The 115,343-nt window shown below is 73.5% G+C and carries 86 protein-coding genes and 9 pseudogenes (1 of these 95 cut by a window edge); 44 read left to right on the top strand and 51 right to left on the bottom strand.

Annotated features, from left to right (window positions below; all coding sequences use genetic code 11):
* Positions 1-486: pseudogene (locus tag ACZ60X_RS05790) on the bottom strand (hypothetical protein) (its annotated part extends 159 nt beyond the left edge of the window); the annotation flags it as partial.
* Between the two features lie 461 nt (positions 487-947).
* Between ACZ60X_RS05790 and ACZ60X_RS05785 the strand changes: the two are divergent.
* Positions 948-1,928 (top strand): helix-turn-helix domain-containing protein, encoded by a 981-nt coding sequence (locus tag ACZ60X_RS05785; RefSeq protein ID WP_469593711.1) that lies wholly within the window; start codon positions 948-950, stop codon positions 1,926-1,928.
* A gap of 213 nt (positions 1,929-2,141) precedes the next feature.
* On the opposite strand, the gene ACZ60X_RS05780 is transcribed toward ACZ60X_RS05785, so the two are convergent.
* The 17 genes and pseudogenes from ACZ60X_RS05780 to ACZ60X_RS05700 all read right to left on the bottom strand — a co-directional run bounded on the left by ACZ60X_RS05780 (position 2,142) and on the right by ACZ60X_RS05700 (position 31,819).
* Positions 2,142-3,326 carry a GDSL-type esterase/lipase family protein gene (locus ACZ60X_RS05780; protein WP_469593709.1) on the bottom strand — a complete coding sequence of 395 codons (1,185 nt, stop codon included), beginning with the start codon at positions 3,324-3,326 and terminating at the stop codon, positions 2,142-2,144.
* 269 nt (positions 3,327-3,595) lie between these two features.
* Positions 3,596-4,993, bottom strand: coding sequence for an AlkA N-terminal domain-containing protein (locus ACZ60X_RS05775; protein ID WP_469594390.1), 1,398 nt, complete (start codon positions 4,991-4,993; stop codon positions 3,596-3,598).
* Between the two features lie 94 nt (positions 4,994-5,087).
* The gene (gene rsgA / locus ACZ60X_RS05770; protein ID WP_469593706.1) at positions 5,088-6,197 is read right to left on the bottom strand and encodes a ribosome small subunit-dependent GTPase A; all 1,110 of its coding nucleotides are present in this window, start codon (positions 6,195-6,197) and stop codon (positions 5,088-5,090) included.
* 494 nt (positions 6,198-6,691) lie between these two features.
* Positions 6,692-6,954: pseudogene (locus ACZ60X_RS05765) on the bottom strand (ribosome small subunit-dependent GTPase A); the annotation flags it as partial.
* Between the two features lie 362 nt (positions 6,955-7,316).
* Positions 7,317-9,644, bottom strand: coding sequence for a hypothetical protein (locus ACZ60X_RS05760; RefSeq protein WP_469593704.1), 2,328 nt, complete (start codon positions 9,642-9,644; stop codon positions 7,317-7,319).
* Positions 9,641-11,776 (bottom strand): serine/threonine-protein kinase, encoded by a 2,136-nt coding sequence (locus ACZ60X_RS05755; protein ID WP_469593702.1) that lies wholly within the window; start codon positions 11,774-11,776, stop codon positions 9,641-9,643. Before ACZ60X_RS05755 ends, ACZ60X_RS05760 begins: the two co-directional genes overlap by 4 nt.
* The gene (locus ACZ60X_RS05750; RefSeq protein ID WP_469593700.1) at positions 11,773-14,676 is read right to left on the bottom strand and encodes a hypothetical protein; all 2,904 of its coding nucleotides are present in this window, start codon (positions 14,674-14,676) and stop codon (positions 11,773-11,775) included. Before ACZ60X_RS05750 ends, ACZ60X_RS05755 begins: the two co-directional genes overlap by 4 nt.
* Positions 14,673-18,488: a tubulin-like doman-containing protein gene (locus ACZ60X_RS05745; RefSeq protein WP_469593698.1), complete on the bottom strand. Its 3,816-nt coding sequence runs from the start codon at positions 18,486-18,488 to the stop codon at positions 14,673-14,675. Before ACZ60X_RS05745 ends, ACZ60X_RS05750 begins: the two co-directional genes overlap by 4 nt.
* A gap of 121 nt (positions 18,489-18,609) precedes the next feature.
* Positions 18,610-20,904, bottom strand: a complete 2,295-nt coding sequence (locus ACZ60X_RS05740; protein ID WP_469593696.1) for a VWA domain-containing protein — start codon at positions 20,902-20,904, stop codon at positions 18,610-18,612.
* A gap of 122 nt (positions 20,905-21,026) precedes the next feature.
* Positions 21,027-21,584 (bottom strand): Pycsar system effector family protein, encoded by a 558-nt coding sequence (locus tag ACZ60X_RS05735; protein ID WP_469593694.1) that lies wholly within the window; start codon positions 21,582-21,584, stop codon positions 21,027-21,029.
* The gene (locus ACZ60X_RS05730; protein ID WP_469593692.1) at positions 21,584-23,176 is read right to left on the bottom strand and encodes a hypothetical protein; all 1,593 of its coding nucleotides are present in this window, start codon (positions 23,174-23,176) and stop codon (positions 21,584-21,586) included. The genes ACZ60X_RS05735 and ACZ60X_RS05730 overlap by 1 nt, the downstream gene beginning before the upstream one ends.
* Entirely contained in the window at positions 23,169-25,853 is a 2,685-nt protein-coding gene (locus ACZ60X_RS05725; RefSeq protein WP_469593689.1) for a hypothetical protein, read from the bottom strand. The genes ACZ60X_RS05730 and ACZ60X_RS05725 overlap by 8 nt, the downstream gene beginning before the upstream one ends.
* Positions 25,850-26,686, bottom strand: coding sequence for a nucleotidyl cyclase domain-containing protein (locus ACZ60X_RS05720; protein ID WP_469593687.1), 837 nt, complete (start codon positions 26,684-26,686; stop codon positions 25,850-25,852). Before ACZ60X_RS05720 ends, ACZ60X_RS05725 begins: the two co-directional genes overlap by 4 nt.
* Before the next feature lie 109 nt (positions 26,687-26,795).
* Positions 26,796-27,572, bottom strand: coding sequence for a Crp/Fnr family transcriptional regulator (locus ACZ60X_RS05715; protein WP_469594387.1), 777 nt, complete (start codon positions 27,570-27,572; stop codon positions 26,796-26,798).
* Between the two features lie 417 nt (positions 27,573-27,989).
* The gene (locus ACZ60X_RS05710; RefSeq protein WP_469593685.1) at positions 27,990-29,495 is read right to left on the bottom strand and encodes a cellulose binding domain-containing protein; all 1,506 of its coding nucleotides are present in this window, start codon (positions 29,493-29,495) and stop codon (positions 27,990-27,992) included.
* A gap of 238 nt (positions 29,496-29,733) precedes the next feature.
* On the bottom strand, positions 29,734-31,086 hold the full coding sequence (locus tag ACZ60X_RS05705; RefSeq protein ID WP_469593682.1) for a radical SAM protein: 1,353 nt from the start codon (positions 31,084-31,086) through the stop codon (positions 29,734-29,736).
* A gap of 58 nt (positions 31,087-31,144) precedes the next feature.
* Entirely contained in the window at positions 31,145-31,819 is a 675-nt protein-coding gene (locus ACZ60X_RS05700) for a pyridoxamine 5'-phosphate oxidase family protein (RefSeq protein WP_469593680.1), read from the bottom strand.
* A gap of 158 nt (positions 31,820-31,977) precedes the next feature.
* On the opposite strand from ACZ60X_RS05700, the gene ACZ60X_RS05695 reads away from it, so the two are divergent.
* From ACZ60X_RS05695 to ACZ60X_RS05655, 9 genes are all read left to right on the top strand, one after another.
* Positions 31,978-33,240 (top strand): FAD-binding protein, encoded by a 1,263-nt coding sequence (locus ACZ60X_RS05695; protein ID WP_469593678.1) that lies wholly within the window; start codon positions 31,978-31,980, stop codon positions 33,238-33,240.
* Between the two features lie 202 nt (positions 33,241-33,442).
* Entirely contained in the window at positions 33,443-34,735 is a 1,293-nt protein-coding gene (locus tag ACZ60X_RS05690) for an ROK family transcriptional regulator (RefSeq protein WP_469593676.1), read from the top strand.
* Positions 34,736-34,746: 11 nt separating this feature from the next.
* Positions 34,747-36,591 carry a glycoside hydrolase gene (locus ACZ60X_RS05685; protein ID WP_469593674.1) on the top strand — a complete coding sequence of 615 codons (1,845 nt, stop codon included), beginning with the start codon at positions 34,747-34,749 and terminating at the stop codon, positions 36,589-36,591.
* A gap of 297 nt (positions 36,592-36,888) precedes the next feature.
* A complete protein-coding gene (locus ACZ60X_RS05680) occupies positions 36,889-38,154 on the top strand; it encodes an ABC transporter substrate-binding protein (RefSeq protein ID WP_469593672.1) in 1,266 nt (421 codons plus the stop codon).
* Between the two features lie 20 nt (positions 38,155-38,174).
* Positions 38,175-39,146 carry a carbohydrate ABC transporter permease gene (locus ACZ60X_RS05675; protein WP_469593669.1) on the top strand — a complete coding sequence of 324 codons (972 nt, stop codon included), beginning with the start codon at positions 38,175-38,177 and terminating at the stop codon, positions 39,144-39,146.
* A complete protein-coding gene (locus ACZ60X_RS05670; RefSeq protein ID WP_469593667.1) occupies positions 39,143-40,012 on the top strand; it encodes a carbohydrate ABC transporter permease in 870 nt (289 codons plus the stop codon). The genes ACZ60X_RS05675 and ACZ60X_RS05670 overlap by 4 nt, the downstream gene beginning before the upstream one ends.
* A 12-nt stretch (positions 40,013-40,024) precedes the next feature.
* The gene (locus tag ACZ60X_RS05665; RefSeq protein ID WP_469593665.1) at positions 40,025-42,907 is read left to right on the top strand and encodes a glycoside hydrolase family 2 TIM barrel-domain containing protein; all 2,883 of its coding nucleotides are present in this window, start codon (positions 40,025-40,027) and stop codon (positions 42,905-42,907) included.
* 324 nt (positions 42,908-43,231) lie between these two features.
* Positions 43,232-43,846, top strand: coding sequence for a TetR/AcrR family transcriptional regulator (locus ACZ60X_RS05660; protein ID WP_469593663.1), 615 nt, complete (start codon positions 43,232-43,234; stop codon positions 43,844-43,846).
* On the top strand, positions 43,843-44,568 hold the full coding sequence (locus tag ACZ60X_RS05655) for an alpha/beta fold hydrolase (protein ID WP_469593660.1): 726 nt from the start codon (positions 43,843-43,845) through the stop codon (positions 44,566-44,568). The genes ACZ60X_RS05660 and ACZ60X_RS05655 overlap by 4 nt, the downstream gene beginning before the upstream one ends.
* Here the strand turns inward: ACZ60X_RS05655 and ACZ60X_RS05650 are convergent.
* Together ACZ60X_RS05650 and ACZ60X_RS05645 are read right to left on the bottom strand one after the other, a co-directional pair.
* Complete coding sequence (locus ACZ60X_RS05650) at positions 44,502-45,311, bottom strand: isocitrate lyase/PEP mutase family protein (protein ID WP_469593657.1); 810 nt, start codon at positions 45,309-45,311, stop codon at positions 44,502-44,504. The two genes, ACZ60X_RS05655 and ACZ60X_RS05650, sit on opposite strands and share 67 nt — an antisense overlap.
* 485 nt (positions 45,312-45,796) lie before the next feature.
* Entirely contained in the window at positions 45,797-46,858 is a 1,062-nt protein-coding gene (locus tag ACZ60X_RS05645; RefSeq protein WP_469593655.1) for a rhamnogalacturonan acetylesterase, read from the bottom strand.
* 190 nt (positions 46,859-47,048) lie between these two features.
* Between ACZ60X_RS05645 and ACZ60X_RS05640 the strand changes: the two genes are divergently transcribed.
* Positions 47,049-48,725 carry a rhamnogalacturonan lyase B N-terminal domain-containing protein gene (locus ACZ60X_RS05640; RefSeq protein ID WP_469593652.1) on the top strand — a complete coding sequence of 559 codons (1,677 nt, stop codon included), beginning with the start codon at positions 47,049-47,051 and terminating at the stop codon, positions 48,723-48,725.
* A gap of 16 nt (positions 48,726-48,741) precedes the next feature.
* Here the strand turns inward: ACZ60X_RS05640 and ACZ60X_RS05635 are convergent, their stop codons facing one another.
* From ACZ60X_RS05635 to ACZ60X_RS05620, 4 genes are all read right to left on the bottom strand, one after another.
* The gene (locus tag ACZ60X_RS05635; RefSeq protein WP_469593650.1) at positions 48,742-50,151 is read right to left on the bottom strand and encodes an RICIN domain-containing protein; all 1,410 of its coding nucleotides are present in this window, start codon (positions 50,149-50,151) and stop codon (positions 48,742-48,744) included.
* Position 50,152: 1 nt separating this feature from the next.
* A complete protein-coding gene (locus tag ACZ60X_RS05630; protein WP_469593647.1) occupies positions 50,153-51,235 on the bottom strand; it encodes a glycoside hydrolase family 43 protein in 1,083 nt (360 codons plus the stop codon).
* 274 nt (positions 51,236-51,509) lie between these two features.
* On the bottom strand, positions 51,510-51,683 hold the full coding sequence (locus tag ACZ60X_RS05625) for a hypothetical protein (RefSeq protein ID WP_469593645.1): 174 nt from the start codon (positions 51,681-51,683) through the stop codon (positions 51,510-51,512).
* 16 nt (positions 51,684-51,699) lie between these two features.
* The gene (locus ACZ60X_RS05620; RefSeq protein WP_469593642.1) at positions 51,700-51,876 is read right to left on the bottom strand and encodes a hypothetical protein; all 177 of its coding nucleotides are present in this window, start codon (positions 51,874-51,876) and stop codon (positions 51,700-51,702) included.
* Positions 51,877-51,962: 86 nt separating this feature from the next.
* On the opposite strand from ACZ60X_RS05620, the gene mmuM reads away from it, so the two are divergent.
* Together mmuM and ACZ60X_RS05610 are read left to right on the top strand one after the other, a co-directional pair.
* Complete coding sequence (mmuM, locus tag ACZ60X_RS05615; RefSeq protein ID WP_469593639.1) at positions 51,963-52,892, top strand: homocysteine S-methyltransferase; 930 nt, start codon at positions 51,963-51,965, stop codon at positions 52,890-52,892.
* 319 nt (positions 52,893-53,211) lie between these two features.
* Positions 53,212-54,291, top strand: a pseudogene (locus tag ACZ60X_RS05610) (LacI family DNA-binding transcriptional regulator).
* Between the two features lie 77 nt (positions 54,292-54,368).
* Here ACZ60X_RS05610 and ACZ60X_RS05605 read toward each other — a convergent pair.
* A complete protein-coding gene (locus ACZ60X_RS05605) occupies positions 54,369-55,979 on the bottom strand; it encodes a carboxylesterase/lipase family protein (protein WP_469594384.1) in 1,611 nt (536 codons plus the stop codon).
* A gap of 132 nt (positions 55,980-56,111) precedes the next feature.
* A pseudogene (locus ACZ60X_RS05600) lies at positions 56,112-57,341 on the bottom strand (alginate lyase family protein).
* On the opposite strand from ACZ60X_RS05600, the pseudogene ACZ60X_RS05595 reads away from it, so the two are divergent.
* The 3 genes and pseudogenes from ACZ60X_RS05595 to ACZ60X_RS05585 form a co-directional block, all read left to right on the top strand.
* Positions 57,307-57,717 (top strand): annotated as a pseudogene (locus tag ACZ60X_RS05595) (carbohydrate ABC transporter permease); the annotation flags it as partial. The pseudogenes ACZ60X_RS05600 and ACZ60X_RS05595 overlap by 35 nt on opposite strands.
* Positions 57,717-58,352, top strand: a pseudogene (locus tag ACZ60X_RS05590) (LacI family DNA-binding transcriptional regulator); the annotation flags it as partial. The pseudogenes ACZ60X_RS05595 and ACZ60X_RS05590, both read left to right, overlap by 1 nt.
* 220 nt (positions 58,353-58,572) lie before the next feature.
* Complete coding sequence (locus ACZ60X_RS05585) at positions 58,573-58,974, top strand: VOC family protein (RefSeq protein ID WP_469593636.1); 402 nt, start codon at positions 58,573-58,575, stop codon at positions 58,972-58,974.
* Here ACZ60X_RS05585 and ACZ60X_RS05580 read toward each other — a convergent pair.
* From ACZ60X_RS05580 to ACZ60X_RS05570, 3 genes are all read right to left on the bottom strand, one after another.
* The gene (locus tag ACZ60X_RS05580; protein ID WP_469593634.1) at positions 58,957-59,643 is read right to left on the bottom strand and encodes a helix-turn-helix domain-containing protein; all 687 of its coding nucleotides are present in this window, start codon (positions 59,641-59,643) and stop codon (positions 58,957-58,959) included. The two genes, ACZ60X_RS05585 and ACZ60X_RS05580, sit on opposite strands and share 18 nt — an antisense overlap.
* Before the next feature lie 83 nt (positions 59,644-59,726).
* Positions 59,727-60,647 carry a VC0807 family protein gene (locus ACZ60X_RS05575; protein WP_469593631.1) on the bottom strand — a complete coding sequence of 307 codons (921 nt, stop codon included), beginning with the start codon at positions 60,645-60,647 and terminating at the stop codon, positions 59,727-59,729.
* Between the two features lie 197 nt (positions 60,648-60,844).
* Positions 60,845-62,029: a YihY/virulence factor BrkB family protein gene (locus tag ACZ60X_RS05570; protein ID WP_469593629.1), complete on the bottom strand. Its 1,185-nt coding sequence runs from the start codon at positions 62,027-62,029 to the stop codon at positions 60,845-60,847.
* Between the two features lie 211 nt (positions 62,030-62,240).
* Between ACZ60X_RS05570 and ACZ60X_RS05565 the strand changes: the two genes are divergently transcribed.
* The 16 genes from ACZ60X_RS05565 to ACZ60X_RS05490 all read left to right on the top strand — a co-directional run bounded on the left by ACZ60X_RS05565 (position 62,241) and on the right by ACZ60X_RS05490 (position 78,078).
* On the top strand, positions 62,241-63,887 hold the full coding sequence (locus tag ACZ60X_RS05565) for an acyl-CoA dehydrogenase family protein (RefSeq protein WP_469593626.1): 1,647 nt from the start codon (positions 62,241-62,243) through the stop codon (positions 63,885-63,887).
* A 259-nt stretch (positions 63,888-64,146) separates the two neighbouring features.
* Positions 64,147-65,424: a GAF domain-containing protein gene (locus ACZ60X_RS05560; RefSeq protein ID WP_469594382.1), complete on the top strand. Its 1,278-nt coding sequence runs from the start codon at positions 64,147-64,149 to the stop codon at positions 65,422-65,424.
* 188 nt (positions 65,425-65,612) lie between these two features.
* Positions 65,613-66,947 (top strand): hypothetical protein, encoded by a 1,335-nt coding sequence (locus ACZ60X_RS05555; RefSeq protein WP_469593624.1) that lies wholly within the window; start codon positions 65,613-65,615, stop codon positions 66,945-66,947.
* Positions 66,948-67,648: 701 nt separating this feature from the next.
* The gene (locus ACZ60X_RS05550) at positions 67,649-68,227 is read left to right on the top strand and encodes a GNAT family N-acetyltransferase (RefSeq protein ID WP_469593620.1); all 579 of its coding nucleotides are present in this window, start codon (positions 67,649-67,651) and stop codon (positions 68,225-68,227) included.
* Positions 68,228-68,373: 146 nt separating this feature from the next.
* Positions 68,374-68,457 carry a putative leader peptide gene (locus ACZ60X_RS05545; RefSeq protein WP_310739661.1) on the top strand — a complete coding sequence of 28 codons (84 nt, stop codon included), beginning with the start codon at positions 68,374-68,376 and terminating at the stop codon, positions 68,455-68,457.
* A 125-nt stretch (positions 68,458-68,582) separates the two neighbouring features.
* On the top strand, positions 68,583-70,280 hold the full coding sequence (locus tag ACZ60X_RS05540) for a nitrite/sulfite reductase (RefSeq protein WP_469593618.1): 1,698 nt from the start codon (positions 68,583-68,585) through the stop codon (positions 70,278-70,280).
* Positions 70,277-70,459: a hypothetical protein gene (locus ACZ60X_RS05535; RefSeq protein WP_385840688.1), complete on the top strand. Its 183-nt coding sequence runs from the start codon at positions 70,277-70,279 to the stop codon at positions 70,457-70,459. The genes ACZ60X_RS05540 and ACZ60X_RS05535 overlap by 4 nt, the downstream gene beginning before the upstream one ends.
* Positions 70,456-71,166 (top strand): phosphoadenylyl-sulfate reductase, encoded by a 711-nt coding sequence (locus tag ACZ60X_RS05530; RefSeq protein ID WP_469593615.1) that lies wholly within the window; start codon positions 70,456-70,458, stop codon positions 71,164-71,166. The genes ACZ60X_RS05535 and ACZ60X_RS05530 overlap by 4 nt, the downstream gene beginning before the upstream one ends.
* On the top strand, positions 71,163-71,732 hold the full coding sequence (gene cysC, locus ACZ60X_RS05525; RefSeq protein ID WP_469593613.1) for an adenylyl-sulfate kinase: 570 nt from the start codon (positions 71,163-71,165) through the stop codon (positions 71,730-71,732). The genes ACZ60X_RS05530 and cysC overlap by 4 nt, the downstream gene beginning before the upstream one ends.
* Positions 71,729-72,664 carry a sulfate adenylyltransferase subunit CysD gene (gene cysD / locus ACZ60X_RS05520; protein WP_469593609.1) on the top strand — a complete coding sequence of 312 codons (936 nt, stop codon included), beginning with the start codon at positions 71,729-71,731 and terminating at the stop codon, positions 72,662-72,664. The genes cysC and cysD overlap by 4 nt, the downstream gene beginning before the upstream one ends.
* A 2-nt stretch (positions 72,665-72,666) precedes the next feature.
* Positions 72,667-74,001, top strand: a complete 1,335-nt coding sequence (locus ACZ60X_RS05515; protein ID WP_469593606.1) for a sulfate adenylyltransferase subunit 1 — start codon at positions 72,667-72,669, stop codon at positions 73,999-74,001.
* A gap of 222 nt (positions 74,002-74,223) precedes the next feature.
* Complete coding sequence (locus ACZ60X_RS05510; RefSeq protein ID WP_469593604.1) at positions 74,224-75,336, top strand: aliphatic sulfonate ABC transporter substrate-binding protein; 1,113 nt, start codon at positions 74,224-74,226, stop codon at positions 75,334-75,336.
* A gap of 35 nt (positions 75,337-75,371) precedes the next feature.
* Entirely contained in the window at positions 75,372-76,151 is a 780-nt protein-coding gene (locus ACZ60X_RS05505) for an ABC transporter ATP-binding protein (RefSeq protein WP_469593602.1), read from the top strand.
* Entirely contained in the window at positions 76,138-77,016 is an 879-nt protein-coding gene (locus ACZ60X_RS05500; RefSeq protein ID WP_469593600.1) for an ABC transporter permease, read from the top strand. Before ACZ60X_RS05505 ends, ACZ60X_RS05500 begins: the two co-directional genes overlap by 14 nt.
* Before the next feature lie 2 nt (positions 77,017-77,018).
* Positions 77,019-77,756, top strand: a complete 738-nt coding sequence (locus ACZ60X_RS05495; RefSeq protein WP_469593597.1) for a sirohydrochlorin chelatase — start codon at positions 77,019-77,021, stop codon at positions 77,754-77,756.
* Positions 77,757-77,946: 190 nt separating this feature from the next.
* Positions 77,947-78,078, top strand: coding sequence for a hypothetical protein (locus ACZ60X_RS05490; protein WP_469593594.1), 132 nt, complete (start codon positions 77,947-77,949; stop codon positions 78,076-78,078).
* 183 nt (positions 78,079-78,261) lie between these two features.
* Here ACZ60X_RS05490 and ACZ60X_RS05485 read toward each other — a convergent pair whose 3' ends face one another.
* The 5 genes and pseudogenes from ACZ60X_RS05485 to mgt all read right to left on the bottom strand — a co-directional run bounded on the left by ACZ60X_RS05485 (position 78,262) and on the right by mgt (position 82,922).
* Positions 78,262-78,558 (bottom strand): hypothetical protein, encoded by a 297-nt coding sequence (locus ACZ60X_RS05485; protein ID WP_469593592.1) that lies wholly within the window; start codon positions 78,556-78,558, stop codon positions 78,262-78,264.
* 567 nt (positions 78,559-79,125) lie between these two features.
* The gene (locus ACZ60X_RS05480) at positions 79,126-79,767 is read right to left on the bottom strand and encodes a mycothiol-dependent nitroreductase Rv2466c family protein (RefSeq protein ID WP_469593589.1); all 642 of its coding nucleotides are present in this window, start codon (positions 79,765-79,767) and stop codon (positions 79,126-79,128) included.
* A gap of 91 nt (positions 79,768-79,858) precedes the next feature.
* Positions 79,859-80,893: a ketopantoate reductase family protein gene (locus tag ACZ60X_RS05475; protein WP_469593586.1), complete on the bottom strand. Its 1,035-nt coding sequence runs from the start codon at positions 80,891-80,893 to the stop codon at positions 79,859-79,861.
* 33 nt (positions 80,894-80,926) lie between these two features.
* Complete coding sequence (locus tag ACZ60X_RS05470) at positions 80,927-81,475, bottom strand: DUF1697 domain-containing protein (RefSeq protein WP_469593583.1); 549 nt, start codon at positions 81,473-81,475, stop codon at positions 80,927-80,929.
* Positions 81,476-81,670: 195 nt separating this feature from the next.
* Positions 81,671-82,922 (bottom strand): annotated as a pseudogene (mgt, locus tag ACZ60X_RS05465) (macrolide-inactivating glycosyltransferase).
* A 104-nt stretch (positions 82,923-83,026) separates the two neighbouring features.
* On the opposite strand from mgt, the gene ACZ60X_RS05460 reads away from it, so the two are divergent.
* A complete protein-coding gene (locus ACZ60X_RS05460; RefSeq protein WP_469593580.1) occupies positions 83,027-83,890 on the top strand; it encodes a phosphotransferase enzyme family protein in 864 nt (287 codons plus the stop codon).
* Positions 83,891-83,911: 21 nt separating this feature from the next.
* On the opposite strand, the gene ACZ60X_RS05455 is transcribed toward ACZ60X_RS05460, so the two are convergent.
* Entirely contained in the window at positions 83,912-84,637 is a 726-nt protein-coding gene (locus tag ACZ60X_RS05455; protein WP_469593577.1) for an exonuclease domain-containing protein, read from the bottom strand.
* Positions 84,638-84,739: 102 nt separating this feature from the next.
* Positions 84,740-85,978: an SAV2148 family HEPN domain-containing protein gene (locus ACZ60X_RS05450; protein WP_469593574.1), complete on the bottom strand. Its 1,239-nt coding sequence runs from the start codon at positions 85,976-85,978 to the stop codon at positions 84,740-84,742.
* Between the two features lie 387 nt (positions 85,979-86,365).
* On the opposite strand from ACZ60X_RS05450, the gene glgX reads away from it, so the two are divergent.
* Positions 86,366-88,480: a glycogen debranching protein GlgX gene (gene glgX / locus ACZ60X_RS05445; RefSeq protein WP_469593571.1), complete on the top strand. Its 2,115-nt coding sequence runs from the start codon at positions 86,366-86,368 to the stop codon at positions 88,478-88,480.
* A gap of 27 nt (positions 88,481-88,507) precedes the next feature.
* On the opposite strand, the gene ACZ60X_RS05440 is transcribed toward glgX, so the two are convergent.
* Both ACZ60X_RS05440 and ACZ60X_RS05435 read right to left on the bottom strand, forming a co-directional pair.
* Complete coding sequence (locus ACZ60X_RS05440) at positions 88,508-89,242, bottom strand: MFS transporter (RefSeq protein WP_469593565.1); 735 nt, start codon at positions 89,240-89,242, stop codon at positions 88,508-88,510.
* Between the two features lie 88 nt (positions 89,243-89,330).
* Complete coding sequence (locus ACZ60X_RS05435) at positions 89,331-89,846, bottom strand: hypothetical protein (RefSeq protein ID WP_469593559.1); 516 nt, start codon at positions 89,844-89,846, stop codon at positions 89,331-89,333.
* A gap of 185 nt (positions 89,847-90,031) precedes the next feature.
* On the opposite strand from ACZ60X_RS05435, the gene ACZ60X_RS05430 reads away from it, so the two are divergent.
* The gene (locus tag ACZ60X_RS05430; protein WP_469593556.1) at positions 90,032-90,202 is read left to right on the top strand and encodes a hypothetical protein; all 171 of its coding nucleotides are present in this window, start codon (positions 90,032-90,034) and stop codon (positions 90,200-90,202) included.
* A gap of 125 nt (positions 90,203-90,327) precedes the next feature.
* The gene (treY, locus tag ACZ60X_RS05425; protein ID WP_469593553.1) at positions 90,328-92,688 is read left to right on the top strand and encodes a malto-oligosyltrehalose synthase; all 2,361 of its coding nucleotides are present in this window, start codon (positions 90,328-90,330) and stop codon (positions 92,686-92,688) included.
* Here treY and ACZ60X_RS05420 read toward each other — a convergent pair.
* Positions 92,612-93,312, bottom strand: a pseudogene (locus ACZ60X_RS05420) (LysR family transcriptional regulator substrate-binding protein); the annotation flags it as partial. The gene treY and the pseudogene ACZ60X_RS05420 sit on opposite strands and share 77 nt — an antisense overlap.
* A gap of 275 nt (positions 93,313-93,587) precedes the next feature.
* On the opposite strand from ACZ60X_RS05420, the gene ACZ60X_RS05415 reads away from it, so the two are divergent.
* Complete coding sequence (locus tag ACZ60X_RS05415; protein ID WP_469593550.1) at positions 93,588-94,838, top strand: M14 family zinc carboxypeptidase; 1,251 nt, start codon at positions 93,588-93,590, stop codon at positions 94,836-94,838.
* A gap of 34 nt (positions 94,839-94,872) precedes the next feature.
* Here ACZ60X_RS05415 and ACZ60X_RS05410 read toward each other — a convergent pair whose 3' ends face one another.
* Entirely contained in the window at positions 94,873-95,286 is a 414-nt protein-coding gene (locus ACZ60X_RS05410) for an SSI family serine proteinase inhibitor (RefSeq protein WP_469593548.1), read from the bottom strand.
* A gap of 492 nt (positions 95,287-95,778) precedes the next feature.
* Positions 95,779-96,330, bottom strand: coding sequence for an FHA domain-containing protein (locus tag ACZ60X_RS05405; protein WP_469593545.1), 552 nt, complete (start codon positions 96,328-96,330; stop codon positions 95,779-95,781).
* Between the two features lie 180 nt (positions 96,331-96,510).
* On the opposite strand from ACZ60X_RS05405, the gene treZ reads away from it, so the two are divergent.
* Complete coding sequence (treZ, locus tag ACZ60X_RS05400; protein ID WP_469593543.1) at positions 96,511-98,256, top strand: malto-oligosyltrehalose trehalohydrolase; 1,746 nt, start codon at positions 96,511-96,513, stop codon at positions 98,254-98,256.
* 422 nt (positions 98,257-98,678) lie between these two features.
* On the opposite strand, the gene ACZ60X_RS05395 is transcribed toward treZ, so the two are convergent.
* The 3 genes from ACZ60X_RS05395 to ACZ60X_RS05385 form a co-directional block, all read right to left on the bottom strand.
* Positions 98,679-99,614, bottom strand: a complete 936-nt coding sequence (locus ACZ60X_RS05395; protein ID WP_469593541.1) for an aminoglycoside phosphotransferase family protein — start codon at positions 99,612-99,614, stop codon at positions 98,679-98,681.
* 53 nt (positions 99,615-99,667) lie between these two features.
* Positions 99,668-100,795, bottom strand: a complete 1,128-nt coding sequence (locus ACZ60X_RS05390; RefSeq protein ID WP_469593538.1) for an aminopeptidase P family protein — start codon at positions 100,793-100,795, stop codon at positions 99,668-99,670.
* A gap of 240 nt (positions 100,796-101,035) precedes the next feature.
* Entirely contained in the window at positions 101,036-101,608 is a 573-nt protein-coding gene (locus tag ACZ60X_RS05385) for a PDZ domain-containing protein (RefSeq protein WP_469593535.1), read from the bottom strand.
* A gap of 112 nt (positions 101,609-101,720) precedes the next feature.
* Between ACZ60X_RS05385 and ACZ60X_RS05380 the strand changes: the two genes are divergently transcribed.
* On the top strand, positions 101,721-101,972 hold the full coding sequence (locus ACZ60X_RS05380; protein WP_469593533.1) for a hypothetical protein: 252 nt from the start codon (positions 101,721-101,723) through the stop codon (positions 101,970-101,972).
* A 4-nt stretch (positions 101,973-101,976) separates the two neighbouring features.
* Positions 101,977-102,237 (top strand): annotated as a pseudogene (locus ACZ60X_RS05375) (CTP synthase); the annotation flags it as partial.
* Between the two features lie 60 nt (positions 102,238-102,297).
* Here the strand turns inward: ACZ60X_RS05375 and phsA are convergent.
* Both phsA and cyc2 read right to left on the bottom strand, forming a co-directional pair.
* Positions 102,298-104,181 (bottom strand): O-aminophenol oxidase PhsA, encoded by a 1,884-nt coding sequence (phsA, locus tag ACZ60X_RS05370; RefSeq protein WP_469593530.1) that lies wholly within the window; start codon positions 104,179-104,181, stop codon positions 102,298-102,300.
* Positions 104,182-104,297: 116 nt separating this feature from the next.
* A complete protein-coding gene (gene cyc2, locus ACZ60X_RS05365; protein WP_469593526.1) occupies positions 104,298-106,460 on the bottom strand; it encodes a germacradienol/geosmin synthase Cyc2 in 2,163 nt (720 codons plus the stop codon).
* A gap of 875 nt (positions 106,461-107,335) precedes the next feature.
* Here cyc2 and ACZ60X_RS05360 point away from each other — a divergent pair.
* Positions 107,336-108,136, top strand: coding sequence for an alpha/beta fold hydrolase (locus ACZ60X_RS05360; protein WP_469593522.1), 801 nt, complete (start codon positions 107,336-107,338; stop codon positions 108,134-108,136).
* Positions 108,133-109,395, top strand: a complete 1,263-nt coding sequence (locus ACZ60X_RS05355) for a cytochrome P450 (protein ID WP_469593520.1) — start codon at positions 108,133-108,135, stop codon at positions 109,393-109,395. Before ACZ60X_RS05360 ends, ACZ60X_RS05355 begins: the two co-directional genes overlap by 4 nt.
* Here the strand turns inward: ACZ60X_RS05355 and ACZ60X_RS05350 are convergent.
* From ACZ60X_RS05350 to ACZ60X_RS05340, 3 genes are all read right to left on the bottom strand, one after another.
* Positions 109,372-110,565: a damage-control phosphatase ARMT1 family protein gene (locus tag ACZ60X_RS05350; protein WP_469593518.1), complete on the bottom strand. Its 1,194-nt coding sequence runs from the start codon at positions 110,563-110,565 to the stop codon at positions 109,372-109,374. The genes ACZ60X_RS05355 and ACZ60X_RS05350 overlap by 24 nt on opposite strands.
* Before the next feature lie 22 nt (positions 110,566-110,587).
* Positions 110,588-111,235 carry a ScbR family autoregulator-binding transcription factor gene (locus tag ACZ60X_RS05345; protein WP_469593516.1) on the bottom strand — a complete coding sequence of 216 codons (648 nt, stop codon included), beginning with the start codon at positions 111,233-111,235 and terminating at the stop codon, positions 110,588-110,590.
* 439 nt (positions 111,236-111,674) lie between these two features.
* Positions 111,675-112,325, bottom strand: a complete 651-nt coding sequence (locus tag ACZ60X_RS05340) for a Tat pathway signal sequence domain protein (protein ID WP_469593514.1) — start codon at positions 112,323-112,325, stop codon at positions 111,675-111,677.
* Between the two features lie 747 nt (positions 112,326-113,072).
* Here ACZ60X_RS05340 and ACZ60X_RS05335 point away from each other — a divergent pair.
* Both ACZ60X_RS05335 and ACZ60X_RS05330 read left to right on the top strand, forming a co-directional pair.
* Positions 113,073-113,780, top strand: a complete 708-nt coding sequence (locus ACZ60X_RS05335) for a DUF6230 family protein (protein ID WP_469594379.1) — start codon at positions 113,073-113,075, stop codon at positions 113,778-113,780.
* 5 nt (positions 113,781-113,785) lie between these two features.
* The gene (locus ACZ60X_RS05330) at positions 113,786-114,241 is read left to right on the top strand and encodes a DUF6114 domain-containing protein (protein WP_469593512.1); all 456 of its coding nucleotides are present in this window, start codon (positions 113,786-113,788) and stop codon (positions 114,239-114,241) included.
* A gap of 524 nt (positions 114,242-114,765) precedes the next feature.
* Here ACZ60X_RS05330 and ACZ60X_RS05325 read toward each other — a convergent pair.
* Both ACZ60X_RS05325 and ACZ60X_RS05320 read right to left on the bottom strand, forming a co-directional pair.
* Positions 114,766-114,879: a twin-arginine translocase TatA/TatE family subunit gene (locus tag ACZ60X_RS05325; RefSeq protein ID WP_469593510.1), complete on the bottom strand. Its 114-nt coding sequence runs from the start codon at positions 114,877-114,879 to the stop codon at positions 114,766-114,768.
* Between the two features lie 57 nt (positions 114,880-114,936).
* Positions 114,937-115,305: an ArsR/SmtB family transcription factor gene (locus ACZ60X_RS05320; protein WP_469593508.1), complete on the bottom strand. Its 369-nt coding sequence runs from the start codon at positions 115,303-115,305 to the stop codon at positions 114,937-114,939.
* Positions 115,306-115,343: the final 38 nt, after the last annotated feature.

Raw genomic sequence — 115,343 nt, 5'->3', positions numbered from 1 at the left:
GTCCCTCGGGCCCGCATCCCCGAGGCCAGCATCCCTGGGCCCGGCATCCCTGAGATCGACGTCCAGAAACTCGGCGTCCCTGGGTCCGGCGTCCAGGAACTCGGCGTCCCTGGGCCCGGCGTCCAGTAGTTCGGCGTCCGGGAGGCCGGTGTCCAGAAGCTCGGCATCCGTGAGCCCGGTCTCCAGCGGTCCGGCCTCCAACCGGCCGGTCTCCAGCGGGCCGGTCCCCAGCGGGCCGGTCCCCAGAATGCCGATCTCAAGGGGCCGGGTGTCCGGCGGCTCGGGCGGGCGTGGGGCCGGGAGGGCGGGTTCGCGGGGTGGCGGGGTGACCGGCGACGGCTCCGTCACCGTGCTCTTCGCGGAGGCGAAGCGGTCGTCCAGGGAATCGGGCGCGGCCGTGGGACCCGTGTCCGCGGTGGAGTTGTCGTACAACTGCCCCCACCAGTCGTCCTCATGGCGGGCGGGCCTTCCCCCCTGCTGGCTCATGCCCTTCATTGTCCACCGGCGAGGCCGTGGGAAAACGGGGCATCGGGAAAATACGGCGTCCCCGGCCGCCGCGTCGGGTGAGGGGCTGAACAGCCGTACGAATGGCGGCTGTTGGTCGCCGAGCGGCCCCACCCCCCACGGGAGGACCGCCCGGCGACGCCCACAGTGGCCCGGCCCCGAATCCCCTTCGCATGCCTCGCACACGTACGGGCCCGGGCCACGGTCCGTGCGACCGGGCCTGGGAACGGCACCGGTCGGATGGCCGGATTGTGGCTTGGTTTCCTGGGACGACGCTGTGAATCGCGCTCGCGACCCCGCGTCCCGGGTGCTGCCACCTTGGCAGAGTCACCGGCCCTGCGGCGATGATGTCCGGCGGCGGGTTTGTGCCGTGGCCGGTTTCCGCCAGGCCGGGCCCGCCGCGACGGCTTGTCGACGGCGTGTGGTGGGAGGGGCGTAGGCCGATGCTGGCAGCGATAGGGCTGGACGACACGCACGAGGCGGCGTACCGGGCACTGGTGGCCGTCGGCGCGGCCGACGTGAGCGATCTGGCGCGCCGCCTGGCGCTGGCCGAGTCCGACACCGAGCGGGCGCTGCGCCGGCTGGAGCGGCAGGGGCTCGCCGCGCAGTCCCCGGCCCGGCCCGGCCGCTGGGTGGCGGCCCCGCCGGGCGTGGCGCTCGGCGCGCTGCTCGCCCAGCAGCGGCACGAGCTGGAGAAGGCGGAGCTGGCCGCGGCCCTGCTCGCGGAGGAGTACCGGGCGGCCGCGGCGGAACCGGCGGTGCACGACCTGGTGGAGGTGGTGACCGGGGCCTCGGCGGTCGCCCAGCGCTTCCTCCAGCTGCAACTGGGCGCCGTGTACGAGGTGTGCGCGCTGGTCACCGCCCGTCCCGTGGTCGTGTCCGGCATGGAGAACGAGGCCGAGGAACAGGCCGCCGTGCGCGGGGTGCGCTACCGGGTGGTGATGGAGCGCGCGGTGCTGGACCAGCCGCACGCGCTGACCGAGCTGACGGCCGCGCTGGGCCGCGACGAGCGGGTCCGGGTGGTGGACCGGGTGCCGACGAAGCTGGTCGTGGCGGACCGCTCGCTGGCGATGGTGCCGCTGACCTCGACGACGGCGGAGCCGGCCGCGCTGGTGGTGCACGCCAGCGGACTGCTGGAGCTGCTCGCCGGGCTGTTCGAGTCGGTGTGGCGGGAGGCGCTGCCGCTGCGGATCGGCGCCTCGGGGGTGGCCGAGGAAGGCCCGGACGCCCCCGACGCCACCGATCTGGAGGTGCTGTCCCTGCTCCTGGCCGGCCTGACCGACGCGAGCGTGGCCAAGCAGCTCGACCTGGGCCTGCGCACCGTGCAGCGCCGGGTGCGGCGCCTGATGGGACTGGCCGGGGTGACGACCCGCCTGCAACTGGGCTGGCATGCGTACGAGCGGGGCTGGATCACCCGTTCGTAGCCGCCCGGCGCCGGCCTCGGCCGTGCGGAGTGGCGGTGCCCGGGGTGCCGGGGCCGTGGCTGGCGCGGGCCGCGGTGCCGTGGCGGGCGCCGACCGGTCCGCAGCCGCCGGCCTGGGCCGTCCTGGTGGGCGCCACCGCCGTAGCGGCGGGGCGTTCCCCGGCTTCGCGCTGCCCCCTGCGATGCGCTCGGGCGGCGCCGGCCCGGCGGCCCGTCAGCCGGCGAGGGCCGTCAGGACGGCGTCGGCGACGGCCGCCATGCCGGTGTCGTTGAAGTGCAGGTGGTCGCCCGGGTCGTAGGCCGGGCGGATGCGGGCCGGGTCGGCGGGGTCGCGGACGGCGGCGTCTGCGTCCGCGACCGCGTCGAAGGCGCCGCCGGTGCGGATGAAGGCGTTCACCCGCTGCCGTACGGCCTCGCGGGCGCCGGTGTAGGCGGCGAAGCCGCGGAACGGGGTGAGGGTGACGCCGACGACCCGGACGCCCCGGGCGTGGGCGCGGGCGACGAGGGTGCGGTAGGCGTCGGCGTAGGCGGCCACGTCGTCGGCCGTGGGGGTGCCCTTGATGTCGTTGATGCCCTCCAGGACCACCAGGATCCGTACGCCCGCGCGGTCGAGGGCGTCGGCGTCGAGGCGGGTGAGGGCGCTCGGCCCGGTGCCGGCGCGCAGCAGCCGGTTCCCGGAGACGCCGGCGTTGAGGACGCCGTACCGGTCGGCGCGCAGCAGGGCGGCGAGCCGGTCGGGCCAGCGGTGGTTGGTGTCGGGGGTGGAGCCGTTGCCGTCGGTGAGGGAGTCGCCGAACGCGACCACGCTGCCGGTGGCGTCGCCGAGGACGTCGACGCCGGTGACGTAGTACCAGCGGGTGATGGTGACCGTGTAGGCGGTGCCGTCCTCGTCGGCGGCCCGGTCCGCGCCGTCCGGGGCCAGGTAGCTGGTCTGGAGCGCGGTCTGATGGGAGGTCGCGGGGCCGCTGTCGCCGGGGGTGTACACGGTGACGAGGAGGTCGGCCGCGGCCGGTACGCGCAGCGGCACCGGGTCGGTGACCGCGTCCTCGCCGGTCGGGACGGTGACGGACGGGGCGCCGTGGAAGGTGGCGGCGCGCAGGGTGCCGGGCAGGGCGTCCGGGCCGTCCGCCGCGCGCCGTGCGACGGTGACCGCGCCGACGCGCAGGGGTGCGGTGCCGAGGCGGTTGCTGAGGTGGACGCGGACGGCGGCGCCGCCGACGCTGAGGTGGACGACGTTGCGGACGGCGGCGCCGGGCCGGGGCTCGGCGGTCCCGGACGGCGCGCTCTCCCAGCTGCCGGTCCACCGCGGCTCGGGCCCTTGGCGGGCGACGGCCGCTGTCGCCGGGCCGGGCAGCATCGCCAGCAGCAGCACCGCGAGGATCCGTACGACCTTGGCCATGTCCGCGCTCGCCCTTCCCCGTGGCTCGTCGGAGGCGACCGTCCCACACGCCCGGTCCGCGGAGGTGCATCCTCGACGGCGATCCACCCGCTCGGCGTAGTGCAGAGGGCCGGAGTCGGCGGGGCGGCAGGGCGGCAGGGCGGCAGGGGCACGGTCGCGGCCCCGCTCGGGCGGCCGACGCCAGCACGCGTGGGGGCGGCCAACGGCGGCCGGGGCGCGGCGAGTTCACCGGTGGGCCCGGCACCGACCGGGGCCCGGCACGCCCGTCGTCAGACCGGCTCCCCCGCCACGCGCAGGTGCTGGACGGCGTACGACCGCCAGGGCCGCCAGGCGTCGGGTACCTCCGTGCCCGGCGGGGCGACGTCCGGATCGCCGAGGGCGCGGACCCGGACGGCGGCGACGACGGCCGGGTCCATGCCGGGCAGGGCGCCCAGGGCGGCCGCGGCGTCGTCCCGGTCGGCGCCCGCGTCCAGCCGCACACGGCCGTCGGCGAGGGCCGCGGCGAGCGTGCCCAGCGGGCCGCCGGGTTCGGCCTCGGCGAGCACGGCGGGTTCCGGGAAGAGATGGGTGAGGCCGCCGCAGGGCGCGTCGAGGGCCTTGCCGTACCGGCGCACCAGCGGCTCGGCGCCCGCGCTGCCCACCAGCGCGCGTACCGCGGGTTCCAGCGGGTCGACGGTGCCGGGCGAGCGCAGTCCGGGACGGGCGGCGACGAGCGGGGCGAGCCGCGGATCGGTGCCGAGCCGCTCGTCGACGGCGTACGGGTCGGCGTCGAGGTCGAACAGCCGGCGCAGCCGTTGCACCGCGGTGGTCAGGTCCCGGGGGTCGGTGAGGTGCAGGCGTGCGTCGAGCCAGCCGCCCGGCCGGGTACCGGTGCCGGTGCGCGGCACCCGGGTGCGCTCCTCGACGGCGGCGATCCCGGTGCCGTACGGCAGTCGCAGGGTGCGCCGGTAGGTACGGCCGCCGGGCGGGCCGGTGACCTCCTCGACCCCGGCGACCGCCTCGTGCGCCAGCTGGTCGAAGACGGCCGCGGCCTGGTACGGGCCCCGGTAGGCGAGCCGCAGGGGGATGCCGGCGCCGGGCGTGGCCCGCCGGGCGCCCCGCCCGCGCCCGGCGGGCGCGGCGGCGCGCACCTCGGTCGGGGTCGCGGCGTACACCTCCCGGACGGTGTCGTTGAACTGCCGGACACTGGCGAATCCGGAGGCGAACGCGACCTCGGTGATGGGCAGTTCGGTGGTCTGGAGCAGTACCCGCGCGGTGTGCGCCCGCTGCGCCCGGGCGAGCGCGACGGGCCCGGCGCCCAGCTCGGCCGTCAGCTGCCGCTGCACCTGCCGGGCGCTGTAGCCGAGCCGGGAGGCGAGCCCGGCCACGCCCTCGCGGTCCACGATCCCGTCGGCGATCAGCCGCATGGCCCGCCCGACGACGTCCGCCCGCGCGTTCCACTCCGCCGAGCCCGGCACCGCGTCCGGCCGGCACCGCCGGCAGGCGCGGAAGCCGCAGCCCTGCGCGGCGGCGGCCGTCGCGAAGAACCGCACGTTGTGCCGCTTGGGCGTCACCGCCGGGCAGCTGGGCCGGCAGTAGATGCCCGTGGTCTCGACGGCGAAGAAGAACGCCCCGTCGAACCGCCCGTCCCGGCTCCGCACGGCCTCGTACCTGCTGTCCTCGTCCATCACGCCTTCCAGTGTGGGAGGCGTCCGGGGGCCGGGCCAGCGGAAAACGGACACGGAACTGCGCGCACGGGACCGCGCGGGCGGAGCGGCGCCCTTACTGGTACCGCCCTCGCTTCGCTTCCATCGCCGCCCTCCCCTCGGCACCCTTCCGCTTCCAGTCCCGCCGAAGCTCCGCACGGACCCGCGCATCGGTCTTGGCGACGATCCACCGGTTCTCGCGCATGAGCTTGCGGTAGCTCTCCAGCCGCCGGGCGGGCAGCTCGCCGCTGTCCACGGCGGAGCGCACCGCGCAGTCCGGCTCGGCCTCGTGCGCGCAGTCGTGGAAGCGGCACCGCTCGGCCAGTTCCTCGATCTCGGAGAACACCTGCCCGACCCCGCCCTCGGCGTCGAACAGGCCGACCCCGCGCAGCCCGGGGGTGTCGATCAGCACCCCGCCGGAGGGCAGGGCGAGCAGGTTGCGGGTGGTCGTGGTGTGCCGCCCCTTGCCGTCGACGTCCCGCGTGGCGCCTACGTCCATGACGTCCTCGCCGGCGAGGGCGTTGGCGAGCGTGGACTTGCCCGCGCCGGACTGGCCGAGGAGCACGGACGTACCGGAGCCGACGAGCGCGACGAGGACGTCGAGCCCGTCGCCGTGCAGGGCGCTGACCGTGAGCACGGGCACGCTGGGCGCGCTCAGTTCGACGTCCTGCACGAGGTGGGAGAGGGTGACCGGGTCCGGCACCAGGTCGGCCTTGGTGAGGACGACCACGGGCTGGGCACCGGACTCCCAGGCGAGGGCGAGGAAGCGTTCGACGCGCCCGAGGTCGAGTTCGAGGGCGAGGGACACGGCGACGACGGCGTGGTCGACGTTGGCGGCCAGGATCTGCCCCTCGGACCGCTTGGAGGAGGTCGAGCGCACGAAGGCGGTGCGGCGCGGCAGATACGCCCGGACGTAGCGCGGATCACCGTCGGGGTCGACGGCGACCCAGTCCCCCGTGCAGACGACCTTCATCGGGTCGCGGGGCACGACGAACTCGGTGTCGGCGCGGACTGTCCCGTCGGAGGTGACGACATCGCACCGGCCGCGGTCGACCCGCACGACCCGGCCGGGCACCAGCCCGTCGGCACCGTGGGAGGCGAACGCATCGGCCCAGGCCTCGTCCCAGCCGTAGGGGGCCAGAGGGTGCGACGAAGCGGAAGAAACCGAAAAAGAAGAGAGATTCAAGGGGAACCCTTCACAAGGGCGGCCCCGGCCACGCGCCAGCACTCACAGGCGCGAGAAAGGCAGGAAAGATCAGCCGGAGACCACGGAGGTGGAGTGGATGAACTTCTGGTCGCGGGCAGCGCCCGTCACAGAGACAGCCATCGGTCACACCTCCCGTTCCTCACTCGGTCGACAGCGGCAGCCAACGGCCGCCGCGCGAAGCAGTCCTGACTGTAGAGGGGGTACGCGCCCGAGTGCCACCGATTTCGTACTCCAGCAGGGATCCGTGCCCTGATCTGGCAGTCGTCGTTCTCCGGGTACGGAGGGGATGACTGAAGTCGCGGGACGGCCACTCCTCAGCTCGCGTCCCCTGCACGGCTTGCAGGTCCGCACACCGGACGGTGATCGACGCGTCGGTAAGCGCGATCTCGTGCAGGCAACCGCCGTCCTCGGGAAGGCTCACGGGTGGTCGACGGAGGCATCAGATCGCCGTGGCCGCCTTGGGCGGTTCCCGAGATATGACGCTCGTCCCCACCGTCGGGGTCGACGGCGACCCAGTCCCCCGTGCAGACGACCTTCATCGGGTCGCGGGGCACGACGAACCCGGTGTCGGCGCGGACGGTCCCCTCGGAGGTGACGACATCGCACCGGCCGCGATCGACCCGCACGACCCGGCCGGGCACGGCCCGTCGGCACCGTGGGAGGCGAACGCATCGGCCCAGGCCTCGTCCCAGCCGTAGGGGGCCAGCGCGGAGAACTCAGCGGAGGTGGAAGTCAAGGGAGACCCTTCACAAGGGCGTTGCCGGGCAGGCGCGTTCGGCGCGCGGTCGGATCAGCCGGTGGCCACGGAGGTGGACTTGAGGAGTTCCTGGATGCGGGCAGCGCCCGTCACGCGGACAGTCATCGGTCAACACCCGCCGTTCCTCACCCGGTCGACAGCGGCACCCGGCGGCCGCCGCGCGCAGCAGACCTCACCCTGGAGCCGCACCGCCTCCGGGTGCCACCGATGTGGCACGTCCCCCACGGGCTCGCCGCGCTTGTCGGTGGCGGGGTGGACCCCGGCCGGCTCGGGATCCTCACGCACCGGGCGGTTCCGCGCTTGTCGTACACGCCTGACGGACACCCCGTGGAGGACACCCTTCACACCGTCATCAGGACGATCAGGACGAGCACGACCCCGATCACCGACAGGAGGGTCCCGATCACGCATCCCGGGCTGCTCGTGAGGTCGGCGAGTCGGGCCGGCCAGGCGGGTGGTTGCCCGGTGGGCGCGGCGGATGACGGCGGAGGCGGGGGGGCGTCGGGAACCCGGGGCACGGTCACGGTGCGCGGCTGAGGCGGAAGCGGCGGCTGTGGCTGCGCGCCGGGGTCGCCTGCGTTCCTCTTCATGTCCCGCAGGATCTGGCGCCACAGTTCCTTCGGGAGATCGGGGACCGGCCGGCCGTCCACCGGTTCGACGAGGACGTACGTGAGCCAGTTGCCCGTGGTGACACGGGTGTCCAGGCCGAGCCGGTGGAACTCCTGCAGCAGGACGTTCAGGTGGCGCTCGTCCCTGGCCAGCGGTGCCACGGCCCAGTGGAAGACCCTGGCCGCCTGCTCGGCCATGGCCATGGCCGACATGTGCCCCGCGCCCCGTCCCGGGGGCGGGAAGCACAGGCCCTGGCGCAGTACCTCCGCGCACAGCTCCTCCCGCGTCCGGCGGTCGCGCCCCTCGACCCGGTGGTCTCTGCCCAGCTCGTTCAGGACCAGGTCCACCGACTCCGGCGGCAGCCCGTCGCCCGAACGCAGCTCCGCCAGGAGCATGTCGTCGGTCAGCTCGCCCAGTTCCGTCATCAGCCGGCGCTGGGTGCCGTCCCCGTACCGGTGCTCGCACAGGGCCCGGTGGAGGGGGTCCGGGGCGGCCGCTGCCTGCTGGGCGGGCGCGGGAGCCTCGAATTCCGCGGCGGGCGCCGCGACCGCGTATCCGCCGCCGGGTACGGGTTCCGCCCGCCCACGCACGCCTCCCGGCAGCTCGGGCACCACTCCCCGCCGCTCGCGCGTCACTTCCGGCCGCTCGGGCGCCACTTGCGATTCCGCCCGCACGGGGTCCGGCAGCTCGGGTGCGCGTCCGGACCACTCGCGCGCGCCTTCCGACCGCTGGCGCACGGGGTCCGGCAGTTCGGCTGCGCGTTCCCACCGCTCGCCCGCGCCTTGCGACCGCTGGCGCACAGGGTCCGGCCGCTGGTATACGCCCTCCGACCCCTCGACCGGGCCCTGCCGCCGCCGGGGCGCAGCCTCCGGCCCCTCCACCGGATGCTCCCACCTCCCAGATACGCCCTCCGACCCCTCAGCCGGACGCTCCCACCGCCCAGGTACGCCCTCCGACCCCTCAACCGGACGCTCCCACCGCTCGGGCACGCCCTTTGACTCCTCAACCGGGCCCTGCCGCCGTTCGGGTACGGGCTCCGGCCGTTCGGTCGGGTGGTGCCATCGCTCGCAGGGGGGTTCCAGCCGTCCGGGCAGGGGGTCCGGAACGCGGGGAGCGGGTGCGGGCCGGCGGGTGCTCGGGCTGTGGAGGCCGAGGACGTCCCGGAGCCGGGCACGCCGCCGGTCCCAGTCGAGGGCCGCGCCGTCGGCGAGGGCTCCGGTGAGTTGCGGCACACCGGCCTCCGCCCGCGGGTGCTCCAGGACGTGTTTCACCAGCTGGGCCGCCGCCTCGTGCTCGAACCGGTTCTGGTCCCGCTGACCGGCCGTGACCCGGGCCAGCGGGCCGAAGCCGCCCGTGTCCGGTTCCCAGCGCGGCACGGCCGTCAGCCGCAGGGCATGGGTGTCCACCGCGTCGTACGTCGCGAACGTCCACTCCCCCTCCAGCCAGTTCCCGAACAGCAGGAACAGCCCGAGGTAGACCACCGGCACGGCCTCCGGGTCCGGCCACCGACGCGGTGGCCGCTCCTCCAGGAGCAACGACACCCGCTGCGCGGGATCGCGGAGCAGCTCCGCCGTGGCGAGGACCAACGCGTGCCGGACGGCGGGCAGATGCTCCGTCATCTCCGGCAGCCGGCGCAGGGCCAGCTCGCCGAGCCTCTCGGCGTCGTACGGGAACGGCCGCGCGGGTGCCCCCTCGGCCTTCTCCTGCCGGCACCAGCCGCCCCACGCCAGGGAGAGGCACCGGCGCGTGTCCAGGGTGACGTCGTCGCCGACCAGGACATGGCTGACCGTGCTCGGCCGGCCGCCCCGGTCCGTGGTGGGCCAGCGCTGGACGAGCAGGACGTCACCGGCACGGGTACGGGTGCGTACGACGCCGGGCCGGGCCGCCGCCCCCGGCACCCACAGCAATGGGCCCAGTTCCCGGCCGAGTTCCTCGGCGCGCTCGGCCGGGCAGGAGTGGGCGACGGCCTTCATGCCGGTGCCCTGGCGGCCGTGGTTGCCGTCCCAGCGGAAGACGATCTGGTGCACCGCGTCCCGGTCCCGGTCCTGGTAACCGCTCACTGACCTTCCCCTCCCCTGGTTTCCCTGGTTCCCCCGGATGCCGTGGATCGCGCGGACCGGGACCCCGGTGCTTCAGTGCGCGGCACCGCCTCGATCAGGGGTGCCTCGCCCACGGCGCACGCGTCGGCGCCGCCCGGTACGTCGATCAGCCCGTGCAGCGCCAGCAGCGTCACCAGCGGCTCCAGCACCCGCCGCGGCCCCGCGCCCGCCGGGTACCGGCCCTGGGCCTCCTGGCCGCCGGTCGCGGACGCGATGTGCAGGGTGCACCGGCGGATCCCGTCGAACGGGCGCAGCCAGGCCGGCCCGGCGTGCCGGCGCAGCAGCCCGTACACGTCCCGGCTCTCGGCGTGCACCGCCGCCGCATCGAGCCCGGTGGCCGGCGGCCGGCTCAGCCACCGGTCGACGGGCCGCCGGAACCGGAGCAGGTCCGCCTTGCCGAGCACCATCGCGGCCGGCACCTCCAGATACGGTCCGTTCTTCGGCAGCCGGTCCAGGACGGTGCCGAAGGCGAGGTCGCCGTCCCGGTTCACCTCCACGCCCCAGCGCTCGCGGACGTGGTCCAGTTCGGGCAGCGGCAGGGCCAGCGCCGGATCGACGACGAAGATCAGGGCGTCGACGCCCAGCAGGAACCGCAGCGCCGCGTCGGTCCGTACGAGGTCCTCGCCGCCCAGGTCGAAGAAGGCGATCGGACGCACCTGGCCGCGCGCGTCGGTGAGCAGCAGCGACTCGACGAAGCGCGCGTAGTCGTCCAGGCCGAGGGCCGCCGTGTGGTCCAGCACCCTGCCGCTGCGCAGCGGCTGCACCCGCTCCCGGACGAACCGTGCGTGCTGCTCGGGGTTGACGGACTGCCACGTCAGGCCGAACGGTTCCAGGCCGCCGTCGGTGATGGCCGCGATCATCTGGGTCAGCAGATGGCTCTTGCCGGTGGAGGACTGTCCGACCATCGCGACGGTCAGCGGCCGGCCGTACGTCAGATAGGGCACCGGGATGAAGTGCTCGGGGAAGTCCGGGTCCGCCGTGCACTTCTGGACGGCGCCGCGCATGACGTCCTGCCGCCGCACCTTGTTGGTGAGGCGGGACAGGTCCAGCGGCTGGTACTGCATCCGGCTGTCGGTCACGAACAGCTTGGACACGTCGAGGCGGATGGTCTCCAGGCAGTACGGGCAGAGCACGTCGCCGGCGCCCGGCCCGCCCTCCGGCCCCGGGCCGTCCGCCGGGATCGGGACCGGGGCCTGCCGCTTGAGCCGCAGCGCCTCCTCGAAGGCCTCCCGGTGCGGGCGTGCCTCGTCGGCGGGCAGGGTGAGCCGGATCCGGCCGGCGGCTCCGGGCGCCATGAGGTCGAGCAGTTCGGCGCAGGTCGGCCGGTCGGCCGCCCGCACCGCGAAGGCGTCCCGGAGCGTACGGTCCAGCACCCGGTGTTCGCCCAGGTCGGCGGGGGCCGCGTCGGGGGGCCCGGCCCGGCCGGTCACCAGCCGGTACAGCACCTGGGCCGCGCTCCACACCGCGTCCCGCGCGTCGACGAGCCCCTCGCCCCGGCGTTGCTCGGGCGAGCAGTACGGCGGCCGGCCCCACGCGCTGCGCCGCTGTCCCGCCCAGGTCACCGCCTCCAGTCCCCACAGCTGGACCCTGGCACCGTCCCAGAGCACGGTGTCCGGCGACACCCCGCGCGGCACCAGGTCCTGCCCGGCCAGCAGGCACAGGGCGAGCAGCAGGTCCCGGGTGAGGCGCTGCTGGTCGCTCGCGGCCATGACGTGCGTCCGCCCGGCCGGGTTGCCGCGCGGTGCGGTGTACAGGAGGAACGGCTCCGGCGTGTCCAGTTCGTAGCCGATGATCCTCGGGAACAGGGCCGCGTACTCCGTGCCGTCCAGCACGCGGTGCAGGTGCAGGGCCGTCCCCGCCTCCGTGTCCAGCAGGCCGCGCGCCGCCGGGTTGGCCGCGTCGCCCGCGGTCAGCCGCACCTGCACGCACTGCTGCCGCTCGTCGTCCAGCAGGCACCTGCGGATCAGCAGGGGCAGCAGCCGGTCCCGGCGGCCCTCCTGGCCGAAGCGGGCCGGGGTGACCCGGCGCCGGCCCGACGGCGTGGTGAACACGAGCTTGTCCACGGCGCTTGCGCCCGGCCCGTTCCCGGTCACCACCGCTCACCGTCCCGCCGGTCGCGGGGCTCCGGCCGGCCGGAGGGGTCGGGGTCGTCGTACCCGTCGGAGTGCCGCGCTTCGTACCCGTCGAAGTCCCGCGCTTCGTACCCGTCGAAGTCCCGCGCTTCGTACCCGTCGGAGTGCCGCGCTTCGTACCCGCCGGAGTGCGGGGCGACGTACCGGTCCGAGTCGGTGCCGTCGTACCACCGGTCCAGCGGATCGTCCGGCTCCGGACCGCCATGGTCGTCGGACGGGTCCGGCCGGCGGCCGTACACTCCCGGGCGCCCGTATCCGTCCGGCCCGTCGTGAGCCGCCTCCGGTCCGTCGTACCCCTGCCGGGCCCGGACGGTGCTCACCACGCCCATCCGGAGCGGGGTCAGCCGGATCAGGCCCGCGTAGCGCCCCGACGACGTCCACAGGACGTCCGCCGGCTGGGGCGAGCCGCCGGCGCGCCAGGCCTTCTCGACCTCGTCGCGTACGGCGCGCGGGGCGAACCTGAGCCATACGGCGGCCGCCGGATCGCGGCTGAGCAGCGCGCCCTGTTCGGGGGAGGACAGCTGGACGACGGCCTGCCGGTCGGCGTCCGCCCCGACGAGTTCGGCCGGCCGCCGCGGATCGGTGCCGAGCAGGTGCGCGGCGCTGGCGCGGACGCGGCCGGCGGCGGCGAACGGGGGCGGGGCGAGCACCCCGTCGTGGCGCAGATGCCGGCGGGCCGTGGACAGCAGCTCGCGGACCCGTTCCTCGGTGCGCTGCACGGCGAGGGTGCCGGCTTGGCCGCGTTCGACGGCGCCCCAGTAGGGGCCCATGGCCACGAGGGCGGCGTCGCGGAGATCTGCGGCCAGGGTGGCGACCAGTTCCGGTCCGCCCTCACCGGTGTCCCGGTCGAGCCAGCGCGGCACGCCCTTGGCCCGGTCGGCCCAGGCGTCGGCCGCTTCGCGCTCCCCGTCCTCGCCCGGTCGCCGCTCCCCGTTCTCGTCCGCGGCCGGTTCCTCCCAGGCCGGCCCGTCCTGCCAGGCGTACGCGCTCGCCCAGTCGTCGTCGGCGTCGTCGCCGGCCGCGCCGGTGTCCTCCGACCGCAGCGGTGAGGGGCCGAAGAGCCAGTCGTCCTCGGCGGCCGTGCCGGGCGCCGGGGCCGCGGCGGACCGCTCCGGCTCGGGCACCGCCTCGGCCTGCGCCGCGGCGGCCGTCGCCCGCAGCATCCCGGCGACGGACCGGGCGGCGTCGGCGCAGTACAGGCGCTCCTCGACGGCCCAGTGCTCGTGCACCGCCTCGGCGAGCAGGGCGTCGGCCTCCCGCAGCGTCCGGCGCAGTACGGCCGTGGCGGCGCCCGGCGACCAGGAGGCGGCGTGCGCGCGCCAGAGCCGGCGGGCCGTCTCCACCGCGAGGCCGAGGCCGGCCAGCAGGCCGATCGTGCCCAGCCAGAGCGGTGGCTCGGTCGCGTACCCCAGGCCCGCCCCGGCCACGGCGCCGCCGAGCGCCGCGAGCCGGGGGACGACGGCCCAGCGGCCGGGTCGTCCGCTTCCGCGCAGCCGGGCCGCGCCGAGCGCCGCGACGCCCGCGAACAGCGCGGGGACGACCAGCGCCAACACGAGGAACGGTCCCCACCACAGCGCGCCGAGCAGCGCCGCGGCCGCCGCCGACGGACCGGTCAGCGGCGGGCCGGGCTCGGTGCCGGCCGGCCCGGAGCCCCGGGCCAGGTCGTGGTCGGCGGCGGTCGCGCTCCCGGCCGGGCGCGCGTGGGTCCGGGTGCCGGGGAGCGCGGCGAGCCTGGGCAGCAGCGCCGATCCGGGTACGGGCTCGACCCGCCCGGCCAGGGCGGTGAACCGCTGGGCCACCGACCGCAGCGGCAGCCCCTGCCCGAGCAGCTTGCCCGCCAGCTCCTTCAGGCCCTCGCCGATCCGCTCGCCGACGCCCTCGGCCGACGGCACCCGCAGCCCGAGGGCGGCGAGCCGGGCAGCCGACTCGGCGGCGGACGGCACCGCGCCCCCGCCGCCGCGCAGGGCGGCGGCGACCAGCTCCCGGTACTCGTCGAGGGCGCGCCCCGCCAGCTCGGCCTCCGCTTCGAAGGCCTCCCGGCGGGCGGGCCGCAGCAGGCCCGGCAGGCCGCGCAGCCCGGCCAGCGCGTCCTCGGCCTGGTCCAGGGCGTCCGCGCAGGCGCGGTAGGCGTCGTCCGCCGGGCCCCCGGGTTCCCGGTGCCGCTGGTCGCGCCCGCCCCGGAACGTCACGAGGGAGCGCAGCGGTTCCGGCAGGTCGGCGCCGGCGGATGCGGCCGTCAGCACGTCCGCCGCCGGCTCGGTGTCCTCGCCCGCGACCCGGGTGAGCGCGTCGCGCCAGGCCCGGTCGCGCACCTCCGGCGGCAGGTCCTGCTCGAGGAGGCGTACGCCGGGTGCGGCGACGGCCTCGGGCAGCGAGCGGACCGCGCGCAGCACGCGGAGGTAGAGGTCGGGGACCGACAGCACGTCCACCAGGACCGCCAGGGCGTCCGGGTCGTCCGGCTCGGGCCGCTCCAGCGCGGTGCGGGCCGAGCGCAGGTCGCCGGCCCACAGCAGCCCGATGCCGGAGGCGCGCAGCACGGCGGGCCGGACCAGTCTGCGGTCGGGCTGGAACGCCTCGTCGGCACCGGCGTACGAGCCGGGCGCGCTGCCGACGAGCAGCACCAGGAGTCTGACCTCGCCCACGGCCCGGTAACCGGCGAGCAGTTCGTACTGCGGCTGGTGGTCGGTCAGCCCGGCCGGGGTGTCGACGACGAGGAACAGCGGGTCGTCGGGTTCCGGCAGCCCGGCACGGCCCAGCTGCCGGGCGACCCGGGCGCGCAGGGCCTGCGGGCCGTCGAGTTCGGCCGCCCCGGCGCGCAGGTCCAGGTGGATCACGGCACCGAAGTCCTGAGGCACGCTCACCGTTCGTCTCCGTCCCAGGGGTCGCGGCGGGTCCGGTCCCGCTCGCCCCGCTCGCCGTCGCCACCGCCGTACGTCCCCCGGCCCCCGGGTTCGTCCCAGGGCACCGGCGGCAGGTCCTCGCGCGGCGGGCGCCCGTCGGAGCCCGCCCACCGCTCGCGGCCGCGCCGCCCACCGACCGGGTCGCGGCCGTCGTAGCCGTCGTGGCCGTCGTGGCCGTCGCGGCCGTCGCGGCCGTCGTGGCCGTCGTAGCCCTCGCGGCCGGGGTGGCCCGCGTGGCGGCCGGACACCCGGGGCCCGCCCGCGTCGGCGCGGCGGGCGCCCCGGCCGTCGGACTCCTGCGCGGCGCCTTCCGCGCGCCACTCGCCGAAGGACCGTTCGCGATACGGCCGCGGGTCCTCGCCGGGGCCCTCGCCGTAGGACCGCTCGTACGGCTCCCCGCGCCCGTCGCCGCGCTGCTCGAAGGGCCGGTCGGCGAAGGCCCGGTCCGGGTGCTCGCGTCGGTCGCCGGTGCTCCGGTCGTGGTCGCCCGGCCGGCCGTCCGGGTCCTTGCCGGTGCCGTCCCGGTACGGGTCGAAGGAGGAGACCGGGACCGTGCCCCAGTCGTCGTCCTCCGCCATGGCGCGGCGGGGTGCGGGGGCGTCCTCGCGGGGGCGGGGCGGCGTCGGCAGGCCGCCGCGCACATGGTCGAGCAGGGTGCGCAGGGTCGGCTGGACGGCGCGCTGGTCGCCGAACTCCCGGTCCAGGGCGGCCGGCAGGGTCTCCGCCCAGAACTCCCACAGCGGGCCCACCCAGCCCTCGACCCGTTCGCCGCCGCGCTCGCGGCGGTCGGCCAGCAGCTCCAGCTGGCGCGGGGCGATCTTCTCGACCAGGTCGACGAAGAGCTGGTGCGGTTCGCTGCCGGTACGGGCGAGGCCCAGCGGCTGGGCCGTCATCAGCTCACGGCAGTAGTCCTCGACGGTCCGCTCGTCGTCCAGCACGGTCCAGCGCTCGTAGGAGCGCAGCAGCTCCGCCCAGCTCGACACCCCGCCGGGGAAGTCGCCGAGGCGCAGCCGGACGCCGGGGATGTTCGGGCCCTGCTCCGGGAACAGCCGCAGCCGGACCCGGGCCGGCGAGGCCGGGTCGCCGTCGACCACGTCCACCTGCCCGTTCCACATGCAGCACAGCAGCCGGTGCAGGATGGTGCGCCGGTCCTCCTCGCCGCTCACCATCCAGCTGTCGCGCCAGCCGAGCCGCTGGCGCCAGCGCAGCACGTCCTGTGCCTGCTCGGAGTCCTTGGCACGGGCCCACTGGCGCAGCACCTTGCGGGCCTCGGGCACCTGGGTGAGGCTCATCTCGCTGCGGAAGAGGACCACGGTGACGGAGTCGCTCTCGACCCCGCGGTACTCCACGGAGTTCTTCGCGTCCGAGGGCAGCCGCAGCGTCTTGCCGAGGTACTCCTGCACCTCCTCCACGGCCTGCACCCGCGGGTGGGTGACGAGGACGCGCAGCGGCCCGGTGCCCTCGGGGGTGAACCCGACCGGCAGCAGCCCGGTCAGCTTGCGCCCGAACAGGTCGAGCGACTCCTTGCTGACCTGGTCGGTGGCGTCCGGGTCGCCGGCCGCCGCGGCCAGCAGGGTGCCCATGGACGGCAGCAGCGGCCGCTCCTCGACGTGGGCGCCGCTCTCCGCGAACAGCCGGGTGATACGGGCCTCCAGCTGTCCCTTGACCTGGGCGACGGCGCCCTCGGGGTCGCGGCGGCTGCGCGCGTGGACCTGCCGCCAGGTGTCGCCGTCGACCAGCCTGAGCAGCAGCGCGCCCTCGTAGTCGGTGTCGCGCAGCCCCTCACGGCGGATCAGCCGGGTGACGACGTCCTCGTAGAAGTGTTTGAGGGTGCGCTGCGGCGGCAGCAGGTAGGAGATACCGGTGCGGTCCTCGTACAGTTCGAGGCCCTTGCGCTCGAAGCTCTTGCGGTCCTGGTCGCTGTGCCGGCGGAAGGCCCGTACCAGGCGGTCGAGGTCGGCCCCGGCCGCGTCGGCGTGGGGCTGCCAGCGCTGCTGCTGGTCCCGCCACGCCTCGTGCCACACCGTCCGGCAGCGCCACTGGTACCAGGCGTCCTGCTCCCGGATGGCGGCCTGGACGTCGTCGTCGCCCCAGCGGGCCGGGGCCATGCCCGCGAGCAGGCCCTTGATCCGCGGGATCCGGGGCGGCTGTTCGGTGATCCCGGGCGGGCGCTGGGGGGCGCGGGCGCGGCTGTCCAGCATGCCGAGGAAGCCGAGCCGGGCGATCGCCTCGTCGCTGTCGGGTATGCCGCGCACGACGCGTTCGGCGAGGAAGGGGTCCACGGTGCCCAGCAGCTTGTCGACGGCGGGCCGCGGCGCGAACCGGTCGGCCATCTGGGCGGCCTGGGCGTCGGCCTCCACCCGCAGGTCGGCGAGGAGCCGCTGCATGTCGGTGATCCGCTCGCCCAGCGCCTGCTCGATGTTCTTGCCGCCGCGCGGCAGCGGATCGGGCTCGGGCACCGCCAACTGCCTGCGTTCCCAGAGCTGTTCGAGGTGGGAGTCGGCGAACAGCTGCCGGATCAGCGGCACCGCCTGCTCGCGCGAGGAGGGCCGGGGCCGTTCCACGAGTTCCGTGACCGCGAGCCGCAGCACCCGTCCGGCGACCAGGTCGGCCAGCTGGTCCATCGGCGCGGTCATGGAGGCCACGAGGCTGGTGGAGACGCCCTGACGGCCGATCCCGGTGGGCGACAGGGAGCTGCGGGCCACGCCCCGGTTGATGAAGCTCGCGGCGAAGGTCTGGTAGTCGTCGTCGGCCACGAACTTGCGGCCCCGGGAGCGGCCGTCGCCCAGCTCGGTGCCGATCAGCGACATGACCAGGGAGACGATCGACCGGCGCAGGTCGTCCGCGCGGATGCCGGCGGTCGGGCTGAACAGGAACGCGGTGGGCAGGATGCCGGTGCGCAGCCGGACGGGGACGGTTCCGGGGTAGCGCACGGCGAAGCCGGCCTCGTGGTCGAGGTCGCCGATCTCGGCGCCCTCCGTCGGCGCGTTCTGCCGGTCCACCAGCCGGAACAGGTCGACCAGCGCGCGGGCCGCGTTGAGTTCGGCCTCGCGCCCGCCGCCGGTCGCGGCGGAGAACGAGGACGGCATCACGACGAGCGGGTAGATCTTCACCCCGTCGAAGCGCCGCATCCGGAAGGCGTGGCTGATGAGGTGCAGGTAGTCGAGGAAGATCCCGGCGCCGGTGCCGCCGGCCACCGAGAAGGCGACGAACACGTCGCATCCGCTGACCTTTCCGCCGCCCAGTTCACTCAGGTCTCCCGCCGACTTGGCGATGGCGTCGATCGCCTGCAGCAGTGGCTCCAGGACCGGGCCGAGGCCGTGGCGGAGGGTCGCGAACAGGGCGGCGCGGCCGACGGTGGGCAGCTGGCCCGCGCCGTTGTGCAGGGGGGTGACCTCCGGCTCCCCGAGGACGGGAGGCAGCCAGTCGGCCACCTCCTCGCGCAGGCTCGCCCGGAGCATCTTGGTCACCTCGGGCGAACTGTCGAAGTTCGGCAGCAGGTTGTGGGTGGCGCGGGAGGTCCGGGCGTACGCGGCCCGCAGCGACTGGTCCACGTTGAACTGCGGCAGCCGCCGCAGATCGCTCTCGCTGTAGTCGGCGTAGACGAACTGCAGGCAGTCGGGCAGCTGGAAGGGCGGGCGGCCGCTCAGCCGGCTGAGCGCCATGCCGTCCGGGCCGCACAGTTCGGCGCGCAGTCTGCGCTCCAGTTCGGCACCGACCAGTCCCCCGGTGCCCCCCAGGCCGACGAAGAGCATCGGCTGGAAGATCTTCATGGTGTCCTCCCCGCTCGCGGCCGGCCGGCCGCGGCTTCGGCTTGGGTCAAGTCCGTTTCGGGCGTGACGCGTCGGGCACGCCGGGGCGCACCGCGGGCGCCACGCGTGCGGCGCTCACGCGTCACAGGTACGAGTCGTAGGCGCCGCCGCTGTCGGCGGTGCCGGCCGTGCGGCCGGTGGGGGGTTCGTGGGTGCGGCTGGTGCGGGTGGTGGTGCGGTTCTCCTCGCCGAGGGCCAGGTACAGGCTGTCGCTGAGGGGGACCTGGCCCCGGGCGGGCAGCGGGACCTTGCCGTCCTTCCTGCGCAGGACCGCCCCGCCCTTCGGGTTGCGCTGGACGGCGTACGGGCCGTGGGGGCGCCGTTCGATGCGCGGGCTGCGATGGGGTTCGGCGACGGTGAAGCCGTACCACTGCTTGACGCCGTGCCCCGCCCGGTGCGGGCCGCCCAGGACGGTGCCGTCGGCCGACACGAGGAGCAGGACCAGCCCGTGCGGGTCCCGGCGCCTGCGCCGCTGCCACACCCAGCCGGCGAGCGCGCCGACGAGCAGCGCGACCAGCGCGGCGGCGCCCAGGAACGCCGGCCAGTACTTCGCCCAGACCCCCGGTTCGGGAGTCACCCGCACCAAGAGCGGGGACCGGACGAGGGTGCGGCCGTGGTCGGTGGTGTCGACGACGGTGACGGTGCCGGCGAGGCTGAGTCCGTCGCCGAGGCGGTCGCCGAACACGCCCGCGGGAGCCACCTGGACGGTGACCTTCCGGGTGCCGGACTCGCCCGGTGCGACGGTGATCTCGGCGGGGTCGACGGACAACAGCCCGGACCGCAGGTCGGTCACGGCGAGCCGCAGGGTGTGCCGGGCGCCGCTGGTGTTGTGCACCGCCAGGGTGCCGGTGATCCGCGCGCCGGGGTGGACGCCGGCCGCCGGCAGGTCGAGCGCGGTGGTGACGGGCAGTTGGCCCGGCGCGACCTGGCCGCCCTCGCTGCGGGTGTCGGCGCTGAGCCCGGAGGCGGTCAGTGTGGCGCTGACCCTCAGCGCCCCGTCGGCGCTCTGCGGGATCCGTACGGTGCCGGTGAAGGAGCCGTCGCTCGCCGCGGGGTCGGGCGCCTTGCCGTCGTCCGCGAGCCGCAGCTGCTGGGGAGCGAATCCGTCACCGGTCAGCTCGCCGCTCACCCGCAGGCCGGCGTAGTCGCGCGGGTCCTTGATCTCGTAACCCTCGCGGGTCTGCAGCCGCATGGTCACGGTGACCTTGTCCCCGGCCTGCGGCGAGGGCGGGTCCATGGTGATCGCGCCCCGCAGCTCCCCGCGCCACAGCACACTGACGGAGACGGGCAGGGAGCGGTGTCCCTCCGGGGCCTCGGCCTTCACCTTCCAGGTGCCGGGCAGCGGGTCGACGACCCGCAGCGCCTCCACCGCGTCGCCGCCGCCCGCCAGTTCGAAGCGGGAGCCGTGGTACGTGCCGTGCGTGGGGACCTCGTCGCCGTTCGGGTCGTAGTAGGTGATCCGCACCTTGGGGTCGCCCTTGTCGACCACGATGCTGCCCACGGTCGCGAGGGGCGAGATGCCGATGTCCAGGGTGGCCGGCGGCCGCTTGCTGGGGCCCTGCTCGTGCCGCAGGCAGTGGGCGGCGGCGAAGATCTCCTCCAGGGTGCTGCCGATGTCCTGCGGGTCGACCTTCTTGGGGGCGGGCGTCGCGGAGGGCAGGTCGACACAGCCCTTCTGGTATCCGCCGGCCGCCATGGTCCTCAGCTCGTCCCAGCTCGGGTCGGCGCCGAAGCCGAGCGGCCAGATCTGCACGTGCTGGGCGGCGGCCTCCTTGAGCGCGAGGCCCAGCTGCCGCTCGCCCTCGGCCTGCCGGTGCGCCGGGTCGCCGTAGCTGGGGCTGTCGGACACGTCCAGCTTCCCGTCGGTGAGCAGGAACAGCACGCGCGGGACGGACGGGTCGGTGCCGCCGGTGAGGGCGCGCACGCCCTGCCGGATCGCGCTCGGGAAGTCGGTGCCGGTGCCCTCGTTCTTCGCACGGCTGTGCAGCCCGCCGACGCAGCCGCCGATGGTCTCGCGGCCCGCCGCGTCCAGCGCGGTGCGCGGGCACACCGGGTCCACGGCGCGCTGGCCGGCGGCTTCGGCCGCGGCGAAGCCGAAGACGGTGACGTGGGAGTCGGAGGAGACGTCGCCGAGCGCGATGCGGGCGGCGGCGTCCTTCTCGGCGCTCATGTCGGCGGGCGCGATGCTCGCCGACTCGTCGACGGCCACCGCGTACTCGGCCGCCGGGAACGCCGGCACGGAGTCCGCCGCGGGCACCGGGTCCCGGCCGCCCGGTGCCAGCAGGGAAACGAACAACGCGGTGCCCGCCAGCACCGAGACCCCGGCGCGGCGCAGCCGGCCCCGTCCCGTGTGCCGTCTTCCCGTGGCTCTTCTCACGGCCGTCCCCTGATTCTTCGCTCGTGTCTGCGTGCAGTTGCTGGGTGGTGAAGTGCTGGGTGCTGGTGCCTGGTGGGTGGTGCCTGGTGGGTGCGGATGTGCTCGGGCAGCGGGGGCGGGAGTCAGCGCGGGGTCAGCCCCCAGATCAGGGCCAGGGCCGCGGAGAGGGCGAGCGCGCCCATGCCCCAGCGGATGGCGCGGTACTTGGCGGCCAGGATGGCGCTGAGGTCCACGGCCTGGACGAGCAGCCACTCGGCGGGGTCCCGGCCGGCCTCGGCGACCCTGGCGGTGAGCCGCTCCAGGTCGCGGGAGGCCACCAGGTCGCCGAAGTAGGTCACCCCGTCGCGGTCGCGGACCGTGCCGGTGCGCGGCATCAGCGCGCCGATCAGCGCGGCCACCGCGCCGGCCCAGAGCAGGCCGGCGAGGAGCAGCGTCACGTCGGCGGGCCCGTACCGGACCGGCGTGCCGTGCCAGCCGACCAGGAACGCGGGCAGCGCGAGCGTCCCGGACAGCAGCACGGCCGCCTTGGAGTCGGCGCGGCCGAGGTCCTCGCGGACCGTGGCCAGCAGCCGCTCGGCGATGCGCTCCCCCGCCCGGTCGTGGCGGTGCCGACCCCCGTCCGGCACGGCCCGGACCGGGTCGGGGGAGGTCCTTGGGGCCTCGCCCTCGGCGGCCGCCATCACTCCTCCGCCCAGGACCAGTCGTCGTCCGGCGACCGCCGGCGCCCCCGCGGGGACGGCAGCCCGGAATCCTCGTCCGGGTAGGTGTCCGCCCGGTACGGCCGGTCCCCCGACGAGCCCCGGCCCCTGTCGTCGTCCGGGTCGTACGCCCGCCCGGGCCGGTCCGGGTCTTCCTGCGGGTACGTCCGCCCACGTGCCGGGCCGCCGCCGTCCGGATCGTCCGGCCGGTACGCCCACTCGCGCGATGTACCGCTCCAGTCCCCGTCCCGCCCCGGATAGGGCTCGGGGCGGAACGACCGACGGCCGTCCGGATCCGGGGCGTCCACGAAGGAACCGTCCGAGCCGTACGACCCTCCCCGCGACGAGCCGCTCCAGTCCCCGTCCCGCCCCGGATAGGGCTCGGGGCGGAACGACCGACGGCCGTCCGGATCCGGGGCGTCCACGAAGGAACCGTCCGAGCCGTACGACCCTCCCCGCGACGAGCCGCCCCGGTCCGCGTCCGCCCCCGGACGGGGCTCCGGCCGGCGGGGACGGCGGCGGGGGGCGGGCGGGGGTTCGTCCGCCGCCGCGTCGCCGTCCCGGCCGCGGCCGCCGCGCCGGCTGCCGCTGCGGTCGGGGTCGGGGCGGGAGGGCCGTCGGCGGGGCGGTTCGTCCGACACCCAGTCCGGGGTGAACGGCCCCTCGGCGGACGACTCCAGTTCCCGGGGCTCCCGGCGGGCCGGCATCGTGCCGATGGGGCCCTGGAGGGGGCGGCGGCGGTCCTGGTTGAGCAGGTTCAGGACCTGTGTCTCGACGTCGACGGCGTGGAGTTCGCCGCGCAGCGCCATGTTGTAGAGCCGGGCGACCCGCTCCTGCTCGTCCTGACGGCCTTCCTGCCGGATCTTCTCCAGGAAGTCCTTGGCGCCCTCCGGGTCGGCGGCCAGCATGAAGCTGAGCTGTTCCAGTTCCCCGCCCAGCAGCATCCGCCGGAACTCGTCCTGGCGCACCCGGGTGACGTTGGCGTCGGCCCGCACCTCGCGTTCCTTCTTCGCGTAGTCGATGGCCTCGTCGTCCACCCCGAGCCGCACGTACAGCCGTACGCGCAGGCCCAGTTCGGTCCCGAGGTCGCTCCAGCGGCCGCCGACGCACTCCCGGGTGACGACCCGGTTGGCCCGTTCGGCGTCGGTCACCGGATAGGTCAGGGTGACCTCGCGGAGCCGTTCCAGCACCGGGGAGGTGAGCCGGGCCGCGACATCGGTGACGACCTGGACGGCGGCCAGGTGCGGGTCGGTCACCTCCCACTCGATGTCCACCTCGGCCTTGAAGAAGCTGGTGCCGCCGGAGGCGGGCAGTTCCAGCCGGAGCGTCGACACATAGGTGCCCTGCGCGATCTCGCAGACCGAGTACGGCCCGGCCCAGCCCCGCTTGCCGACGTGCTGGGTGCCCGAGACGGTGACCACGCTGTGGCCGCCGCTGCGGTAGAACAGCACGAGGGCGCGGCGCGGGCTCGGTGCCGGCAGTCTGCCCATCGGGGAGTAGTCCCGCAGGAACGGCCCCGCGGGCACCGCCGACGTGTCCGCCTCGTCCCGGCCTTCGTCCTGTCGCTCAGCCATCCCTGTCCTCCTCGCGCGTCCTGTCCCGACGCGTCCGTTCCGCGCGCGGCCGGGCCCAGCCCTGTGTGGCCCGGCCCGGTTCGTCCCAGCCCTGCGTGGACCGGTCCGGTTCTTCCCAGTTCGGCGCCGGCTGCCGGGGTTCGTCCCGGCGCGGCCTGCCGCCCCGCTGTCCGACCGGGCGGCCGGGCTCCGGCGGTGTGACGGCGAGCCACCACACCTCGCGGGCCCGGGCGTCGGGCAGGGGCTCGTCGAGGTCGCGCATCATGCGGCGCAGCAGCCAGTCCAGCAGCTTCCGGTCGTGTTCCTCGGCCACCAGGGCGGGCAGCAGGGCGGCGAGCCCCGGCCGGGTCCACTCGGTGCCGTCCTTGCGCACCGCCGACCGCAGCAGCCGCTCCAGCGCGTCCGTCGCCACGTCCCTCGCGCGTGCCGTGTTCAGCGCGGTCCACATCAAGTCCGCCATGGGCGCGGCGAGTTCGGGCCGGGTGGCGGCGAGGGCGAGCGGCAGCGGCCAGTCACCGAGGTCGGCCAGCGGTGAGTCGGAGGCGTCCGAGAGCACCTCGTCCACCGTGGTGAGCGCGAGCCGCACGGTGGTCACCAGGCCGAGGTCCTGGTACGGCTCGCGCTGGTGGTGGGTCCACTCGGCCATCCGCTCCAGCACCCGGGCCGCGTCCGGCAGCGCCAGCAGCCGTACGACGTTGAAGGAGGCGACCGCGATCTGGTCGCCCTCGTCGCGGACCCCGATCCGGGCCAGGGTGTCCAGGGTGTCGTCCGTGGTGGGCGCGGCGTTTCCGTAGCCGAGCGCCAGCGCGGCGGTCCAGCGCAGCGTCTTGGTGCCGCCCCGGCTCCAGTCGTCCACCAGCCGGTGCACCGTCCTGCGGTGGGAGTCATGGCCGGCGGCCTGGTCCAGGGTGGTGGCCGCGAAGATCCGCCGGCGGGGCGTGGCCGCCTCGGCGAGCGGCCGTACCAGCTCGGTGTAGCCGTGGTCGAAGTCCCGTACGCACAGCTCTCCGGCCGCCACGGCGGCGCGGATCCACACCTGGGAGCGCGGGTCGTCCGCCAACTGCCGCAGCCAGCGCACCACCGGGGCCCGGACCGGGAAGTGGCGGTCCCACAGCTCGGTGAGCACCGAGGCCGGCAGCGCGGAGCCCCGGTACCAGATCAGCCGGGCCGGCACCTCGGCGCCGGCCACCTCGACCGTGCCGTCGGTCAGTTCGGCCCGCGAGAGCGCGAGGTCGGCTTCCGGGTCGTCGCAGAACATCGGGCGGGCCGGGGTGTTGTCCGGGTCGCACTGGACGGACAGCTCCCAGGTGAGCAGGTGGGCGGCGGCGGCCACCGCGCTGTGCGAGGCCCCGCCCAGCACGGCGAGGGCGATGCGGAAGGCCACCGGGTGGAAGAGCGTCGCGGTGGCCGGCCGGGCCGGGCCGCCGTCCGGCTGGGCCGGGGGCGCCGTCAGTGCCCGGTCCACGCCCGCGAACCACTCCTGTGCCTGCCTCGCGGCGAGGCTGCGGCACCCGGAGAGCAGTTCCTCGTGGGAGACCTCGCCGAGGACGTGCCCGGCCAGCAGTGAGGCGATCAACTCGGCCTCGGCGGGGCGCAGGTCCTTCAGCCCGACGGCGTCGCTGATCTCCTCGCGTCCCCACAACTCCTCGGCGCGGGCGAGCAGTTCGTCCGGGCCGGTGGTGTCGTCCGGTGCGGTGGCGGCGTGCCGTTCCAGCCTCTCGCGCAGCCGGGTGTGGAGCAGTTCCCGGGTGGGCGCGGGCGGGCAGAGCATGCCGTACCGGCCGGCGAGCAGCGGGTTCGCCGCCGATCCGACGGTGACGACGAGGACCGCGAAGGCGTCGTGCCGGGCCAGGGCGGCGGCCAGTTCGTCGAGGTCCATCTCGGCCGGGGGCTGCGCGCCGGGTCCGCTGAGGGTCAGTTGGAGCACATAGCCGCATCCGCCGCGCGCTTCCAGCTCGGCGGCCAACTGCCGTACCCCGGCGTCCGGATCGACCCGCAGCACCCGGTCGGTGTCCGTGTCGTCCGCGGGGCGCCGGGTGACCTCGTCGAGGAGCGAGAGCGCCGTGCTGGTCCGTCCGGTGCCGGGTGCGGCACCGAGCAGCAGCAGCCGCCGGGCGCGCAGGGCGTTGCGCAGCCGTACGTACCCCTCGGGCGCCACATGGACGCGGCGCAGCCTGCGCAGTTCCTCCTCGGGCACGGGTCCGCTGCGCATCCCCGTGCCCGCCGTGCGGGCATCCAGCCGCAGGTTGACGATGTCGCCGATGTGGGCGCTGCCGAAGTAGGAGCGTTCGAAGCTGGTCAGGTCCCGGCCGACGTCGAACAGCGTGCGGGTGGCGCGGCGTGTCCGGACGGCGGCGGCGAGGTCGGTGGGGCCGTCCTCGCCGGCCTCCTCGGCGAGCGGGTCCCGGGTGCGCTCCTTGAACCGGCCGGCGGCGCGCTCCCGTTCCCGTTCGCGTTCCTTGTCCCGTTCGGCCTGCTCGTCGCCGTCGGCCTCGTCGTCGCCGTCGGCCTGGGCGCCGGGTGTGCCGTCGTCCTTGCCGGACGCGTCGTCCGCCTTGGCGTCGTCGCGGGGCCGGTCGTCCCGGTCCCCGTCCTGCCCGGCGCCGCGCGGCGGGGCCTCGTCCGGCTTGCCGGGGGCCTCTTCGGCGGGGCCGCCGGCCCGCTGGTCGTCGCTCACGCGCCCCCGCCCTTCCGCTGCCCGGCGTCCTGGCCGGTGATCCGGCCGATGTGCACGGGCTGCTGGTAGACGTTGTCGTGGTGCTGGGACATGTCGCCGTGGACGGTGTAGCGGGCGGCACCGGGCGGGTCGGCCCGGTGACCGGCCGCGGACCCGGCACCGGGACGGGGCGTGGGGCGGGCGGGTTCGGGGGCTTGGGCACCGGCGGCGGACGGGGAGGCGGCGGACGCGTCCGGGATCGTGGGAGCGGGCCGGCCCGGCAGGTGGCACCAGGCGGTGACGTCGCCCTCCTTGAGGCGCAGGGTGGCCGGGGAGTAGCGCGCCGGTTCGATGAACTTGCCCCCGCCGCTGACCACGTCCTCGTACAGGGACCGGGAGGTCACCAGCACGAGGTCGGCCCCGGCGGCGTCGAGCAGGTGCCGGGCGACGGCGGAGTCCGCGAGCCGGCACGCGAGGTCGACGGCGCGCCCGCTGATCCCCCGCCCGTCGTGCCGGACCGGACCGACGTGCATGCCGATCCGCAGCCCGAGGGGCACGCGCAGTCCGCGGTTCTCGTCGCGCAGTTTCTCGTGCACCTCGACCAGCCACAGTCCCAGCAGCCGGCTGGCCGCGACGGACCCGTCGACCGACGCCAGCACGCCGTCCCCGCGGTCCTCCAGGTGCAGGGCGTCGCCGGTCACCGCGGCGTGCTCGAAGGCCGTCTCCAGCACCCGGTAGATACGGGCGCGCATCCGCGCCTTGTCGACGTCGTCGTACTCGCCGGACCGTCTGGCGTCGACGCTGATCACCAACTCGTAGTGCGCTTCGGTGAGTTCCGGTGCGTCGTGGTTCACCCGTGCCCCCTGCGATGACTGTGGCCTGTCGAAAAGGTGGTGCGTTTTCCTCAGGGTCGGCCCGGGATCGCGGGCCGTCTGTAGCCGTTTACACATGCCGGGCGGCGCGCTACTCGTGATGGCCGTCCGCGAGGAGCGCGAGCAGCGCCGGGTCGAGGATCTCCACCATCCGGTTGCCGGTGCGCACGATGTCCTGGGCGCGCAGCAGGCGCAGGGCCTTGGCGACGGCTTCCCGGGTGGCTCCGATCGTGGCGGCCAGCTCGTCCTGGGCGAGTTGGACGACGGTCCCGGCGCAGGGGCGGCGCGAGGAGGGCCCGGCCGGGGAGGGCGGACGGGGGCCGGGTCCGCCGGGGGAGGAGGCGTACGGGGCCGGCCGGGCGGGGGTGTACGGGCCGGTGGGTTCGGCGGTGGAGAGTTCGGCCAGCCGGCCGGCCAGGCGCTGCAGCACGGTGAGGGAGGCGAGCGCGGACCGCTCCTGGTCGGCGCTGCGGAGCCGGAAGGTGAGCTGGCGGATCACGAGTCCGCTGACCCGGGGGTGCAGGGCGAGGAAGCGGCGGAAGGTGTCCCCGGAGATGACCTGGGCTTCTATGGGGCCCAGCGCGCGCACCGTGGCGCTGCGCGGGTGGCGGTCCAGCGCGGCCATCTCGCCGAGCAGTTCACCGGGACCGCGCAAGCCGAGTATCAGCCGGGTGGCACCCCGGTCCATCGCCACGGAAACGGTCGCCCACCCCTGAATCATGATCAGAACATGGCTGGAACGGTCACCCTCGGTCAGAAGATGGGCATCGGCCGGGTAGCGCTTCCGGATGCCGAGCGCCATCACGCTCTCGTGCTCCTGGGCTGTCAGAGCCTGCGCGAACGCCTGCTCATCGCCGAGCAACCCCATGGCCATGCCCCCCGCCGCATTTCGGATGGCCGATTTTTCGATGGCGATGATGGTGACAGAGCGCGGTTTTTTGACGGGGGAAACGCGCCACATCCGGAGTACCGGCCGGTAGTCGGGAACGGCCAGGTAGACCGCACGAACGTGCCCCCGGCACGCCGCACTCCCCCGCCCGGCCCCGCTCCGCACCCGTCCCCGGTGTCCGCTCCCCCGCGGACGAACCTGAGGTCAGGACATCACCACGCGCACCATGCGCATATATGCGGAATGCCCGTCACGGACGCGATTTGGCCAGAACTCGGGTTTTCGTGTCCGGAACCTGTGACGCGCGCGCGGCGGCCCCGTGAAGGGAGGTGAGAGGACGGTGAGCAGGTACCGGGGAACGGCTCCGGGAAGCGGCGCCGGGTGCCCCGCCGACGGTCAACCGGCCGCGCAGGAAGTGCCGTTGAGCGTGAAGCCGTGCGGTGCCCGGTTGCCGTCCTGCCACGTGGCGAGGAAGCCGAAGGAGAGCGTGCCGTGGGCGGGGACGGTGCGGTTGTAGTCGGCGGCGGTGGCGGTGACGCGCGGGCCGTCCTGGTGGACGGTGGCGTCCCACATCTGGCTGACCCGCTGGCCGTCGCGGAAGGTCCAGGACACGCGCCAGTCGGTGAGGGGCCGGTCGGTCGTGACGGTGACGGCGGCCTGGAAGCCGTCGGGCCACTGGTTGACGAGGTCGTAGGCGACCCGGCAGGAGGGATCGGCGGTGCCGGTGCCGCCGGGCTGCCGCGGGTCCGCGGAGGTGCTGCCCTGCGGCTCGGGATCGGGGTGCGCGCGGCCGGGGCCGGCCGCCGTACCGGTCTCGGAGGGCGTCGCGGACGGGCCGTCGGCGAAGGAGGCGGAGGCGGCGGCGGAACTCGGCGGCAAGGAGGAGCGGCCCGAGGTCCGCGGGACGCCGGGGTCGGCCACCGGCTGCCGGTCGTCGCGGCCCCCGGCGGCCGTGTCGCCGCCGGAGGCGCCGAACGGCATCATCGACACGCCGAGCGCCAGGGCCGACAGCAGTATCGCGGCGGCGAGCAGCCCGCCGCGCAGCACCCGGCTGCGGGCGCCGCCCTCCTCGGGCTCGCCGCCGGCGGGGCCGGCTGCCGGGCGCCCGGCGCCGAGCCGGACCTCGGCGGCGCGGCGACGGCGCTCCAGATAGGCGAGGCCGCCCCAGCCGACCACCCCGCCGGCCAGCGCGGCGGGCAGTCCGCCGCCGGACAGGCGCAGGCAGGCGGCGGCCTCGGCACAGCGCACGCAGGTGGCGAGGTGCCGGGAGAGGTCGCCGGGGGTGTCGGCGGACGCCGAGCGCGTGACCGCGTCGAGCAGCCGGGCGTACGAGCGGCACTGCGCGTCCATCCGACCGTCCAGATGGGCGCGGTGGCAGCGGTCGCGGAACAGGGTGCGGACCTGGTCGAGTTCCTCGCCGACGGCGGCCGGGTCCAGGCCCAGCCGGCGGGCGACGACGGGCAGGGGCAGCGCCTCGACCTCGGCCAGCCACAGCAGCGAGGCGTCCGCCTCCTGCATGTCCCGCAGGCCCCGCAGCGCGATCGGCCGCTCCAGCGGCGGCCCCGTGTAGCGGCCCGCTTGGCCGGAGTTGAGCCACAGCCGCAGCTCGGGGTCGAGCTTGTGCCCCCGGCCGGCGGCCTCCCATCCGGCGGCCGTGTCGCGTACGGCGGTGAGCAGCGCCGGGATCGTCGGCAGCCGTGCGGTACGGCGGCCCGCGCCGCGCACATGGGTGCGCTCGGCGGCACGGACCTCGCGCACGCCGAGCGCAAAGGCCTCGGTGGCCAGTTGATGGGCCGTCACGGAGCCGGAGGTGCACAGGTCGGCGTAACTGAGCACCGCGTCCCAGCCCTCCGAGAACAGCGCGGCCTCGGTGGCGTCCTGGGGGGTCGGCAGGTCGGGCATGGGACTCCTGCATCCACGAGCGAGGTCAACTCTCCATAGGAAAAAGGGAGTTGTACGGAACCTCGCGGCAGGGCACCGAGCCTTTCACGACCTCGACACAACTGACAAGCGGCCTGTTCACATCCGGTGACGCAAGGTGGCCGGACGGCTCCGTGCCGGGCGGGACCCCGACTCCCGCCTGTGGTACGGACACGGAAGCCGTTCGACTCAGCGCCCGGCCGGACACCTCACACGGGCTTCACGCCCCGGCGGGCTGGGGTGCCGGTGCGCCGTCCGCGGCGGGCGCGTCGTCCGCGGGCAGGCTGTCCATGAAGGAGCTGACCGAGAACACCGCGCGGCCGGGGCCGGGCGGGCCGTAGCCGGGCGGGGAGGAGAGCCCGAAGTCGTCCATCGTCTGCCGGTAGGCCTGGAGCAGCCGGATGTGGTACTCCAGCGGCGCGCCGTGCGGGTTGGCCTTGCCGAGCGGGGTGGTGGGCTCCGGGCACCAGGTGGTGAAGCGGGGCGTGATCCCGTGCGACATGAAGAAGCGCAGGCCCTCGGTGGTGGAGGCGATGGCCTCGTCGACGGTGGTGAAGCCGAACGGCTCCGCCATCTCCACGCCCGCCACGAAGTTCGGGATCACGTTGCGCGCGCCGAACACCTCGGCGGAGTCCAGGATCCGCCGGTGCCACTCGTCCCGGCCGACATACCGCTCCTTGCCCGGGCAGTACAGCTCGAACAGCCGGCGGTCCCACACCTCGAAGTTGGGGTGGTAGATCTGCACCCCGTAGTCCTTGAACCGCTGCACGTCCGCCTTCGGCAGCGCCTGGGCGACGACCTTGCCGATCCAGCGGCCCGGGAAGCGCTCCTCGATGGCCCTGGCGTAGTGGCCGTAGAAGTCGGCCTCGTCCCGCCCGGCGACCGTCTTGGTGATCGCACCGCCGGTCAGGGTGTACGCGGTGGAGGCCTTCTGCGTGTCGTACCGGTCGATGATCTCCAGCGCCTCCAGGACCTCCTCCACGTCCTTGACACCGGTGTACGGCCGGCCGGCGGCCTTGTGCTGGCGCCAGTTGTGGTTGATGTCGCAGTACTGGCACTCCTCCTTGGCGCCGAAGTACTGGCAGACCCGGAAGACGGTGAGGTAGATCAGGTAGCCCCACTGGATGGTCGGGGCGACCTCCATCACGGACTTGCCGTTGGAGAGGGTGTGGCGGTAGTACTCCGGCATGGGCGGCACGCCCACGTCCGCGATCCGCTTGCCGTCGAGGTAGAGCCCGAGCAGCCCCTCCTCGTCGGCGGCGACCCGGTACGGCGAGGCCGGATTCACCCGTACGGAGACGACCGTGCGGCGCAGGTCGTACGGCCCGCCGGTGAGGATGATCTCCTCCGGCGGGCGCCGCAGGGCCGCCTCGCCCAGTTCGGGCAGGGTGCCGTGGTCGAAGGAGAAGATGAAGTACGACTTCGGCTTGACCTCACCGTTCTCGTTGTCACTGAGGGCGGAGGGGTCGAAGGCGACGCCGCCGCGGAGCAGGTCCTCCTTGAAGACGGCTTCCCGTGGTACGTGCGGGAAGCGCTCCATCAGATCCTCGACCAGCGCGGTACGACTGCCCATCCGTCTGTCTCCTCCCGGTTCAGGCGTACGCCTCACACCGTATGCCCCCGTCCGCGGCTCAGCCGTGCCGGGTCCCCGCACGGCGCGCGATGTGGTCCGGCACGGCGATGCCGGGCGGCAGCGCCGGGTCCGGCCGCGGGGTGCCCCACCGCGCGGTCAGCGGCAGGACCCCGGCCCACAGGCCGAGCGCCGCGTCGGGCCCGTCGCCGTCGTCCGGGGCGCCGGTGCGGATCTTGACGGAGGCCTCTTCCAGGGAGAGGGCGAGGAGGGTGGTGGCGGCCAGCTCCCTGCGGTTCGGGCTACGGGCGTACGACCACTGCCCCGGCGCGGAGTGCTCGGTGAGCCGGCGCAGGCCCGCGAGCTTCTCGTCGGGGTCGGTGACCGTGCGGGCCGTGCCGTGGATCATGGCGCTGCGGTAGTTCACCCCGTGCTCGAAGACGGACCGGGCGAGCACCAGCCCGTCGACGTGGGTGACCGTCACGCACACGGGGGCGTCCCCGGCGAGGCTGCGGCTGGCCACCGAGCCGTGCACATACAGCCACCGTCCGTCCCGCCCGTACACCGTCGGCACGACGACCGGCCGCCCGTCCACCACCACACCGAGGTGGCACACGAACCCGGCGTCGACAATCGCCTCCAGCTCCGCGCGCTCCAGCCTGCCCTGCTCGCGCAGCCGCCGGTGCCGGGTGCGGTCGGTGACGGGCAGCCGGTCAGGGAGCGGTTCTTGATTCATGACACGGAAGGTACCGATATCGCAGCAAGCGAGCCAGAGGCTTTTCGGATACGGTGCCGTGCCCTGGATAGAACGACGAAATCCGCAGCAGCTCTCTCTGTGGGGCCGTTCCGGATGAGAGGGTCGGCGCACACGCACTCTCCGGGAGGGACGCAACTGTGACAGGGACGGCCGAGACCGCCGGGACGGTCACCAACTGGGCGCGCACCATCACGTACACCGCGCGGGAGTTCCACCGGCCGCGCACGCCCGAGGCGCTCGCGGCACTGGTGGCGGGCAGCGAGCGGGTGCGGGTGCTGGGCAGCGGGCACTCCTTCAACCGGATCGCCGACCCCGGCCCGGACGGCGTGCTGCTCTCCACGGCGGAGCTGCCGGCCGTGCTCGACGTCGACACGGCGGCGCGCACGGTCCGGGTCTCCGGCGGGGTCCGCTACGCCGAACTGGCCCGTGCGGTCTACGCGCACGGCCTCGCCCTGCCCAACATGGCCTCCCTGCCGCACATCTCGGTGGCCGGCTCGGTGGCGACCGGCACCCATGGCTCGGGCGTCGGCAACGGGCCGCTCGCCTCGGCCGTACGGGAGGTGGAGTTGGTCGTCGCCGACGGCTCGACGGTGACGATCGGCCGGGGCGACCCGCGGTTCGACGGCGCGGTGACCTCGCTGGGCGCGCTGGGCGTGGTCACCGCGCTCACCCTGGACCTGGAGCCGGCGTTCGGGGTGGAGCAGCATGTGTTCACCGAACTCCCGCTACGGGACCTGGACTTCGCCGCCGTGGCCGCCGCCGGGTACAGCGTGAGCCTGTTCACCGACTGGCGCGAGCCGGGCTTTTCGCAGGTGTGGGTCAAGCGGCGCACCGACCAGGCGGCCGTGCGCTTCCCCTGGGCGGCCCCCGCGGCCGGGCCGCTGCACCCGGTGCCGGGCATGCCCGCGACGTACTGCACCGAGCAGATGGGCGTGCCGGGACCGTGGCACGAGCGGCTGCCGCACTTCCGGGCGGAGTTCACCCCGAGCAACGGGGAGGAGATCCAGTCGGAGTACCTGCTGCCGCGCCCGGCGGCCGTCGAGGCGCTGTATGCGATCGACGGTATCCGGTCGACCGTCGCCGGCGTCCTGCAGACCTGCGAGGTGCGGACCGTCGCCGCCGACACCCAGTGGCTCAGCCCGGCCCACGGACGCGACTCGGTGGCGCTGCACTTCACGTGGGTGCGCGACGAGGCGGCCGTCCTGCCGGTGGTGCGCCGGCTGGAGGAGGCGCTGGCGCCGTTCGGTCCGCGTCCGCACTGGGGGAAGGTCTACGAGATCCCGGCGACGGTCGTCCGCGGACTGTATGCACATCTCGCCGACTTCCGCGCCCTGGCCCGCTCCCTCGATCCGGCCGGGAAGTTCACCAACGCCTTCGTCCGGGAACTGCTGGACGCGTGAGGCGGGCGCGGGTGGCGGCGCGACGGAGGCCGCGGATGCGAACACTTCTCGCCACCTGCCTCCGGTCTTGCCCGGCGGACTTTCTCCAGCCCCTTTCCTAACCCCTTGTCGAAAGTCCTCGCAGCCCATAGCCTGTGGCCCGCGCCGGTGCCGCTGCCGCCCCGGCCGGGTCTGGTCCGGACGGGATGGGAGGAGCCGCCGCGTGAAGCGCACATCGCGTGACATCCGCACCGCGAACCGCTACGAGGTGCTGCGGCAGATCATCGCCGAGTCCCCCACCTCCCGGCAGGAGCTGGCGGCCGCGACCGGGCTGAGCCTCGCCACGGTCGCCACGCTGGTCGGCGAGCTGCTGGACCTGCGCATGATCACCGAGGTCGGCTTCGAGGACTCGGCCGGCGGCCGGCCCCGGGGGCTGGTGGCCGTCAACGCGTCGGGGGGCGCGTTGATCGGCGTGGACATCGCGGAGACCTACGTCCATGTCGAGCTGTTCGACCTGGCGCTGAACGTGCTGGCCCGCGCCGACGAGGACATGCGGCCCGGCGAGAGCCGCCCGGAGCAGGTGGTCGGCCAGGTCGCCGCGGCCGTCGGGGCGGTGGTGGCACAGGCCGGCGTCGAGGCGGCCCGGGTGCTCGGCGTCGGGGTGAGCGTGCCCGGCCAGGTGGACCGCGACAGCGGAGTCGCCGAGTACGCGCCCAACTGGGACTGGCACGACGTGCCGTTCCTCGATCTGCTCGCCGAACACATCGCGTACCCCCTCTACCTGGACAATCCGCTGCGCGCCTGCGCGGTGGCGGAGCTGTGGTTCGGGGCCGCGCGCGGCCGCGGGGACACGGTGGTGGTCAACCTGGGCACGGGGGTCGGCGCCGGCCTGGCGCTCGGCGGCGGGCTGCACCGGGGCGTGAGCAACAGCGCCGGCGAGTGGGGCCACACCACGCTGGTGCTGGACGGCCGGCTGTGCCACTGCGGCAACCACGGCTGTGTCGAGACGTACGTCGGCGCGCCCGGCATCATGCAGAACCTGCGCGAACTGAGCCCCCGCTCCGCGCTGTTGCACCCCGAGGACCAGACGGCCACCATCGGCGCGCTGTCCCGCGCGCTCGCCGAGGGCGATCCCGTGGCACTCAAGGTGGTGCGCGACACCGCCCGTTACCTCGGCGCCGGCATCGCCGACCTGGTCAACCTGCTCAACCCCGAAGTGGTCGTGCTCAGCAGCTGGGTCGCGGCCCGGCTCGGCGAGCCGCTGCTCGACGAGGTCCGCCGCGCCCTGGCCCGGCACGCGCTGCGCCGGCCGCTGGCCGCCACCGAGATCGTCCTCTCCCCGATCCCCACCGACCCGGTGTCCCTCGGCGCGGCCACGTTCGCGCTGGAGGGTGCGCTGCAGTCCGTCGGGCAGAGGCAGAGCACCACCAAGGGCACCACCGGAAAGGGCACCGCCGGCAAGAGCACCACTGAGCGCACCACCCTCGCAAGGAGCCGTACCGCACCGCCTTCGTGACGACGGAAGGGATGCACGTGTCTCACCCCCGCTTCAGGTCCCTGCTCTTCGCGGCCCCGGCCGCGCTGGCCCTCGGCGCCGCCCTCCTCACCTCACCGCCCGCGAGCGCCGGCACCGCCCCGCTCACCGCCGAGGTCTCCCCGCACGCCGCCCAGACCATCGACGACATCGGCGCCTCGGGCGCCTGGTGGGTCAACGACCTGACGCACTTCGCCCCGGGGGTGCAGGCCAGGGTCGCCCGACTCCTCTTCTCGGAACAGGGGTTGGGCCTCAGTTCGTACCGCTACAACATCGGTGGCGGCGGCACCGCGGTCACCACCCCGGCCCGTGCCGCGGAGGACTTCCTGAACTCCGACGGCTCCTACGACTGGAGCAAGGACAAGGGCGGCCGGACGTTCCTCACGTACGCGGCCCACTACGGCGTGAAGGACCTGATCGGCTTCGTCAACAGCGCGCCCGCGCGGTGGACCACCAACGGCAAGAGCTGCGGCGGGCAGCTGAAGCCGCAGAACGAGACCGACTTCGCCAGGTACGTCGCCGACGTGACCGCCCACTTCGCGCGCCAGGGCGTCCGGCTGGACTACATCAGCCCGTTCAACGAGCCGGACAACAGCTTCGCCGACTGCGGCCAGGAGGGCATGCCCGTCCCGGTCGGCCAGCGCGACGACATCGTGCGCGCGCTCGGCGCCGAGCAGCGGGCCCGGCACCAGAAGACGTCGATCATCGCCGACGAGTCCAGCAAGACCACGCAGTTCACCAGCGAGGTGCCGCAGTGGATCGCCCAGCCGGGCACCTCGGGATACGTCGCCAAGCTGGCCCATCACACGTACAACAACCCCGACGACGGCCAGCTCGGCAATGTCTACGAGACGTCGAGGTCGGTCGGCAAGCCGTCCTGGGCGACCGAGATCTGCTGCTTCGGCAAGGGCACGACGGGCTGGAACCAGGAGTACGACCCCACGATCGACAACGCCCTGCTGATGTCGCGGATCATCTACAAGGACTTCGCCACCTCCCACGACTCGGCGTTCCAGTGGTGGGTGGCGCTCGCGAGCGGCTACGGCACCAGCCCGACCGCGAAGAACGACCAGGGCTGGAACGACGGCCTGATCTACTACGACCCCGACTACGCGACGAACGGCAACCAGAAGCTGTACTTCACCAAGCGGTACTACGCGCTCGGCCAGTACAGCAAGTTCGTCCGGCCGGGCGCGGTCGCGCACGACGTGACCGGGGCGCCGGACGGCGTCGAGGTGTCGTCGTACGACAGCGGCGGCCGGTGGGTGGTCGTGGTCAACAACCACAACTCCACCGACACCCCGCTCCACCTGCGCTTCAACAGCAAGCTGCCGGTACGGGCGGCGCATGCGGTGCGGACCTCGGCGACCGAGGACTGGGCGGACGTCGCGAAGCCGTCGCTCCGCGGTGGCACGATGTCCGCCACGCTCGCCGCCCGCTCGGTCACGACGTACGTCTTCGACCAACGGGGCCAGGGCAGTTCGGCGATCACCGGCGCCCTCGCCGGCAAGCAGTCCGGCAAGTGCCTGACCGCCGGTGCCTCGGGGGCCGCGATCACCTCGTGCACGGGTGCCGCGGACCAGTCCTGGTCGTACGACGCGCAGGGCACGCTGAAGGGCGCGAACGGCTATCTGACGACTGCCGGTTCGGGTCTGACCGCGACACCCACGGCCACGCGTGACGGCACCCAGCGGTGGCTGCTGAACGGCAACGGGCAGATCGTGAACGAGGCGTCGGGCAAGTGTCTCGACGTGAGCGGGCAGGCGACCGCGGACGGCAGCGAGGTCATCCTCTACAGCTGCAACGGCGGCGCCAACGAGGCGTGGTCGAGGCGGTAGTCATCCCCGCCCCGCTTCCGTAGCCCCGCTCCCCCGGCCGAGGGCCGCCGGCCACACCCCTGACCCGGCGGCCCTCATCTCGCCTGCCCTGCCCCCGCGTTCGTGATCCCGAACCGTCTACAACACTTCGCACCGACTTCGTCCAACCCCTTGCCGAAGCCTTAGCCGAAGGTTAACGTCCCGCTCCACACCCTCCTTTTCACGCCATTCGGCCGTCGGCCGCCCGGCGCAGAGCCATCGCAGAGCCGCAGAGCCAGCAGAGCCGTAGAGCCGCACTCCACAGACAAGGACGTCAGCATGCCGGCACAGAGCCACCCCACCTGGGACCGCCGTTCGATACTCCGGGCCGCCGCCGGCCTGGCCGTCGCCGCCCCGCTCGCCGCGTGCGGCGGGAACAACGGCCGCGGGGGCGGCTCCGGTTCGGGCAAGCAGCTGCAGCAGTACTTCCACGCGTACGGCGAGGCCGGTGTGGAACAGGCCGTCAAGCGGTACGCGAAGGCGTACACCAAGGCGAACGTGTCCACGCAGTGGATCACCGGCAACAACTTCGAGGCGAAGCTGTTCTCGGCCCTGCTGACCGCGCAGGCACCCGACGTCTTCGAGTTCCACCCGCAGATCCAGCTCGTCAAGAGCGGTCAGGTGGCCGACCTGACCGACATCATCGCCCCGGTCAAGGACGACTTCAACCCGGCCGACATCACGTCGCACACGGTCGACGGGAAGATCTACGGCATCCGGATGATCGACGACCCGCAGTTCTTCTTCTACCGCAAGTCCATGCTGGAGAAGGCGAACGTCCCCGTACCGACGACCCTGGACGAGCTGATCGAGGCCGCCGCCAAGCTCACCACCGGCAACGTCAAGGGCCTGTTCCTCGGCAACGATCTGACCCCGATCCAGAACAACCTGATCTGGTCGGCCGGCGCCGACACCCTCGACGGCAAGAACCAGATCGCCTACCACACGGACGGTGTCGTCGAGGGCCTGAAGAAGCTCCGCACACTGTTCACCAGCGGGCACCTGCTGCTGGACGCCCCGGCCGACTTCTGGGACCCCTCCGCGTTCAACCAGGGCCTGTGCGCCATCCAGTGGGGCGGCATGTGGGGAATGCCCGCCACCCAGCAGGCGCTCGGCGACGACTTCGGCGTCTTCCCCTTCCCGAAGATCGGCTCCAGCGGCAAGCAGTCCGTGTACAACGGCGGCTGGTCCATGTTCGTCAACGCCAAGAGCAAGAACGTCGACGCGGCCAAGGAGTACGTGAAGTGGCTGTGGATCGACCAGAAGCAGTACCAGGAGGACTTCGCCACCTCCTACGGCTTCCACATCCCGCCGCGCACCTCCATCGCCGCCCGGGCCACCAAACTGAAGTCGGGCGCGGCGGCCGACGGCGTCAGGCTGTTCAACACCTACGGGCACTTCGACAACATCGGCTGGACCCAGGCGATGATCACCGCGTTCAACGACGTCATCGCCAACTCGGTGCGCAAGAACACCAGTCCGGAGGCCGCGCTCGACGCCTGCGACAAGAAGGTCGGCGTCGAGCTGAAGAAGCTGTTCGGATAGGCCGCGGACGGACCCACGACATGTCGACCACCACCAAGCCCGGGGTCGCCCAGCCCCCTGCCCCGGCCAAGGCCTCCAAGACCCGGCCGAGGCGGGGCCTCGGGGCGAACAACACCCTCAACTTCTGGCTGTTCACCGGGCCCTTCCTCATCGGCCTGGCGATCTTCGTCTTCGTGCCGATCGGCTGGAGCGTCTGGCTCAGCTTCTTCGACGCGCGCTACACCGTCACGCCGAGCCACTTCATCGGCCTCGACAACTACAAGCAGATCCTCACCAACAGCAATTTCCCCGACTCCCTGCTGACCTTCACCGTGTTCGCCGCGTTCATCGTGCCGACCACCTGGGCCCTGTCGCTGGGCCTCGCCCTGCTCGTGCACCGGCTGCGGTTCATGCGGGCCTTCTTCCGGTCGGTGTTCTTCCTGCCGACCGCGGTCTCCTACGTCGCCGCCGCCCTGGTGTGGAAGATGTCCATCTTCACCGGCGTCCGCTTCGGCATGGCGAACACCGTCCTCGGCTGGTTCGGCATCGACAACATCGCGTGGCTGGCGAACCCGAGCCCGCCCTGGTACTGGCTGGTCATCCTCACCCTGCGGCTGTGGATCCAGTCCGGCTTCTACATGATCCTGTTCCTGGCGGCGCTGCAGAACATCCCGTCGGAGCTGTACGAGGCCGCCGCCATCGACGGCGCCAAGCCGGGCTGGCAGACCTTCCGGTACATCACACTGCCGCAGCTGCGGGCCACCTCCACCGCGGTGATCCTGCTGCTGCTCATCGGCGCGTACCAGGCCTTCGACGAGTTCTTCAACATCATCACGACCAAGGCGACCTGGGCCCAGACACCGCTCATGGAGCTGTACAAGGCGGCACTCGGCACGAACCAGGACTACGGCGCCGGCAGCGCGGGCGCCGTCATCCTGTCGCTGCTGATCTGTCTCGTCACCCTGTTCCAGGGCAGGCTCATGGGCTTCGGCCGGGGGGAGGGCTCCCAGTGACCACCACCGCTCCGCAGACCGGCAAGCCGCGCCGCGTGAAGCGCGCAAGCGTCCTCGGCAACACCGGTCTGTACGTCGCCGTCAGCGTCGCCGCCCTGCTGTTCCTGATCCCGTTCTACCTGATCGTCCGCAACTCCCTGTCGACGGACGCGGAGATCACGGGCCCGAGCTGGAAGTGGCTCCCCTCCTTCCAGTGGGGCAACATCTCCGAGCTCTTCAACGACCAGACAGTCGAGTTCGGCCAGTCCCTGTGGAACTCCATGGTCGTCGCCTTCCTGACGACCGCCGGCACCCTGCTGGTCTGCTCACTCGCCGGTTACGGCCTCGCCCGCGTCCCCTACCGGCACGCCGACAAGGTCTTCTACGCCGTCCTGGCGACCCTCATGGTCCCCACCGCCGTCACCTTCGTGCCGAGCTTCGTTCTGGTGTCGTCCCTCGGCTGGGTGGACACCTACCGCGGTCTGATCATCCCGGGCCTGTTCAGTGGTTTCACGTGCTTCCTCTTCCGGCAGTACTTCCTGGGATTCCCCAAGGAACTGGAGGAGGCGGCACGCGTGGACGGGCTGACCATCTGGGGGGCGTACTGGCGGGTCGTCGTGCCCAACTCGCTGAACTTCTTCGCGGCCATGGCCACGATCACGTTCATCAGCGGCTGGAACGCCTTCCTGTGGCCGCTCGTCATCGGCCAGGACCCGAGCGCCTGGACCGTGCAGGTCGCGCTTTCGTCGTTCATGACCAACCAGACCGTCAACTTCCATCTGATCTTCATGGCCGCGGCCATTTCCATCCTGCCTCTGGTACTCGTGTTCCTCTTCCTCCAGCGCTGGCTGGTGCAGGGGATCGCGCAGACCGGTATCAAGGGCTGAGCGAGGAGACCGATGTCCTTCCGCACCACCGTCGAAACCGCTTACGTCGAGGACGTCTCGCCGGGCTCCGGCGCGCTGCCGCCGCGCGCCTGGTACGCGGCCTCCGACGCCCGATCCCTGTCCCTGAACGGCGCCTGGCGCTTCCGGCTGTCGCCGACGGCCGACGCCGAGGACGACTCCTTCGCCGAGGAGGGGTACGACGCCGGCGAGTGGGCGGAGATCCCGGTCCCCGGCCACTGGGTCCTCCAGGGGCACGGCTCCCCCGTCTACACCAACCACCTCTACCCGTTCCCGGTCGACCCGCCGCACGTGCCGACCGAGAACCCGACCGGCGACCATCTGCGGGTCTTCGACCTGCCGACGGACTGGCCGGACCTCGCCGAGGGCGGCGCCGTGCTGCGCTTCGACGGGGTGGAGTCGTGCGCGCGGGTGTGGCTGAACGGCACGGACCTCGGCGAGTTCAAGGGCTCCCGGCTGCCGCACGAGTTCGCGGTCGGCCATCTGCTGAAGACTGCAGACAATGTACTGGCGGTCCGCGTCCACCAGTGGTCGGCCGGCTCCTACCTGGAGGACCAGGACCAGTGGTGGCTGCCGGGGATCTTCCGTGATGTCACCCTGCTGCACCGCCCGGCGGGCTGTGCCGTCGACTTCTTCGTCCACGCCTCCTACGACCACCTCGCCGGCACCGGCACCCTGCGGGTCGACTCCGACACGGCCGGCCGGGTCACCGTCCCGGACCTCGGCATCGACATCGCGACCGGCGAGAGCGCGACCGTGCCCGTGGAACCGTGGTCGGCGGAGGTGCCGCGGCTGTACGCGGGCGAGCTGGCCACCGAGGGCGAGCGGGTGCCGCTGCGCATCGGCTTCCGCACGGTCGAGTCGGCGGACGGCCTGATCACGGTCAACGGCAGGCCGATCCTGTTCAAGGGCGTCAACCGGCACGAGTGGCACCCGGAGCGGGGGCGCGCCCTCGACCGGGAGACGATGCGCGAGGACGTGCTGCTGATGAAGCGGCACAACATCAACGCCGTGCGCACCTCCCACTACCCGCCCCACCCGGCCTTCCTCGACCTGTGCGACGAGTACGGCCTGTGGGTGATCGACGAGTGCGACCTGGAGACCCACGGCTTCACCGAGCAGGGCTGGCGGGACAACCCCGTCGACGACGACCGCTGGACCCCGGCGCTGCTCGACCGGGCCTCCCGCATGGTCGAGCGGGACAAGAACCACCCCTCGGTCGTCGTCTGGTCCCTCGGCAACGAGGCCGGCACCGGCCGGGGCCTGACCGCGATGGCCGAGTGGATCAAGGGCCGGGACTCCTCCCGCCTCGTCCACTACGAGGGCGACATCGACTGCCGTGACACGGACATGTACTCACGGATGTACGCGAGCCACGCCGAGGTGGAACGGATCGGCGAGGGCCTGGACGGCGGCACCCACAAGCGGCGCGGGCTGCCGTTCATCCTGTGCGAGTACGCCCACGCCATGGGCAACGGACCCGGCGGACTCGCCGACTACCAGCGGCTGTTCGAGACGTACGACCGGCTCCAGGGCGCCTTCGTCTGGGAGTGGATCGACCACGGCATCGCGCACCCCGAGCTGGGTTACGCCTACGGCGGTGACTTCGGCGAGGAACTGCACGACGGCAACTTCGTCTGCGACGGCCTGCTCTTCCCCGACCGGCGGCCCTCCCCCGGCCTGGTCGAGTACAAGAAGGTGATCGAACCGGTCGGCATCAGCGGCGCTGCCGGCCACGGCACGGTCCGCGTCACCAACAAGCAGGACTTCGCGGACCTGTCGGCGCTCGCGTTCTCGTGGTCGTACGAGGTGGAGGGCGAGCCCGTGGAGTCCGGCACCCTGTCGGTGCCCACGCTGGCACCCGGCGAGTCCGCCGACGTCAAGCTGCCCGCACCGCCGCCCGTGGCGGCGGCCGGCGAGGCGTGGTGGACGGTCCGTGCGGTGCTCGCGGCCGACACCCCGTGGGCGCCGAAGGACCACGTCGTCGCCTGGGGCCAGGTCGCGGCGGCGGGGCGCCGGGAGCCGTCGCTCGCGCCGACCGCCCGACCGGTGCCCGGCGACGGGGCGATCACCCTCGGCCCGGGCACCTTCGACGCCCGCACCGGCGCCCTGACGGCCATCGGTGACGTACCGGTCACCGGCCTGCGCCTGGACGTGTGGCGGGCCACCACCGACAACGACGACGGCGCCGCCTGGCAGGACGACACCCGCTACGGCCTGCTGTGGCGCACCCTCGGTCTGCACCGGATGCGGCACCGGCTGGAGGCGGTGGAGACGGGCGGGCACGCGCTGACGGTGCGCACGCGGGTCGCCCCGGCCGCGGCGGAGGTGGGACTGTCGACGGTGTACCGCTGGACGTCCGATGGAGACAGTCTGCGGTTGACCGTATACACCGCCCCCGAGGGCGACTGGACGGTCCCGCTGCCCCGGCTCGGCATCCGCTTCGGCCTGCCGGCTGCCGACGGGGTGCGGTGGTTCGGCGGTGGCCCCGGCGAGGCGTACGCGGACACCAGGATGGCGTCGGCAGTAGGCCGTTGGCAGTCGACCGTGGACGGTATGCAGACGCCGTACGTCCGTCCGCAGGAGAACGGCGCCCGGATCGACGTCCGCTGGGCGGAGCTGGGCGGTCTGCGCGTCGAGGGCGCCCCGGAGTTCCTGCTCACCGTCCGGCGCTGGACCACCGAGGACCTGGACGCCGCCCGGCACCTCACCGACCTCACCCCCGGCGACACGGTGTGGGTCAACCTCGACCACGCCCAGCACGGCATCGGCTCCCAGTCCTGCGGCCCCGGCCCCCTCCCCCAGTACCACCTGCGGGCCGAACCGGCCGAGTTCTCCTTCGTGTTCTCCACCGCCCAGCAACCACGGACCCGCTGACAGACCGCACCCCGACCACACAGCCCACCGCACACGCGGCCCCCGCCACGCTTCCTGCGCGGCGGGGGCCGCGACGGCACGCAGGAAGGGCGAGCCGCCTTCTCACATCCATGCGGCTGGCGCGCAGTCAGGAGGCCGACCCCACAGGGATTTTCCCGACGGCGTTGGCTACTGACCGTGGCCGGACGCTCTCAGCCGTACGGCGCTCCCGGACGCGACCGCCTTGGCCCCGGACAGGTCGCGCCCGAGTCCCCGCACGTCACCCCCACTGAACCTAGATACCCTAGGATAAAGCCTAGGTATCCAAGGAGGAGGTGTCGGACCATGGCGCGTGCGGGACTCACCGCCGACCGGCTGATCGCGGCGGCGGCCGACCTCGCCGACGAGGCGGGGTTCGAGAACGTCAGCCTGTCCGCGCTGGCCCGCCGCTTCGGGGTGAAGGACGCGAGCCTGTACTCGCACGTCAGGGGCCTGGACGATCTGCGCACCCGGCTCGCGTTGCACGCCGGGGGCGAGCTGATCGACCGGATCGCCCTGGCCGTGGCCGGACGGGCCGGCAAGGACGCGCTGACCGCCTTCGCCGGGGCGTACCGCTCCTACGCCCTGGAGCACCCCGGCCGGTACGCGGCCACCCAGATCCGCGTCGACCAGTCCCTGATCGCCGACTCGCCCGCCATGCGCCGTACCGCCGAGATCACCTACGGCATGCTGCGCGCCTACGGCCTCGGCGAACCCGATCTGACGGACGCCGTACGCCTGCTGCGCAGCACCTTCCACGGCTACTGCGCCCTGGAGTCCGCCGGCGGCTTCGGCGCGGCGCGGGACGTCCGGGCCTCCTGGGACAAGGCCGTCGAAGCCCTGCACCTCGCTCTCACCCACTGGCCCCGGGAGCCGGAGAGCGAGCGAGCGGCGCACGAGGAGAAGGACGACATCGGATGAGCACGACGCCCGAACCGCCGGCCCACGACGTCACGGGCCGCGGTCCCGTGCTGCTGATCGTGCCGGGCGGCGCCGGACACCCCATGGGGCTCGGCCCGCTGACGGAACGGCTCGCGCGGCGCTTCACGGTGGTGACATACGACCCGCTGGGCCTCGCGCACGGCAGGCTCGGCGTGCCGGTCCCGGACCAGCACCCGGCAAACTGGAGCGACGGTGCGCACCGGCTGCTGGCGGAGGTGCTGCCGCCCGGCGAGCGGGCGTACGTCTTCGGGACCAGCTCCGGCGGCATCGCCGTCCTCGACCTGCTCGCCCGGCACCCGGGGCGACTGGCGGGCGTGGTGGCGCACGAGCCGCCGTGTGTGGCGGTGCTGCCGGACGGGGCGGATCGACGGACCGAATTGCTCGGGCAGTTCGGCGGGGCCGGGCGGCCGCCCGCCGAGGGCGGGTCGGCGACGCCGATGGGGGTCTTCCTCGCCCATGTCCTGCGCCCCTTCACGGCGTACGTCCCCTCCCCGCCCGCCGCCGGTCCCCGGCTCACGCTCGCCGCCGGCGCCGACTCGCGCGGCCAACTCCTGTACCGTACCGCCGAGTTCCTCGCCGGTCGGCTCGGCGGAGCCTTCGTGGAGTTCCCGGGCGGGCATCTCGGCACCCTGGATCACCCCGAGGACTTCGCCGCCCTGCTCACCGAGACGCTGCTGTCCGGCGCGCACACCTCGGCATAGGCGGGTGTCGTGCCGCCGGGCACCCGTCCGGCCGCGATGTCGGCCACCGCGTCCAGCGCCGCCCCCAGCGCCCGCCGGTAGAGGAACGAGCCGAGGCTGACCCGGGCGACGCCGAGGTCGGCGAGCCGGGAGAGCGTGGGGCCGGTGGGCGCGTAGAGGATGTTGAGCGGGGCGTCCACCTGTCGCACCAGGGCGCCGATCCGGTCCGGGTCGGTGAGGCCGGGCACGAACACCCCGTCGGCGCCCGCCTGTCGGTAGGCGTCGAGGCGGCGCAGGGTCTCCTTCTCGTCGCCGTCGCCCGACCAGTGGGTGTCCGTGCGGGCGTTGACGAACAGGCCGGGCACGGCGGCCTTCACCGCGGCGATCTTCGCGGCGTGCCGCGCGGCCGGTCCCAGCCCGTCCTCCAGGTTGACGCCGACGACCCCGGCGGACCACAACCTGCTTGCCAGCGCGGCGACTTCGTCCGGGTCGTCGCAGAAGCCGTCCTCGGCGTCGACCGAGAGGAAGTACGGCTCGGAGCCGAGGACGCGGGCGAGGGCCAGGGTCTGCTCGCGGGTCGCGCCGCGGCCGTCGGGCAGGCCGGCGGCAGCGGCCAGGCTGGTGGTACCGACCGCCGCGAACCCCCGGGCGGCGAGGAGGGCGGCCGAGGCGTGGTCCCAGGCGTTGGGGAGCAGCAGCGGCTCCCCCGGGCGGTGGTGCAGTGCGGCGAACGCGGTCACGCTCGCGGCCGGCTTCACGGTCATACGGCCACCCTAGGCACCGGACGCTTCGGCGCTCGCCGAAGAATGGGCCGTCGGCGAAGCCCCGCTCCCCGGCAGACCGCTGCTCGCCGCCGCGGTGCCGCTCGCCGGGCGCCTGGTACACCACGGCCGGGGTAGCCCCGTCACCGCCGGCCTGACCGCCACCGCCACGGCCGTGTCCCGGCCCGCCAGGTTCCCGTACCCCTCCCCTGGGTCACCACTTCCCCCGCGGGTGGCATCGCACCCGCCACCGCCGCCGCACCCGGCGGCATGCTCCGGGTCGCCCGGCCGGCGGCGGACGGAGGGCATGTGACCCCGCTGACGGCCGCGGGCAACCGCGCCGGCCCCGACCCGGTCGTGACGGGGGTGAGGGAGGTCGGCGACACACACCTCGGCCCGTCGCGTCCCTTGCCTATCTCGTCCCCGGTGACCCTCGTGGGCCTCGCGGACCTGGGGCGCCCCGGTTCCGGTCGGGGCGCCCCAGGAACTCATGCCGCCCGCACCCGGCCCTCGGGGACCAGGTGTCGGGCGACCAGCGCGTCGCGGACGAGGGCCGCGTAGACGGTGGCCCCGTGCACGGAGGTGTGGGTGTTGTCGCGCTTCTCGTTGTAGAGGTAGATCGTCTTGGAGCCCTCCACGCCCAGGGACTCCACGAGCGCCTTCGTCCTCGCCGTGAGGTCGATCAGCGGGACGCGCTCGGCGGCGGCGACGGAGCGCATGACGGCCGGGAGGTCGACGCCGAGGCCGTTGACCAGCAGGGCCGTGCCGTTGTCCAGGGTGCCGTCGGCGTTGAACCAGCGGCGCACGATCGGGGTGACGAGCACCGGCTCGCCGCCCTTGGCCCGGATGCCCGCGACCATGGTCTCCAGGTTGGCCCGGTAGGTGGCCTCGTCGGTGGTCTTGTCGTTGTGGGCGAGCTGGACGAGGACGAGGTCCCCGGGGTGGATGAGCGGCTGGACGGTGTCCCACAGCAGCGGGTTGGCCAGGTAGGTGACCGTACTCTCGCCGGAATCGGCGTAGTTGGCGACCGACAGGCCCTTGCGCAGGTACCGCGGGAGCTGTTGGCCCCAGCCGGAGTACGGGGCGGCGGGCTGGTCGCAGACGGTGGAGTCGCCGATCAGGACGATCTGCCGGGCGTGCCGGGCCGGGGTGACCCTGATGCCGGCGAGGGCGGGGGCGGAGCCGCCGAACGTCAGGTCCAGGCCCGGGTTCCCGGCGGGGCCGGTCGGCTCGCCCTCGGGGGTGCGGACGTTCACGGTGAAGCTGCGGGTGACCTGTTCCCCGGCCGGGACGGCGGTCTCCGGGAGCAGGGCGCGCCGGGTCTCGCCGGTGACGGCCGTGCTGGAGTCCGCCTGCCCGCCGAGCCGGACCGTGACGTCGTAGGTCCCCGGCGGAACGTCGAAGTGGCAGCCGGTGTCCGTGCAGTTCCGCAGCCCGGGCGGCCGGGGACCGGGGCGGGCCTGCCCCTGGGCGGGTGCCGCCAGGGTCGCGCACAAGGTGAGCGTCAGCGTGGTCAGCAGGGCACCGCGCACCGTCTTGAAACGTCTCACTCGTGACTCCTCGGGCGGTGGAGAAGGTCCGGCCGGTGGACGGTACCGCGTCGAACAAGCGCTTTCTAGATTTTTGGAAAATTAACAATGTCGCCAACTGCGAGGCAGCGAAAGCCCTTTCGCGAAATCGATTCAACTGTCACTCTGCCTCACACCCGCACTCCCCGGACCTCCCGAAGGAGGCACCCTCATGTCCGGATCCCCGAACGCCGCGGTCACCCGCCGCGCCTTCGTCGTCGGTACCGCGGCCGCCGCCGGTACCGCGGCCCTCGCCGGCCCGCTCGCCGGCTCCGCGTCGGCGGCGGGCTTCGGCTGGAACGACGACGGATCCCACTACGTCGTCGACACCGGCGCGAACCTCGTCTTCAAGGTCAGCAAGACCAACGGCGACCTGACGTCACTGGTCTACAAGGGCACCGAGTACCAGGGCTACGGCGGCAAGAACTCCCACGTCGAGTCCGGCCTCGGCACCTCCGCCGTGACACTGGCCCAGTCGGGTTCGACCATCCTGATCTCCGTGGCCTACGGCACGCTCAGGCACTACTACGCGGCCCGCAGCGGCGAGAACAACATCTACCTGTGGACGAACAAGGCCGACTCCTCGGTCACCGCCACCCGGTTCATCGTGCGGGTGCAGGCGGGCCTGTTCCTCAACGACGAACCGGACTCGTACACGTACACCACCAGCACCGTCGAGGCGTCCGACGTCTTCGCCGAGTCCGACGGCCAGACCCGCTCCAAGCACTACTCGAAGCACCGCGTCATCGACTACGACTACATCGGCTGGACCACCGGCGGCGTCGGGCTATGGATCGTTCGCAGCAACCACGAGAAGGCATCCGGCGGCCCCTTCTACCGCTCGCTGCTGCGCCACCAGAGCGCCGACGGCGGCGGGCTGTACGAGATCCTCTACTACGGCGAGAACCAGACCGAGTCCGAGCGCTTCGGCCTCCAGGGCCCCTATGTCATCGCCTTCACCGACGGCGGCGCACCCTCGTCCGCGCTGTACCACGGCACCCTCACCACGCCGTGGGCCGACTCGCTCGGCATCTCCGGGTACGTCCCCGACAGCGGCCGGGGCCGGCTCGCCGGCGTCGGCATCACCGGGCGGGACACGGCGTACCCGTACACGGTCGGACTCGCCAACGCGGCGGCGCAGTACTGGGGTTCGGCGCGGGCGTCCGACGGCTACTTCTCGGTGTCCAGGATCCTGCCGGGCACCTACACGCTGACCGTCTACAAGGGCGAGCTGGCTGTATACAGTACACAGGTGACCGTATCCGCGGGCGCGACGACCACCCTGAACACGATCGCCGTCCCGTCGTCCAACGACCCGTCGAACGCGAGCGCCGTCTGGCGGATCGGTGACTGGGACGGCACGCCGGGCGGGTTCAAGAACGCCGACCTGATGACGTACGCGCACCCCTCGGACGTGCGGGCCTCGGCCTGGACCGGCAACGTGGTGATCGGCAGCGGCACCGAGACCTCCGCCTTCCCCTGCTACCTGTGGAAGGACGTCAACAGCGGCCTGATCGTCTACTTCCGGCTGACCGCCGCGCAGGCCGCCGCCGCGCACACCCTGCGGATCGGCGTGACGACGGCCTACGCGGGCGGCCGGCCCCAGGTCACGGTCAACAACTGGACGTCGCCGATCCCCTCCCCGCCCACCCAGCCGAGCACCCGGTCTCTGACGGTGGGCTCCTACCGGGGCAACAACCACACGTTCACCTACAGCGTCCCGGCCAGTGCGTGGCTCACGGACACCAGCCAGTACAACGTGCTGAAGATCAACATCGTGAGCGGTTCGGGAACGACGGGCTACCTGAGCGCGGGCACGTCGATCGACGCCATCGACCTGCTGGCCTGAGGTCACCGATCCGCCGTCAGGTCCCCCGCGTCCACTGCTGGTTCGGTCCGCCGTTGCAGGTGTAGGTGATGATCGCGGCCGAGTCGGCGGTGGACGCGCCGGACACGTCCAGGCACTCGCCGGTCGTGCGGGCCTTGATGTTCACGTACGAGCCCGAGGTGACGACCGACCACTGCTGGGCCGTGGCGCCGGTGCAGTTCTCCTGCGTGACGTCGCTCGCGTTCTCCTGCAGGCACAGCGAGCCGCCCCGGCCGAGCAGGCTGTAGTAGCCGTTTCCGAGATCCTTGAACCACCATTTCTGGTTCCCGCCGCCGTTGCAGGTGTACTGGCTGACGGCCACGCCCTGCCACAGGGACTGGTTCGGCACGTCGGCGCACTTGGAGCTGTGCCGGGCGATGAGCGTGTGGTACGTGGCGCTGGTGCCGGTGACGGTTCCGGAGGCGGTGTCGACGGTGATCTCCGGGTACCAGGACATGGACATCGAGGTGGAGGCCGGGAAGGCCAGCGGCAGCCAGACGTAGCGCGAGTCGTTGACCGTGCCGCCGAAGGAGTTGCCCCAGCGGTCGCCCATGTAGAGGTACGAGGTGCCCGAACTGCCCTGCACGGCAAGGACGTACGCCGTCTGCGAGCCGTACGCGGTGGAGTCGCCGACGTTGCTCCAGGAGGTCCAGGGCCCGGCGACGGAGGTGGCGGTGGCGTACTGCTGCTGGTTGGGGTTCCACCCGGTGGCACCCGAGGTCAGCATGAAGTAGACGCCGCCGCGTTTGAACAGCGCCGGGGCCTCCCGGTGGCCGCCCGGCCAGGGGTTGGCGACCAGGCTGTCGATGCCGGTGTAGTCGGCGGTGAGCCGGTAGATGTGGAGGTCGTAGTTGTTGTTCGCGGACGAGACCAGGTAAGCGGTGCCGTCGGTGTCGACGAACGTGGTCATGTCGCGGGACTGGTACCGGCCCAGGGGCTGGAAGCTGCCCTGGTAGGTGTAGCCGCCGTCGACCGTGTCGGAGACGGCGACGGCCGCGCGGGCCTGGGTGTAGTCGACGCCGTTCTCCTTGTGCATCCACATCACGAACTTCCCGGTGGAAGTGTTGTAGATGACTTTCGGGCGCTCGATGTAGGCCGTCTGCAGCTCCGCGGCGCTGGACTGGGTCAGGACGTGGTTGCGGAACTCCCAGTTCTTCAGGTCGGTGGAGCGGTAGGCGTCGACGTACCGGAAGGTGTTGTCGCTGTTGCGGTCCTCGCCGAACCAGTAGTAGTAGGGGCCGACCTTGATGACACCGCCGCCGTGGGCCTGTACGGCGCTGCCCGACGTGTCGGTGAGCTGCGCCCCGGTGGTGAGGGCCTGGGGCGCCGCCTGTGCGGGTCCGGCCGCCGTCAGCGCCGCGGCCAGGGCGCAGCACAGGGCGAGCAGGAGGGCGTACACGCGTCTCATCTCAACTCTCCTTCACGGTGTCGGCGACGGGCACACCGAGGTCCGGGGTGCCGTCCGGCTTCCAGCCGAGCCTCTGGATCCGGGTGTGCCGGTTGGGGTCGTGCAGGGGATCTCCGGTGATCTCCTTGTACTGACGGGCGTGGTAGACGAGGACGTCACCGCGTCCGTCCTCGGTGACGGTGAAGCAGTTGTGGCCGGGGCCGTACTGGTGGGTGGTGTCGTTGCCGGTGAACACCGGGACGGGCGACTTGGTCCAGCTCCGGGCGTCCGTGGGGTCGCTGTCGGCGTCGGCGGTCAGCAGGCCCACGCAGTAGTGCTGGTCGGTGGCGCTGGCGGAGTAGGTGAGGAAGATCCGGCCGTGGCGCTGCAGGACGCAGGGGCCCTCGTTGACCTTGTAGCCGATGCACTCCCAGTCGAACTCCGGTGTGGACAGGCGCACTTGTGGCCCGGTGAGGGCCCAGGGGCTGGCCATCCGCGAGATCCACAGCGCGGTGTTGTTGTCCGCGCCGGGCTCGTGCTGGGCCCAGACCAGGTAGCGGGTGCCGCGGTGCTTGAAGGTGGTGGCGTCGAGGGAGAACGTCTCCCAGGCGGTGCGGATCCGGCCCCGCTCGGTCCAAGTCCCCTGGAACGGGTCCTGGTCGGCGTTCTCCAGCACCCAGATCCGGATCGCCCACACGTCCTCGGCCGGCGCCGCGGCGAAGTAGATGTACCACTTGCCGCCGATGCGGTGCAGTTCGGGCGCCCAGATGTGCGCGCCCATCGGACCGGTGGCGTGCGCCCGCCAGATCACGGACTCGGCGGCCGCGGCCAGACCGTTCAGGGTGCGGGAGCGGCGCAGGACGATGCGGTCGTACTCGGGGACGGTGGCCGTGAAGTAGTAGCGGCCGTCGGTGTGGCGTGTGATGTGCGGATCGGCGCGCTGGAGGATCAGGGGGTTGGCGTAGGAAGCCGTTTTCTCGGGGCCGTGGGCGGGGGCGGCCTCGGCCGTACCGGGAACGGTGGCCAGGGCACCCGCGGCCAGGGCGGCGCCCTCCAGCATCACTCTGCGGCCGGGGACTTCGGGCCGGTCGGGGTCGCGGCTCATGCGGACTGCCTCCGTAAGCACTGTCTGAGATTTCGTACGTCATCTGTGATCCCGAACGCCGAAAAGGTAAGGGTGGGCCACGGCGGGGTCAATGGGTCAGGCGAGGGGAAGGGAAAGCCCTTTCATCGCGGGTGCCGGGTGGTGCTCGGCGCGGACGGCGGGCGGCGGTCAGCGGGGGGGGCGGGTGACAGTCAGCTGGGGCGGTGGGTGGCCGGCGGCGGGGGTGGCGGGCAGTCCCCACACGCAGGGACCGGACGACGGCGGCGGGCGGGCGTCACCATCCGCTGGGTGCCTGCGGGAAGCCGAGGCGTACCGCCAGGGTGCGGGCCTCGCGGGCCCATTCCGCGAGGAACACGAGCACCGCGCCCCGTTCGCGGCAGCGCAGTGCGGCCGGGACCGGGCGACCGCCGCCGTAGTCCAGTTGCCGCTCCCCCGCCCGGGTGAGCATCAGCGCGGTGAGCCAGTCACTCGTACTTCACCGCGGAGGCACACACGGCCAGCCGGACCTGCGCCTCGTCGCCGCGCCAGCCGCTCGCCCGCAGACCGTGCAGATAGGCGTCGTACGCGGCGGCCGCGTATCCGGCAGTTCGCGGCGGCCGGCAGCCACAGCGCGCCGAGCGCCACCAGCCCTTCGAGCACATGGTCGACGTACCCGACGACGGCGACCGCGAGCGCGGCGATGTGACACCGCTGCCTGCCCCGGCTCCGCTTCCACTAACGTCATGACATGACCAGCAGCAGCACCTTCCCCCGCCTCACCGACGCACTCGCCGCCGGGACGGTCGTCCTCGACGGCGGCATGTCCAACCAACTGGAGGCGGCCGGGCACGACCTGAGCGACGAACTGTGGTCGGCGCGGCTGCTCGCGGAACAGCCGGACGCGGTGACCGAGGCGCATCTCGCCTACTTCCTGGCGGGTGCGGACGTCGCGATCACCGCGAGCTACCAGGCCACCTTCGAGGGCTTCGCCCGGCGCGGCATCGGGCGTGACGAGGCGGCGCGGCTCCTCGCTCTGAGCGTGGAGCTGGCACGCGCGGCCGCTCGACGGGCCGGGGAGGCGGGGGTCACGCGGCCGCTGTGGGTGGCGGCCTCGGTCGGGCCGTACGGAGCGATGCTGGCGGACGGCGCCGAGTACCGGGGCCGCTACGGGCTGAGCGTGGCGGAGCTGGAACGCTTTCACCGGCCGCGCATGGAGGTGCTGGCCGCCGCCCGTCCGGATGTCCTCGCGCTGGAGACGGTGCCGGACGCCGACGAGGGGGCCGCGCTGCTCCGGGCGGTGCGCGGGCTGGGCGTACCGGCCTGGCTTTCGTACACGGTCGACGGTACGCACACCCGTGCCGGGCAGCCGCTGGAGGAGGCGTTCGCCCCGGCCGCGGCCGTGGACGAGGTGGTCGCGGTGGGCGTGAACTGCTGCGCCCCGCAGGACGTGGCGCCCGCGGCGGAGATCGCGGCGCGGGTCACCGGCAAGCCGGTCGTGGTCTATCCCAACAGCGGGGAGGCCTGGGACGCCGGAGCCCGGGCCTGGACGGGGCGGTCGCGGTTCGCCGTGGAGCAGGTGAAGGCGTGGCAGGACGCCGGGGCGCGGCTCATCGGCGGGTGCTGCCGGGTGGGGCCGGAGGCGATCGAGTCGATCGGGCACGTGGTGCGCGCCGCCTAGCGGCCCGGTGCGCAGGCCGGCGGTCTCCGCACGGCACTGGCCCGCGCACCTCGCGACCGCTAGTGGCCCAACAGGCGACGTTCGCCCCGTCGCGACGCCCGGCACGCTCCCCCGCTGCGCGGGAGGTGCCCCCACTCGCCGCACCGGCCGAAAGCCCACGTACGCCCAGTACGAGGACTTCCGGCCGGCACGCCGACAGCACGCACCGGACGCCGCTCCCTGACGGGCAAACGTCACCTGCCGGGGCACCAGCCTCCCGCGTGGGCACCGGTTGCTCCCCGTGTTGCCGCAGTTCCCGAGGGATTGCGAAGGGGCGGGGATGACCAGGAGGAGCGAGGCCGTCGGGCGGAGCCCGATCCGGGACGTGGCGCCGCGGGCCGGGGTGTCCGCGTCGACCGTGTCCCGGGTGCTCGGCGGGGTGTATCCGGTGAGTGCGGCCACCCGGTCCCGGGTGCTGCGCGCCGTGCGCGAGATGGACTACGTGGCCGACGCGCGCGCGAAGGCCGTCGCTGGGGCGGGTACGCCGACGCCGGCGTTCGTGCTGGAGGACATCACCGGACCGTCGTTCGCGCACATGGCGCGGGGAGTGGAGCGCGAGGCCGCGCGGCTCGGGCATCTGTGCCTGGTGTGCAGCACCGACGGGGACCTGCGGCAGGAACTCGATTTCATCGAGACGATGCGCGCTCAACGGGCGGCCGCGGTGATCCTGGCCGGCGGTGCGGCGGACACCGCCGAGTACCGCGGGCGCACGCGCCGTATCGCCGACTCGCTGGCCGCGGCCGGTTCCCGGCTGGTGTTGTGCGGGCGGCCACCGCTCGGTCCGGGCGCGCCGGTGACGGTTATCGAGTACGACAACGAGGGCGGGGCCCATGCGCTGGTGTCCCATGTCCTCGCCCAGGGCCACCGGCGGGTGCTGTTCCTCGGTGGCAAGCCGGACCACATGACGGCGCAGGGCCGCGAACGCGGCTACCTGGGCGCGCACCGGGCCCGCGGTCTGGAGCCGGACCCGGAGCTGCTGCACGGCGACTTCACCCGCGACTCGGGGTAGTGGCTGATGCGCAGGGCGCTGGAGCGGGAGCTGGACTTCTCGGCCGTGGTGGCCGCGACCGACATGGTCGCCGCGGGCGCCCTGACCGCGCTGCGCGAGGCCGGGCTCGACGTGCCCGGGGACGTGTCCCTGGCGGGGTGCGACGACATACCGTTCGCCCGCGATCTGCGCCCGGCGCTGCCCACCGTGCACGTTCCCTACGGGGAACTGGGCCGGCTCGCCGTGCGCACCGCCCTCGGCCACCCCGCGGACTCCCCCGGCGAGCATCTGCTGCTGGGTACACATGTGGTGGTGCGGGAGTCGGTCGCGGGAATCGGGGCGAGGGCCGTGGGTGATACGACGGGCGGCTGACGGCCGTAGACAATCGACCGCGTACCGCGGACCGTCCACGGCGGACCGTCCACGGCGGACCCGGCGGTCGGCGGCGTTCAGCGTCGCAGTGCCCCCACCGACCGCCGCAGTCGCCGCACCGCCGCTGCCCACTCCGCTCCCGGCGCCCGGATGTCCGTGGCGGGGCGGGGCTCCGGGGCGGTGAGGACGGGGGCGGCCGACCAGAGAGCGACCTCCGCATCTCGTGGACCGTATGCGGTATACGGTCCACCGTCGCCGAAGATCCGCACCGGATGGGACCCGTCCCAGGGCTGCCAGCCGGGGTCACCTGTCGTCGCGAAGCGGACCCAGGCCGAGTGCATCGCGGTGCACAGGTCCCGCGAGGCGCCCTCTCCGGCCAGTTTCCTGGACTCGGGGGCGTCGCCGGTGTCGAAGACGAAGCCCAGTTCCAGGGCGTGGCAGGCGCCGAGGCCGGGGAGCCGGGAGGGCCAGGCGAACTCGTAGAGGTGGCAGGTGCCGGGGCGGGCGTCGGCGAGGCGGTGCAGCGGGACGCGCAGCAGGTGGTCGGTGACCATCTGGCCGACGATCTCGGCGGTACCCGCGTCGGGGTTCAGGACGCGGTAGCCGCGCGGCACCTCGTGGCCGGTGTGGCAGCGGGCCATGGCGCCGGCGAGGGCGACGTGGCCGAGCCGGTCGACGTGCTCCAGCAGGCCGCCGGGGACCAGCCAGAGCCGGTACTCGTCGCGCGTCCAGCCCATGAGGAGTTCGACGCCCGGGGCCGCCTCGCCGTCGATCAGGGCCTGCAGCGGGTCCCGGGGGACGAGGTCACCGTCCATGACGATGCCGAACGCGGGTCCGCCGAGGATCGGGCTGCCGAGCCGGCCGACGTCGGCCTGGGTGCGCAGCAGCAGGTCACGGTCGACGGCGGCGAAGGCCTCGGCGGTGGCGGGTATCTTCAGCCGGTTGGCCATGCGGCGCACCATGCGCCGTACTTTGTCGCGGTCGAGGGACTCGGGCGGTCCGCTCTGCAGCACCGCGCGCCGGACGAGGCCCTGGCTCTGCGGGGCGGCGAGCAGGGCGCCGGCGCTGATGGCACCCGCCGACTGGCCGCACAGGGTGATCCGGTCGGGATCGCCGCCGAAGGCGCCGATCGCGTCGTGCACCCAGCGCAGGGCGGCGAGCTGGTCGCGCAGGCCCGGGTTGGGCGGGGCGTCCGGGAAGAGCCCGTAACCCTCCACGCCCAGACGGTAGTTGAGGGAGACGCAGACGACACCGTTCCGGGCGAAGGCGGTGCCGTCGTAGACGGGCACGGCCGAGGAGCCCCGGGTCAGGCCGCCGCCGTGGAGCCAGACCAGGACCGGGAGGCGGGCGCCGGAGCCCGGGTCGGGGGTCCAGACGTTGAGGTTGAGGCAGTCGTCGCCGGGGATCTCGGGGTCGGACAGGTACCGGGCGAAGGCCTCGGAGTACGGCGGTTTCGGCGCTGTGGGCCCGAACACGCCGGCGTCGCGCACCCCGTCCCAGGGCTCGGGCGGCTCGGGCGGGCGGAACCGCCGGGGCCCGAAGGGCGGGGCGGCGTACGGGATCCCTCGGAACACCGCGACGCCGCGCTCGTACCGGCCGCGCACGGCCCCGTACGGTGTCCGCACCTCGGGCCCGGCCTCATGCCTGTTCTCGGGCCTGGTCTCGGGGTTCGTCCGGTCCGCCGCCATCGCCCACCAGCCCTTCGCCGCGCCCTCGCGCACCGTGTAGCAACAGAGCACCACGGACGCGTCCGGTATTCCGGCGCACGGGCGCGCGGGAGGGCCGTTCGGGCGACAGAGGCACGGTGGGTTACCAGTGCACTACTTTGCGTACATCAGCGTGCCGAAGCCGAGCTGGTCGTACCCGCCGCTGGTGGAGCCGTAGTCGCCGCCTCCTCCTTCAGGGGCGACGGGGTTGTAGTACATGGCCGAGATGTACTTGTCGTCCAGGTACAGGCGGCGGTTGTAGTGGAAATGGAGCATCGCCCAGACCGGGCGGACCTGGCCGCGGGAGCCAGAGCCGATGACGGTCTGGGACTGATGGGCGCAGTTCTGGCCGCTGCCCCAGGTATAGGTGGTGCAGGGGGCGTCCTGGCCGATGTTGTACTTCGCGACGTACTGGGCGGCCTTCATGAAGCGCCGGCTGTCGTACGAGTACAGGTCGTCGCCCTGGTTCCAGGCCATCTCGCAGATGGTGCCCATCTGGCCCATGCCCATGATGGTGTGGCCCTGGTCGCGACCGGACTCCTGCCACTGGCCGAGGGCATAGCCGTCGGAGTCGGTGTACAGGTAGGGCACCGCGTGCTCGATGCAGCCGTTCCCGGCACCGGACTTGAAGTAGGTGACGGCCTGGTCGTACTTCGCGGCGTCGTCGTTGAGGATGCCGATGGCCAGGACGGAGGCCGTGTTGCACAGGTCCAAGTTCGCCCAGTAGTTGGTGATGCAGGCGTCGTTGTGGCCGGTGAGGAACTGGTTGTTGAGCGGGTAGAAGACCGTGGCCATCATCTGCCGAAAGGCGGCGAGGTCGAAAGCGCCGTAGTCCCACATGAGTTCGGCCGCGTTGGCGAACTGCCAGCCGTAGATGCCCGCGGCGAGGAAGCGGTCGGCGTTGCCGGTGACGGTGGTGAGGGTGGACGACCAGGCGTTGAGGATCCGGTCGGCGCACTGGGCGTTGGCCTCGGTGCCGCCGACCTTCCAGCGCAGGGCGCTCCGGTAGGCGGCGGCGATGTCGTTGTAGAGGATGCCTTAGTTCTCGCCGGTGCCGCCGCGGATGACGGTGGCCTGGGGGTTGGGTGTCCAGGTGGACGCGGAGTGGGAGTTGGCGGTCAGCCTGTTCCAGCCGGACAGCCAGGGGTCGGTGCCGGCGGCGACCCTGACCTTGGCGCGGTTGATGTCGCCGGCGTTGTGCAGCATGCCGCGGTGGGTGAAGGTGGCCGGGGCCGCGTCCGCGGTGGTGGCGGTCACGGCGGTGCCGAGGGCGAGTGCGGCGGTGAGTCCGCCGGCGGTCCTCAGCAGACCGCGGCACGGCAACCTGCTGACCTGGCACGGCATCGGCTACAACATGGTGATCATCTACTCGGCGCTCCAGGGCGTCCGGCGTGAGCTGTTCGAGGCGGCCCGCCTCGACGGCGCCTCGGAGATCCGGATCGCACGGAGCATCAAGGTGCCGTACGTGCGCGGTGCCCTGGTCCTCACCGGGCTGCTGTCGATCATCCAGATGCTGCAGATCTTCAACGAGCCCGCGCTGTTCCGGAACGTCACCCCACAGACGGTCAGCGACAGCTTCACCCCCATCGTGATCATCTACAACCAGGCGTTCACCTCCGGCGACTACCACTACGCCGCCGCCCTGTCGGTGCTGCTCGCCCTGATCCTGGGCGTGGCCTCCTTCCTCTTCCACCGGTTCACCTCGAAGGAGGCCGACTGATGGCGGTCACCGAAGCCCCCGCCGGGCGACCGCCCGCCCGCGGCGTGCGGCGCCTGTCCCGCCCGGACACGGCCTCCCGCGGGCGCGGCGCCCAGCGCTTCCTCCTCATCGGCCTGACCCTGGCCAGTGCCTACAGCCTGTTCCCGGTGTGGTGGCTGATCGTCAGCGCGACCAAGGACCGCACCGCGCTCTACCAGAGCAACGGCCTGTGGTTCTCGGGCTGGCATCTGTGGGACAACCTGCGCGAGGTGTTCACCTACCAGGACGGCGTCTTCCTGCGCTGGACGGCCAACTCGCTGCTGTACGCCGGTGCCGGCTCGCTCGGCGGCACGCTGGTCGCGCTCGCGGCGGGCTACGGCCTGGCCCGCTTCGACTTCCCGGGGCGGGGGGTGATCTTCGCCTGTGTCGTGGGCTCGTTCCTGATCCCGATCGCCCTGCTCACGCTCCCGCTGTACCTGCTGTTCTCCGCGATCGGCATGGTGGACACCCCGTGGGCCATGCTGATCCCCTGCCTGATCAACCCCTTCAGCGTGTATCTGGCCAAGGAAGCGGGCGTCTCGGTGCCGACCGCGTCGAAGGTGGTCAACGGCCGCGAGGACGTGGCGCCGGAGACCCGCCACCGGGTCACCGTGGTCACGTCCGGTGACGGGCACGATCCGCGGAACGGCGTCGGACCCGACCTGAACGGCCTCCGCTCCGGCCTGGGCGAGGACTGAACACCCCGGGCCCTGGTCAGCGGGGTGGTCCCGGGCCCGGCGATGCGTTCGCGAAGAAGCGTCCCCCCGTGCACACCCCGAACGTCGGCTGTCCGTTTCCTTCAAGACCGGCGGGCCGTCGCCCTCCTACGGTGGCTCCATGACCGCACGATTCGCAGTGATCGGCGTGGTGGCCTCCGATCTGGCCGCCTCGCTCGCCTTCTACCGCCGCCTCGGGCTGGCCTTCCCTCCCGGAGCCGAGGAACAGCCGCACGTCGAGGCCGAACTGCCCGGCGGGCTGGTGCTCGCGCTGGACACCGAGGAGACCCTCCGCTCCTTCCACTCCGGCTGGCGCCCGCCCGAGGGCGGTGGGCGCGTCGCACTCGCCTTCCGCTGCGACTCCCCCGCCGGGGTCGACGCCCTGTACGAGGATCTCGTGGGCGCCGGATACCACGGGGAGCTGAAACCGTGGGACGCCTTCTGGGGCCAGCGCTACGCCACCGTGCACGACCCCGACGGCAACGGCGTCGACCTCTTCGCCCCGCTACCCGCCGCCGAGTAGCTCCCCGAGCGGCCGCCCCGCCAGCTCCCGTACCTCGCGGGCGAGGTGGGGCTGGTCCGCGTATCCCGCGCGGGCCGCCGTCTCGGCGTACGTCAGTCCCGAGCGGGCCAGCGACAGCGCACGCTGCAGGCGCAGAACACGGGCGAGGGTCTTGGGCCCGTACCCGAACGCGTTCAGGCTGCGGCGGTGCAAGGTGCGCGCCGTGACGCCGAGTTCGGCCGCCGTCGCGGCCACCGGGCAGCCCGCACGCAGGCGCTCCACCAGCCGGTGCAGCAGCGGATCGGGGGCCTCGGCCCGTGCGGCCGCCTCCAGGGCCAGTTCCTCCAGTGCCGTCGCCGGATCGGGCGCCGCCTCGACACGGTCCCTCAGCCGTCGGACCCGGGCGGCGGGCCAGAGGTCGGCCAACTCCACACGCTGGTCACGCAGTCGGTGCGCCGGCACGCCGAGCAGGGCGGGCGCGGTGCCGGGGAAGAAGCGGATGCCCGCCCAGGAGCGATCCAGGCCCTCGGGGGCGTACGGGCGGGTGTCGGGTCCGGCCACCAGTAGTCGGCCCTCGCTCCACAGCAGGTCCATACAGCCGTCGGGCAGCACCGCCCCGCCGTCGGATCCGCTCGGGGCGCGCGTCCACACGACGGCACCGGTCAGCCGGGAGGCCCACTCGGTGTACACAGGAGTCAGCGTACGTCGCCGGCGTCCCTGGCGGGGTTGGGCCAAGGGGAGGCACCTGACGGTCGGCGGCGCAGGGCCACCTCTCAGGCCCGGGAGCCGATGGGGCGGTCGGGTGATGCGCCGGGTTGGGGGCGAGGGGCCGGCGCGGCGCGTATGCCGCGGGGAGCCGCCGTCGGCGGGGGGACCGCGTGGGCCGGGGCGGCCGGGGCGGTGTTCGTTCGGTCACCGGTCCGGTGCTCGCCGCGAGCGCGGGCGGGGTGTCCGGAGTCGGGGGCGCCGAGCAGGGGGATGTCGTGGCGGGCGCGGAAGCGGCGGGCGTAGGCGGCGGTGGCCGCGGCCGTCAGGGCGAGCAGGGAGAAGGACACCACCCGGGTGAGCAGTGGCACTCGGTCGGTGGGCAGGGTTGCGGCGGCGAGGGTGCCGAGGCCGCCGTCGAGCAGTTGCTCGGCGCCCCAGGCCAGCGTGAGGACGCGCAGGGACCGGCGGAAGTCGGCGGAGTCCCGCCAGAGTCCGGTCCGCGACCGGGCTGCCTGTCCCCGGTGCAGCCGCTGTCCGAGCTGGAAGGCCAGCGGTCTGCGGGTGAAGCCGGTGCCGAGCGCCCAGGTGCCGACCGCGAGGGACAGCGCCGCGTCCTTGAACAGCAGGAGCCGGGGACCGCCGCCGATCAGGGACACCAGCGCGGCGGCGCCCAGCAGCACCGTGAGGAACAGGTCCACGCCGTCGATCCTGCGGTGCCGGACCGCGCCGTACAGCAGACGCAGGGCGGGGGGCGCGCCGCTGAGCAGCAGCGCCGGTCCCTGGCCGGCGCCGAGTGCGCGGGCGGCGTAGTAGACGAGGAGCGGCAGGACGAGGCCGACGGCGATTCCGAGCAGCGGGCCGCGGCCCGCCCTGGCCGTCCTGACGCTCCTGTCCGTCGCCGCGCCGGACTCCGTCCGTCGTGCGTGGCACGTCGTGCCCGCCATGCCCTGCGGCCGTGCCGTCGCTTCGCCTCGCACCCGCGCCATCTCCTCGCCTCCTCGCCCACTGGGAGCCGTCGCCGGCCTGCGGGTAAACGCTAGGTTCCAGGCGGTGCCGGGCGGATCGGAGCACCGGTGGAGAGACGGGTGGAAACCGGGTGGAAGCACCGGGCCATACCCTCCACCCTTGATCCGCACCCCCGGGTGGAGACCTCAGCCCGGCCCCCGCGCGGCCGACCGCGCCCCTACCCCTGCCCCGGTCCCGAACCCTGGCCCTTCTGGGGGTGTGCGTTGCCGTTGCCGTGGTGGGCGGGGTGCTGGTGCTGCTGGTTCTTCGCGTGGGCACGCAGGCGGGCCGTGACGTCCTCCGGGGGGAGGAAGCGGGACCAGCGCTCAGGGAACTCCGAGGGCATGTCGGGGTCGTCGGGGTCGGTATCGCGGGCGGCCGCCGCCCAGGCGACGTACTCGGCGACCTGTGCCTCGCGGACCCGCTCGTTCGCCTCGCGGGCGGCGGCCGTGGCGGCGGCGGGCCAGACGCGGTCGATGGCCGCGTTCACCGCCGCGCCGACGAGGACGGCGAAGGCCGAGACGCCGATCCACAGCAGGACGGCGACGGAGGCCGCCAGGGAGCCGTAGATGGTGGCGCCCTCGATGGTGTGCACCAGGTAGATGCGCAGGAGGAAGCTGCCGAAGACCCACATGGCCAGGGCCACCAGGGCGCCGGGGACGTCCTCGATCCACGGGGAGCGGACCGGCACGGACACGTGGTACAGGGTCGTCAGGAAGGCGATGGACAGGACGATGACCACCGGCCAGTACAGGACCTGCACCACCGTCTCCGACCAGGGCACCACCCGCACCACGGCGTCCGGGCCCGCCACCATCAGCGGCAGCGCCACCGAGCCGATCAGCAGCGCCACGATGAAGAGCAGGAAGGACATCATCCTGGTCTTGACGATGCCGCGCACGCCGTCGAGGCCGTACATGACGGTGATGGTGTCGATGAAGACGTTCACCGCGCGCGATCCCGACCACAGGGCGAACACGAAGCCGATGGAGATGACGTCGGGCCGGGTCTTCAGCACGTCGTGCAGGATCGGCTCGGCGATCTCCTTCACGCCCTTGTCGGACAGGACCGTCCGGGAGGCGTCGAGGATGTTGGTCTCCAGGCTCTGGATGGTGTGGGCGCCGGTCCAGTTGTCGACGTAGGCGAGCAGCCCGATGAGGCAGAGCAGCAGGGGCGGCACGGACAGGAGCGTGAAGAACGCGGCCTCGGCCGCGAGGCCCAGGATGCGGTACTCCATGCAGGAGTTGACGGTGTCCTTGAGCAGCAGCCAGGCGGTCCTGCGTTTGGAGACGTTCCGGTAGAGGGCTCTGGCCCGGTGGAGGCGACCGGCGGGCGGCTCGGGGGGTTCACTTGCTGGCTGCACGACCCAACGGTATCCGCAGCACCGGACCGCCCTCATCTTCCGGGCTGCCGACCGCGTCCCTTCCAGCCCGTTTGATCACGGCCCGTCCCACCGCCGGCATCGGGTCCGCCGCCGGGCCGGCCGGTCGACCGTGTCCGGCTCGCCCACCGCCCCGCGCCGCTGTGCCACGCTGGAGGCCATCAGCAGCACTTCCCCGGGTAGGTTCGCAAGCATGGCAGGCACCTCCACCCACACCGTGACGAACCAGCCGCCCCCACTGGCCGGCTACGACCTGTTCACCGCCGACCGGGCCCTCGTGGCGGCCGTCGAGCGCCACACCGCTCCCGAGGTGCTGGCCGAGGTGCGCGCGGAGCTGTCCGGGCTGGGCCGGTCCGCGGGCTCGGCGCAGGTGCAGGAGTGGGGAGCGCGGGCGAACGAGAACCCGCCCCGGCTGCGCACGCACGACCGCTACGGCCACCGGATCGACGAGGTCGACTTCGACCCGGCCTGGTACCGGCTGCTCGGCAAGGGGGTCGGCGCGGGGCTGACCGCCGCCTGGACCCGGCCGTGCGGGCATGTGCGCCGGGCGGCCGGCTTCCTGATCTGGACCCAGGTGGAGGCGGGCAACTGCTGCCCGCTGTCGATGACCCACGCGGCCGTGCCCGCGCTGCGCTGCGACCCGGAGCTGGCGGCCGAGTGGGAGCCGCGGCTGACGTCGACGGTCTACGACCGCGAGCTGAGGCCCGCCGCGCAGAAGCCCGGGGCCCTCTTGGGCATGGCCATGACGGAGAAGCAGGGCGGCAGCGACGTACGGGCGAACACCACCGAGGCCCGGCCGCTCGCCGAAGCCGGGACGTACACGCTGAGCGGGCACAAGTGGTTCTGCTCGGCGCCGATGTCGGACGGGTTCCTGGTACTGGCCCAGGCTCCCGGCGGCCTGACCTGTTTCCTGGTCCCCCGGGTCCTGGCGGACGGCACCCGTAACGTGTTCCTGCTCCAGCGGCTGAAGGACAAGCTGGGCAACCGGTCCAACGCCTCCGCCGAGGTCGAGTTCGACGGCACCTGGGCCCGCCGGGTCGGCGAGGAGGGGCGCGGGGTGCGCACCATCATCGAGATGGTGGCGGCGACGCGGCTGGACTGCGCGCTCGGCTCGGCGGGCCTGATGCGGCAGGCGGTGGCGCAGGCCGTGCACCATTGCGCGCACCGCGAGGCGTTCGGCGGCAAGCTGATCGACAAGCCGCTCATGCGCAACGTCCTCGCCGACCTCGCCCTGGAGTCGGAGGCCGCGACCACGCTCGCGCTGCGGTTGGCTGCCGCCTGCGACGACGGCGGCGAGCAGGAGCGCGCCTTCCTGCGGCTCGCGGTGCCGGCCGCCAAGTACTGGATCACCAAGCGCTGTACGCCGGTCGCGGTGGAGGCCGCGGAGTGCCTGGGCGGCAACGGCTACGTCGAGGAGTCCGGGCTGCCCCGGCTGGTCCGGGAGTCGCCGCTGAACTCCGTCTGGGAGGGCGCCGGGAACGTGCAGGCGCTGGACGTGCTCCGGGTGCTGCGGCGCGAGCCGGGCGCGCTGGACGCCTGCCTGACGGAGATCGGCCGGGCCCACGGCGCCGACCACCGCCTCGACCGCGCGGTGAAGGACCTGTTCACCGAACTCGCCGACCTGGACGGCGTCGAGGCCCGCGCCCGCCGTCTGGTGGAGCGGCTGGCCCTGGTCCTCCAGGGCTCCCTGCTGGTCCGCCACGCGCCACCGGAGGTCTCGGACGCCTTCTGCACCTCCCGCCTGGGCGGCGACCACGGCACGAGCCTGGGCACCCTGCCCACGGGCCTGGACCTGGAGTCGATCGTGGAGCGCGCCCGTCCCGTGGGTTCGGTGCGTTGACGAGGGGGTGGGGTGGTGCTGCGCCGACACGGCACCACCCCGGGAGGTCAAGTCTCGGCCACGCCAGGTAGGTTCACCAGGGTTGCAAGGGGTTGCAACAAAATGGCCCACGTGGGCGGAGTATGTGCCTCCGCCGTGCCCGGAGCGGCAGTATGTGGGGGCACAGTCGGGCCGGAAACCGCCGCCGGTACGGCTTGACAAGGATGTTCGACGCCCTTTTCCGGGCCCTTTCCGGGAGGACCCAGTGGTGAACCCGCCGATGAACGCGGCGCGCCTGGCCGCCGTGGACGCGGCGCGGGTGCTGAGCGAGGTGCGCGAGGCCACACTCGCCGGTGACCGTGCGCGGATCGCGCCGCGGCCGGTGATCGAGCAGTCCTGGGGGCGGATGCTGCGCAACGGCGTGGACCCCGAGCACGACTTCCGCTCGGGGCTGCTGCCGTCGGACGAAGTGCGGCGCCGGCGCGAGGAGTCACCGCTGCGGCATGTTCTGCCGGTGTTGCGCGAGGGTCTGCTTTCGGTCGCGGACGTCGCACAGCACATCATGGTCGTCGCGGACGCGGACGGGCGGGTGTTGTGGCGGGAAGGCGCCTCTCCGGTGCTGCGCAAGGCCGACGGCCTCGGGTTCGAACTCGGCGCGGACTGGCGGGAAGACGTCGTCGGGACGAACGGTGTGGGCACCCCCGCGGTGGTGCGCCGGCCCGTGCAGGTGTTCGCGGCGGAGCACTTCGTACGCTCGCAGACCTCCTGGACGTGCACCGGCGCACCGATCAACGATCCCCGGGACGGCCGGCTGATCGGCGTGGTGGACGTCAGCGGCCCGCTGGAGACGATGCACCCGGCGACCCTGGCCTGGGTGGACTCGGTGGCCAAGCTGGCCGAGGCACGGCTGCGGGAGATGCACCTGGACTCGCTGGAGCGGCTGCGGTCGGTGGCGGCGCCGGTGCTGGCCCGGCTGGAGGGACGGACGCTGGTGGTGGACCGCCACGGCTGGTCGGCGGCGGTGTCCGGGATGCCGTACGTACGGCGGGTGGCGCTGCCCAAGTCGCTGGCGCCGGGGCGGCGGTGGCTGCCGTCGCTGGGGTCGTGCGCGGTGGAGCCGCTGGCCGGGGGCTGGCTGCTGCGGGTGGCGCAGGAGCCGGCCGGCACGGCGACCCGGCTCGTGCTGGACCTCGGCAGGCCGGGGCGCAGCACGCTGACGGTGAGCGGTTCGGCAGGGTCCTGGTCACGTGAACTCAGCCCCCGGCACGCCGAGTTGATCTACCTGCTCGCCGAACACCGGTCCGGGCGCGGGGCGGCGGCGCTCGCCGGGGATCTGTTCGGGGATCCCTCACGCACGGTGACGGTACGGGCCGAGATGTCGCGGATCCGGCGGTACCTCGGGGAACTCCTCCAGCATCGGCCTTATCGTTTCTCTGAGAGCGCGGAGATCGAGGTGCTCCTCCCGGACGACCCGCGTGACCTGCTGCTTTCCTCGACGGCACCGGCGATCGCGCGTCGCCGGGCGGTTCCGGCGAACGGCGGGACCGCCGTTCGCTGAGGCCGTCTTCCATCCAATTGCGGGGTCTTCGCCCTGCGCGGGCCGTTACTGCCGTAGCATCCCTTCAGGGCCTCCCCGGCTGTTCCAGGCGTCAACCTACGGATCACCAGGCACAGTTGGCCCGCCTCGGCCCGCGCCGGGCCACCGAGGCACCTCGGAGGCGAAGGAGCCCTGGAAGAGGGGACGAGATGAAGCATCGCGGCAGACACCGCCGGCGCAGACGGGGCGCCGCGCTGCGCGCGCTCCTGACAAGCACGGCGCTGGCGCTCACCGCGGCCGCCACCCTGATCAGCGTCTCCCAGGCGGACGTCACCGACAGCCCCGGCACGCTCACGTCGCTCTCCTCCCCCGCCGACACCGGCCGGCTGCGGCTGCGGGAACAGCTCGTCCCCGCCCGTACGCTGGACCGGCTGTCCTCGGCGATGGGCACCCCGGTCGGTGTGGACGACGTCCTCGCGAGCGCCGACCGCCGCATGAACCAGGCCCCCGACTGCGCGTCCGCCGACCGCGCCTCGCTGCCCGTCGCCCCGGCCGCCGACCGCGCCTACTGCTGGGACCCGGCGGACACCGCCGCCGGCGTCTGGCGGCCGGCCTCGGTGACGACGTCCGGGGACGCCGACGACGACGGCGTCTGGGGCGCGCACCGGGTCGTCCTCGCGGGCTGGACCCACAGTGCCACGGCCGGCCGCGCCGCCGAGCGCGGTCTCGCCCGGGTCGCCTTCGTGAACGCCGACGACCCGGCCCGGCTCACCTACCGCTGGGTGCTGCTGGTGGTGCCGGTCGACGGCGGCCGCGACTACCGGGGCCTGGTGTCGGGGGTCTCCGGGATGGTCTGGTACCAGGACAAGTTGCTGGTCACCGCCAGGTCCGGCGGCGCCGACGCGCTCTATGTCTACGACCTCGACCGCATCCAGCGCACCGACGTCGACGGGCCCGCGATCGGCCGGGTGCCCGGCGGCTGGTCGGCGGACGGCTACCGGTACGTGATGCCCGCGATCGGCTCGTACCGCTTCACCGCCGGTCGCTGCGCCGCCTCGGGGCCGCCCTGTCCGGGCGCGATCGCCCTGGACCGGGGAACCGCGCCCGACAGTCTGGTCGCCGCGGAGTGGACGACGCCCGGCGCCGGGCACACCGCCCGGCTGTGGCGGTACGCCTTCAGCATGGCCCCCGCGCGCGGCGGGCTGCTCGCCACGGACGCCGCGGGTGAGGTGAAGGCGGTGGAGGAGTACCGGACGCGGGCGGCCGGGATCCGGGGAGTGCTGTCGTACCGGGAGCCCGGCGCGGATCGTCCGTCCTGGTATGTGGGACGACTGCCCGGCTCGCGGGACGGACACGGCGAGCTGTGGCGGCAGGACAGCACGGGGGCCAAGGCCGCGCAGTGCGGTGCGGATGCCTCGCACCGCTGCTGGGCCGAGGGGGCGGGCCCCTTGTCGTACTGGCAGGAGACCGGCGAGGTGTGGTCGCTGTCGGACCGGATGCTGTTCTCACTGCCACTGGCCGAACTGGACCACTCACTGAACTGAGCCGCCCCCGGCAGACCACAGGCCCACCTCGGCCCTGACACCGGCCCCGGTCCACAGACCGGCCGCACATCGGCCCGCGCCCGCTCTCGAGCCGCACACCCGTCCGCACTCACTCCCCAATCCCGTGCCGGACAGAATCCGCACCCAGCCGCACACCCGCCCCCGCCCGCAGACCCGCTCCCGCACCCCCGCCCCGCGCCCCACCGGCCCCACGCCGCACCGCGCCCCACCGGCCGCACACCGACGCCGACCCACAGACCGGCCGCACACCGGTCCGCGCCCCCGGCCACACACCCGCCCCGACCCGCACCACCCGCCCCCGCCCGCAGACCCGCTCCCGCACCCCCGCCCCGCGCCCCACCGGCCCCACGCCGCACCGAACCCCACCCGGCCGCACACCGACGCCGACCCACAGACCGGCCGCACACCGGTCCGCGCCCCCGGCCACACACCCGCCCCGACCCGCAGTCCCACTCCCGCACCCCCGCACCCCGCCCCACGCCCTCCGGCCCAACACCCGGCCCCCGCCGCACCGGGCCGGCACCTGAACCCACGCCGCACCGAACGCCACCAGCCGCACACCGGTCCGAGCCCACGCCCTGCGCCCCTGCCCGCACCGGTCCCTCGCCCGGGCGCACGGCTCTCCTCCGGCGTGACCCGGTCGATCGACAGATCCGCGGCGGGATGATTCCCTGGCCCGCATGAGCAGCGTCCCTGTCACCACCTGGTCTCTGGAGCAGACGTCACCGACCGACCTCCTGGCCGCCACGGCGCCCGAGGGCGACGACGTCCGGATCGTTCGTGCCGAGGTTCCCTCCCCCGAGTTCAGCCGGTTCCTGTACACCTCGGTCGGCGGCGACATCCGCTGGACCGACCGGCTCGGGTGGAGCTACGCACGGTGGCAGGAGTACCTGGACCGGCCGGGCGTGGAGACCTGGGTGGCCTACGACCGCGGCACGCCGGCCGGGTATGTGGAGCTGGAGGGGCAGGACGAGGGCGCGGTGGAGATCGTCTACTTCGGTCTGGTGCCCGCGTTCCGCGGCCGGCGCATCGGCGGTCATCTGCTGTCGTACGGCACGGCCCGCGCCTGGGACCTGGCCGAGCGGTGGCCGGGACGGCCGCCGACGAAGCGAGTGTGGCTGCGCACGTGCAGCAAGGACGGCGAGTTCGCGATGGCCAACTACCAGCGGCGCGGCTTCCAGCTGTTCGACACCAAGATCGAGCTGGAGCCGGAGGTGTCGGCCCCGGGCCCCTGGCCCGGGGCGCACGCCGGCCGATAACCCCCGATACCCGGCGCGACCTGCCGCGACAACCCCTTCGGCAGCGTATGTGAGCGACAACACCCTTGTTCCATATTTCGGGACAAGGGTGTCCGCATGATGGATAAAGCTGGACTGTGTCCAGATCGCCGTGACACGCTTCCGTCATGCCTGGAACTGGAATTGCCTTGGTGAGTCGGCGGCACGTCGACCTCGGCCGCATGTCCAGCGCCATCTGTCCGGCGAGCTGAGCCCACCAGCACCGCCGCACTCCCCCTTCCTGATTTCTGCCGCGCGATGATGCGCGACCATGTGCGCATGCGCGCGTATGCGCAGGTCAGATCCCCTTCCCGTCGGTCCCGAAGGACGTAGAACCATGGCCGCCACTCCGCCGAACCCCGCCGCCTCCGCGCCCCGCCGCAAGGTGAGCCGTCACCGCGGTGAGGGTCAGTGGGCCGTGGGCCACCTCACCCCGCTCAACGGCAACGAGCAACTCAAGAAGGACGACGACGGTCTCAACGTGCGGACACGCATTGAGACGATCTACTCCAAGCGCGGTTTCGACTCCATCGACCCGAACGATCTGCGCGGACGCTTCCGCTGGTGGGGCCTGTACACCCAGCGCCGCCCCGGGATCGACGGCGGCCGCACGGGTCTGCTGGAGCCCGAGGAGCTGGAGGACGAGTACTTCATGATGCGCGTGCGCATCACGGGCGGCCGGCTCACCACCGAACAGCTGCGGGTCATCGGCGAGGTCTCCGAGACGTACGCGCGCGGCACCGCGGACATCACCGACCGGCAGAACATCCAGTTCCACTGGGTCCGCATCGAGGACGTGCCCACGATCTGGGAGCGCCTGGAGGCGGTCGGCCTGTCGACCACCGAGGCGTGCGGCGACTGCCCGCGCGGCATGCTCGGCTCCCCGGTCGCCGGGGTCGCCGAGGACGAGATCATCGACGGCACGGCCGCGCTCGACGAGATCGTCCGCCGCTACATCGGCGACCCTCGCTTCTCCAACCTGCCCCGCAAGTACAAGACGGCCGTCTCCGGTTCGCCGCTGCTGGACGTCGCCCACGAGATCAACGACATCTCCTTCGTCGGCGTGGTCCACCCCGAGCACGGCCCCGGCTTCGACCTGTGGGTCGGCGGCGGCCTGTCCACCAACCCCAAGTTCGGTGTGCGCCTTGGCGCCTGGGTGCCGGAGGCCGAGGTGCCGGAGGTGTGGGAGGCCGTCACCTCCGTCTTCCGCGACTACGGCTACCGTCGGCTGCGTCACCGGGCCCGGCTGAAGTTCCTGGTCTCCGACTGGGGCGCGGAGAAGTTCCGCCAGGTCGTCGAGGACGAGTACCTCGGCCGCAAGCTGCTCGACGGTCCCGCGCCCGAGATGCCCGCGCAGGCGTGGCGCGACCACATCGGCGTGCACCGCCAGAAGGACGGCCGCTTCTACGTCGGCTTCGCCCCGCGCGTGGGCCGCATGGACGGCTCGCTGCTCACCAAGGTCGCCGCGCTGGCCGAGGAACACGGCTCGGGGCGGGTGTCCACCACCGTCGAGCAGAAGATGATCATCCTCGACGTGCCGGAGGACCGGGTCGACTCGCTGGTCGACGGGCTGGAGGCGCTGGACCTCAGGGTCAGCCCCTCCCCCTTCCGGCGGGGCACGATGGCCTGCACGGGCATCGAGTTCTGCAAGCTCGCCATCGTGGAGACCAAGGAGCGCGGCAGCGACCTCATCGACGAACTGGAGCGGCGGCTGCCCGAGTTCGACGAGCCGCTGACCATCAACATCAACGGCTGCCCGAACGCCTGCGCCCGCATCCAGACCGCGGACATCGGTCTCAAGGGCCAGCTGATCACCGACTCCGAGGGCAACCAGGTCGGTGGCTACCAGGTCCACCTGGGCGGTGCCCTCGGCCTGGAGCCGTCCTTCGGCCGCAAGGTCCGCGGTCTGAAGGTCACCTCCGCCGAGCTGCCCGACTACATCGAGCGTGTCCTCAAGCGCTTCCAGGCCGAGCGCGAGGACGGCGAGCGGTTCGCCGCCTGGGCGGCGCGGGCTTCCGAGGAGGCGCTGTCGTGAGCGAGCGGGCCGCGCCCTTCTACTGCCCCTACTGCGGCGACGAGGACCTGCGTCCGGGTGAGCAGGGCCATGGCGCCTGGGAATGCGGCGCGTGCAACCGCGCATTCCAGCTGAAGTTCCTCGGGCTGCTGGCCCGGGGCCTTCAGCGGGCCGACAACGGAGGGGACGACCGGATATGACGACGGCTCAGCACGACCGTACGACCGATGAGTTGAAGGCACTTGCGGAGCAGGCGGGCCGGGAGCTGGAGGACGCCTCCGCCCTGGAGATCCTGCGGTGGGCGGTCGATACCTTCGGCACGAAGTTCTGCGTCACCTCCTCCATGGAGGACGCCGTGGTCGCCCATCTCGCCTCCCGCGTGCTGAAGGGCGTCGACGTCGTCTTCCTCGACACCGGCTACCACTTCCCCGAGACCATCGGCACCCGCGACGCCGTCGAGGCCGTGATGGACGTCAACGTCATCACGCTCACGCCGAGGCAGACGGTCGCCGAGCAGGACGCCGAGTACGGCCCGAAGCTGCACGACCGCGATCCCGACCTGTGCTGCAAGCTGCGCAAGGTCCAGCCGCTGGAGGAGGGCCTGAAGGGCTACCAGGCCTGGGCGACCGGCCTGCGCCGCGACGAGTCCCCGACCCGGGCGAACACACCGGTCGTCGGCTGGGACGACAAGCGGCAGAAGGTCAAGATCTCGCCGATCGCCCGCTGGACGCAGGACGACGTGGACGCCTACGTCGCCGAACACGGTGTGCTCACCAACCCGTTGCTGATGGACGGCTACGCCTCCGTCGGCTGCGCCCCGTGCACCCGGCGGGTCCTTGCGGGCGAGGACGCGCGCGCCGGCCGCTGGGCGGGCCGCGCCAAGACCGAGTGCGGGCTGCACGGATGACGGACGACCAGAATTCACAGGAGAACGACGTGACGACCGGAGCCACCGTCTGGCTCACGGGTCTGCCGAGCGCCGGCAAGACCACCATCGCGTACGAGCTGGCCGGCCGGCTGCGCGCCGAGGGCCACCGCGTCGAGGTGCTCGACGGCGACGAGATCCGCGAGTTCATCTCGGCGGGCCTCGGCTTTTCCCGCGAGGACCGGCACACCAACGTGCAGCGCATCGGCTTCGTCGCCGAGTTGCTCGCCCGCAACGGCGTGAAGGCGCTGGTGCCGGTGATCGCGCCGTACGCGGACAGCCGGGAGGCGGTCCGCAAGCGGCACGAGGAGAACGCCACGCCGTACCTGGAGATCCATGTGGCGACGCCGGTCGAGGTGTGCAGCGTCCGCGATGTGAAGGGGCTGTACGCCAAGCAGGCCGCGGGCGAGCTGACCGGGCTGACCGGGGTCGACGACCCGTACGAGGAGCCCGAGACCCCGGATCTGCGGATCGAGTCGCAGAACCAGACGGTGCAGGAGTCCGCGGCCCGCGTGCACGCCCTGCTGAGCGAGAGGGGACTGGCATGACCACGGCCGCCACGGTGAAGGACGGCACCAGCACCCCGTACGCCCTGTCGCACCTCGATGCCCTCGAATCGGAGGCCGTGCACATCTTCCGTGAGGTGGCGGGCGAGTTCGAGAACCCGGTGATCCTTTTCTCCGGGGGCAAGGACTCCATCGTCATGCTGCACCTCGCGCTGAAGGCGTTCGCCCCGGCCGCGGTCCCCTTCTCGCTCCTCCATGTGGACACGGGACACAACTTTCCCGAGGTTCTTGAGTACCGGGACCGTGTGGTGGCCGCACACGGGCTGCGCCTCCATGTGGCCTCGGTCCAGGACTACATCGACCGGGGTGTGTTGAAGGAACGTCCCGACGGCACCCGCAACCCGCTCCAGACGCTCCCTTTGACGGAGAAGATCCAGAGCGAGAAGTTCGACGCGGTGTTCGGCGGCGGCCGCCGGGACGAGGAGAAGGCCCGCGCCAAGGAGCGGGTGTTCAGCCTGCGCGACGAGTTCTCCCAGTGGGACCCGCGCCGCCAGCGCCCCGAGCTGTGGAACCTGTACAACGGCCGGCACGCCCCCGGCGAGCACGTCCGGGTCTTCCCGCTGTCCAACTGGACCGAGCTGGACGTCTGGCAGTACATCGCCCGCGAGGGCATCGAGCTGCCGCAGATCTACTTCGCGCACGAGCGCGAGGTGTTCGCCCGGAGCGGCATGTGGCTGACCGCCGGCGAGTGGGGCGGTCCGAAGGACGGCGAGACGGTGGAGAAGCGGCTCGTGCGCTACCGCACCGTCGGCGACATGTCCTGCACGGGTGCCGTCGACTCCGACGCCACCACGCTGGACGCCGTGATCGCCGAGATCGCCGCCTCCCGGCTCACCGAGCGGGGCGCGACCCGCGCCGACGACAAGCTCTCCGAGGCCGCGATGGAAGACCGCAAGCGCGAGGGGTACTTCTAACCATGAGCACGACCGTCACCGAGGCGCTCTCGGCCACCACCCTGCTGCGGTTCGCCACCGCCGGCTCCGTCGACGACGGCAAGTCCACACTCGTCGGGCGGCTGCTGCACGACTCCAAGTCGGTCCTCGCCGACCAGCTGGAGGCCGTGGAGCGCGCCTCCGCCAGCCGCGGCCAGGACGCCCCGGACCTGGCCCTGCTCACCGACGGCCTGCGCGCCGAGCGGGAGCAGGGCATCACGATCGACGTGGCGTACCGCTACTTCGCCACACCCCGGCGCCGGTTCATCCTGGCCGACACCCCGGGCCATGTGCAGTACACCCGCAACATGGTCACGGGTGCCTCCACGGCCGAGCTGACGGTGATCCTGGTCGACGCGCGCAACGGCGTGGTCGAGCAGACCCGCAGGCACGCGGCCATCGCGGCCCTGCTGCGCGTCCCGCACGTCGTGCTCGCCGTCAACAAGATGGACCTCGTCGACTACCAGGAGACCGCCTTCGCCGCGATCGCCGAGGAGTTCACGGCGTACGCGACCGAGCTGGGGGTCCCGGAGGTCACCGCGATCCCGATCTCGGCGCTCGCCGGTGACAACGTGGTGGAGCCGAGCGCGAACATGGACTGGTACGGCGGCCCGACCGTGCTGGAGCACCTGGAGACGGTGCCGGTCAGCCACGACCTGGCGCACTGCCACGCCCGGCTGCCCGTGCAGTACGTGATCCGGCCGCAGACCGCCGAGCACCCCGACTACCGCGGCTACGCGGGCCAGATCGCGGCCGGCACCTTCCGGGTCGGCGAGGAGGTCACCATCCTGCCGTCCGGCCGGACCACGAGGATCTCCGGCCTCGACCTGCTCGGCGAGCCGGTCGAGGCGGCCTGGACGACGCAGTCGGTGACCGTCCTGCTCCAGGACGACGTGGACGTCTCGCGCGGCGACCTGATCGTGCCGACGAAGGACGCCCCGGCCACCACCCAGGATGTCGAGGCGACCGTCTGCCATGTGGCCGACGCCCCGCTGACCGTCGGGCACCGGGTGCTGCTCAAGCACGGCACCCGGACGGTCAAGGCGATCGTGAAGGACATCCCGTCCCGGCTCACCCTCGACGACCTGTCCCTGCACCCGCACCCGGGACGGCTCGTCGCCAACGACATCGGCCGGGTGAAGATCCGTACCGCCGAGCCGCTGCCGGTCGACTCCTACGCCGACTCGCGCCGCACCGGCTCCTTCATCCTGATCGACCCGGCCGACGGCACCACGCTGACGGCGGGCATGGTCGGCGAGTCGTTCGCCGCCCCGGAGCCGGTCAAGGACCAGCCCGACGAGGACGGCTGGGACTTCTGACCGTGAACTTCCCCGATTTCTACTCGACGTTCGCCAAGGAGGGCGGCCGGGTCGGCAGCGGCGCCCTCGGCAGCGGACAGGGCGGAGTGGCCCGATGTGTGCGCTGACGTACGCGCACCGCTCGCGCGCCCGCACCCCCCACCGCCGTAGACGAAGACCTGCCGACCTCCCGGCCACGACCTGACAGGCGTGACCGCCGGGCCAACGAGAGGAACACCTCCCGTGCCTGCCAACCGCCGCTCGAAGCTCTTGCGTCGCGGCATAGCCGTGACGGCCGCGCTCCCCCTGCTCACCCTCGCCGCCTGCGGATACGGCTCCCAGGCCAAGACCGACGACACCGCGAAGGTGGCCGCCGGTGCGAAGAAGATCGACGGGCTCGACTCCGTCAAGATCGGCTACTTCGGCAATCTGACGCACGGCACCGCGCTGGTCGCCAACCAGAAGGGCTTCTTCCAGAAGGAGCTGGGCGCGACCAAGGCCGACTACGCGATCTTCAACGCCGGTCCCTCCGAGATCGAGGCGCTGAACTCCGGGTCCATCGACATCGGCTGGATCGGGCCCTCCCCGGCGATCAACGGCTACACCAAGTCGAACGGCAAGAGCCTGAAGATCATCGGTGGTTCGGCGTCCGGCGGGGTGAAGCTGGTCGTCGACCCGAAGAAGATCACCTCCCTGAAGGACGTCAAGGGCAAGAAGATCGCCACGCCCCAGCTGGGCAACACGCAGGACGTGGCGTTCCTCAACTGGATCGCCGAGCAGGGCTGGAAGGTCGACGCACAGAGCGGCAAGGGCGATGTGTCGGTCGTCCGCACCGACAACAAGGTGACCCCGGACGCCTTCGCGAACGGCTCCGTCGACGGCGCCTGGGTGCCGGAGCCGACCGCCTCGAAGCTGGTCGCCGAGGGCGGCAAGGTGCTGCTGGACGAGTCGTCGCTGTGGCCGGACAAGAAGTTCGTGATCACGAACATCATCGTGCGGCAGTCGTTCCTGAAGCAGCACCCGAAGGCGGTCGAGGCCGTGCTGAAGGCCTCCGTCGAGGCCAACAAGTGGATCAACGCCAACCCGGACCAGGCCAAGGCGGCGGCGAACAAGCAGCTGGCGGCCGACTCCGGCAAGGCGCTGCCGGCGAAGGTCCTCGACCCGGCGTGGAAGTCGATCGTGTTCACCGACGACCCGCTGGCCTCCACGCTCGGCACCGAGGCGCAGCACGCCGTGCAGGCCGGCCTGCTCAAGCAGCCCGACCTGAAGGGCATCTACGACCTCACGATCCTCAACAAGGTCCTCAGGGCCGAGGGCGCGAGCACGGTCGACGCGGCCGGTCTCGGCACGAGCTGACGCAGGTCTCGACCAGTCCCCAGGAGGTGACGACCATGGCCACGACCTTCGCCAAGGCCGCCGAAACGACCGAGTACGCGGCGCGCCTGGAGCATGTCTCGAAGTCCTTTCCGACTCCGGGCGGGCAGCAGCTCGTCCTGGACGACATCAGCCTCGATGTCGCTCCGGGCGAGTTCGTCACCCTCCTGGGGGCCTCGGGCTGCGGCAAGTCCACGCTGCTGAACCTGGTGGCCGGGCTCGACCGGCCCTCCACCGGCGCCATCACGACGGACGGGCGTCCGGCCCTGATGTTCCAGGAGCACGCGCTGTTCCCGTGGCTGACCGCGGGCAAGAACATCGAACTCGCCCTGAAGCTCAGGGGAGTTCCCAAGCCGGAGCGGCGCGAGCGGGCCGAGGAGCTGCTCGCCCTGGTCCGGCTGAAGGGCGCGCACGGCAAGCGGGTCCACGAGCTGTCGGGCGGTATGCGCCAGCGCGCCGCGCTGGCCCGCGCGCTCGCGCAGGAGAGCAACCTGCTGCTGATGGACGAGCCGTTCTCGGCGCTGGACGCCATCACCCGCGACGTCCTGCACGACGAGCTGACCCGGATCTGGGCCGAGACCGGCCTGTCCGTTCTGTTCGTCACGCACAACGTGCGCGAGGCGGTCCGGCTCGCGCAGCGGGTCGTCCTGCTGTCCTCCCGGCCGGGCCGGATCGCGCGCGAGTGGCGCGTCGGCATACCGCAGCCGCGGCGCATCGAGGACGCCCCCGTGGCCGAACTGTCCCTTGAGATCACCGACGTACTGCGGGGGGAGATCCGCCGTCATGGCCAGCACTGAGACGACACCGGCCCAGGATGCCGGGAGCGTCGAGGCGGGCCTCGACGCGCTGGAGACCACCACCACCGGGCGCCCGCCGCTCCGGCAGACCCTGGTCAACAAGATCCTGCCGCCGATCGTCGCGATCGCGGTGGTCCTGGCGGTGTGGGCGCTGCTCTACCCGGTCGTCGACAACCCGACCAAGCTGCCCTCGCCGGCTGCCGTCGGCGACGCGTTCAAGGAGGCCTGGCTCCAGGGCACGCTGCTCGGCTACATCTGGACGTCCGTGTCGCGCGGACTGCTGGGCTTCGCGCTCGCCCTGCTGATCGGCACCCCCCTGGGGCTGCTGGTGGCGCGGGCGAAGTTCGTGCGCGCGGCCATCGGCCCGATCCTGTCCGGACTGCAGTCGCTGCCGTCGGTGGCGTGGGTGCCGCCGGCGGTGATCTGGCTGGGCCTGAACAACTCGATGATGTACGCGGTGATCCTGCTCGGCGCGGTGCCGTCCATCGCCAACGGCCTCGTGTCCGGCGTCGACCAGGTGCCGCCGCTGTTCCTGCGCGCGGGCCGCACGCTGGGCGCGACCGGGCTGAAGGGCGTCTGGCATGTGACGCTGCCCGCCGCGATGCCCGGCTATGTGGCGGGTCTCAAGCAGGGCTGGGCGTTCTCGTGGCGCTCGCTGATGGCCGCCGAGATCATCGCGTCCTTCCCCGATCTGGGCGTCGGGCTGGGCCAGTTGCTGGAGAACGGCCGCAACGCCAGCGACATGGCGATGGTGTTCGAGGCCATCCTGCTCATCCTGTTCGTCGGCGTCGCGATCGACCTGGTGATCTTCAGTCCACTGGAGCGGTGGGTGCTGCGCAGCCGCGGTCTGCTGGTGAAGGGCTGAGCATGCGCGCCCCGGTTCTTCTCGTCGTCGCCCACGGCAGCCGTGACCCTCGGCACGCGGCGACCGTGCACGCCCTGGTGGAGCGGGTGCGGTCGCTGCGGCCGGGGCTGCGCGTGGAGACCGGGTTCCTGGACTTCAACGTGCCGTCCGTGCACAGCGTGCTGGAGTCCCTGGCGGCGCAGGGGGTGCGGGACGTCGTCGCCCTCCCCCTGCTGCTGACGCGCGCCTTCCACGCCAAGGCCGACATCCCGGCCGTGCTGCGCGAAGCCCCGGCGCGGCTGCGGATCCGGCAGGCGGACGTGCTCGGCCCGTCTCCGCTGCTGCTGTCGGCGCTGGAACGGCGCCTGTACGAGGCGGGCCTGACACCCGCCGACAAGCCCTCGACCGGGGTCGTGCTGGCCTCGGCGGGGTCCTCCGACCCGGAGGCGATCGCAGTGATCGCCGATATCGCGCGGGAGTGGTGGCACACCGGTTGGTGCGCCGTGCGGCCTGCGTTCGCCTCCGCATCACTGCCCCGCACCGAGGACGCCGTGGCCGAACTGCGCGCCCTCGGCTGCGAGCGGGTGGCCGTCGCGCCCTACGTCCTGGCCCCCGGCTTCCTGCCGGACCGCATCGCGCGGGGCGCGGCCGGGGCGGACGTACGGGCGGAGGTGCTGGGCCCGGCACCGGAGGTGGCGCGGGTCCTGCTGGAGCGCTACGACGCGGCCCGCCGGCCGGCGCTGGCGGCCCTGGGCGCCTGAGCGCACCGCCAGGCGAGCACGGCCCGTCGCGCACGGTTCGCCGCGCGGGTCCCGCCGCCGTCAAGGCCGCACACGGCTCGCTGCCGGAGGGGGCCGTCGCACCGGCCGCCATGACCTGCCGCACTTCCCACCGTCCGCGCAACCGGCCGGGGCCGCCGCGCTGCGGGAGGCCGGGCTGGGTGGCCGCACGGTGGCACTGGACGACCTGCTCGCCGACGGCCCGGCCGTGCGGGAAGAAGTGGCCGGGGCCGGCCTACCGCCGCACGGGCCCGTCGTGCCGGACCGCCGGGCGACGTACCCGGGCGGCCGGCCCGTCAGCTGAAGTACCCGGGCAGCTGACCCACCGCGCAGGGCACCCGGACGGCAAGCACCGGGAAGCATCCAGGTTCCGGGTCCGCCGCGCGAAGCGACCGGACGGCCGGCCTCGGGACGTGCCCGGGCGGGCCGGCCCGCCGTCCCGCCGCCCACGAGGGCCACGGTGGCCTGGCGGCGGGACGGCGGCCGGTCACAGATCGAGCGCGTGCAGGAGTTGCCGGGTGAAGGTGAGGCTGCCCGTGCCGGCGCCGGCCACGACGGCGACGCCCTCCAGCGCGGTGCGGATCCGTCCCCGGTTGGGGGGCAGGCCGTCCTCGGCGGACAGGGCCAGCTCGCGCTCGATGGTCTCGCCGTGCGGGACGAGCCCCGGGTACTCGGCCCGCAGTGCCCCGGTGAGCCGGTCCGCGACGGCCATGAGGGTTTCGAGGTCCGGTGGTCCGTCACTGATGCCCATGCGACCGTGGTCGCCGAAGTTGTAGCTGCTCATGCCTGTCCTCGTATCTGCCCCGAAGGAGCCGGTGGGGAAGGTGGGTTGGGGGTGCGGGAGCCGCCGACGTCACCGACGTCGCGGCGGCGCGTGTGCGACCGTACGCCGCGGTCGCGGGCCCGCGCAGGGACGATGCGGGCCCGGGCGGCACGTTGGTGCGGAGTGGGCCGAAAATCGCCACCCATCTGGGTGATCGGCGTCCGTTGACCAGGGCCTGCGAGCCGTTGACGCGCGGCGCCGGGCGCGGCCTCAGGGCGGGTGCCGGGGGCGGGCGGGTGGCACCGGTGACGTTGAAGGTGCCCTGCCCGTGCTGCCCGTGTCGTTCATCCCTCGCCCTCCGGCCGACCGCGCTCTTGACCCTAGGGACGGGCGGGCGGGTTTGTCGCGAGGTTCTCGGAGCCGGGCCCCCGCGGGGCGAGGACGTGGTACAGGGCTACCGGGTCCGGCGCTCCCCTGTGACGTCGGACCCGGTGGCTCTCCGTTCTGCGCCGGTCGCCGCCCGCGTGTCACACGTCCTGCGAACTCCGGGCTCTGCAGGGGCGTTTATCGGCCAATCCGGCGTCGAGGTCAGTCGAAGCGGAGGGAACCGGTGCGGGTGCGCTTGATCTCGAACAGGTCGGGGTGGCGGGCCAGTACCCGGAAACTGTCGAAGAGTTCGGCCGCCTCGGCGCCGCGCGGCACGGCGCGCAGCACCGGTCCGAACCACACCGTGCCGTCGACGTGGAGGGTGGGCGTGCCGACGTAGGCGCCCGTCTCCGGCTCGGCCCCGGCCTCGTGGCTGCGGCGTACGGCGTCGTCGTACGCCGGGTCGTGGGCGGCGGCCGCCAGGTCCGCGGGGAGCCCGAGTTCGGCCAGTGAGGCGGTGATCACCTCGTCGAAGTCCTTGATCCCGCGCTCGTGGATGCGGGTGCCGAACGCGGTGTACAGCTCGCGCAGCACCCCCTCGCCGTGCCGTTCGGCCGCGGCCACGGCGACCCGCACCGGGCCGATCGAGCGGTCCACCAGGTCCCGGTACCAGTCGGGGAGTTCGTTGCCGACATTGTGCAGGTACAGGCTCATCGCCCGGAACCGGAGGTCGAGCGGGCGCCGCCGTTCGACCTCCAGCAGCCAGCGGGAGGTGAGCCAGGCGAACGGGCAGGCCGGGTCGAAGAAGAAGTCGACCCGGGTGCGGGCGGGCTCGGTGGCGGCGGCGGTGTCGCTGTGCTTCATGACACGGACGCTAGTCGGTCATTGGTGCTCAATCCCGGCCCATTCGCCGCTTCTTTTCTTGGCCCAATTGGCTTGATCCCGACCTCGTCGGCTATCCCCGCGACGCCTGCTCCACCCCGCTCCGCTCCGCCTCGTCCGCCCTGCGCAGCAGCTCCCCGACCGGCATGGATCCGGCGGCCCGGTGCTCGCGGGCGAAGCGGCCCGCGAGCTGCTGGAGCAGTTCGTTCAGGGGGGTCGGTACGCCGTGCAGCCGACCGAGCAGGACGATCTCGCCGTTGAGGTAGTCGGTCTCGATGGTGCCGGTGCCCCGGGCGAGCGACTGCCAGGAGGAGGAGCCGCCGGCCGGTGCGCCCGGCAGCGGCACCAGGTTCACCTTGTCGCCGCGCGCCGCGCGCTGTTCCGCGTCGCCGGCGTACGCGATCCCGGCGGCGTCGAGCACGGCCTCGCCCTCGGCCCGCACGCGCGCGTACAGCCCGGAGCCGGTCTCGCGGGCGGCGGATCCGCTCACCGCCTCGATGGCGTTGCCGAGGTTGGCGAGCAGCTTGGCGTACTGCCAGCGGGCCACGTCCGGCACCACCGGTGCCGCGAAGCGGGCGTCCGCCAGGTCGGCGGCGACGCGGCGGGCGGTGCCGTCGGTGCCGTGCGGCAGGCGGCCGAGGTGCAGGACGCCGGTGAGCGGGCTGCCCGCGGCGGAGACGACACCGGGCTCCACGAAGGTCGAGGGCAGCCAGACGCAGACGCCGTAGACGTGCCGGAAGCGGCGCAGCGCGAGCCGGCCGCTCTCCACGCCGTTCTGCAGGGACACGAGCGGCAGTCTCCCGCCCGCCGTACCGCCGCCCGCCACCGGCGCCTCGGCCCAGGTCTCCAGGGCCGCGACGGTGTCCTGGGTCTTCACGGCGAGCAGGAGGACGTCGTCGGCGCGCAGTTCGCCGAGCGGACCGGGTCCGTCGACGACGGGCAGCCGGTACGTCGCCGGGCCTTCCGGTACGAGCAGCCGCAGCCCGTGTGCGTCCAGCTCCGCCAGGTGCTTGCCGCGGGCCACGAGGACGACCTCGCGCCCGGCCTGGGCGAGCCGCCCGCCGACGGACCCGCCGACCGCTCCGGCCCCGATGATGATGTAGCGCATGGGGCGAGCCTCGCACACCTGTGCCCCGCCGTGTCACGCCTGGGGAGCGGTCAACTCCACCAGTTTGAGTACGGTGTTCCAGTTCCGGCTCGTGGCGATCAGCCCCTTCGCCGGCTGCCGGCCCAGTGCCTCGGCGAGCTTGGAGCGGCCGACGCCGTCCGGGGCGTAGAGGTACAGGCAGCGGTCGCCGATCCGGAACTCCTCGGGCAGATGGGCGCCTTGGTCGATGCCGGCGTAGCGGTCCGGGGTGACGGGCGCGGAGAAGTACGTGACGTGCAGCTGCTTCGGCGCCAGGTCGGCGGCCGGAAAGGGGCAGGCCTCGGCCACGGCCTTCAGATAGGCGTGGTCGCGCACGAGCACGTCGACGGGGAAGCCGAAACGCTCCTCGATCGCCCGGCCGAGCTGTGCCGCCAGCGACTCCTCGTCCGCCCGCTCCGCACCGAACACGGCCTGCCCGCTCTGGAGATAGGTCCGCACGCCGGTGTGACCGAGGCCGGTCAGGAGCGTGCGCAGGTCGGCCATGGGCAGCTTCCTGGCGCCGCCGACGTTGATGCCGCGCAACAGCGCCGCGTAGGTCGTCATACGGCCAGCCTAGAACGGCCGTCGTGCCCCGTGGGGGTGGGCACGACGGCCGGGTCCGCGTGGGGGCGGACTGCGCGAAACTCTGGCCGATGGGCGGGGGCCGGAGCAACCTCTCCACGCAGCTGTGACTTGTTCAACAAGCTTTTGTATTCGCAAACCCGCGCGCTGGCGGCGGAACGGACATCCCTCGTCCGGTCAGCCCGTCGACGCGGCGCGGCTCGCGGGCAGCTCGGCCTCGATGAGGTCGGCCGCCCGGCGGGTGCCGCCCTCGTCGGCCATCTCCGCCTGGACGGTCTTCAGACGGCGGGCCACCTCCGGGTCGCCCACGAGGGCGAGGGCGGCCTCGCGCAGGCGGTCGGCGGTGGCCTCCTCGGTGTCCAGCCGCCGGGCGACGCCGAGGGACGTCAGCATGTCGGCGTTGCCGAACTGGTCGACGGCCTGCGGTACGGTGATCATCGGGGTGGCGGTGGCGAGGCCCTCCTGGCTGCCCCCGGCGCCCGCGTGGGTGACGAACAGGTCGGCCTGCTTCAGGATCGCCAACTGGGGTACCCAGCCGTGCACTTCGACGTTGGCCGGCACCTCGCCCAGCTCGGCGGCGGACACATGGCGGCCGACCTGGAGGACCAGGTGCCAGCCGGGGAGGCCCCCGAAGGCGCGGACGCACTCCCGGTAGAACCCGGGCTGCTTGGTGAACGCCGAGCCCAGGGACACCAGCGCGACCTTCTCGGCGCCGGCCGGGCGCTGCCAGTCGCCCTGGTCGGCGCGGTCGCCCTGACAGGCGCCGACGAAGCTGTGGACGCCTTCGTCGACCCGGTCGGCGTGCGGCTGGAGGGCCTTGGGGATGAGGACGAGCGAGCGGGTCGGGGCGATGAAGGAGTCCCATCCCTCGGTGATCCCGTTCTCGGCCAGCCAGGCGGCGAACCTCGCCTCGTAGGCCTGCCCGCGTTCGGTCTTCCTCGGCTCGGCCCACGTCGGCTCGAACACCTCCTCCTCGTACCCCTGCCAGGCCACGAGGTTGGGCGAGAGGGAGACCGCCGGGACGCCCCAGCGGTGGGCGAGGACGCGGGCCGGGTAGGAGGCGATGTCGTGCAGCACGAGGTCGGGCTCGTCGCCCGCGTAGGCCTCGATGAGCTGCGGCAGCGCCTGGACGGCGTCGTCCAGGAACGGCTCGACGTTGTCCAGCAGGGTGCTCCCCCAGGCCTCCGGGTCGGCGTCGGGTCCGGGCAGCGTGGAGGTGTACGGCACCGGCCGGGCCCCGGTCGCGGCCACCTTCTCGGCGAACACCGGCGGGATGGCGTACGTGACCCGGTGGCCGCGGGCGACGAGTTCCCGGATCACCTCCAGGCTGGGGTTCACATGGCCGTGCGCGGCGATGGAGAACATGGCGATATGTGCGGGCGTGGCGGTCATGACGTCGAGACTAGACGAGACGATACGTCTCGTCCAACGTTTTCCGGCGGGGACCTGTCGGGCGCCCCCGGCTGCCCGCCGTACCAGCCGACCAGTACGAATGCGAGACTGGCCGGGGAGATCGGAGCGCACGGAGGCACGATGGACGAGGCACGGGCACGTGACGTACTGGCCGCGGCGGGGGTGCTGCCGGGACCGGCCGGAGACGCGCGACTGCTCGCCCTCGGCGAGAACGCGGTGTTCGCCGCCGGTGACCTGGTGGTGAAGGTGGGCCGGGACGCCGAGCTGCTGGAGCGGGCCCGGCGCGAGCTGGACATCGCCGGCTGGCTGGCCGAGGCGGGCGTGCCCGCGGTACGGGCGGCCGAGCCGGAGCCGCGGCTGGCCGAGGGCCACCCGGTGACTGTGTGGCACCGGCTGCCGGAGCCGGTGCGGCCCGCCGAGCCGCGCGATCTGGCGGAGCTGCTGCGGCTGGTGCACGCACTTCCCTCTCCTCCTTTCCCCTTGCCGCCGCGGGAGCTGCTGGGCGGTGTCGAGCGCTGGCTGCGTCTGGCCGGTGACGCGATCGCCCCCGAGGACGCGGCCTTTCTGCGTGAACGCCGGGACGGTTTCGCGGCGGCCGCGGCCGCGCTGACGCCCCATCTGCCGCCGGGGCCCATCCACGGCGACGCGCTGCCCCGCAACGTGCACATCGGGCCGGACGGGCCGGTCCTGGTCGACCTGGAGACCTTCTCGGCCGACCTGCGCGAGCACGACCTGGTGGTCATGGCCCTCTCCCGTGACCGGTACGGGCTGTCGGCCGAGGCGTACGACTCCTTCGCCGAGGCGTACGGCTGGGAGGTGCGGGAGTGGGCGGGCTGCGCGGTACTGCGCGGCGCCCGCGAGACGGCCAGCTGCGCCTGGGTGGCCCAGCACGCCCGGAGCAATCCGAAGGCGCTGGCAGAGTTCCGGCGGCGGGTGGCGTCGTTGCGGCACGGGGACGAGACGGTGCGGTGGTATCCGTTCTGACCGCGCCGTAGGCGCCGGCGGCTAAGCGGGCCGGCTCGCGGCCAACTCCCGCAGGGGCCACGTCCCGTCCACCACCGCGCCCGCGTCCCCCTTGCGCCGCAGGAACGCCTGGAGGTCCGCCGCCCACTCGGCGTACCACCCGATCTGGCGGGCGTGCAGGTCCGCCGGTGCCAGGGACGCGATCTTGGGGTGGCGCTCGGCTATCGCCCCGGCCAGGCGGGCCGCGGCCAGGGCGTCGGCCGAGGCGTCGTGGGCCCGGTCGAGGACTATGCCGTACTCGACGCAGACCGCTTCCAGGTTCCGCTTGCCGCGGCGGTAGCGGTCGGCCCAGCGGTCGATCGTGTAGGGGTCGATGACCGGGGCGGGGGCCTGGCCCCCCAGGCGGTCCGAGAGGGACGGCAGGGCGTGGCGGCGCAGTTCGGCGGAGAGCAGCGTGAGGTCGAAGGCCGCGTTGTAGGCGACGACCGGGACGCCCGCCTTCCAGTACCCGGTGAGGGCCTCGGCGAGGGCGTCGGCCACCTGGTCGGCGGGCCGGCCCTCGGCGGCGGCCCGCTCGGTGCTGATGCCGTGCACCGCCACCGCGTCGGCCGGGATCTCCACGCCCGGATCGGCCAGCCACTCCCGGCGCCCCACGGGCTCCCCCGCCCTGACCTCGATCAGCGCGCCGGTGACGATGCGCGCCTCGCGCGGATCCGTGCCGGTCGTCTCCAGGTCGAAGCCGATCAGCAGCTCACGGTGCCAGCCCATGGCGGGCCCCCCTTCTCGGTGGTGCTTTCCCCCAGTGGCCTCCACCCTCGCACGCGGCACTGACAATCCGAGTCCCGCATTCCGCTTACCGGATCGGACAGTTCAGGACACTGGCCGCGAATCAGCCCAGGACATCTCGAATTCCTCCCGGTATGTCGGGAAGAGTCCGGCTTCGCCGACATCATTCGACTTGACCAGCTTGCCGCCGTTGCGGAGGACCAGCACCGGTGACTCCATGCCCCGCGCGCCGCGCAGATAGGACTGCACCACCGCGATGCCGTCGGCGCCGTCGCCGTCCACCAGGTAGGCGGTGAAGCGGGGCGTCTCGTCGTACACCTGGATCTCGAAGGCGCCCGGGTCGCGCAGGCGCGAGCGCACCCGGCGCATGTGCAGGATGTTCATCTCCACCGAGCGGCTCAGCTCGCCCCGCTTCATGCCCAGCTCGCGCTCGCGGCGCTTGACCGCGCTGGAGGCCGGATTGAGGAACAGCAGCCGGATCCGGCAGCCGGACTCGGCCAGGCGGATCAGGCGGCGTCCGGAGAAGTTCTGCACCAGCAGGTTGAGCCCGATGCCGATGGCGTCGAGGCGGCGGGCGCCGGCGAACAGGTCCTCGGCGGGGAACTGGCGCATCAGGCGCACCCGGTCGGCATGCACGGCGACCACGTCGGCGTACCGGTCGCCGACCAGGTCCTCGACCGCGTCCACGGGCAGCCGGCGCGCGGAGGGCACGTCGCCGCCCGCGCCGAGCGTCTCCAGCAGCCGCGCCGAGGCCCGCTCGGCCTGGCCGAGCACCGCCTCGGACAGGGCGCGGTTACGGGAGACGACGTTGCGGGTCACCTCCAGCTCGTCCAGGGCGAGTTCGAGGTCGCGGCGCTCGTCGAAGTACGGCTCGAAGCAGGGCCAGTGCTGCACCATCAGCTCGCGCAGCTGCGGCAGCGTCAGGAAGCTGAGGACGTTGTCGTCGGCCGGGTCGAGCAAGTAGCCCTTGCGGCGGCTTACTTCGCGGACGGCGACCGCGCGCTGCACCCACTCCTGACCTGCCGGACCGGCCGCGGCGACCACCCAGTCGTCGCCGTGGACGGGTTCGTAGACGGGCCGCAGCACGGCGGCCACGACCGCGCGCAGCCGCTGTTCGACGAGGTTCAGCCAGATGTAGGCCCGGCCGGCCCGCTGGGCGCGGGTGCGCACCTCGCGCCAGGCGTCGGCGTCCCAGTCCAGCTCCGGCCCGATGGACCCCGCGTCCATCGGCCGGGCCAGGGACACCGCGCCGGGCGGGACGTCTGCGGAGTTCCCCTCGTGACCCTCGTCACCAGGGGGCAGCTCCAGCCCTCCCGAGCCCACCCGTGCACCGCCTTCCGCCCCCGGGGCCTCACCCGTCTCAACGATCAAGGAAGGGTACTCCGGGAGCGGTGGGCGGTGCAGCCGGATGGACAGGTCGGTAGTCCAACTGTTTTCCTCAACTCCAGCCATGCCAATGGCCGTTCCGTGACCCGGTGTCACCCGGAGTGAGCGGATTCATAGCCCGGGCGTCCGGCGGGGTGCCGCCGGGGTCCGGCCCGGGTGCCGTCGGGGCTGGTCGCGTGCGCCGGACGGGGGCAGGCGCGGTGCCGGAGGGCCGGTGCGGACGGCCCCCGGCACGCTCCCGGGGCACGGGAGGTTTCGTCACTTTCGGGAGACTCGGGAGCCGTCACGCCCCGGCCGGGCGGTACACCTGTCAGAGTCGTCTGCATGCAGGTCTGGCCTGGAGAGGCGTATCCGCTCGGCGCCACCTATGACGGCGCCGGAACCAACTTCGCGGTCTTCACGGAGGCCGCGGACCGAGTAGAGCTGTGTCTGCTGCACGACGACGGCTCGGAGACGGCGGTGGAACTGCGCGAGAGCGACGCGTTCGTGCGGCACGCGTACGTGCCGGGCGTGATGCCGGGACAGCGCTACGGGTTCCGCGTGCACGGCCCGTACGACCCCGCGCGCGGGCTGCGCTGCAACTCCGCGAAGCTGCTGCTCGACCCGTACGCGAAGGCGATCAGCGGCTCGATCCGGTGGGGCGAGGAGGTGTACGGCTACCACTTCGGAGCGCCGGAGCGGCGCAACGACCTGGACTCGGCGCCGCACACCATGACCTCGGTGGTGATCAACCCCTACTTCGACTGGGGCGACGACCGGCCGCCGCGCACGGAGTACCACCACACGGTCATCTACGAGGCCCACGTCAAGGGCCTGACCATGCGTCATCCGGGTCTGCCGGAGGAGCTGCGCGGCACGTACGCGGCGCTCGCCCATCCGGCGATCCTCGAACACCTGACCACGCTCGGGGTGACCGCCCTGGAGCTGATGCCCGTCCACCAGTTCGTCAACGACCACCGGCTCGTCGACCTGGGCCTGAGCAACTACTGGGGCTACAACACCATCGGCTTCTTCGCCCCGCACAACGCGTACGCCTCCTGGGGCGACCGCGGCCAGCAGGTCCTGGAGTTCAAGTCCGCGGTCCGGGCGCTGCACGAGGCCGGGATCGAGGTCATCCTGGACGTCGTCTACAACCACACGGCCGAGGGCAACCATCTGGGTCCGACGCTGTCCTTCAAGGGCATCGACAACCCGTCGTACTACCGGCTGACGGACGACCGCCGCTACTACATGGACACGACGGGCACCGGGAACTCCCTGCTCATGCGGTCCCCGCACGTGCTCCAGCTGATCATGGACTCACTGCGGTACTGGGTCACCGAGATGCACGTCGACGGCTTCCGCTTCGACCTCGCGGCGACGCTCGCCCGGCAGTTCCACGAGGTGGACCGGCTGTCGTCGTTCTTCGACCTGGTGCAGCAGGACCCGGTCGTCTCCCAGGTGAAGCTGATCGCCGAGCCGTGGGACGTCGGCGAGGGCGGCTACCAGGTGGGCAACTTCCCGCCCCTGTGGACGGAGTGGAACGGCAAGTACCGCGACACGGTCCGGGACCTGTGGCGGGGCGAGCCGCGGGCGCTCGCGGAGTTCGCCTCGCGGCTGACCGGCTCCTCCGATCTGTACCAGGACGACGGCCGCCGTCCGCTGGCCTCGATCAACTTCGTCACCTGCCACGACGGCTTCACGCTGCACGACCTCGTCTCGTACGACCAGAAGCACAACGAGGCCAACGGCGAGGACAACCGGGACGGCGAGAGCCACAACCGGTCCTGGAACTGCGGGGTCGAGGGGGAGAGCGCCGATCCGGACGTGCTCGCACTGCGCACCCGGCAGATGCGCAATTTCGTCGCCACGCTCATGCTGTCCCAGGGCGTGCCGATGATCAGCCACGGCGACGAGTTCGCGCGCACCCAGCGGGGCAACAACAACGCCTACTGCCAGGACAGCGAGCTGGCCTGGGTGCACTGGCCCCCGGACGGGGACGAGGGGGAACTGCTCGCCTTCACGCGCGCGATGGCGCGGCTGCGCAAGGAGCACCCGGTCTTCCGCCGCCGGCGCTTCTTCCACGGCCGGGCGGTGGAGGGCACACACGACGCGCTGTCCGACATCGCCTGGTTCACCCCGGAGGGTTCGGAGATGACCCAGCGGGACTGGGACTCGGCGCGGGCGTCGGCGCTGACGGTGTTCCTCAACGGCAACGCCATCTCGGAGCCCGGCCCGCGCGGGGAGCGGGTCACCGACGATTCCTTCCTGCTGATGTTCAACGCCTCCCCCGAACCGCTGGAGTTCCTGGTGCCGGTCGACCACGGCCGCCAGTGGCAGGTGGTCGTCGACACCGCCCGCCTGGACGGAGTACCGCCGGGGACCGGGGAGAAGGTCGCGGCGGGCGACCGGCTCACCCTGCCGGACCGCAGCCTGACGGTGTTGCAGCGGCCCGCCTAGCGGCCGGCACGGCGGCGTGCGTGGCGGTCAGGGCGTCGTACCGGCCCGTTCGCCGGCCACGCGCGCGTGGAGGGCGTCATCGGTCCGCTCGGCGTGGGCCGTCGGGCGGGCCGTGAGCGCGATGACGAACGTGAGCGCGGCCGCCGCGCTCGCCGCCGCGAAGGCCGCCGCGGGGCCGTAGGCGTCGGTGAGGCGGCCGGTCACGGCGACCGAGACGGCCTGCCCGCCGACGAGGGCGCTGGTGGCCACCGCCATCGCCTCGGCGAGCCGGTGCGGCGGCACGGCGCGCTCGGTGAGGCCGGACACGGTGATCAGGTGCGGCGCATGGGCGACGCCCAGCACGGTGACCACGGCGTACAGGGCGGGCAGGCTGTGCGTGCGCAGCAGGGGCAGCGACAGCACGAGCGCGGCGGCCGTGGCGAGGCGCCGGCGCAGCGGCAGCCCGAAGCGGGCGGGTACGGCGGCCATGCCGAGCCCGGCCGCGGCGCTCATCACCCCCATGGCGGCGTACACGAGCCCCGCCTGGTCCTCCTGCCCGAGCCGGTCCGTTAGCCGGTCCGTGAGCGCGGTGATCCCGGACTGGCAGGCCCCGAACATGGCACCCTGCAGGGCGAGCGCGGCCCGCAGGGCGTGCACGCAGCCGGGCATGCGGGCGCAGGCGCTTGCGTCGCGCGCGTGCGGGTCGCTGTCCGCGGGCTGGACGGCGTCCCCGGGACGGGCGGGGTCCCTGCCTGGGGGCGCGCCGACGGCATGCGGACGCACGGGGTCCGCGTCTGTGGTGATGGCGGCGCCACGCGCGCGTGGACGGTCCCGGCTCCCGGGCGTGGCCGTGACAGACGCCTGCGCGGGCTCACGGTCCCCGGGTGCGGCGGTGGCTGGATCGCGGTTCCCAGATGCGGCCGTGGCAGGCGCAGGGGCAGGAGCCCGGTTCCCGGACGCGGCAGTGGCAGGCGCAGGGGCAGGAGCCCGATTCCCGGACGCGGCAGTGGCAGGCGCAGGGGCAGGAGCCCGATTCCCGGACGCGGCAGTGGCAGGCGCGGGGGCAGGAGCCCGGTTCCCGGACGCGGCAGTGGCGGGCGCGCGCGGGGGGCTGGTCCGCCGCGGCGGCACGCGGGCGGGAGCGGTGCGGGGGCGCGGACAGGGCCGTCGGGTGCAGGGCGAAGGCGGTGCCGCAGAGGGCCACGAGCATCGCCGCGCCGCCCATCGCGTACGCCGGATGGGCGAGCACGGAGGCGAGTCCGACCAGGGCCGGGCCGAGGACGAACGACATCTCGTCGAGGGTGCTCTCGAAGGACAGCGCGGCGCCGACCGTGCTCTCGGCGGCGCCCGCGCGGCGGGCGAGCGCGATCAGACGGGCACGCGCCAACGGGCCCACCCAGGGGCACGGTACCGCCCGCGGCGGCCCCCAGGAGCGCCAGGACGGCCGTGGGCACGCCCGCGAGGGCGCCGGCGACCAGGAAGGCCATCGCGAGCGCGTTGGCGAGCGAGAACGCGAGGACGACGCCGCGCTGCCCGTGCCGGTCCGCGAGCCGCCCCACCACCGGCCCGCACGTGACCTGGCCGAGCGCGAGCGCCCCGCCCGTCAGCCCGGCGGCGGGCAGGGAACCGCTCGTCCGGGCGACGAGCAGCACGCTGCCGAACGGGATGGTGGCCGTCGGCAGCCGTCCCAGGAACGACACGCACGGCAGCAGCGGCCCGGTCAGGCCGATCACCTGGCGGTAGGTGTCGCGCGTGCGGCGCCGGCCCGCTCTCCCCGTGGTCCCCATCGCTCGAAGCCAGCCACGCGCGCGTGGGGGCGTGCAGGGACCGATGACACGAAACCGGGCAGTCTGGGTACGTACGATTCCATGACCCCTGCGCGCCCCGGGCCACAGGTGCCCACCGCCACCTACCGGCTCCAGCTCCAGCCCGCGTTCCCGTTCGCCGCCGCCGCGACGGCCGTACCGTACCTTGCCTCGCTCGGCGTCTCGCACCTGCACCTGTCCCCGGTCCTGGAGGCCGTGCCCGGCTCCCCGCACGGCTACGACGTGGTGGACCACGCGCGCGTGCGCGAGGAGCTGGGCGGTGAGGAGGGGCTGCGGGCCCTGGCGCGGGCCGCGCGGGAGCACGGCCTGGGCCTGGTGGTGGACATCGTGCCGAACCACATGGCGATGACCCCCCGGCACAACCGCGCCCTGTGGGAGGTGCTGCGCCAGGGACCCGCCTCGCCGTACGCGCGGTGGTTCGACATCGACTGGGAGGCCGGGGGCGGTCAGCTGCTGCTGCCGGTGCTCGGCGGCCCGCTCGACGCGGAGCGCGGGCAGCTCGTCGTCGAGGGCGACGTGCTGCGCTACCACGACCACGCCTTCCCGCTCCGCCCGGGCACCGAGTGCCTGCCGCTGCCCGAGCTGCTGGACGCCCAGTGGTACCGCCCCGCCTGGTGGCGGCTGGCCCGCACGGAGCTGAACTACCGGCGCTTCTTCAGCATCTCGGAGCTGATCGGGGTGCGCGTGGAGGACCCGGAGGTGTTCGACGCCACCCACGCCAAGATCCTCCAGCTGCTGCACGAGGGTGTCGTCGACGGGCTGCGCGTCGACCACCCCGACGGGCTCGCCGACCCCGACGGCTACCTCGCGCGGCTGCACGAGGCGAGCGGCGGGCGCTGGACGGTGGTGGAGAAGATCCTCGCCGACGGCGAGCGCCTGCCGCCGTCCTGGCCGGTCGCGGGCACCACCGGGTACGACGCGCTGCGCCAGGTCGACGGCCTGTTCACGGACCGGGACGGGGCCGCCGAACTCCTCGGGGCGTACCGGCGGTTCGCGGCCCCGCAGACCGACCGGGGCGGCGACTGGGCGGCCACGGTGCGCCGGGCCGCCTACAAGGTGCTCACGCACGAGCTGGCCGCCGAGACGGACCGGCTCACCCGGGTGGCCGCGCGGCTGTGCGCGTCCTCACCGGATCTCTCACTGCGCGACCGCGCGCCCTGGGCGCTGCGCACGGCCCTGGTGGAGCTGCTGGTCCGGATGCGGGTGTACCGGCCGTACGCCTCGGGCGACCCGGCCGCCGTCGTCACCGAGGAGGCCGCCGACGAGGCCCGCCGGGCCTTCGTCGTGCCCGAGGAGGCCGGGGCGGTGGACGCCGTACGGCGGCTGCTGGTGGGGGCGGGCGAGAGCGCGGCCGGGGAACTGCGCACGCGGTTCGCGCAGACCGCGTCGGCGCTGCGCGCCAAGTCGGTGGAGGACACGGCCTTCTACCGCTATGTGCCGCTGCTGTCGGCGAACGAGGTGGGCGGCGATCCCGGCCGGCCGGGCGTGTCCCCGGAGGAGTTCCACGCGTACTGCGCGCGCGTGCAGCGCGACTGGCCGGTCACCGGCACGGTCGTCACCACGCACGACACCAAGCGCAGCGCCGACGTCCGCGCGGCGCTGGCCGTGCTGACCGAATGCCCCGCGCGGTGGGCCGAGTTGCTGGCGGAGGTGACGCTGCCCGAGGAGGGCGTGCCGGACGGGCAGCTGGCCTGGGCGGCCTGGCAGACGGTGTTCGGGCTGGGTCCCACGGACGAGGAGCGCGGCGAGGAGCGGGTCCGGGCCGCGCTGCTGAAGCATGTGCGCGAGGCGGGCCTGTACACCAGCTGGACGGAGCAGGAGCCGCCGTACGAGGAGGCGGTGGCCGCCTTCGTCGCGGCCGGGCCGTGCGGACCGCCCGCCGAGCGCGTGGCCGGGTTCCGCAAGGTGCTGGAGCCGCACGTCCGGGCCAACGTCCTCGGTACCGCGCTGGTCCATCTGACGATGCCGGGGGTGCCGGATGTCTACCAGGGCACGGAGGGCGAGTACCGGGCGCTGGTGGACCCGGACAACCGGCGTCCCGTGCCGTTCCCGCCGCAGGCCCCCGGCGAGAAGGAGGCGCTGACGGCGGCGGCACTGCGGCTGCGCGCCCGGCGGCCGGACGCCTTCGGCGCGACGGCGTCGTACGCCCCGCTGGCCGCCGAGGGCCCCGCGGCCGCCCACTGCGTGGCCTTCGCGCGTTCCGGTGAGGTGGTCACCGCGGTGACCCGGCTGTCCCTGCGCCTCGCGGAGGCGGGCGGCTGGCGCGACACCCGGCTGCCGCTGCCGCCCGGCCGGTGGGCGGATGTACTCGCGCCGGAGCGGGTGTTCACCGGGGACGCGCGCGTGGCGGACCTTTTCGCGCGGCTTCCCGTGGTGCTGCTGGAGCGGGCGGGTGCGGGGTGAGGGCCGCTCGGGCGGGCCGCAGGGGGCCGCCGGTGGGCCAGGTGGCGCGCAGGAGGTCCGTGAAGGCCTCGGCGGCGCCGGCCGGCGGCACGCGCGTGTAGACGGCCAGGGCACGCTTCCAGCCCGGGTCGGGGGTGAGGATCGCGCAGTCCTCGCCCACGGCGCCGCGCACCACGTCGGTCGACGACACGCACACGCCGACGCCGGCGGCGGCCATGCGTACGGCGGTCGACGCGTGCTCGGTCCACACGGCGCTCTCGGGCCTGAACCCGGCCTGCGCGCACGCCCAGTCGAGGAAGCGCTCGCCGTGCACGACGGGCTCCAGCGCGCACCGGACCCAGGCGCGGTCGGCGAGTTCCGGCAGCGTCACCGTCGCACGGCCCGCGAGCCGGTCGTCGAACGACACCACCACGACCAGTTCCTCCTCGCCGACCGGGACGACGGTGCCGCGCGGGTCGGCGGGGTGCGGGCCGAAGGCGAGGTCGGCGGTGCCGCGTTCCACGGCCTCCTCGAGCGCTTCGGCGGTGGCGTACTCGTGCAGCCGCAGCAGCACCCGGGGATGGGCCGCGCGCCAGCGGGCGAAGACTCGGGCAGGACGCCGACGGCGAGCGAGTGCAGGGTCGAGGCGCATCTGGCGCACGCGGGCGTGCGGGTGGTGCGGCCGCGGACGTGGCCCGGCACGTGCACGCGCACCCGACGCTGTCCGAGGCGGTGGGCGAGGCGTTCCTGACGCTCGCGGGGCGTGGCCTGCACCAGCAGTGAGCCCACGGCACACAGCGCCCGGTCCGCGACCCGTCACGCGCGACCGGGCGCCCCCGGGAGCCACCCCCGCCGTCTGCTTGACAGTTCACCGATCCCGTGCGGGACTGGGAGGGCGAAGCCGGGCGGAAGAGTCGGGGGTGAGTTTCCTGCCGGTGCTGCGCTATCCCAGCGTTCCCGAACTGGTCGCCTCCGCTCAGGCGTTGGCCGCTCAGGAACCCGGGCTGTGCTCGCTGAGGCAGGTGGGCGTCTCGCGCGCGGGAAGACCCCTGCACCTGCTGTCGGTGGGGCACGCCCGGCGTGCGGTGCTGGTGGTGGCCGGCGCGCACGCCAACGAGCCGACGGGGGGCTCCACCCTGCGGGTGCTGGCCGAACGTGTCCTCGCCGAGCGGGAACTGCGCTGGGGAACCTCCTGGCACTTCCTGCTGTGCGCCGATCCGGACGGCGCGAGTCTGCATGTGACGCCGGCGCCCCGCAGCCTGCTCGACTACCACCTGGGCTTCTACCGGCCGACGGGCGCGGAGCAGCCGGAGTGGTCGCCCTCGGTACTGCCGCCGGACCGGCTGCCGCCCGAGACCCGGGCGCTGACCGGCGTGATCGACGAACTGCGCCCGTACCTCCAGGTCACGCTGCACGGCACCGATCTGGGCGGCAGCTGGGTGCAGCTGACCAGGGACGTGCCGGGGCTCGCCGAGCCGTTCGCGAAGTCCGCCGCGCAGTTGCACATCCCGGTGGAGACGGGCGCCTCGGACGCGGCCGGCTGGCCGGCCGCCGGTCCGGGGGTACATGTCATGCCGGGCCCGGAGTCCGGCGCCGCGTACCCGAGCATGCCGGACGACGCGCGGCACAGCACCTGGTACCACGTGCACCGCTACGGCGGTCTGACAGCCGTCGTCGAGGTGCCGATGTGGGCGAGCGACCTGGTGGACGACCGGGCACCGCACCCGGCGCCCGCGGCGGCGATGCGGCGGCTGGCGCGCCGGCTGACGGGGGACGCGCAGGAGGTGGAGCGGATACTGGCCGAGGCGCTGCCCCGGCTGGACGGCGCGGACGGTCCGCTGCTGCGGGCCGCCCGCTGGGTGCTGGAGCTGATCCCGGGCCTGGCCGAGGACTGGATCCACACACCGCCGGCGGGCACGACGATGGCGTACGTCGGCAGTGTGGACGCCTTCGGGCGGCGACTGCCGCTGCGCGCGGCGGCGATGCTGCTGCGGGTGCTGCGGGAGACCGACGACCGGGCGGCGCCGCCGCTGGAGCGGCTCGTCGCCGCCTGGTGCGACGCGTTCGCGGAGCGGTTCCGGGCCCGCTGGGTGCCGATGGAGCACCAGGTGGAGCATCAGTCCAGGACGGTGCTGGTGGCGGCCCAGCAGGCGCGGCAGCGGGCCTCGTGAGCCGCGTGAGGAGCCGCGGCCGCGCCGCGCCGTATCAGCCGTCCAGGGCGAACACCGCTCCGGTCCGCGCGTCCATGACGCACGTGTTGGTGTACGTCTGCCGGAAGTCGACCGGCCGCCCGTGCCACCGCCCGCGCGCGTGGGCGGTCACCGGGGCGTAGAGGGCCGGGCAGTACACGTCCTTGGGCGGGATGCGGCCGATGTCGCCGTCGGCGGCGGCGAGTTCGGCACACGCCTCGGCCGCTCGCGCGCGACCCCGCGGCGGGTCGCACAGCAGCAGGGTGCCGCGCGTGTCGCCGGCTCCGGTGCCGCCCTTGGAGACGGTCAGACGGAGCCAGGTGCCGGCGAGCCGGTCGGGGGTGGCCGCCCGGGCGGGGCCGGCGGCCAGGAGCCCGGCGGCCGCCAGCAGGGCACCGGCCGCCGCTGTCGCTCTCGTGAGGTACGTCATGGTCCTCAGCATCGGCACGCGGGCGCGCTTCCCGCAGCCCGGCCCTTCCGGCTCACCCGAACGGGACGGCACGCGCGCGCGTGAAGAGCACCCGTTCGAACAGGGACGGCCGCCTGGTCCGCCCCGGGACGCGATCCGACCGCATGACAGCCGCGCGCGGTGCCGGCTGATCCGTCCCGGCGCACGACGTCGACCCACGGTCGGGGCGAGTGGTGTGGTGCCCCGCCCCGGCGGGGGTGGTACCGGCAGGCCGTGGCGGCGCGTCGCCCCACCGCACAGCCTCGCCCCGCGGTCGCGGCGAGCGGCGCCGGCGGACGGAGCCGGCGCATCGGCTGGTCGTCCCCAGCCCGCGGCCTCGGCGCACGCTCTCGCCCCCGGCTTCGGCTCATCATCCCGGCGCACGTCCCCCGGCCTCAGCTCGTCGCCCCGGCGCACGCCGTCGGCCTCCCGGGTTCAGCTCGTCGTCCCGGCTCGTGCGCTCCGCCCAGGGTCTCAGCGCACGGCGAGACGGAATCCCATGCGGCCGAAGGCGACCATGTCTCCCTCGCGGACGGCGACGGCGCCGGTCACCCGGCGGCCGTTGACGGTGGTGCCGTTGGTGGAGCCGAGGTCCCTGAGGACCCACAGGTCGCCCTCGCGGACCAGTTCGGCGTGCAGACGGGAGACGGTCTCGTGGTTCAGGCGCAGCCCGTTGGCGGGGTCGCGGCCTATGCGCAGGGGGTGGGCCTGCCCCGGGTGCGGCAGCAGCAGCTTGGGCAGCCGCTCGGCCTGCCAGGCGCGGCGCAGCCGCACGGTGAACCCGGAGACGGCCTCGACGCTGCCGAACAGCGCGCGGGAGAGGCGGTTCTCGCGCGGCAGGTCGGCGACGAGCGCGGCCAGTTCGTCGGCGTGGCGGGCGGAGAGCGCCAGCTCCATCCGGCGGACGAACGTGTCGTGCGACAGCCGGCCCTTGGCGACGCCGTCGCGCAGCACCTGCAGCGCCTTGTCGCGCTCCGCGTCGGACAGCCGCGCGGGGTACGTGGAGAACTCGAAAGACGACGTCACGGAGGTGATTGTCGGGCAGTGAACCCCGAGTGTCCAGAAAACGCGGAATCGGTGCCCCGCGCGCGCGGGTTCCGCGACACCCGCCGGGAAAGACCGAATTCGAGAGCGTATTGATCGTCCGGACGGCACGATGGGGACCGCGGGACATCATCACGGTGAGCAGACGAAGGGGAACCGTCCGTGCAGTTCGAGGTGTGGGCACCGCAGGCAGACCGAGTGACGCTCCAGTGCGAGGGCACTACGCGCGCGTTGGAACGCGATCACGAACGCGCGGGCTGGTGGACGGGGGAGGCGGAGGCGCCCGACGGCGCCCGGTACGGGTTCGCGGTGGACGACGGCCCCGTACTGCCCGACCCGCGCTCGCGCCGCCAGCCGGACGGCCCGGACGGGCTGAGCGCGGTCGTGGACCACGGACGGTACGCGTGGCGGGCCGGCTGGCCGGGGCGCGGACTGCCGGGCGCCGTGCTCTACGAGCTGCACGTGGGCACGTACACCCCCGAGGGCACGCTGGACGCGGCCGCCGCACGGCTGGAGCACCTGGCGGAACTGGGCGTGACCCACGTGGAGTTGATGCCCCTGTGCCCCTTTCCGGGGCGGCACGGGTGGGGGTACGAGGGGGTGTCGTTGTGGGCGGTGCACGAGCCGTACGGCGGCCCCGAGGCGCTGAAGCGCTTCGTCGACCGGGCCCACGAACTCGGTCTCGGTGTCGTCCTGGACGTGGTGCACAACCACCTGGGCCCGTCGGGCAACCATCTGCCCGCGTTCGGGCCGTACTTCACCGACACGCACCACACGCCGTGGGGTTCGGCGGTGAACCTGGACGCGCCCGGTTCGGACGAGGTGCGCGCGTTCCTGATCGGCAGCGCGCTGGCGTGGCTGCGTGACTACCGGATCGACGGGCTGCGCCTGGACGCGGTGCACGCGCTGCGCGACACGCGCGCGTACCCGTTCCTGGAGGAACTGTCGGCGGCCGTGGACGCGCTCGCCGAGGAGGTGGGCCGGCCGCTGTCGCTGATCGCCGAGTCCGATCTGAACGACCCGCGGTACATCACCCCGCGCGCGGAGCACGGCCTCGGTCTGCACGCGCAGTGGAACGACGACTTCCACCATGCCCTGCACACCGCGCTGACCGGTGAGGCGCAGGGCTACTACGCGGACTTCGCGCGGGCCCCCGTCGCGGCGCTGGCCAAGACCCTCACCGGCGGCTGGTTCCACGACGGCACCTACTCCAGCTTCCGGGGCCGCCGCCACGGCCGCCCGCTGGACCGCGCGCGCGTGGCCGGGCACCGCCTCCTCGGCTACAGCCAGACCCACGACCAGGTCGGCAACCGCGCCCAGGGCGACCGGCTGGCCGCACACCTCTCCCCCGGTCTGCTGGCCTGCGCGGCGGTGCTCACGCTGACCTCGCCGTTCACACCGATGCTGTTCATGGGCGAGGAGTGGGCGGCGGGCACGCCGTGGCAGTTCTTCACCGACCACACCGATCCCGAGCTGGCCGAGGCGGTACGGCGGGGCAGGCGGCGGGAGTTCGCGGCGCACGGCTGGGCCGAGGAGGACGTACCGGACCCGCAGGACCCCGCGACCCGGGACCGCTCCGTCCTCGACTGGTCGGAGCCCGCACGCGAGCCCCACGCGCGCGTGCTCGCCTGGTACCGGCGGCTGATCGCACTGCGCCGCGAGCAGCCCGACCTCACCGACCCCGACCTCGCGGACACGAGGGTGGCGTACGACGAGGACGCCCGTTGGCTCGCCTTCCGGCGCGGCGACGTGCGGGTGGCGGTGAACCTGGGCAAGGAACAGGCGTCGATCCCCCTGGGCAGCCGTCCCGCGCTGGTCCTCGCCGCCTGGGACCCGATCGAGCCCCCGGGCCCGAACGGCCTGCTGGACCTGCCCGGCGAATCCTGCGTGGTCCTGTCCCAGCCCTGAGCCGTCGGCCGCCCGCCGCCGTGCCGACGCCTTGCCGACGGCGGCGGAGGCCGACGGCGGCGGAGGCCGACGGCGGCGGAGGCCGACGGCGGCGGACATGTGCCGGCGGGCAGGCAGGTGCGGGCAGGCAGGTGCCGCCGGAAGACGCCCGGCCGAGCCCGGAAGACGACTGACGGAAACCGGAAGACGACCGGCGGAAACCGAAGGAGCTTGTGGCGGACGGCAGGCGGCGTCGGTCACCCGCCGGCGACTGACGACCCGGCGACCGCCCGTTCGCGGACGGCGGCGGACGGCTGCTCGTCCGCGGGTGGGGGGCCAGTGGCTGCGCGCCCACCGCTGGCGCCGGTGGCGGACGGGTGGGGCCGGCGGCAGGCTCGAAGGGGCTCGCGCGCGCCGGTCCGCGACGTCGGCGGCCCGCGGCGCTACTCCTCCGGGTCGCTCTCCTTGAGGTCCGTCACCCGTTCCAGCAGGATCGGCTCCCAGGCGCGGTGCAGTTGGGTGCGCAGGAGGGGCAGGGGACCGTCGTCGCGGCCTTCCAGGCGGTCGGTGAGGCGGACGACGGTGTCGCAGCGGGCCAGCCACAGGCCGCGCAGGCAGGGGCGGGGGCCGTAGCCGGCGAGGGTGGCCGCGCGGACCGCCGCGCCGGAGCCGACCGAGAGGACGAGCCCGGCGATGTCCTCGGCGGGGTCAGCCACGGCCGCGTCGGTCCAGTCCAGGACGCCGCGCACCCTGCCGTCGGCGCTGACCACCAGATGCTCGCCCTTCAGATCGTGGTGGACGAGCACGGCGCTGCCCGCCTGGGCGGCCAGCTGGGCCGCGCCGGGCGGGGTGAGCTGGTGCAGGCGTGCGGCGTCGAACTCGTCGGCGGCGGCGAGACGTTCGGCCGCGGCCACGGCCATGCGGCGCAGCGCCTCCAGGGAACGCGGGGCGAGGCGCGGCACCCCGAGTGTCTCGGCCTGCCGGGCCGGCACCGCGCGCAGCCCGGTGAGCAGCCCCGCCAGGTCGGCCTCGCCCACGGCCGAGACGTCGTGCTCCTCGGCGCTGCCGCCGGGGATCAGGGTGTCGAGCGTGTAGGTCAGTCCCGGCGCCCACTCGCCGTGCGCGACACTGGCCGGGACGGCGACGGGGACGTGCGGCCGTACCAGGTCGCGCAGGCGCAGTTCACGGCGCTGGCGCAGCGCGGCCTCGCGGTCGAGGGCGAGCCGCAGCACATGGCGGGTGCCGACCCACCACGTGGAGTGCTCGCCGCCCTCCGTGACGGGGCGGACGTCGGGTCCCGGGCCGGCCGCGCTCTCTTCGATCAGCGAGCGGACCAGCCGGCGGACGGTGTCCGCGGTGGGTGTCGGTGCCTGGGTCATGGATCGCGCCGTTGCCGTTCGGGAAGGGGTCGGGGGCGGGTCGCCCGGGCCGGTCAGCCCACGACGACCAGCTCGCGGGTGGTGTTGTTGAAACGACGGCCGCCGTCCTCGGTCACCGTGACGATGTCCTCGATGCGCACCCCGAAGCGCCCGGGCAGGTAGATGCCCGGTTCGACGGAGAAGCACATGCCGGGCACGAGGGGCTGCTCCTCGCCCTCGATCATGTACGGCGGCTCGTGCGTGGTGACGCCGATGCCGTGCCCGGTGCGGTGGATGAAGTACTCGCCGTACCCGGCGTCGCCGATCACCGCGCGGGCGGCGCGGTCGACCTCCTGGCAGGCCGCGCCCGGCCGTACGGCGGCGAAGCCGGCCTCCTGCGCCTCGCGGACGACGTCGTGGACGCGGCGCTCCTCCTCGGTGGGCTCGCCCACGTGGACCGTGCGGGTGGTGTCGGAGCCGTAGCCGTCCTTCAGGCCCCCGAAGTCCAGCACGACCATGTCGCCGTCCTGGATGACGCGGTCGCCGACCTCGTGGTGCGGGTTGGCGCCGTTGGGCCCCGAGCCGACGATGGTGAAGTCGACCTGGGAGTGGCCGAAGCGGCGCAGCAGGCCGGCGAGGTCCTGGCCGACGTCGGACTCGCGGCGGCCGGCGAAGGGAACCTTCCGGATCTCCTCGAACGTTGCGTCGGCAGCGGCTCCGGCCGCCGCGAGCAGTTCCAGTTCGGCCGCGTCCTTGACGGCGCGCAGCATGGGGAGGGCGTCGGTGAGCGAGGCGTACGAGGTGTCCGGCAGGGTCCGCTGGAGACCCAGCAGGTGCATCGCCCAGGTGTTGTCGCTGATGCCGAACCGGCCCCGGCCGTCCAGCAGGGCGGCGGTGACGGCGTAGGGGTCCTTGCCGTCGGTCCAGTCCCGCAGGGTGAGCGCGGACGCGCCGGCCGCGTGCTCGGCGTCGGGTGCCTCCAGGGTGGGCACGACGAGCACGGGGTCGCGGTCGGGGGTGAGGACCAGCACGGTGAGCCGTTCGGTGACGGCGGTGGGGGTGTAGCCGGTGAGCCAGACCATGTCCGGTCCGGGTGCCACGAGCAGCCCCGCGAGGCCGGCGTCGGCCGCGGAGCGCACGGCGCGCTCCATGCGGGCACGGTAGTCGGCGGCGGTGAAGGGCGGGGGCGTGCTACCGGTCATCCGGTCCTCCGAGCGCGGGTGAGGGTACGGGGCGAGGGCGTCTCGTGCAGCATCCTGCCCGGCCGGGCGGGGTGGCGCGAGCCGATCGCCCAAGGTCTCCACGGGTGCGGTCGCGGGAGACGGGGCTCGGCATGCGGCCATCATGGCGCGCGGGGCGGGGTGGCGACCAGGGGCCCCGGCGAGGGTGACCGAAGGCGCGTGCGCGGGGTCGGCGTGGCACGGAGGCATCGCGTGCGCCGCTCAGGTCACCACGCCCGGTACGACGGTCAACTGCTGGTAGCTCCCGCCGCGGTGACGCACGGTGAGCCGCACCTCCAGGCCCGGGCGGGCGCGGGCGACGGCCCGGGCCAGGTCGGCGGCGCTGTCCACGCGCGCGGATCCGAACTGGAGCAGGACGTCCCCGCGGACGAGTCCGGCGGCGTAGCCGGGTCCGGGCACGTGCACGCCCACGAGGAGCGCGCCGGCCTTCGGGGCGTCGACGGCCTCCACACCGAGGGTCGGGCGGGGCGGGGCGGGGCTCGGCGCGGCGGCGGGCGGAGCCTGGGCCGAGGGGGCGGACGGCGGGTTCGGGTGGCGCAGTTCGGCGAGACTGCTCAGGCCGATCACGGTGGCCCCCACCGCGCCGACGCCGATGCCGGACAGCACCAGGAACGTGCCCGCGCACAGGCCGACCAGCACGCTCCGCAGCCGCGGTCCGCGCCGGTGCGCGGGGTGTGGGCGGCGGACGGGGCCCGGGTCCGCGCGGTCGACGCCGGCGCTTTCCCGCCGCTCCTGTCCGGGCATGGGCTTGGGTCGCAACGCAGTCTGTTCCATGGTTCGCTCGCCTCCGGCTGGTGCTCTACCCCGGGCACCGGAGCGCGACGAGACACGAACGAGTGAGACTGGCCGGGGGCCGGCGCAGGGTAGTCATGCACCGTTCGTCTCCATGGCCGTCAGCCTTCGTGCCGTCGTCGCCGCCGCCGCTCCCGGGCCGGCGCCGTGGAGGAGTTTCCGTGCGGTGCACCACGCGGGGCGCGGTCAGCGCAACGGCGACCGTGCCCGGTACGGCGGTGGCGGCCGAGCGGGGCAGCAGAGCGAGGCCGTGGCCGGCGGCGGCGAGGGCGGTGAGAGTGCGCAGGCCGGTGCCCTCGTAGCGCAGGGCGGGGTGGAAAGCGCCGCCGCCGTACGCGGCCCGTAACCGGTCGCTGGCGGAGTCCGTGATCGGCGCGCGGCGCACGGTCGAGCGCTACTTCGGCGCCTACGGCCCCTCCGGCCACCTCGACACGCTGACCGCCCACGGACTGCGGTTGTCCGGGTACGACGAGGACGGCGGTCCCCGGGTCGCCGAACTGCCCTGGCACCCCTTCTTCCTCGCGCCGCTGTTCCAGCCGGAGCTGGCCGGCGACGGCTCGCGCCCGCACCCGATGGTCCGGGCGCTGGCGCGAGCCGCGGTCGAGCACGCGCGCACCGGCCGGCGGCGCACCAGGCATGACACCCGCCCCTCACCGGCGGGCTGCGGTGGCTCAGCCCATGTGTCCCTCATGGCCGCCGTGCCCGGCACCGTGGTCGAACTTCATGGCCTCGGCCGGCATGACGACGAAGGGCCGCATCATGCCCATGTCCTCGTGCTCCAGCAGATGGCAGTGGTACATGAACCTGCCGTACGCCCCCTCGAAGCGGCCCATGACCCGCAGCATCTGGTTCCCGGGCACCCGGAAGACGTCCTTGTTGCCCCGCTCGTTGGGGGCGAGCGGGATCGTCCGGCCGGCGTCGTGACGGATCGGCGTCCGGGTGCCGCCGACGGCCGGGACGAACCCCGAGACGTCGTAGGCGTCCCGGCCGAGCAGCTGGAAGTCGGCCAGATGGATGTGCATGGGGTGGACGATCGGCGCGAGGTTGAGGAAGCTCCACTGCTCGTAGCCGCCCTCGGCGATGGTGAAGCCGAGCGCGTCGTTGAACGTACGGGAGGTGCGCCGGTACGTCTTCGTGGTGCCGTCGGGCCCGGTGACCTGCACGATGCCGTCGGCCGGCAGCTGCAGCCCGCTCGGGTCCTCGACCTCGGTCAGCTCCCACATCTCCGGGTGCCCGCCCGCGCCCTTGGTGGCCGGCGGGGTGAGCAGGACCAGCCGGTGGCCGTGCGGGAGGTCGTGGGTCAGCCGGCGGAAGGAGCCGGAGAGCACCTCGGGCAGTTCGAAGGTGTCCTGCCGCGCGCACGACTCGCCGACCCGGAACTCCAGCACCGCCGGGTAGCGCACGTCGCCCTCCGGGTCGGGCACGCCCGCCGGCTGGTTGCGGCCCTTGTTGACCAGCCGCAGGGTCCGGCCCGCCAGCGCGCGGAAGTCGGCCAGCAGGTCGAAGCGCTCGGCCGGCGCGGCGGTCAGCGTGGGCAGGCCCCTCTCGAAGTCGATGGGCACCGGGCGCGGCAGCAGCCCGCCGTCGCTGCCGATCTGGTGCACGACGCCCGGTACCGGCTTGCCGTGCTCGTCGATCAGGACGAGGTCGAAGATGCGCGCGTTCGAGGTGTTGACCAGCCGGAAGCGGTACCAGGCCGGCTCCACCTCGGCGTACGGCCAGATGCGGCCGTTGACCGTGGTGTAGGGCCCGGTGAAGGGTACGGAGACCGGCTTTCCGGTCTCCGGGTTGCTCTGCTGGACGATCACCGTCTTGTGCAGCAGCCGGCCGTTGAGGCGGCCGTCCTCGTCGGTGTCGAGGTTGCGGTCGGCGATGAGCAGCGGGATCTCCCGCTCCCCGGACGGCAGCCGGAGGGCGTCCTCCTCCTCGTCGCGCAGGAGGTAGGTGCCGTACAGGCCCGCCATCACGTTGAACCGCGTGATGTTCATGGCATGGTCGTGGTACCACCACTGCACCGCCTGGTGGTCGTTGGGGTACTCCGACAGCTGGGCGTCGCCGTGGCCGACGGCGTTGTCCGCCCAGCCGTCGTTGCCGCCGCCGGTGCGGGCGCCGTGCAGATGGGTCACGAACCAGGCGGGCAGGGCGGCGACGTCCTTGTCCGGCTCGACACCCGCACGGCCCGGCTCGGTGCTGGGCGGCGGGGTGCCGGGCGCGCCGCCGGGCACCTCGACGGAGGTGACCGGGTACTCGGCGTCCTTCGGTATGCGGTTGGTCCAGGCGATGCGGACGCGCTGACCGCGCCGCACCTCGATGGTCGGGCCCGGTACATGTCCGCCGTAGCCCCACATCAGGGTCGGCGGCAGCTGCGGGTGCAGGCGCACCCAGGTCGGGCGGACGGCGATCTCGGTCTCGTGCAGGACGTCGTCCGCGGCGGGACGCAGGACCGGCGGCACGGTCAACGGCGCGGCGTACGGCGCCAGTTCACCCGGCGCCGCAGCCTGCTGCCGCCGGCTCCCCCCGGCGAGCCTCTCCAGCGTCTCGATGATCTCGGTCAAGTTCGAACACCCCCGTGTGTCCTTGACTCGTGTTGTTCCCCTTGCCTCTCAAGACCCCGCTGGGCGCGTGGAAGTTCCCTGAATGCCCGGTTCCGTACGCGAAGTCTCCGCGGCCGTCAGCTCATCGACGGGACGGGCACGGCGGGCGGGCGTCCGGGCAGGAAGCCGTGGGAGCGGCGGGCCAGCCACCGGGCCTGGTAACGGTCCACGTCGCGATGCCAGTTGAGGAGGCCCGCGAGCCAGTTCTGCAGGTCGCGGACATAGGCGTCCATGGCGGCGCGGGACTCGGCGGACAGCGCGAAGTCCTCCTGGAGCACGGGCAGTTCGTGCGCGATGATGTGCTCGAACTGCTGCATCCGCTGGGTGGTCAGGTCGTGTACGACCCGCAGCGCGGCCGGGTAGTCCACGCCGAAGAAGTTCTGCACGACCAGGACGGAGTTGTGGATCTCGCCCTCGTACTCGATCTCCTTCTGGTACGAGAAGATGTCGTTGACGAGGCAGGCGTAGTCGATCGCGGCGTTCTCCAGGGCCGTGACCGGACCGCTGCGGTGGACCTCGGGCGGGATCGCGGGGCCGTGTCCGCTGCGGGCGAGGCTCAGGGTGAGGTGGGAGCCGGAGGTGGCGCGCCGCATCTCCAGGTAGTCGACCGGGTCGGGCACGCGGTTCTGGAGCTGGTTGGACAGCTCCCACACCCAGCTCTCGGTCATGGCGTCCACCGCCGTCCTGAGGGTGCGCTTGTCGTCGGCGGTCATCCCGGCCGTGGTGCGCGCCCACAGGTCGGTCAGGCCGCGTTCCATGGCGTCGGCGGGGACGAGGGCCGTCCCGCCCTCGACGGGCATGCACCGCGACAGCCTGGCCGTGCTCAGCCGCGCCCCGGCGAGATCCCGGCGGGGGCCGTACACGAGGGGGTAGTAGTCGTCGGCGTACGTCCCCCAGGCGAGCCACTGCGCGCTGAGGTCGAGGGCCTCGGGGGTGGCGTCCGGGTCCAGCCCGGCCGAGCAGAGCGCGAGGTCGTAGGCGGCGAGCTTGTCCTCGTCCCAGACGCCCTCCGCCAGGATGCCCATGCGGTGCGACCAGGCGAGGAGTTCACCGCGGGCGCGGTCCAGATGGGGGCTCAGGCTCAGCTCGTACGGCATGTGGAACTCGGGCAGCACGGACGGGCCGACCTTCTGGTACGGCACGTGCGTGTAGGCGCGCAGGCGCTGCTGGGCGGCCGCGGCGAGCAGGGCGCCGACGTCGGCCGCGGCCGTGCCGGGACCGCTCGGGAGCTGCCAGGGCGAACTGCCGGGCGCGCCCTCGTTCATGTAGCGGCTGGAACGCAGGTGCCATTCGTGGCCGCCGGACTGCCAGTCCTGAAGTCCCTTGGTGTAGGCGGCGATCGCGGCGACCTGGTCCGGGGCGAGGCCCTTCTCCAGGGCGACGGCGGGGACTTCGGTGAGCGCGGTGTGCTCGAACTGGTGCAGGCGCGAGGTGAGGATGTCGTTGACCGTGTCGGCGGCCTCCTGGGTGGTGCAGCCGAAGAATTTCTCCAGGACGAGCACGCCGTTGCTGTTCTCGCCCTCGTCCTCGACCTCGCGCTGGTAGGAGAAGAGGTCGTTGCGCAGGTGGACGGCGTCGGAGAACGTCTCCATCAGCACGCGCAGCGGGCGGGTCCCGGCGACGGCGGCGGGTACCTCGGCCGTCGCGTACTCCACGAGCCCCGCCGACCACGGCGCGCCGCCCACCTTGCGGCGCATCTCGATGTACTCGACGGGGTTGGCGATCCGCCCCTCGTTGATGTTCGACAGCTCCCACATCGACTCGTTGAGCAGGTGCTCGGTGGCGAGGGCGAAACGGCGGCGCCAGTGCGCGGACATCGCCGGCACCGTGCGGCGCCACAGGTCCCTCAGCCCGGCCTCGACGGGATTCTCCGGCTCGGGCACGGCAGTGGCGAGGTCGAGCGGCATGAACAGCGGCAGGCGGTCGAGGTGGGCCTTGCCGGCGGCACGGTCCTGGGTCCGCTTGAACATGTCCAGGAAGTGGTCGTCGAAGAAGAAGACCCACACGTACCAGTCGGTGATCAGCGAGAGGGCGGGACCGTCGCAGTCGGGGTGGGTGTAGGAGCACAGGAGTCCGTAGTCGTGCGCCTCCAGGTCGGTCTGCTCCCAGACCCCGGAGCCTTCCAGCATGCCCATCTCGCGGGCCCACGCGGTGGAGTGGGCCCGTGCCTCGTCGAGGTGCGGGTTGAGCCGCGCGGGATACGGCATGTAGAAGTGCGGGAGTTCGAACGGCTGCGTCATGGCCCGGGCCCTACCCGTGGCCGCCGGCGCCCATCCACCGCGCCGTACATGATCACACCATCGCGTGAACCGCCCCCGAAACCCTGACCCCGGCGCGCCCGGTGTGTGCGCCGCCGGCGCGCGACAACCGGCCTCGTGGGCCGTCCGCCGCGCCGCCGGGCACGCTCCCCTCACGGCGCGGTCCTCACCCGGGTGTCGCGCAACGACGCGGCGTATGTCGCCGGCGCGCGCCCGGCGGCCAGGACCGGGCGACCACCGGCGGCCGACCGGGCGGCGGGCGGCAGGGCCGAACCCCTGCTCGCCGATCCCCGCGTCCGGCGTGACCAGCTCGCCTACTGCCGCGGGCCGTTCGACAAGGAGCGACTCGTGCGCGACACCGAGGCGCCGCGCCGCCTCACCGGGCCGGCGCTCGTGCCGTGGTCACCGCGCGACCGCGTGGTGCCGCCCACGCACGGTCACCGCCCGGCGCGGCTGCTGCCGGCGGGGCGGTACGCCGAAGTGCCGGACGCGTACGTGCTGTCGATGCCGGACGAGCCGAGGTCGCGGCCCGTGGCATCGGCCGGTTCCTCAGCTCGTCCGCCACCGGCCGGTGCCCCGGCAGGCAACGTTCGCCCGGCAAGGGGCGGTGTCCGGTGCGGACTGTCGGCGTACCGGCCGGACGTCCTCACACTGGGCGTACATGGGGCTCGGCCGGTGCGGCGAGTGGCGTGCACCTCCCGCGCGGCGGGGGAGGTGCCGGGCGTCGCGACGGGGCGAACGTCGTCCGCTGCGGTACGAGCGGCCGCGTGCCGGTGGGCCGGGCTGCACCGGCGGGCCCACCCGTACGCCCCGTCCGGGCCCTTGCCGTGATCCCGCGGGCGGGCCACGGTAGGCACATGACCTCCTTCGTGCTGCCCCATGAGGTGCACGGCGACGGCTCCCACAAGGTCTTCGCCGTGCACGGCTGGTTCGCCGACCGTTCCGCCTACGCGGCCGTGCTGCCGGATCTCGACCGGACCGCCTTCACCTACGCGCTGGTGGACCTGCGCGGTTACGGCGAGGCCCGGGACGCGGCGGGCCCGTACACGACGGCCGGGGCGGCCGGGGATCTGCTGGACCTGGCCGACCGGCTCGGCTGGGAGCGGTTCTCGGTGGTCGGGCACTCGATGGGCGGCGCGGTGGCCCAGCGGCTGGCGGTCCGTGCTCCGCGGCGGCTGCGCCGCATCGCCGGTCTTTCGCCGGTGCCGGCCTCGGGGCTGCCGCTCGCAGGAGAGCAGGCCGCGCTGTTCGCGGACGCGGCGCACAGGCCGGAGAACCGGCGCGCGATCATCGACGTCACCACCGGGGGCCGGCGCCCGGCCGCCTGGCTGGACCGGATGGTCGCCCGCTCGCTGGAGCGCAGCGACGCCAAGGCGTTCCGGGCCTGGCTGGACTCCTGGGCGGGCGAGGACTTCCACGCCGACGTCGAGGGCTGCGCGGTGCCCGCCCTCGCGGTGGCCGGCGCCCTCGACCCGGCGCTGTCCCCGGAAGTCATGCGGCAGACCTGGCTGGCGTGGTTCCCGCACGCCGAACTCGTCACGCTCCCCGGCGCCGGCCACTACCCGATGGACGAGACACCGCTCGAACTGATTGGGGTGGTCGAGGACTTCCTGCGCGAGGACGCCGAAGCTCCCGCCGCCGCGGGTGAGTCGGCGTGACCGTGCCCGAAGCGCCGCCGGCGCCGGACGTCTTCGACCCCCGGCGGTACGGCGTCGCCGTCCCCCACGAGGACTACCGCGTTCTGCGCGACCACTATCCGGTCGCCTGGCAGGAGGAGCCGGAGGTGCTGGGCTGGCCGGCCGGGCCCGGGTTCTGGGCCGTGACCCGGCACGTGGACGTCGTCCGGGTGCTGAAGGACGCCGTGACGTACTCCTCGCACCTCGGCGCCACGCAGATCCGGGACCCCCACCCGGACGACCTGCCGTTCATCCGCCGCATGATGCTCAACCAGGACCCGCCCCAGCACGGCCGGCTGCGGCGTCTGGTCAGTCGGGCGTTCACGCCGGGCCGGGTGGACCGGTTCGCGGGTGCCGCCCGTCAGCGGGCGCGCGACCTGCTCGCCGGGGCGCTGGCGACGGCACGGGAGGGGGACGGCACGGTCGACCTGGTGCGCGCCGTCACCGACGAGTACGCCCTGCTCAACCTGGCGGACCTGCTGGGCGTACCGGAGAGCGACCGCGGCCTGCTGCTGCACTGGACGCAGCGGGTCATCGGCTACCAGGACCCGGACGAGGCGGCGCCCCCGGTGCTGGACGCGACGGGCAGCCCGGTCGATCCACGGTCCCCGGCGATGCTGCGGGACATGTTCGGCTACGCGCGGCAGCTCGCGGCGTACAAGCGGCGCTACCCGGCGGACGACGTGATGACCACGCTCGCCCACGACGCGGAACTCGCCGCCGCCGAGCTGGAGATGTTCTTCTTCCTGCTCACGATCGCCGGCAACGACACGGTGCGCGGTGCGGCTCCGGGCGGTCTGCTCGCGCTCGCGGAACACCCGGACGCGTACGCGCGGTTGCGCGACGGCACGGCGGAACCGCGGTCGGCGATCGAGGAGTTGCTGCGCTGGCACCCGCCCGTGCTGACCTTCCGGCGCACCGCCGCCGAGGACACCGAACTGGCGGGGCGGCGGATCCGGGCCGGTGACAAGGTGGTCGTCTTCCACGCCTCGGCCAACCGGGACGAGCGGGTCTTCACCGACCCCGGCCGGCTCGATCTCGCCCGCTCCCCCAACCCGCACGTGTCCTTCGGCGACGGCCCCCACGTCTGCCTGGGCGCCCACTTCGCACGGCTGCAACTCCGGCTGCTCCACGAGGAGGTGCTGCGCGCCCTGCCCGGGATCCACCTCGCCGCACCGCCCGCTCGGCTCGTGTCGAACTTCATCAACGGGATCAAGTCACTGCGGCTGCGGGTGCCGTGAGACCTGGATGAGCGCGTGCGTGCCGCTGGTGCGCCAGTGCTGCCGCTCCGCGGCGACGAGCGCGGCCTCGGTGGCCGCGGACAGGCCGGTGACGACGTCGGACTTCAGGGTGCGCAGCGCGGCGACCGGACCCGGGAACCAACCGGTCACCTCCGCGAAGGGCGTGGTGGGCGGCCACAGCCGGTCGCCCACCAGACGGCGGTAGTTGAGGTCGCCCTTGAACACGGTCAGCGTGGCCGCGGCGAACTCGGCGCGCAGGTCGTCCGGCATCTGCGCGTACGGCAGCGGGGCGCACGAGAAGGGGTGGGCGCGTACGGTGAGGCGGCCCTCGGCCAGCGCCGACCAGAGCACGCGTCCGTACCCGCCGGCCGCGCCCCGGGCCGCTCGTAGCCGGTGCAGCGCGTCGACGACATCGGCGGTCGTGGCGTCGGAGACGTAGTACGGGTGCGGCTTGACGTGCAGCACCGCCCGGGCGGCGCGGCCCTCGGCGAGGAGGTGGGCGAGCAGCAGCAGGTCCGGGACGAGTTCGCGGCCCGCGTTGTCCGCGACCAGGACGAGCGTGGCCTCGTGCGTGGGCGGGAGCAGCGACCACAGGGTGTCGCTGTCGTCGGCGACGAGCGCGGGGGCCGGGTCGCGGGCATCGGCGCCTTCGGCGGAGAGCCGGAAGCCGAGGTCGGCGCGGTTGCCCCACAGCGAGCCGTGCAGCAGGGCGCGGGCCCGCTCCTCCTCCGGCAGGCCGGGCAGGCCGTCGAGGGCGGTGAGTTCCGCGTCGGTCTGCGGGGCGTCGAGTTCGGCGCGCTTGAAGGGACGGAAGGGGTCGATGCCCTGCCAGGCGCCGGGCCCGACGTAGCCCACGGCGTCGAGCAGCCTGCGGTAGAACCAGCTCTCGGACCACAGCCAGGGCACGTCGTACCAGGACCGGCCGGTGTGGGCGGGCAGACCCCAGCGGCGCCACAGGTCCCGGTCCGGGGCGTCGGCGGGCAGTGGCTCGATCGCCCCCTCGGTGCAGTTCTCCAGCAGCTCGTCCAGTGCCCGGTGCTGCTCCGGGCCGTACGGGAAGGCGTCCCGCACCCGCTGGATGATCGCGGGGTGCCGTTCGGCCAGCACGCTGTGCGGGAAGGAGCCGGGTGCGTTGCCGAGGATCACGGGTGCGAACGGGGTGTCGGGCATGTCCGCCACGGTAGCGCGCGGGTCAGGCGGATCTGATCTCCCGCTCCAGCTGCGTGGCGAGGGTGACGTAGCGCGGGCGGCGGTGCACGGGGACCAGGCCGCGGATCAAGAGGTGCCACATCTCGGCGACCCGGCGCGGCAGCCGGCCCACCGGTTCGAGCTTGCGGCCGGCGACCCTGGTGCCGACGTAGAAGGACACGAGGGAGTGCGCGACCACACCGACGTCGATCTCGCTGTGCACATCGGCCTCCCGGACGGCCCCGTGGAACTTGCGCGTCGCGAACTCCAGCCATTCGGTGAACAGATGCCTGACCGGCGGCCGTACGGCGATGTCGGCGGTGGCGAGGCGGAGCGCGGCGCGGGGCACCGGGTCCTCCACGGCGAGCCGGGCGATGCCGAACGTGGTCCGCATCAGCGCCTCCAGCGAGGAGTAGCCCCGGCTCTCGACGTCGGCGACGAGCCGGCGCGCCGCCTGGGCGTTGAGCACCAGGATGGCCTGGGCCAGGTCCTCCTTGGCGGCGAAGTGGAAGTACAGCGCGCCCTTGGTGACCTGTGCGTGCGTGACGATGTCGCTCAGGCTGGTGGACTCGTAGCCCTGCCGGTCGAACAGATCGGCGGCGGCCGTGATGATCGTCGACCGGGTCTGCTCGGCGCGTAACTGCCTCGCCATGGGGACCCCTCCTCGTGAACTTACGAACGGGACATGCGGTTTGTTTCTCACACCATGCACACGATAACTCACCGACCGACATCGGGAGTCGGGCGTGCGAGCCGGCGGCACGACACGTGTCACCTGCGGCTCCCGGAGCGAACAGCCCTTCAGCGGCCCGTGATCGGGTGAGATCAGACCGGTCTCCTCCTTCCTGACCCGCCACTGCCCGGCCGTCGCGGGACGACGCGCGCCGCGCCCATGATCGCCACGATACGAGGCCGACGGCCGGCTCCTCAACGGGGGCTCACTGGAGGCGCGAAACAGCCGAACCGGTCGGTGCCTTGCGCCCCCGATCCCCGGTGTGCCGGTCCCGCGGCACCGCCGTACGCCGGACACGCCAAGGCCCGAGCCGCCGCCGGCGGCTCGGGCCTCCTGGTGAAGTTACCTCGAACGGGGTCTAGTTGACGTACACCTGGGCGCCATTGTCCGTCACGGGCGCGTACTTGGCCGTGAAGTAGCCGCTGGAGAAGCACAGCGACGAACCGGAGGTCTTGGTGAACTGCTGGTTGGTGAAGCTGATGCTGCTGTCGGAGTTGCCGGTCTTGCCGGTCAGGGCGGCCGCCTGGTAGACGCAGGTGATGCTGCCCAGCAGGGTCTTCAGCTTGACCGTGGTCTGGATGACCGAGCCGCCCGCCGGGGAGACGGTGAGGGTGCCGTCGGAGCCGACCGATGCAGTGTAGGGCAGGTTGTCGACGGTGATGCTGCTGACGCCGGTGACGCCGAGGACGTTGCTGGTGCACGAGGAGGCGTCGAAGGTGTGGCCGGTGACGGACTCGGTGGCCGTGCCGGGGGCGGACGGGTTGGCGGTGACCGAGGCGGTGAACTGGGAGGACGTGCAGGAGACACCACTGGTGCCGGTGGCGCTGGAGTAGAGCGTGGCGGCCGTGCCGGAGGCGAGCGGCGCGGTGAGGGTGTCGCCGACGGCGACGGCGGTGCCGCCAGCGCCGCCGGTGGTGAGGACGGCGCCGTCGGCGGAGGCGGGGGTCGCGACCGTGAGGGCGAGAGCGGTCGCCGCGCCGGCGAGGGTGAGGACGGATCGCGTACGCATGCGGGTGCCTCTTTCCTGAGTGGGGATCGGTCGAGGTGCGCTGGGGGGTGGCTGCCTCGGTGGATGGTGCGTCATGGTGCACGCGGCGCGCGTGGACGCACACGGGCGCGCGGTGGTGCGGGTGGCGCGTCACGCGGTGGTGCGGGGCGCCGGTGGCGGCGGCGCGGGGGTGCGTGACGCGGTGATCACCGCACGGGTGGTGCGAGGTGCCGCCGGCGCGGGCCGCCGCGCCTTCTCCGTGCGCGGCGGGACCGGTGACGGCGGCGGACCGGGCACCGGCCGAAGGCCTCGGGGGAAGACCTCCGGCCGGGCCGGACGGGGCCGGCGGGCGGACGGGCCCGGGGGAAGAGACCCGTGCGCCGCGCCGGCGTGAGCGGTTGCCGTGAGCCGAGGTGAGCGATCGCCGGGAAGGGGTCGCGAACACGGCCGGTGCCGCTCGGCGGATCCGGCGCCACGGATCCGGGAAACAGGGGAAGTTGTAGACCTGAGCGACCGTCAACGTCAAGCGGAGCAAGGGCAGTTGCGGCTTGTGACCGAGGGTCGAACAAGTTCGACACCCTTTTTTCACATCTCCCTTGACCCTTCAAAGTAACCGGCAGTAACTTCCTCGGAGGCTACTGCCGCGTAACGAGAAAGCCCTTGCCCGCCGGGAGTGCGAGGAGGCGTGCGCGGCGGTCGCTGTCCGCGCCAGGACACCGCGCCACCTGATGCCCGACCCGCAATGGATCCATGCCCATGGGAGCAGACATGGCCTCGTCCCCGGACGTCCCGTCCGACGGCACCACCTCCGAGAACCCGGAAAACGGTTCACTGTCCGAAGCATCCGACGCACCACGTACCGACCAGGCCGCCGCCGGGGGCGACAGACGAGGGCGGGTCCGCGCACGCCGGGCCGCGGTGATGGCGGTGCCCGCCACCCTGGTCGCCGCCGGCCTCGCCGTCCTCACCTCGCAGGGCGCGCTCGGTGTGCAGTTCGCCATCTCCGGCATGCCGTTCACGGTCACCGCGACCGATCTGACCGGCACCGGGTTCGAGCAGTTCGGCGCGCTCGACAACATGGCGGCCGGCAGCCCGAACGCCGGGGACACCGGTGGCCAGGAACTCGTCGTCACCTCGGCGATCAAGAACGCCAGCCTCACCAAGCTGTGCCAGAGCGTCGACCTCGGCGGCACCAATCTGCTGATCACCGCGGGCGGCGGTGCGACGCCGGTCACCGCGAGCGACCTCACCACCGACTCGACCCAGCTGTCCGGCAACGCCGAGTTCAACAACATCGAGATCGGCAACGACGCCAGCACCCTGACCAAGGCGGGCGTGAAGGGCCCGAAGGGCGTCTTCAGCCAGCAGGCCGACACCGTGCACATCGCCAATCTGCGGCAGACCAACTACGCAACCACGGCAGGCGTGTTCAAGCTGCCCGGCCTCAAGCTCCGCTTCAGCGACTCGGGTTGCTGACGACCGTGCCGGACCGTCCATACCAGGGAGCGCGCCCGGCCTTCCGCGCCTGGCGGGCCCGCCGGCCGTTCTGGGGCGGGCTGCTGCTCACCCTGGGCGGCGGCGAGATCCTGCTGACCGAGAAGGCCTCGCTGAAGGTCGTGATGCACATCGGCATGCAGGGCCTGGCCGGCTATCTGCTGCCGACGTTGATGGCGCTGCTGGGCCTGCTGATCCTGTTCAACCCCTCCCAGCGGCTCTTCTACTCCATCACCGGGATCCTGGTCTCGCTGGGCACCTGGCTCACGTCCAACCTGGGGGGCTTCTTCATCGGCCTCCTCCTCGGCGCCACGGGCAGCTGCCTCGCCTTCGGCTGGCTGCCCGACCAGGAACCACGCGTCGGCCGCCGCGAGCGCCGCCGTCAGTCCCGCGCCGCGGCCGCGGCCCACGCCGGGGCTGAGGGGGCGCAGGGCACGTTCTGATGCCGGCCCCACGGCCGGCACCAGAACGCCCCGGAAGCACAGCCACCCCAGGAGGCCGTCCCGGAGCGACCGCACGGGGCAAACGCCCGCAGGCCCTGCGCCACACCGCGAACGGCCTGCCGCCCGGCGGCCGGACCCGGGGACGGCCACGAAGACGCGAACAGCCCAGAGGCCTGCCGCCGGGGCGGTCGGGAGCGTGAAGGCGGAGAGGTCGCGCCTCACAGGGGCCGGGAACACGACCGACGCGAGCCCCCGTTGCTCCGCCGGGAAACGGCCGGGAACCCCGACCACCGCAAGACCCCGCCCCGGAACGCGCCGGAGCACGTCCACCGCGACCCCCGGCCCGTCCCGGGGCGGCGCGGGGACGCGGCCCGCTGCCGGCGCCGAAGTGGAGGGGGCCGGCCCCCGAGCGGCCGGCCCCCTCCGGGGAGCGGGATGCGGCTTCGCTCAGCGGGCCGCCGTAGCGGTGGCGGAGCGCTCGCCGGCCACCGTACCCGCGCTCGCCGCCGCACGGGCCCCGGTGCTCACGGTGCGCCCAGCGCCCGCGCGGCGTCCGGGAGTCTGCGCGGACCGGACACGGCGAGGAGGACGGCCGCGACGAGCAGCGGACGCCAGGGTTCCAGCCCGTTGCGGAGCACGGCCGGTCCTCCCTCTCCCTCAACGTTTGCCACCTTGCGCAACTGTACAACCTGAGGTCAGAGGCCGCGGAGGCGACGGGCCGGGGCCGCGGCGGCCGTGTCCCGTTCGGCGAGGTGGCCGACGAGGAGCCGTACGACCTCCACGACGGCGGCCTGTCCGGCGGTGTCGACGAAGTACACCTGGCGGCGGCCCTCACGGCGGGAGCGGACGAGGCCGGCGAGCTTCAGCTTGGTGAGGTGCTGGCTGACGGCCGGCAGTGCGCCGCCGACGCGTTCGGCGAGGCCGGTGACATCGCTCTCGCCCTGGATCAGCGCCCACACGATGTGCAGCCGGGCCGGCGAGGCGAGCAGTCCGAAGGCGGCGGCCGCCTCGGCGAGCACCTCGCCGGAGGGGTCCTGGTACCCGGTGCCGGGCGCTGAAGCCACTGTCGCCTTCCTCTGCTTTCCGCTGCGTCGTCCTGGGT

Source organism: Streptomyces sp. NPDC104106 (assembly GCF_055584345.1).
This window is presented reverse-complemented; position numbering and strand designations above follow the sequence as displayed.

Coding starts and splice junctions, on each gene's coding strand:
- ACZ60X_RS05735 (WP_469593694.1), bottom strand. CDS start 21,584: ATGGCGGCCGCCGAGGGCGAGGCCCCAAGGACCTCCCCCGACCCGGTC.
- ACZ60X_RS05775 (WP_469594390.1), bottom strand. CDS start 4,993: ATGGACGAGGACAGCAGGTACGAGGCCGTGCGGAGCCGGGACGGGCGG.
- ACZ60X_RS05705 (WP_469593682.1), bottom strand. CDS start 31,086: ATGGGCAGTCGTACCGCGCTGGTCGAGGATCTGATGGAGCGCTTCCCG.
- ACZ60X_RS05715 (WP_469594387.1), bottom strand. CDS start 27,572: ATGGGGTTGCTCGGCGATGAGCAGGCGTTCGCGCAGGCTCTGACAGCC.
- ACZ60X_RS05620 (WP_469593642.1), bottom strand. CDS start 51,876: ATGTGCTCGAAGGGCTGGTGGCGCTCGGCGCGCTGTGGCTGCCGGCCG.
- ACZ60X_RS05680 (WP_469593672.1), top strand. CDS start 36,889: ATGCCGGCACAGAGCCACCCCACCTGGGACCGCCGTTCGATACTCCGG.
- ACZ60X_RS05780 (WP_469593709.1), bottom strand. CDS start 3,326: ATGGCCAAGGTCGTACGGATCCTCGCGGTGCTGCTGCTGGCGATGCTG.
- ACZ60X_RS05480 (WP_469593589.1), bottom strand. CDS start 79,767: ATGAAGCACAGCGACACCGCCGCCGCCACCGAGCCCGCCCGCACCCGG.
- ACZ60X_RS05360 (WP_469593522.1), top strand. CDS start 107,336: ATGACCTCCTTCGTGCTGCCCCATGAGGTGCACGGCGACGGCTCCCAC.
- ACZ60X_RS05555 (WP_469593624.1), top strand. CDS start 65,613: ATGAAGCATCGCGGCAGACACCGCCGGCGCAGACGGGGCGCCGCGCTG.
- ACZ60X_RS05675 (WP_469593669.1), top strand. CDS start 38,175: ATGTCGACCACCACCAAGCCCGGGGTCGCCCAGCCCCCTGCCCCGGCC.
- cysC (WP_469593613.1), top strand. CDS start 71,163: ATGACGGACGACCAGAATTCACAGGAGAACGACGTGACGACCGGAGCC.
- ACZ60X_RS05410 (WP_469593548.1), bottom strand. CDS start 95,286: ATGACGTACCTCACGAGAGCGACAGCGGCGGCCGGTGCCCTGCTGGCG.
- ACZ60X_RS05385 (WP_469593535.1), bottom strand. CDS start 101,608: ATGGAACAGACTGCGTTGCGACCCAAGCCCATGCCCGGACAGGAGCGG.
- ACZ60X_RS05350 (WP_469593518.1), bottom strand. CDS start 110,565: ATGCCCGACACCCCGTTCGCACCCGTGATCCTCGGCAACGCACCCGGC.
- ACZ60X_RS05660 (WP_469593663.1), top strand. CDS start 43,232: ATGGCGCGTGCGGGACTCACCGCCGACCGGCTGATCGCGGCGGCGGCC.
- ACZ60X_RS05565 (WP_469593626.1), top strand. CDS start 62,241: ATGGCAGGCACCTCCACCCACACCGTGACGAACCAGCCGCCCCCACTG.
- ACZ60X_RS05665 (WP_469593665.1), top strand. CDS start 40,025: ATGTCCTTCCGCACCACCGTCGAAACCGCTTACGTCGAGGACGTCTCG.
- ACZ60X_RS05455 (WP_469593577.1), bottom strand. CDS start 84,637: ATGGGCTGGCACCGTGAGCTGCTGATCGGCTTCGACCTGGAGACGACC.
- ACZ60X_RS05460 (WP_469593580.1), top strand. CDS start 83,027: ATGGACGAGGCACGGGCACGTGACGTACTGGCCGCGGCGGGGGTGCTG.
- ACZ60X_RS05635 (WP_469593650.1), bottom strand. CDS start 50,151: ATGAGACGCGTGTACGCCCTCCTGCTCGCCCTGTGCTGCGCCCTGGCC.
- glgX (WP_469593571.1), top strand. CDS start 86,366: ATGCAGGTCTGGCCTGGAGAGGCGTATCCGCTCGGCGCCACCTATGAC.
- ACZ60X_RS05380 (WP_469593533.1), top strand. CDS start 101,721: ATGGCCGTCAGCCTTCGTGCCGTCGTCGCCGCCGCCGCTCCCGGGCCG.
- ACZ60X_RS05335 (WP_469594379.1), top strand. CDS start 113,073: ATGGCCTCGTCCCCGGACGTCCCGTCCGACGGCACCACCTCCGAGAAC.
- ACZ60X_RS05505 (WP_469593602.1), top strand. CDS start 75,372: ATGGCCACGACCTTCGCCAAGGCCGCCGAAACGACCGAGTACGCGGCG.
- ACZ60X_RS05395 (WP_469593541.1), bottom strand. CDS start 99,614: ATGACCCAGGCACCGACACCCACCGCGGACACCGTCCGCCGGCTGGTC.
- treY (WP_469593553.1), top strand. CDS start 90,328: ATGACCCCTGCGCGCCCCGGGCCACAGGTGCCCACCGCCACCTACCGG.
- ACZ60X_RS05630 (WP_469593647.1), bottom strand. CDS start 51,235: ATGAGCCGCGACCCCGACCGGCCCGAAGTCCCCGGCCGCAGAGTGATG.
- ACZ60X_RS05655 (WP_469593660.1), top strand. CDS start 43,843: ATGAGCACGACGCCCGAACCGCCGGCCCACGACGTCACGGGCCGCGGT.
- ACZ60X_RS05345 (WP_469593516.1), bottom strand. CDS start 111,235: ATGGCGAGGCAGTTACGCGCCGAGCAGACCCGGTCGACGATCATCACG.
- ACZ60X_RS05585 (WP_469593636.1), top strand. CDS start 58,573: ATGACCGCACGATTCGCAGTGATCGGCGTGGTGGCCTCCGATCTGGCC.
- ACZ60X_RS05545 (WP_310739661.1), top strand. CDS start 68,374: ATGCCTGGAACTGGAATTGCCTTGGTGAGTCGGCGGCACGTCGACCTC.
- ACZ60X_RS05575 (WP_469593631.1), bottom strand. CDS start 60,647: ATGGCGCGGGTGCGAGGCGAAGCGACGGCACGGCCGCAGGGCATGGCG.
- ACZ60X_RS05785 (WP_469593711.1), top strand. CDS start 948: ATGCTGGCAGCGATAGGGCTGGACGACACGCACGAGGCGGCGTACCGG.
- ACZ60X_RS05625 (WP_469593645.1), bottom strand. CDS start 51,683: ATGCTCACCCGGGCGGGGGAGCGGCAACTGGACTACGGCGGCGGTCGC.
- ACZ60X_RS05475 (WP_469593586.1), bottom strand. CDS start 80,893: ATGCGCTACATCATCATCGGGGCCGGAGCGGTCGGCGGGTCCGTCGGC.
- ACZ60X_RS05540 (WP_469593618.1), top strand. CDS start 68,583: ATGGCCGCCACTCCGCCGAACCCCGCCGCCTCCGCGCCCCGCCGCAAG.
- ACZ60X_RS05650 (WP_469593657.1), bottom strand. CDS start 45,311: ATGACCGTGAAGCCGGCCGCGAGCGTGACCGCGTTCGCCGCACTGCAC.
- ACZ60X_RS05640 (WP_469593652.1), top strand. CDS start 47,049: ATGTCCGGATCCCCGAACGCCGCGGTCACCCGCCGCGCCTTCGTCGTC.
- ACZ60X_RS05700 (WP_469593680.1), bottom strand. CDS start 31,819: ATGAATCAAGAACCGCTCCCTGACCGGCTGCCCGTCACCGACCGCACC.
- ACZ60X_RS05340 (WP_469593514.1), bottom strand. CDS start 112,325: ATGCGTACGCGATCCGTCCTCACCCTCGCCGGCGCGGCGACCGCTCTC.
- ACZ60X_RS05560 (WP_469594382.1), top strand. CDS start 64,147: ATGAACGCGGCGCGCCTGGCCGCCGTGGACGCGGCGCGGGTGCTGAGC.
- ACZ60X_RS05710 (WP_469593685.1), bottom strand. CDS start 29,495: ATGCCCGACCTGCCGACCCCCCAGGACGCCACCGAGGCCGCGCTGTTC.
- ACZ60X_RS05495 (WP_469593597.1), top strand. CDS start 77,019: ATGCGCGCCCCGGTTCTTCTCGTCGTCGCCCACGGCAGCCGTGACCCT.
- cysD (WP_469593609.1), top strand. CDS start 71,729: ATGACCACGGCCGCCACGGTGAAGGACGGCACCAGCACCCCGTACGCC.
- ACZ60X_RS05500 (WP_469593600.1), top strand. CDS start 76,138: ATGGCCAGCACTGAGACGACACCGGCCCAGGATGCCGGGAGCGTCGAG.
- ACZ60X_RS05390 (WP_469593538.1), bottom strand. CDS start 100,795: ATGACCGGTAGCACGCCCCCGCCCTTCACCGCCGCCGACTACCGTGCC.
- cyc2 (WP_469593526.1), bottom strand. CDS start 106,460: ATGACGCAGCCGTTCGAACTCCCGCACTTCTACATGCCGTATCCCGCG.
- mmuM (WP_469593639.1), top strand. CDS start 51,963: ATGACCAGCAGCAGCACCTTCCCCCGCCTCACCGACGCACTCGCCGCC.
- ACZ60X_RS05745 (WP_469593698.1), bottom strand. CDS start 18,488: ATGAAGATCTTCCAGCCGATGCTCTTCGTCGGCCTGGGGGGCACCGGG.
- ACZ60X_RS05550 (WP_469593620.1), top strand. CDS start 67,649: ATGAGCAGCGTCCCTGTCACCACCTGGTCTCTGGAGCAGACGTCACCG.
- ACZ60X_RS05530 (WP_469593615.1), top strand. CDS start 70,456: ATGACGACGGCTCAGCACGACCGTACGACCGATGAGTTGAAGGCACTT.
- ACZ60X_RS05515 (WP_469593606.1), top strand. CDS start 72,667: ATGAGCACGACCGTCACCGAGGCGCTCTCGGCCACCACCCTGCTGCGG.
- ACZ60X_RS05605 (WP_469594384.1), bottom strand. CDS start 55,979: ATGGCGGCGGACCGGACGAACCCCGAGACCAGGCCCGAGAACAGGCAT.
- ACZ60X_RS05485 (WP_469593592.1), bottom strand. CDS start 78,558: ATGAGCAGCTACAACTTCGGCGACCACGGTCGCATGGGCATCAGTGAC.
- ACZ60X_RS05685 (WP_469593674.1), top strand. CDS start 34,747: ATGCACGTGTCTCACCCCCGCTTCAGGTCCCTGCTCTTCGCGGCCCCG.
- ACZ60X_RS05470 (WP_469593583.1), bottom strand. CDS start 81,475: ATGACGACCTACGCGGCGCTGTTGCGCGGCATCAACGTCGGCGGCGCC.
- ACZ60X_RS05730 (WP_469593692.1), bottom strand. CDS start 23,176: ATGGCTGAGCGACAGGACGAAGGCCGGGACGAGGCGGACACGTCGGCG.